Below are 108,640 nucleotides of genomic sequence, written 5' to 3'. Positions count from 1 at the left end.
GCTTCCTTCGAGACCGTTTCACCGGCCCCTCCGGGCTTTCCCTTCGTTGTCTCCAGCTTAGCAGATCCGATTTCCTTCTCTGCCACCCTCTGGAGCGGGTGTGCCGTCCGGCTTTCGCTTTTCGGCTTTTCCGACTCTATCAGACCGTTTCCGGCCTGATCCCCAGTCAGCGGGGCTTGTCCTCCCGGCCGTTGGGCCGTTCCGACGGGTTGAACGTTAGCGGATCAGAGGCGCCCGATGCCAATCGAGCAATTCCGCCGATCCTCATTCCGAAAGCGCGCACGAAAACGAAACGACTACTCGTCGTCCGTTCGGAAGCTTGCTTCGGGATGGCCGCCCGGGAACCGGGACAGACTTACTGTTCACCGGCGGGCAACCCGGAGAACACTACGGATCGCGGACGTGGGTGTCAAACCGGGTCAGTCGAGGTCCTGGAGTCTGCCGCCGGCGTCGGGCTGGTCTGCCTCGACGCGCCGCAGGAGGCGGGTCAGCAGGTCGCCGAGGACCGTGCGTTCGTCCGGCTCGAGGTCCTGGAGCAGGTCGCCCTCGAACGCCGCGGCCATGCGCATGGTCTCCAGCCACTTGCCGCGGCCCACGTCGGTGAGCTCCACGATGACGCGCACCCGGTTGGACTCGTCCCGTTCACGGGTGACCAGGCCCTCGGAGACCATCCGGTCGATGCGGTGGGTCATGGCGGCGGGTGTGAGGCCCAGCCGCTTGGCCAGGTCGCCGGGGCCGAGCCGGTAGGGCCGGCCCACCACGACGAGGGCCTTGAGGACCTCCCATTCGGCGGCAGTGATGCCGACCGCCGACAGGTGGCGGCTGTAGCCCACGTGGAGGCGCCGGTTCAGCCGGCCGAGTGCCGTGACGATCTTCTCGACCTGGGGGTCGACCTCGGGGAACTCGCGTTGGTAGATCGCGATCTGCTCGTCGAGGTCCAGCTCCTGCGGGGAGTTGGACTGGCCGTCGCCTGCGCTCGTCATGGCATGAGTGTGCCATGGAACTCATTGGCCCTAAAGACTTCCGTTGTGTACTGTTCAACTTCGAACTTTACTGTTGAAGTCTTAGCATTCGAGGACTTCTGACCTAAGGGGTGAGTGTGACCACCGCGATGGGCGCCGCGCTGCGCCGGATCCAGCTGGGGAACGCGCTGAGCGCGTTCGGCAACGGCTTCACCGTGCCGTTCCTGTTCGTCTACGTGTCGCAGGTGCGCGGCCTGGGAGCGGGGACCGCGGGGGTCGTGCTGTCGGCGTTCGCCGTGTCGGCCCTGGCCGTGCTGCCCTTCACCGGGCGGGCGATCGACCGGAACGGCCCCCTGCCCGTCCTGCTGGCCGGGGCGGTGGCGTCCGCGGTGGGCGCGCTGGGCTTCGGACTGGCGGCGACCGCGCCCCTGGTGATCGCCGCCTCCGCGGTGATGGGGGCCGGCATCGCGGTGATGCAGCCCGCGCTCGCCACGCTCATCGTCTGGTGCTCGACCCCCGCGACACGCTCCCGGGCGTTCGCGACGCAGTTCTTCCTGAACAACCTGGGGCTCGGCATCGGCGGCCTGCTCGGCGGCCTGCTGGCCGACACCGCGCGGCCGGGCTCGTTCACGCTGCTGTTCTCCGTCGAGGCCGCGATGTTCGTGGTGCTGGCCGCGGTGGCGGCCTCCGTACGCCTGCCGAGGACGGCCCGGATGGAGCCGGCGCCCTTGGAGCACGCGGCGGGCGGGTTGCGCGCGCTGCTCGGGCACCGGGCGATGGTCCAGCTCTGCGTGCTCGGCGGGGTGCTGTTCTTTGCCTGCTACGGGCAGTTCGAGTCGGGGCTCGCGGCGTACGCGGTCGAGGTGACCAAGGTGTCGACGTCGACGCTGGGCATCGCGCTGGCGGCGAACACCGCGGCCATCGTGGTCGCGCAGTTCCTCGTCCTGCGGCCGGTGGAGCGGCGGCGCCGCAGCCGGGTCATCGCGGCGGTCGGTGTGCTGTGGGCCGTGGCCTGGCTGGTCGCGGGGGTGTCCGGGCTCATGGGCGGCGCGCACGGGATCGCGACGGCGATGCTCGTCTCCACGTACGCGCTCTTCGGGCTCGGCGAGGCGATGCTCTCGCCGACGCTCGCGCCGCTGGTGGCGGACATGGCCCCGCAGGGCATGGTCGGCCGGTACAACTCCGCCTTCGCGCTGGTGAAGCAGCTCGCGATGGCCGTGGGGCCCGCGGTGGGCGGGCTGATGGCGGGCGCCGGGATGTACCCGCAGTACATCCTGATGCTGGTCGTCTGCTCGCTCGGCATCACCGCGCTGTCGTTGCGCCTGGGCCGCCGGCTGACGATCCACCAGGACGCTCCGCTGAGCGAGCCCGTGCTGGCGGCGTAGTCCGGCGGTCAGCCCTCAGCCCGGGAGCGCGAACTCGCACCACACGGCCTTGCCGCCGCCCGGGGTGCGCCGGGAGCCCCAGGCGGAGGTGATGGTCGCGATGATCGAGATGCCGCGGCCGGCCTCGTCGACGGGTTCGGCGCGGCGGCGCCGCGGCAGGTGGTCGTCGCCGTCGGTGACCTCGATGATCAGCCGGCGGTCGGTGCGGCGCAGCCTCAGCCGCATGGGCGGCACCCCGTGCTGCAGGGAGTTGGCGACCAGTTCGCTCGCGGCGAGGACGCCGAGGTCGACGAGTTCGACGGGGAAGCGCCACGAGGTCAGGACGCCCTGCGCGAACGCGCGGGCGCGCGGGGCCGCCTCGATGCCGCCGAGCAGTTCCAGCGAGGCGTTGCGGAAGAGCTCGGAGTCGGTGCCCTCGCGCTGCGGGTACTGCAGGACGAGCACGGCCACGTCGTCCGCGTGCTCGGAGGTGACGCCGAGCGCGCGCAGCAGGCGGTCGCAGATGACCTGCGGGCTGCCGGTGGCGCCGGCGAGGGTGTTCATCAGGGCGGAGACGCCCTCGTCGATGTCCTCGCCGCGGCGTTCGATGAGGCCGTCGGTGTACAGCACGGCGGTGGCACCGGGGCCGAGGGGCACGGTGCCCGAGGTGTGGACCCAGCCACCGGTGCCGAGCGGCGGACCGGTGGGCTCGTCGGCGCGGTGCACGGTGCCGTCGGCGTCGCGGACGACGATCGGCAGGTGGCCGGCCGACGCGTACGTCAGCCGGCTCTCGCTCGGGTCGTGGACGGCGTAGACGCAGGTGGCGATCTGGGTGGCGTCGATCTCGGCGGCGAGACCGTCGAGGAGCTGGATCACCTCGTGCGGCGGCAGGTCCAGGCGCGCGTAGGCGCGGACGGCGGTGCGCAGCTGGCCCATGACGGCGGCGGCGCGCACGCCGCGACCCATGACGTCGCCGATGACCAGCGCGGTGCGGCCGGCGCCGAGGGTGATGACGTCGTACCAGTCGCCGCCGACGGCGGCGTCGGTGCCGCCGGGCTGGTAGGTCGCGGCGACACGGAGGTCGTCGGGCTGTTCGAGCTCCTGCGGGAGCAGGCTGCGCTGGAGGGTGACCGCGGTGGCGTGCAGGCGGCGTTCGCTCTCGCGCAGCCGCTCGGCGGCCTGCACCTGGTCGGTGACGTCGGTGGCGAAGACCAGGACGCCCCCGGTGTCGCCGCCGTCCTTCACCGGAACGGGGCTGCACGTGATCGTGAAGTAGCCCTGCCGGGTGGCGGTGGCGACCTTGCGGGCCTTGACGGTGCGCGGCTTGCCGCTGCGGAAGACCTGGTCCATCAGGGGGAGCAGGCCGAGTTCCGCCAGTTCGGGCAGGGCGTCGCGGGCGGGTTCGCCGGGGGCGCGGGCACCAAAAACCTCCGCGTACGCCTCGTTGACGTAGCCGAGGCGGTGGGCGGAGCCGTGGGTGACCGCGATGAGTGCGGGAAGGCGGGCCAGCACCTCCCGTACCGGGAGCGCGTCGAGGGTGTGCGCCGGCGCGTCGGCGTGGTCGCCTGCCTGGCCGCGCGCCGCGGGGACCGCCCCGCCGGAGGACGGTTCGGTGCTCGCGGCCGCCGCCTGGGCATTGCGACGTTGTGTTCCGGGGAGCCGGGCGCTCCAACGCGTGAGGTTCAAACGTCCGATTCCTCGTATTTGTCACTCTTTGCAGGTGCTGACGCACGCTTGGTCACAGGGTCCAGTGTGGCCGACCCGCCGCTCCGGGGGAATCGGCGACCGCATCCGCACTGGTCGGTCAGGGCGCGTCGGGCTTGCGGCCGGCGCCCGCCGCGAGCTCGAACTCCGCACGCGGGTTCTCCAGGGAGCCGAGCGAGATGATCTCCCGTTTGAAGAGCCCGGACAGGATCCACTCGGCCAGGATGCGCGCCTTGCGGTTGACGGTGGGCATCCGGCTGAGGTGGTACGCGCGGTGCATGAACCAGGCAGGGTAGCCCGTGAGTTTGCGGCCGTAGACCTGTGCCACGCCCTTGTGGAGTCCGAGGGACGCGACCGAGCCCGCGTAGGCGTGACGGTAGTCGCTCAGGGGCTCGCCGCGCAGGCTCGCGACGATGTTGTCCGCCAGGACGCGGGCCTGGCGCACGGCGTGCTGGGCGTTGGGGGCGCACACCGCGCCGGGATCGCCGGAGGCGAGATCCGGCACGGCGGCGGCGTCGCCCGCGGCCCACACGTTGTCGGTGCCGTCGACGCGCAGCGTGGCGGCGCACCGGAGGCGGCCGCGGTCGCCCAGCGGCAGGCCGGTGCGGGACAGGACCGGGTGCGGCTTGACGCCGGCCGTCCACACGATGGTGCGCGCGGGCAGCCGCGAGCCGTCGTCCAGAACGACCACGCGCTTCTCGCAGGACTCCAGCCGGGTGTTCAGCCGGACGTCGATGTTGCGGCCGCGCAGCTCGCGGACGGCGTAGGTGCCCATCTCCTCGCCGACCTCGGGGAGGATCCGGCCGGTGGCCTCGACCAGGACCCATTTCAGGTCGTCTGCCTCGACGTTGTGGTAGTAGCGCACGGCGTGGCGGGCCATGTCCTCCAGCTCGGCCAGCGCCTCCACACCCGCGTAGCCGCCGCCGACGAAGACGAAGGTCAGCGCGGCGTCGCGGACCTCCACGTCCCGCGTGGAGGAGGCGATGTCCAGCTGCTCCAGGACGTGGTTGCGCAGGCCGATGGCCTCCTCGACGGTCTTGAAGCCGATGCCGTGCTCGGCGAGGCCCGGGATGGGCAGCGTCCGGGAGACCGAGCCGGGCGCCAGGACGAGGTGGTCGTACGGCAGCGGGAGCTCGCCGGAACCGTCCTCCTCGGTGGCGAGGGTGGACAGCGTGGCGATCCGCCGTACGGGGTCGATCCGCCGGGCCTCGCCGATGACCAGCGCGCAGCCGTCGAGGACGCGGCGCAGCGGGACCACGACGTGCCGCGGGGAGATGGAGCCGGCGGCCGCTTCCGGGAGGAAGGGCTGGTAGGTCATGTACGGCTGCGGTTCGACGACGACGATCTCCGCCTCGTCGCGCCTCAGCCTCCGTTGCAGGCGCAGGGCGGTGTACATGCCGACGTGTCCGCCGCCGACCACCAGGACGCGCGGGATCCGGGGCTCGCGGCCCGCGCCGGACGGCTCCTCGAGTGCTGCCATCGTTCCATGAGGCAATGAGCGCTCGGGGTTTGTCCACAGGGCGTACGGCAATGAATGGCTGAATCCTGTTGCCCGGCAGGTCACGGGCAGGTTCACGGGCGCTGTGACGTGCGTGTGCGTGGCTCGCGAGGCCCGGGTACTCCGATCGTGGGCAGGTTGCCCCTTCTTTCTTGACCTGCCCTCAACTATGTTCGTATCCCGTCGGGGTGTCCGAGTGGCGAGTCGCCGCAGCGGCCCGGCGATCTTGGGGTGGGGAGTCTCCGGGGGGAGACGCGATTTCCGGGGGATACACATATGCATATTCAGGACCCTCGTTGGGCTTCCGTGGCCTCGCCCGCGTCGGTGGTCACCGCGGTCGATCCCGCGGGTCACCACGCCGGAGGGGGCGGCAGCCGCACGTCCCCGCTGCGGGTCGACGCGCAGCGGAACCTGGAGCACGTGCTGCGGGCCGCGCGCGAGGTGTTCGGCGAACTCGGCTACGGCGCGCCCATGGAGGACGTGGCGCGCCGGGCCCGGGTGGGCGTCGGCACGGTCTACCGGCGGTTCCCGAGCAAGGACGTGCTGGTCCGGCGGATCGCCGAGGAGGAGACCGCGCGGCTGACCGAGCAGGCACGGGCCGCGCTCGGTCAGGAGGACGAGGCCTGGTCGGCGCTGTCCCGGTTCCTGCGCACGTCCGTCGCCTCGGGCGCGGGACGGCTGCTGCCGCCGCAGGTGCTGCAGGTGCAGCCGGCCGGGAGTCCCGAGGAGACGCGGGTGCCGCAGCAGCGCGGCGCGGCGGAGGACGCCGTGGCCGGCGCCGGGGTCGAGGCCCTGCTGGAGGTCGTCGGTCAGCTGGTGGAACGGGCGCGTACGGCCGGTGAGCTGCGGGCGGACGTGTCCGTGGCCGATGTGCTGCTGGTGATCGCCACGGCGGCGCCCTCGCTGCCCGACGCGGCCCACCAGGCGGCCGCCTCCGCCAGGCTGCTGGACATCCTGCTGGACGGACTGCGTTCCCGTCCGGGTGCGTGACGCTGCCCCGTCCGGGTGATGGTGTGCGGTCCGGGGAGTGAAAACTCCCCGGACGGGTGGTTCTGATGTTTGACCGGTCGCCGGATGCGACCTGTGTGCCACTCTTACGCCCGTGGATGAAGGAAACGGGGAGCCGGAGCCCGCCCCGGAGGCGGGATCGGAGTCCGGCGAGGAGCAGTCCCCCGGCCGTGTGCCGGGCCAGCGCGAGCCGCTGGCCGGCCGTCGTGAGACCCCCGTCCCGGGCAGCCGCACGCCGGACGACCGCGTGCCGGACGACCCGCCGACGGTGGAGATGCCCACCCCGCGGACGCGGGAACCGGCTCCGGCGGACGCCGCGTCGCAGTCGCCCGTGTCCGACGCCGATCTCGTCGCGCGGGTGCGCGGCGGGGACGACAGCGCGTACGAGGAGCTGTACCGCCGCCACGCCGCCGCCGTACGCCGCTACGCGCGCGGCTGCTGCCGCGACACGCACACCGCCGAGGACCTGACCGGCGAGGTCTTCGCCCGCACCCTCCAGGCGATCCGCGGCGGCAGCGGCCCGGACGCGGCCGTGCGCGCCTATCTGCTGACCACCGTGCGCCGTGTCGCCGCGTCCTGGACGGGCAGCGCCAAGCGCGAGCAACTGGTCGACGACTTCGCGGTGTTCGCGGTGTCGGCGGCCGGGTCCGGCACCACGGGCGACACCACGGACCTCGGCGCGGACGTACGCGCCATGCAGGTCGCCGAACGGTCGCTGGCCATGCAGGCGTTCCGCACACTGCCCGAACGCTGGCAGGCGGTGCTCTGGCACACGGCGGTCGAGGAGGAGTCGCCCAGCCAGGTCGCACCCCTGCTCGGACTCACCGCGAACGCGACGGCGGTGCTCGCCCACCGGGCCCGCGAAGGGCTGCGCCAGGCCTATCTCCAGGCCCACGTCTCCGCCTCGCTCACCGCCGAGGGCTCCTGCGCCCAGTACGCCGACCGGCTGGGCGCCCATGCCCGCGGCGGCCTGCGGATGCGGGCCGACCGGGAACTGCGCAAGCATCTGGAGGAGTGCGCCAAGTGCCGCCTCGCGGCAGCCGAGTTGGCGGACGTGAACGCGGCGCTCAAGGGCCTGCTGCCCGTGGCGGTCATCGGGTGGTTCGCCGCCTCGTACGCCGTCAAGGCGGCCGGTGCCGCCGCTGTGGGAGCCGCGGTGGGCGCGGGAGCGGGCGCGGCGGCCGCGGGTGCCGCCGGCGGGGCCTCGGCAGGCGGCGCGGGCGCGGGCGCCGGTGGTGCCGCGGCGGCCGAGGGAGCCAGTCTGCCGCTGAAGATCGCTGTCGCCACGGGTGTGGTCGTCGCCGCGGCCGGGGTGGCCGTCGCGATCGCCCTGTCCGGCACCGACACGCAGCCGAAACCGCAGGCGCACCGGAAACCGGCGGCAGCGCCGGTGGTACCGCTGCCCACGCCGAGCGCCACCCCCTCCAAGGCCTCGCCGCCGCCCCCGGCCTCTCGGCCGCCGCGCGCGCAGGCCCCGCTCCCCACCCCGAAGCCGGCCGTCCGGCCGAGCGTCACCCCCGAGGTGACGCCCACCCCCACGCCCACACCGACGCCGACCGTGAAGCCCACGCCGACGCCTGAACCGACACCCCCGCCGGCGCCTTCGCCCACACCGACCGCCGCGCCGAGCACCAGCAAGCCGCCCCCGCCGCCCGAGCCCCGGCTCTTCCCGCTCAACCGGCTGGGCTTCGCCGCCCCGGGCGCGTCCGACCGGCCCGTGATCCGCCTCGGCGACTGGATGTGGCAGCGCTGGCACCTCGGCATCGACGGCACCCCGTACGCGGGCGGCGTCACCGTCGCCGCCCCGTCCTCGGTCACGATCCTGCTCAACCGCCCCTGCACCGCCTACGACGCGGTCGCCGGCATCGACGACCTCGCCCTGGGCCTCGGCGCCGCGCGTTTCTCCGTCTACGGCGACGGCACGCGGCTGTGGCGCTCCCAGGTGATCCACGGCGGTGAGCCGGGCGTGCCCGTCCATGTGCCGATCGCGGGCTACAAGACGATCCGCCTGGTCGTCGAACCGTCCCGCCGGCTGCACCTGGCGAACGTCGCCGACTGGGCGGACGCGCGGCTCAGCTGCGGCTAGGAGGCCGGCACCTCGCAGGTGCCGTCGGCACACGCGGCGGCGTCGCCCGCGACGGGGGCGGTGCCCGTCTCCTGCGCCACCTGCTCCAGGACGCGCAGGAACGTGGAGGTCTCCTGACCGCCCTGGACGGCCCACTTGCCCTCGAAGACGAAGGTGGGCACGGCGTTCACACCGATCGTGCGGGCCTCGTCGATCTCGGCGAGCACCTCCTCGCGGCCCTCGTCGCCCGCGAGGAACGCGGCCGCACGATCGCGGTCGAGCCCGGAATCCGCGGCCAGCGACGCCAGCGTCTCGCGGTCGCCGACGTCGGCGCCCTCGGCGAAGTGCGCGACGAGCAGCCGGTCCTTGAGCGCGGCCTGCACCGCCGGGCCGTAGACGGTGAGGGCGTGCCACAGCAGCCGGTGGCCGAGAAGCGTGTTGTTCTCGATGGCGCGGTCGAAGTCGAACGCCAGGCCCTCGGCGCGGCCGAGCTCCTCCAGCCGGGCGTCCATCGCGGTCGCCTGCGGACCGAAGCGCGCGCTCAGGTACTCGCGGTGCGGCTCGGGGGTCTCGGACTTCTCCGGCGACAGCTGGAACGGCCGGTAGACCACCTCGACCTGAGCGGCCTGCGGGAACGCGGCCAGCGCACGCTCGAAACGGCGCTTGCCCACGTAGCACCAGGGGCAGGCGATGTCGCTGTAGATCTCGACCTTCATGCGCACTCCATCGTCGGTTGAAAGCTCAAAGATGCAACGCGCCGGCCACCCCCGGCAATCCCGTCCGCTAGGCGGCGATCGCCTCGTTCATCACGTCGTACGCCCCCATGCCGCCCAGCTCGTGCCCCCGGGCGCGGGTCGTCTCGTAGACGGTGCCGCCCAGCGCCGCGCGGGCCGCCGCCTCGGCGGCCCGGACACCCTCCGCCTCCGGGACCGGACGCGGCAGCCCGTTCCGCAGTCCGTCCGCCGCGCCGTGCAGCAGGGCGGCACGGGCCGGGTCGCCGAGGGCGACGAGCACCTCGGCGCCGTACTCGACCACCGCCGCCAGCCGGATCTCCGCGCAGTACCCGCCGACCCCCGCACGGACCGCCGTCGCCAGCCCGGCCAGAGCACCGGCGGGATCGCCCTCGGCGGCCAGGACCCGGGCGGCCAGGCTCTCGCAGAGCAGCTCGAAGTCCGGTGGCGGCGTGCCCATGCTGCCCTCGCCCCGGGCCATCTCGCTCAGCTCCCGGGCCCGCACGACCTCGTCGCGCCGCAGCGCGATCTGCGCCAGCAGCACCCTGATGTACGCGCGGGCGTCCCACACCCCGTACCGCTCGGCGTCCTCGGCGGCCTGGAGCAGTAGCTTCTCGGCCCGCTCGTCGTCCCCTGAGCGGTACGCCAGCTCGCCCATCCGGGACCGGACGAAGATGCCCTCCACATGGGCGCCCAGTTCCGAGCCGTACCGCAGCGCCTCCTCCAGGTCCGCCTGTGCGGCCGGGTAGTCGCCGTAGGCCAGGGCCATCTCGGCGCCGGCCTCGCACACCTGGGCACGCATCCAGCGGTCGCCGAGCCGCTCGCTGAGCTCCAGCAGTTCCGGCCAGTCCTCGTCGGCGTGGGCGAGGCCGCCCGGCAGGTCGATGGTGATGTGCGTACGGAACATCAGCGCGGCCGCCAGCTCCCAGTCGCCGCCGAACCGGCGGCAGCAGGCGACCATCGCGTCCGCGTGCTCCTTGATCCTGTCGTGCCGGCCCATGATGTAGTCGGCGAACGGCCACAGCATGCCGGGGAACCGCGCCGACTGCGGGCTCGGCTCCTCGTAGGCGGCAACGACGCGACGCGCCAGCTCCAGCATCGCCGGGCCCTGGATCACCTCGCGCGCCACCGTGTCACTGACGACGAACAGGTGCAGCAGCCGCAGATTCATCCGCGGCCAGAAGCCGGGGGCGTCGCGGTCCTCGGGGAGATCGGTGGCCTCCATCAGGCGCTCGATCCACGCCACCGCCTCGTCGCGGTAGTTGCGCAGCCACCAGAACCAGCCCATGTTCAGCGCGAGCGCGATCGCGTCGTCGTGGTCGCCCGCGGCGATCGTGCGGTCCAGTGCGGCACGGACGTTGTCGAGGTCCGCCTCCACCCGCGCCGCCCACACCAACTGCTCGGGACCGCGCATGCCGCGGTCCGCGGCACCGGTGAACTCCAGCCAGTACGCGGTGTGCCGCGCCGCGGCCGCAGCCCGGTCGCCGGGGTCCGCGGCGGCGCGCTCATCGGCGTACTCGTGGATCGTCTCCAGGAGCCGGTAGCGCACCTCGTCCACGCCGTGCTCCACCACGATCAGCGACTTGTCGGCCAGCTGCCCGATCAGCTCCAGCGCGTCCTCGCCGCACACCGCCTCGGCCGCCGGCAGGGTGCAGCCGCCCGCGAAGACACTGAGACGGCGCAGCGCGGTCCGTTCGGGGCCGCTCAGCAGGTCCCAGCTCCAGTCGACGACGGCCCGCAGCGTCTGCTGGCGCGGCAGCGCGGTACGGCTGCCACCGGTCAGCAGCCGGAAGCGGTCGTCGAGCCGGTCGGCGATCTGACGCGGCGACAGCACCCGCAGCCGCGCCGCCGCCAGCTCGATCGCCAGCGGCAGGCCGTCCAGGCGGCGGCAGATCTCGTCCACGGCCTCCATGTGGTCCCGGGAGGCGTCGAACCCCGGACGCACCGCGGCCGCGCGCTCCACGAACAACCGGCGCGCGACCGGCAGCGGCAGCGGCTCCAGCGGGCGCACCGCCTCGCCCGGCAGCCCCAGCGGTTCCCGGCTGGTCGCCAGCACCGTCACCCCCGGGCACGCGGCCAGCAGCCGGTCGGTGAGCGCGGCGGCGGCCTCCACGACGTGCTCGCAGTTGTCCAGGATCAGCAGGAGGCGGCGCTGCGCGCAGAACTCCAGCAGCCGCGCCGTCGGATCCGCGTCGGGCACACCGCGCACCTCGCGGGCCGCCGCCAGCACCGCCGTGTCACGGCGCCCGACCGCGCTCAGCACCGCGTCCGGCACGGCCTCCGGATGCTCCAGCGGCGCGAGCTCCGCCAGCCACACGCCGTCCGGATAGGCCCCGGACGCCTCCACCGCCTGCGCGGCCTCCTGCGACAGCCGGGTCTTGCCGGCACCGCCCGGGCCCGTCAGCGTCACCAGGCGCCGCCGGCCCTCCACCAGACTCCTGCGGAGCGCGACGAGTTCCGTCTCCCGGCCCACGAAACTGGTCAGCCGGGCCCGCAGGTTCCCCGCGCGGGGCGCGGGCGGCGCCGGTGCCGGTACGGGCTCGGCCCCCTCCGAGGACAGCAACTCGGCATGCAGCGCGCGCAGTTCGGGGCCCGGGTCGGTGCCGAGACGGTCGGCGAGCGTGCGCCGGGACTCCTCGTACGCCCCCAGCGCGTCCGCCGAACGGCCCGTCGCGCGCAGCGCACGGATCCACTGCGCCCGGAACGGCTCGTGCAGCGGATGCTCCGCCACCAGCCCCCGCACCTGCGGCAGCACCTCCGCCGCGCGGCCCAGCGCCAGCAACGCCTCGACGCGGTGGTACGTCGCGGTCAGCCGCAACGCCCCCAGCCGAGCCGCGGCCGCACCCCGGTCCGGCAGATCCGCCAGCGCCGGCCCCCGCCACAGCGCGAGCGCCCGGCCCAGGACATCCGCGGCCCCCTCGGCATCGCCCGCGTCCAGCGCGGCGGCACCCTCACGGGCCAGCCGCTCGAACACATTCAGGTCCACGTCGTCCGGCGACGCCACCACCAAGCGGTACCCGCCCGGGCCCGACGCGACGGCCTCCTTGCCGTCCGCACCGTCCGCGAGGGCGCGGCGCAGACGCGACACCAGCGCCTGCAGGGCGCCCGCGGCATCCTGCGGCGGGTCGTCGCCCTCCCCGCCCCACACCTCCGCGATCAGCGCCTCCGGCGACACCGGGTGCGGGGCACGCAGCGCCAGTGCGGCCAGGAGGGCGCGCAAGCGCTTCCCGCTGCCCAGGGGGACGGGCGCGCCGGTGGGGGTGCGCGCCTCAGTGGCGCCGAGTATCAGGTACCGCACGTGGCCATTCTCCCGATCCCCCGAGCCTTTGGCTCCGCCGTTTCCCGGGTGTCCTCCCCACCCGCCCGCCCGTGTGCCCTGTGAAGTCACGCGCCCCGACGCAAGTCATTGGGGGGCCGGGTGCGGGCCCTCCGGGGCTGCCATTCTGGACAGCACATTTAGGTGCCTCAGGGACCCGACTTGATCACTCCGGGTTGTGCACCCAAATATGCATTCCACAGTCCAGAACACCACCCTCCCCCAGCTACCGCTGGGAGGTGCCCCCAACTCCCCCGCCCCCTCCGTGAGCTCTCGCGCCTGATCCCCGGTGGGTGGGTATGGACGGAACCGTGCTCGGGCACCCGTAAGCGCAGCGCCGTCCAAGTGCGCAGCCGTCACCGCCCACAGACACCCCACCGGCCGTAAGTCGCCCCAACGACCCCGGGAGGGGGTGCGCCGGGGTCCGCCCGCAGGGGACGAGCGGAGACCGCATGGTCGATGCCGAACGATGTAGGGGCAAACCGCGAGCCCCGAGGACGGACTCCGGAGCGGCGCCGACCCCCACAACGCACGCAGCGCAGGCGGTCACTTACCGCGCCGGGCACACGGGCGGGAGGGCGGGGAAAAAACCCGGCCCGGACGCGAAGCGTCAGGGACGGCGGCGCGGATCGGGATCGTCGTCCTCCCGAGGCCCCAGCAACTCATCCGCCAACGTCGGCAAATCGTCCAGCGGCGTCTCCTCCGCCCACGAAGGCCTCGGCCGCCTCGGCTTCACCTCCGCCTTCGCCTCCGCCCCCGCCTCGGGCACCGCAGGCAGCTCGCGCGTCCGCTCGTTCCCGTCCTCCTCCGGACGGAAGAAGTCGGAGGGCACGCGCTCGTCCGGCCGGACGGGCGGGATGACCGCCGTCTCGTCGTCCGCGCGGACGGGCCGCAGCACGGCGGTCTCCGCGACGTCCGGGTCGGCAGGAACGGGCCGCAGCACCGCGGTGTCCGCGACGTCCGGCGCAGCCGGTACCGCCGGCAGAACGGCCGTCTCGTCATCGGCCGCCCGCGCGGCAGGCGCAACAGGCCCGGCAGGCGCAGCAGGCGCATCCGGTACCGCCGGCGCAGCCGGCCGCGGCGTCGGGGTCTCGACCGTCACCGTCGTGTCCTCGGCGGCGAGCCGCGCCTCCTCCGCCCGCAGCAGCGCCTCCTCGGCCTTGCGCTGGCGCTCGATGCGGCGTTCCTCCGCCTCGGCACGCAGGCGTGCCTCCTCGTCGGCCTGGCGGCGCAGGCGTTCCTGTTCCTCGCGGCGGATGCGCTCCTCGGCCTCGCGGCGGACCCGCTCCTCCTCGGCGAGGCGGCGTGCCTCCTCCGCACGGCGGCGCGCCTCTTCCGCGGCGGCCTCCTCGGCGGCGCGGCGGGCGGCCTCCTCGTCGAGGCGGCGGCGCTCCTCCTCTTCCTGGCGGAGCTTCTCCAGCTGGGCCTGGCGTTCGCGTTCGAGCCGCTCTTCCTCGGCCTTGCGGGCGGCCTCCTCCTCGGCGAGGCGGCGGGCTTCCTCCTCGGCGGCGCGGCGGGCCTGCTCGCGGGCCTCGATCTCCTTCTCCGACAGGGGGAGGATCTCGTCGAGCCGGTGGCGGATCACCGTGGTGACGGCCTCGGGCTCCTGTGCGGCGTCGATCACGAGGTAGCGGGCCGGGTCGGCGGCGGCGAGGGTGAGGAATCCGGCGCGGACCCGCGCGTGGAACTCGGCGGGTTCTGACTCCAGCCGGTCGGGGGCCTCGGTGAAGCGCTCGCGGGCGGTCTCCGGGGAGACGTCGAGCAGCACGGTGAGGTGCGGGACGAGGCCGTCGGTGGCCCAGCGGGAGATACGGGCGATCTCGGTCGGGGCCAGGTCGCGTCCGGCGCCCTGGTAGGCGACGGAGGAGTCGATGTAGCGGTCGGAGAGGACGACGGCGCCGCGCTCCAGGGCGGGGCGTACGACGGTGTCGACGTGCTCGGCCCGGTCGGCGGCGTAGAGCAGGGCCTCGGCGCGGTGCGAGAGGCCCGCGCTGGAGACGTCCAGCAGGATGGACCGCAGGCGCTTGCCGACGGCCGTGGCGCCCGGCTCGCGGGTGACGACGACCTCGTGGCCCTTGGCGCGGATCCAGTCGGCGAGCGCCTCGACCTGGGTGGACTTGCCGGCTCCGTCGCCGCCCTCGACGGCGATGAAGAAGCCGGTGGGCGCGGGCGCCTGGGCCGGGTCGCCGCCGCGCAGTGCCTCGCGGAGGTCGCGGCGCAGGGGCACGCCCTGGCGGTCGTCGGCCTTGCCGAGGACAAGGGCCGCGACGGGCAGCAGCAGCGCGCCGACGAGCATCAGCGTGTACGCGGCGCCGCCGTGGTCGAAGGTGAAGTGGCCGTTCTCGACGCGGTGCGGGCCGATGCCGGCGGCGAGCAGGGGCGCGGCGACGACACCGAGGGCCATGAGGAGCCGGGTGACGGCGTGGAGGTGGTCGGTGGCCCGGCCCCGCCGGGACTCCTCGCTCTCCTGGTCGATGAGGGTGTGGCCGGTGTTGGCGACGACGCCGGCCGCGACGCCGGCGAGCAGGGCCAGCAGCAGCACGGTCGTGGCGTCCGGGACGATGCCGGCGAGCAGCAGCGCGAGGCCGGTGACGGCGACGGAGATCGCCAGCAGGCGGCGCCGGGACAGGCCCGGCAGGATGCGCGGGGCGAGGCGGATGCCGATCACCGGGCCCGCGGTGAGCGCGAGCACCAGCAGGCCGTAGCCGACCGGGCCGCCGCCGAGGTCGGAGGCGTGCAGGACGGCGAGGCCGACGGAGGCCGCGACGGCACCGGCGACGGTGGCGGTGCCGAGGACGAGCACCGGGATGGATCCGGTGCGTCCGCGGTCCGCCAGTCGCAGCCCCTGCAGCGGGGAGTGGAGCGGGGCGGCCTGGCCGCCGGGCAGCTGGAGGAAGTACAGGACGGCGACGGATGCAGCGAACAGTCCGGCGGCGACGTACGAGCCGAGAGCGACCTGGTGGAGGGAGAACCAGTCGACGCCGACCGCGATCAGGTTGCCGATCAGGGTGATGACGACGACGGCCGCGGCGGCCAGCGGGAAGGCGACGAACCCGGTCCGCAGGTCGAGCCGGCGCAGCGCGTCGAGGTGGTCGGGCAGCGGCCGTACCGTTCCTGCGCCCGGCGCCGGGGCGGGCAGCAGCGCGGGCGCGGCGCCGTCCTTGGCGATCGTCCACAGGCGTTCGGCGACACCGGTGACGAACACAGTGACGAGCAGCCAGACGCCGGCGTCGTCGGGCACCCAGGTGATCCACAGCGGGGCCACGATGAGGAGGGCGACCCGCAGGACGTCCGATCCGATCATGGTCCAGCGCCGGTCGAGCGGCCCCTGCGGCCCGGTGAGGGCACCCAGCGGGCCCAGCAGGGCCGCGCCGAACAGCAGCGTGGCGAGCAGCCGGGCGCCGAAGACCGCGGCGACGGCGAAGGCCGCACCGCGGTAGCCGTCGCCGAAGGTCTGGGCGGTGACGGCGGCCTGCACCGTCAGCACCACCAGCACCAGCAGGGCGAGGCGGTCGGCGACGGCACCGGTCAGCTGGGCACCCCACAGCCTGCGCAGCGGCGGGATCTTCAGCAGCGCCCCGACCGCGCGTTCCCGCGAGTCGGCGGCGAGGTCGTCGGCGAACGTGTCCGTCGGCAGCTCGGATCGCGTCATCTGGCCAGCCTATCGGCAGCGGCCGCACGCGTGACGGGCGCCCGTCACGACCGTTGAAAGGCCGTGACAACCGGCGGCGGGCCGGATTCCGCCGCCGCCGGTTCTCCGGGGGCTATTCCGCGGTCTTCTTCGCCGCGGCCGTCGTCTTCTTGGCGGCGGTCTTCTTGGCCACCGTCTTCTTGGCCGCGGTCTTCTTGGCGGCCGTCGCGGCCGTCGTCTTCTTCGCCGCCGTCGTCTTGGCCGCGGTGGTCTTCTTCGCGGGCGCCTTCTTCGCCGTCTTCTTGGCGGGGCCCTTGGCCCGCTTCTCGGCGAGCAGCTCGTAGCCGCGCTCGGGCGTGATCGTCTCGACGTCGTCGTCACGGCGCAGCGTGGCGTTGGTCTCGCCGTCGGTGACGTACGGGCCGAAGCGGCCGTCCTTGACGACGACGGGGCGCTCGCTGACCGGGTCGGTGCCCAGTTCCTTCAGCGGCGGCTTGGCGGCGGCGCGGCCGCGCGCCTTGGGCTGGGCGTAGATCGCGAGGGCCTGGTCGAGGGTGATCGTGAAGAGCTGGTCCTCGGTCTCCAGGGAGCGCGAGTCGGTGCCCTTCTTCAGATACGGGCCGTAGCGGCCGTTCTGCGCGGTGATCTCCACGCCCTCGGGGTCGGCGCCCACGACGCGCGGCAGCGACATCAGCTTCAGCGCGTCCTGGAGCGTCACCGTGTCGAGGGACATCGACTTGAAGAGGGAGGCGGTGCGCGGCTTGACCGCGTTCTTGCCGGTCTTCGGGGTGCCCTCGGGAAGGATCTCGGTGACGTACGGGCCGTAGCGGCCGTCCTTGGCGACGATCTGGCGGCCGGTCTCCGGGTCGGCGCCCAGCTCGAAGTCGCCGCTGGGCTTGGCCAGCAGTTCCTCGGCGAGCTCGACGGTCAGCTCGTCCGGCGGCATGTCGTCGGGGACGTCGGCGCGCTGCCCGGTCTCGCCCTCGACCTCGCCGGCCTTCTCCACGTACGGGCCGTAGCGGCCGACGCGCAGCACGATGCCGTTGCCGACGGGGAAGGAGGAGACCTCGCGGGCGTCGATGGCGCCGAGGTCCTCGACGAGTTCCTTCAGGCCGCCGAGGTGGTCGCCGTCCCCGTTGCCGGCGTCGGCGGCGCCGCCGACGGCAGCGCCGAAATCGGGAGCAGCGCCCTCGCCGAAGTAGAAGCGGCGCAGCCACGGCACGGCCTGCGCCTCGCCACGGGCGATGCGGTCGAGGTCGTCCTCCATGCGGGCGGTGAAGTCGTAGTCGACCAGCCGGCCGAAGTGCTTCTCCAGCAGGCCGACGACGGCGAAGGAGAGGAAGGACGGCACCAGGGCGGTGCCCTTCTTGAACACATAGCCGCGGTCGAGGATGGTGCCGATGATCGAGGCGTAGGTCGACGGACGGCCGATCTCGCGCTCTTCCAGCTCCTTGACCAGCGAGGCCTCGGTGTAGCGGGCCGGAGGCTTGGTCGCGTGGCCGTCGGCGGTGATGTTCCGCGCGGTGAGGGCGTCGCCCTGGGTGACGGCGGGCAGCCGGCGCTCGCTGCTGTCGAGCTCGGCGTTCGGGTCGTCGGCACCCTCGACGTAGGCCTTCATGAAGCCGTGGAAGGTGATGATCTTGCCGGACGCGGAGAACTCGGCGTCGCGGCCGTCGGAGGAACGGCCTCCGACCTTGACGGTCACGGACTGGCCGACCGCGTCCTTCATCTGGGAGGCGACGGTGCGCATCCAGATGAGCTCGTACAGGCGGTACTGGTCACCGGTCAGGCCGGTCTCGGCCGGGGTGCGGAAACGATCACCCGAGGGGCGGATCGCCTCGTGCGCCTCCTGGGCGTTCTTGACCTTGCCCGCGTAGACGCGCGGCTTGTCCGGCAGGTAGTCCGCGCCGTACAGCTGGGTGACCTGGGCGCGGGCGGCGCTGATCGCGGTCTCCGACAGCGTGGTGGAGTCCGTACGCATGTAGGTGATGAAGCCGTTCTCGTACAGCTTCTGGGCGACCTGCATGGTGGCCTTGGCGCCGAAGCCGAGCTTGCGGCTGGCCTCTTGCTGCAGGGTCGTGGTGCGGAAGGGCGCGTACGGCGAGCGGCGGTACGGCTTGGACTCGACCGAGCGGACCGAGAAGGCGGCGCCCTCCAGGGCGGCGGCGAGCGCGCGGGCGGCGGCCTCGTCCATGTGGAGGACGCCGGCGCCCTCGCGGAGCTGCCCGGTCGACCCGAAGTCGCGGCCCTGGGCGACGCGCTTGCCGTCGACGGCGCTGAGCTTGGCACCGAAGGTGCCGGGATCGGTGGCGTCACCGGTCCGGCCGGTGGCGAAGGTGGCCGACAGGTCCCAGTACTCGGCGGAGCGGAAGGCGATGCGCTCGCGCTCGCGCTGGACGACGAGCCGGGTGGCCACGGACTGCACACGGCCGGCCGACAGACGCGGCATGACCTTCTTCCACAGGACCGGCGAGACCTCGTAGCCGTAGAGGCGGTCGAGGATGCGGCGGGTCTCCTGGGCGTCGACAAGGGTCTGGTTCAGCTCGCGCGGGTTGCGGACGGCTTCCTGGATGGCGTCCTTGGTGATCTCGTGGAAGACCATCCGGCGGACCGGGACCTTGGGCTTGAGGACTTCCTGCAAGTGCCACGCGATGGCCTCGCCCTCGCGGTCCTCATCGGTGGCGAGCAGGAGTTCGTCGGACTCCTTCAGCAGGTCCTTGAGCTTCCTGACCTGGGCCTTCTTGTCGGCGTTGACAACGTAGATCGGCTGGAACTCGCTGTCGACGTTCACGCCGAGCCGCGCCCACGGCTGGCCCTTGTACTCCGCCGGCACTTCGGCGGCCCCGTTCGGGAGGTCGCGGATGTGCCCGACGCTGGCCTCGACGACATAGCCAGGGCCGAGGTAGCCCTTGATCGTCTTCGCCTTGGCCGGCGACTCGACGATGACGAGTCGGCGGCCGCCGCCCTCTGCGGTGTCGCGGGTCGGGGACAACTTCGCTCTTCTCTCCGGGTCGAAGGTGGTCTCGCTGCGGAGTGTGACCGTACATCCCGGTCCCGTGTCAAACGGGAAAAGTCCGCAACGCCACTCGAACGGTAACCCGACAAGCGTCCTGTCTGCCGCACGGACTGCCAGCCATGCCCGTTTTGCCCAGCTCAGAGGGCCAGGAACAGCCAGACCCCGACGAAGAGCGAAATGATCGCGAAAAAACCGGCCACGGCAGTGCCCAGCGTCCCGGCTCCCGGGGTCACCGGCTCGCCGCGCACGGCGCGGGTGACCGTCCAGAGCAGCAGGGCCCCGCCGAAGAGCGCGAACACCGTTCCGGCGAAGGCTCCCGGCACGGTTTCCATGTCCATGACTTCCCGCATCCCCTGTGTCCGCCCCACGGGCGGACACCCGCCCCGGCACGGAGAATCGCACGCCCCGGGGTCCACCGGGCCAATCCACGGTGAACTCACGCCCGGGCGAACTGGCCGGATCCTTTCGCTCCCGTCCGCCGCTCCGCGCGCCCCGCACGCTCCCCCGCGCCCCGCACACCCCGCCCTGACGTTCTTGACGTGGCTGACAAGATGGCGGAAACACAGACCGTCTTCTCGTAGGGGGAGCCCGAAGATGTCCGACCCGAACAACCCGTACGGCCAGCCCAAGCAGGACGGTTACGGCTATCCGCAGCAGCCGCCGGCCGCCCCCGGCCCTTACGGCCAGCAGCCCGGGTACGGGTACCCGCAGCAGGGCGGCTACCAGCAGCCCGGCTACGGCTACCCCCAGCAGGGCGGTTACACCGGCGACCCCAACGCGCCCTACGGGTACGACCCGTACGGCCGCCCGCTGTCGGACAAGTCCAAGGTCGTCGCGGGTGTGCTGCAGTTGCTGCTCGGCGGCCTCGGAGTCGGCCGCTTCTACGTGGGCGACGTCGGCATCGGCATAGCCCAGCTCCTCACCTGCGGCGGGTTCGGCATCTGGGCGCTGATCGACGGCATCCTCTACCTGACCAGCAACGACCGCACCGACTCGCAGGGCCGCCTGCTGCGCAGCTGAGGACGACGATGACCTCCATGACGTTGCACCGCCTCAGGGCCGTGGCCGGACGACCGGCCGCGGCCCCGCTGGCGTCGCTGGCCGCCGGCATCGCCGGCGCCGCGTACCTGTGGGGCACCGACCCCCACCAACACGGCCACTGGCTGCCCCGATGCCCCCTCAACTGGGCGACGGGGCTGCTCTGTCCGGCCTGCGGGGCGACGCGCATGGTCTACGACCTGATGCACGGCGACCTCACGGCGGCCTTCCACGACAACCGCCTGCTCCTGATCGCGAGCCCGGTCGGCCTCTATCTCTGGGTCCGGTGGGTGGTCGAGGGCCTGCGAGGGCGCTCGTACCACCCCAGGCTCCATCCCCGCGGCCAGATCGCGGTGCTCGCCGTCGCGCTGGCCTGGGGCGTCGTGCGTAACGCGGTATGACAACGCGGTGATCACGTTTTCGTGACGTCTGTTGACCAGTGGGGCAGTTGTGCGAATTCGATGCTTGGATGTGGGTCATCAGCGGCGGGGGGCCGGATCCGATGATGCGTGCGCTCCTGCCAGTACGTCCCCATGCGCAAGGAGCACGTCCCATGGCTACGCCCACCCCTGACGCCCCGTTCGGCTTCGACCAGGCCGGCCGCCCGCTGTCCGACAAGTCCAAGGTGACCGCCGGTCTGCTGCAGCTTTTCCTGGGCGGTCTGGGCATCGGCCGCTTCTACACCGGCCACACCGGCATGGCCATCGGCCAGCTCGTCACCCTCGGCGGCTGCGGCATCTGGGCACTGATCGACGCGATCCTCTTCTTCACCAGCAACGACCGCACCGACGCCAAGGGCCGCGTCCTGCGCGGCTGATCACCCCGCCGCCGTACGGCCCGCGTCCGCATCTCCGCTGCGGACGCGGGCCGTTCGCACAGATCACACCGGCTCGATGAAGCCCTGCTCCACCAGCAGCCGGATCGCCTCCGGCGTACGGTCCCGCAGCACCACCGGGTCCTCGCCGAGCAACTGGGCGATGGCGTCCAGGATCCGGCCGGCCGACAGCGTGCCGTCGCAGACGCCCGCGAAGCCCGCGCCCACCGTGTCGACCCGGGTCGCGCGGCGCATGCCGCGCTGCGAACGCAGCACGACGTGCTCGGGGTCCTCGGCGCCCGGCATCCCGACCTGCTCCTGCACCACCTCGTCCGCCAGCCGGAAGCGGGCGTCCAGCAGGGCCGCGTCGTCGTGGTCCCGCAGGAAGTCCTGACGGCCGAACCATGCGTCGACGTGCGGGCCGAGCGGCTGCTCCACCGGATGCGGCCACTCCTCCGCGACCACCACGGGCCGGTCCGAGCCGGACTTGCGCACCGTGATCCAGCCGAAGCCGACACCCTTCGTCTTGCGCTGCTCGAAAGCGTCGAGCCAGGCGTCGTAGCGGGCCGCGTACTCCTCCGCGCCCGCCAGGTGGTCGCCGCCGTCGCGCAGCCACAACTCGGCGTACTGGGCGGGGTCCTGCACCTCACGCTGCACGATCCACGCGTCGCAGCCGCGCGGCACCCAGGAGGCGACGCGGTCCCGCCAGTCCTCGCCCTCGGTGTGCTCCCAGTTGGCGAGCAGTTGGAGGTGGCCGCCCTCGGTCAGATGGTCGCCGGCCTGCTGGACGAGCGTGCGGCACAGGTCGTCACCGGCCATGCCGCCGTCGCGGTAGGTGAAGCGGCCGCCGGGCGAGATGACGAACGGCGGGTTGGACACGATCAGGTCGAAGCGCTCGTCGCCGACCGGCTCGAAGAGGCTGCCCTGCCGCACATCGGGCTCCGGGGCACCGGACAGCGCGAGAGTGAGCCGGGTGAAGTGCAGGGCGCGCGGGTTGAGATCCGTCGCGGTGACCCGGGTGGCGTGGCGGGAGGCGTGCAGCGCCTGGATGCCGGAACCCGTGCCCAGGTCGAGCGCGTTCACCACGGGCCTGCGCACGGTGATCCCGGCCAGCGTGGTGGAGGCACCGCCCACCCCGAGCACCAGGTCCGCCCGGTCCACGCCGGGTGAGGTGCCGATGCCGCGCACGCCCCGCGAACCGCCCACGGCGCAGCCGAGGTCGGAGACGATCCACCAGTCCTCGCCGTCGTCACCCCCGTACGGGCGCACGTCGACCGTGGCCCGCACCTCGTCGCCGTCCCGCACCAGCCAGCCGCCGGCGACGGCGGCGTCGACCGGGAGCACGTCGCGCAGCCGGCCGTACGGGACGGGCTGCTGGAGCAGGAAGAGCCGCACCAGGCTCTCCAGCGGGCTGCCGCCGCGCGTGGCGCGCAGGGCGGGCACGGTCTCGGCCCGCGACAGGGCCGCGTAGGCCGTCGCGCCGAGCAGGTCCAGGCAGCCGTCGGCCGTGAAGGCGGCGGCGCGCAGGGCGTCCCTGAGGAGACGGGCGCTGTCGGGGGCGGGCAGGGGCGGCGGGGGCGGCTGCGTACTCACGCAGCCATTGTCACCCCGGCGGGTCGCCGGCCCGCCCTCGCGCGCTCAGGAACTCGCCGGGGCCGAACCGGACTCCTGGCAGCCGGGCTGCTTTGCCATGGCCTGGCCGACCTCGCCCTTGCGGAGCGTGTCGAGTGCCTGCTCACCGCTCTTGCTGACCTTGGCGAGGTTGTCGGAGACGCCCTTGAGGCCGTCGGCGAACTTCGCCTGGTCGTTGACCGGGATCTTGTCCATCTGCCGGCGCAGGTCCGCGTACGAGGTGGACAGCGAGTCGAGGTCGCTGACCGCGTCCTTCTTGAGCTGGGCGCCGTTGTCGACGGGCGGGTCCCCGGCCTTGTTCACGATCTGCGCGAGCTGCCGGTAGGCATCCGAGATCTGCTGGAACGCGCTGGAGTCGGCCTGCCTGACCTCGGCCGGCTTGCCGTTGCTCGGAGTGTTGCTGATCTTCGTGTTGGCGTCGTTGATCCGCTTCACCTGGGCGGCGGCCTGGGTGCAGACCGTCTTCGCCCAGGTGTCGAGCTTTTCGTTGCCGTTGTCACCGCATCCCGCCAGCGTCCCCGTCGCCAGGATCAGAGCCGTAGCGGGCAGTGCGGCCGCGAGTTTCTTCTTCACGGCCCGGGAACCTACACGGCCCGTGCCCACGGGCCATATCCGCTCCGCACGATATGTCGATCAATAACCCATATGAACCAGAAAGAGGGTGAGGGATCTGACGCGAATGCGGGCGGCGGGCGCCATCCTTGTGGATGACGCCCGCCGCGCCCGCACGGTTCGTACCGGATTCAGCTCACTGCGTGTCAGACGGCCGCCGTCGCGGACGGGTCGGCTGATCGCTTGGCGGACCCGGAGTCCCCGCCTTTGTCGTCGACGTCGTCGTCCCCCACCGCGATGCCGCGGCGCTTGGACATGTAGACGGCGCCGACGATGACCGCCAGCGAGACCACCGCGACGCCGATGCGCACGCCCACGCTGGCGTCGTCGCCGTAGGAGAACTTGACGACGGCCGGGGCGATCAGCAGCGCCACCAGGTTCATGACCTTCAGCAGCGGGTTGATCGCGGGACCCGCGGTGTCCTTGAACGGGTCGCCGACGGTGTCGCCGATGACGGTGGCGGCGTGGGCCTCACTGCCCTTGCCGCCGTAGTGGCCGTCCTCGACCATCTTCTTGGCGTTGTCCCAGGCGCCGCCGGAGTTGGCGAGGAACACCGCCATCAAGGTGCCCGCGGCGATGGCTCCCGCCAGGTACGAGCCGAGCGAGCCCACACCGAAGCAGAAGCCGACCGCGATCGGGGCGAGCACCGCGAGCAGACCCGGCGTGGCCAGCTCGCGCAGCGCGTCCTTGGTGCAGATGTCGACCACGCGCCCGTACTCGGGCTGCTCGGTGTAGTCCATGATCCCGGGCCGCTCGCGGAACTGCCGGCGCACCTCGAAGACGACCGAACCGGCCGACCGGGACACGGCGTTGATGGCCAGTCCGGAGAAGAGGAAGACGACGGCCGCGCCGAGCAGCAGCCCGACCAGGTTGTTCGGCTGGGAGATGTCCAGGTCCAGCCAGCGCAGATCACCCGCGGAGACATTGGCGTCCCGGACGGCGGTGTCCACGGCCTCCTTGAAGGAACCGAAGAGCGCGGTCGCCGCGAGGACGGCGGTCGCGATCGCGATGCCCTTGGTGATGGCCTTGGTGGTGTTGCCCACGGCGTCGAGGTCGGTGAGGACCTGCGCGCCCTCGCCGTGGACGTCCCCGGACATCTCGGCGATGCCCTGCGCGTTGTCCGAGACCGGGCCGAAGGTGTCCATCGCCACGATCACGCCGACGGTGGTCAGCAGGCCGGTACCGGCCAGCGCGACCGCGAAGAGCGCCAGCCAGACCGAGGCGCCGCCCAGCAGGAAGGCGCCGTAGACCGACAGGCCGATGAGCACGGCCGAGTAGACCGCCGACTCCAGGCCGATCGAGATGCCGGACAGGATGACGGTGGCCGGCCCGGTGAGCGAGGTCTTGACGATGTCGCGCACGGGCCGCCGGCTGGTCTCGGTGAAGTAGCCGGTCAGCTGCTGGATGAGGGCGGCCAGCACGATGCCGATGGCGACCGCGACCAGCGCGAGGACGCGCGGGTCACCGGAGTGCGAGGCGATGTCGCCGGGCACGTTCTTCAGGTCCGCGTACGTCGAGGGCAGGTAAGCGAACGCCGCCACGGCCACCATCACCAGCGAGATGACGGCGGACACGAAGAAACCGCGGTTGATCGCGGTCATGCCGCTGCGGTCATTGCGCCGGGGGGCCACCGCGAAGATGCCGATCATGGCGGTGAGCACACCGATCGCCGGGATCAGCAGCGGGAAGGCCAGGCCCGAGTCGCCGAAGGCGACCTTGCCGAGGATCAGCGCGGCCACCAGGGTGACGGCGTACGACTCGAACAGGTCGGCGGCCATGCCGGCGCAGTCGCCGACGTTGTCGCCCACGTTGTCCGCGATGGTCGCGGCGTTGCGCGGGTCGTCCTCGGGGATGCCCTGCTCCACCTTGCCGACCAGGTCGGCGCCGACGTCGGCGGCCTTGGTGAAGATGCCGCCGCCGACACGCATGAACATCGCGAGCAGCGCGGCGCCGAAGCCGAAGCCCTCCAGCACCTTGGGCGCGTCGGCCTTGTAGATCAGGACGACGGCGGAGGCACCCAGCAGGCCGAGGCCCACCGTGAACATGCCGACCACGCCACCGGTACGGAAGGCGATCTTCATGGCGCGGTGCGAGACGGACGTGAGATCCGCCGCGGGCTCACCCTCCGACGGGGTGGCGGCCCGGGCGGCAGCCGCCACACGGACGTTGCTGCGCACCGCGAGCCACATGCCGATGTAGCCGGTGATCGCCGAGAACACGGCGCCCACCAGGAAGAACACACTGCGGCCGATGCGCTGCGACAGGTTGTCCGCGGGCAGCAGCATCAGCAGGAAGAACGCGGCGACCGCGAAGACGCCCAGGGTGCGGAACTGCCGTGCGAGATAGGCGTTGGCCCCCTCCTGCACGGCAGCGGCGATCTTCTTCATGCTGTCGGTGCCCTCGTCGGCACTGAGCACTTGACGTACCAGCACCACGGCGAGGCCCAGTGCGGCCAGGGCGACCACCGCGATGACGATCACCAGATTGCGGTTTCCGTCGGTCAGTACGGGCGATGCGGCCAGTGGTTGAGCGATGTCCTGCAGGTGAGGGGTAAGTGGCCCCGCCATTCGTCCTCCTTGACGTTTGGCACATGGGCGCGCGGCTTCGGCGACTTCGCAGCCGCGACACTCAGGCTTGTGAGCTGAGCAAAGATGGACGGATTGTAGGGAGCGCAACTAGATCAAAACAGGGCGCAGGAACCGAATTTCGCCGCCACCAGGGAATAGCAAAGCCCCTCACCCGCAGATATCACCGGAAAAGGTGAACAGTCCGCGGGTAAGTGGATCAACAGGAAGAGTGAACCGGGACGGCGGCGAGACCGCCGCACTGACCTGCGGCGGAGGCGTTCGGGCAGCCGTCGCGGGGCGTTTCCGGATGCGACACGGAACGCCCGTTCGAAACATACGTGCGGCGGCGCCGGAATGCCGCGGGGCCCGTGACAGGGCGGCCCGCGGCGGGAACGCTAGAGCGTGACCGGATTGAGCGGCCAGCTCATCCGAATGACGTCGCCGTACTCGCCGGAGACGACCTCGACGTCGTCGACGAGACCGCTGATGACCGCGAGACCCATCTGGCTCTCGTCCTCGGCCTCGGAGGTCTCGGAGGAATCCACGCCGTCCGGATGCGGCACCGGGTGCTCGGCGGGCCCGTCGGTGCGCGCCGCGGGAACGGAGGCGCCGGAGGCGTCCGAACCGGTGACCGGGGGACTCGGCGATTCCGAGGGACCGGGGCCGCTGTCACCGACCTCGATGGTGAACTTCTTCTCCTCCTCGGTCAGCCGCACGTGCACGGGCCGGTCCTCACCGCTGCTGCGGTGCAGGCCGACGGCCCGGCTGCACGCCTCACCGACGGCGAGCCGGACCTCGTCGAGGACGGCCTCGTCCACCCCTGCCCTGCGGGCTACCGCAGCCGCCACCAGTCGTGCGGTGCGGACGTGCTCCGGCAGTGCGCTGAAGAGCAGTTCAACGGTGGGCATGGCCTCCCCCTCGTGCCTGTGGGCAAGCAACACTGGGGCCCGGGCGTCGGCGTCGCCCGGTGCCCCGCGGTCCGGCGTCGACCGTCAATCGGTCGCCGCGACGGCCTCGTCGACCGAGGTGTGAATGGGAAACACCTTGGTCAGGCCGGTGATACGGAAAATCTTGAGAATGCGCTCCTGGTTGCACACCAGGCGCAGCGAGCCTTCATGCGCGCGAACCCGCTTGAGCCCGCCGACGAGCACACCGAGCCCGGTCGAGTCCAGGAAGTCCACGCCTTCCATGTCCACGACCAGGTGGTAGCTGCCGTCGTTCACGAGTTCAACCAGCTGCTCACGCAGCTTGGGTGCGGTGTACACATCAATCTCGCCGCCGACCTCGACGACCGTACGGTCGCCGACGGTTCGAGTCGACAGGGACAGGTCCACGGATCCTCCAGCACCTTGCATCGAGCGGTCGCCCCCCATGGATCGGCAGCCGCGATGGCATTCAATCACTTACCAGCGGGCATGCACGACGCCTTACGGCGATTGTCCGTCATGCCAGTGACACACTGAGTGCCGATGGCTCAGGATCATCTTCCGCAGTCGGCGCACGGCCGCACCTCCCCCAGCGCTCTCCTGGAGCGGCTGGCGTCGGGGGCGGGCAGGGCCGCGCGCATCACCCATACGGAGCACTTGCCCCCGCGGGTGGGTCGCCATGCCGATTGGCCTGATCAGATCCGCGGGGAGGTGATCGACGCCGTCCGGCTGGCCGGCATCGACCGGCCCTGGGAGCACCAGGCCCAGGTCGCCGCGCACGCGCTCGCGGGCACGTCGGCCGTGGTCTCCACCGGGACGGCCTCCGGGAAATCCTTGGCGTACCTCGTGCCGGTCCTGAGCGCCCTCATGGACGGCTCCGAGGCCCCGAACGGCCGCGGGGCCACCGCGCTCTACCTGGCCCCCACGAAGGCGCTGGCGGCCGATCAGCGGCGCGCCGTGGCCGATCTCGCGGCCCCGCTGGGCAAGGCCGTCCGGGCGGCCGTCTACGACGGCGACACGCCGTTCGAGGAGCGCGAGTGGGTCCGCCAGTACGCGACCTATGTGCTGACCAACCCCGACATGCTCCATCTGGGGATCCTCCCGGGCCATTCGCGCTGGGCCTCCTTCCTCAAGCAGCTGCGCTACGTGGTGGTCGACGAGTGCCACACCTACCGCGGTGTCTTCGGTTCGCACGTCGCCCAGGTCATACGCCGGCTCCGGCGTGTCTGCGCCCGGTACGGGGCGGATCCGGTCTTCCTCCTGGCGTCGGCGACCGCCGCCGACCCCGGCGCGACGGCCACCCGCCTGACCGGCGTCCCGGTGGCCGAGGTCACCGAGGACGCGTCCCCGCGCGGCGAGCTGGCCTTCGCGCTGTGGGAGCCGCCGCTCACCGAGCTGAGCGGCGAGCACGGCGCGCCGGTGCGGCGCACGGCGACCGCCGAGGCCGCCGACCTGCTGACCGACCTCGTCCTGGACGGCACGCGCACGGTGGCCTTCGTCCGCTCCCGGCGCGCCGCCGAGCTGATCTCCGTGATCGCCAAGGAACGGCTCGCCGAGATCGACCGCACGCTGCCCCGGCGTGTCGCGGCCTACCGCGGCGGCTACCTGCCGCACGAGCGGCGCGCCCTGGAGCGCGAACTGCACTCCGGGCGGCTGCTCGGACTGGCGTCCACAACGGCCCTGGAGCTGGGTGTGGACGTCTCCGGGCTCGACGCCGTGCTCCTGGCCGGGTACCCGGGTACGCGGGCGTCCCTGTGGCAGCAGGCGGGCCGGGCGGGGCGCGCCGGGCAGGGGGCGCTGGCCGTGCTGATCGCCCGTGACGACCCCCTGGACACCTATCTGGTCCACCATCCGGACGCCCTGTTCCGCCGTCCGGTGGAGTCGACCGTGCTGGACCCGGACAACCCGTACGTCCTGGCCCCGCATCTGTGCGCGGCCGCGGCGGAGCTCCCGCTGACCGACGCCGACCTGGAGCTCTTCGGCCCCGAGGCGGGCGTCCTGCTGCCCCAGCTGGAGCGCCGCGGGCTGCTGCGCCGCCGGGCCGGCGGCTGGTACTGGACGCGCCGGGAGCGGGCCGCCGACCTCACGGACATCCGGGGCGAGGGCGGCAAGCCCGTCCAGGTCGTCGAGGACGGCACGGGCCGCCTGCTGGGCACGGTCGACGCGGGCGCCGCGCACACCACGGTCCACCAGGGCGCTGTGCACCTGCACCAGGGCCGCACCTACCTGGTCCGCGAACTGGACCTGGAGGAGTCGGTCGCGCTGGTCCAGGAGGCCGATCCGCCGTATTCGACGATGGCCCGCGACACCACCTCGATCGCCGTGCTCGACGAGGACCTGGTGGAGGAGTGGGGCGAGGCCCGCCTCCACTTCGGCTCCGTCGAGGTCACCCATCAGGTCGTCTCCTTCCTCCGCCGCCGGCTGATCACCGGCGAGGTCCTGGGCGAGAGCAAGCTCGACCTCCCGCCCCGTACGCTGCGCACCCGCGCCGTGTGGTGGACGCTCACCGACGATCAGCTGGACGCGGCCGCCGTCCACCCCGAGGAGCTGCCCGGCGCCCTCCACGCCGCCGAGCACGCCTCCATCGGTCTGCTGCCGCTCTTCGCCACCTGCGACCGCTGGGACATCGGCGGTGTCTCCGTGCCGCTGCACCCGGACACCGGACTGCCGACCGTCTTCGTGTACGACGGCCATCCAGGCGGCGCGGGCTTCGCCGAACGCGCCTTCCGGACCGCGAGGACCTGGCTGACCGCGACCCGTGAGGCGATCGCGTCCTGCGAGTGCGAGTTCGGCTGCCCCTCGTGCGTGCAGTCCCCCAAGTGCGGCAACGGCAACGATCCCCTGGACAAGGCGGCCGCCGTGCGCGTCCTGGACGTGCTCCTGGCCGCCACCGGTGACGAGCCCGGCGGGGGCGCCGACGACGGCGGTGGGACGCCCGCGGAGTCCTGAGGCCCGGCCCGGGACCGGACCTCGGCGGGCCCCACGGCCGCCGTGACGTCGGCGATCTCGCCGGTCACCGCGCAGCGCACCAAACGGGCGTGCTGCGCCGCGGCAACCCTCCCGGCGAGGGCACAGGCCGCTTCAGCACCGCGCAGGGCGTGGTCGGCCGCGGCGAGGGCGGCGAGGTCCGCGGCGGCCCCGGCACGGTGCCGGGCGGCGATCGCGGCTGCCAGGGCGAGCACCGCGCAGGCCGCGAGGACCAGCACCGCGCCCAGCAGCGTCGCCCACACCGTGGCCGAGCCCCGGTCCCTGCCGGGCCTCACGGCGTCTCCCCCGGCTGCCCGGCGGGTACCTGACCCTCGACGGCGGCGACCGCCTCACCGTGCAGCGTGAGGGACAGCGAACGGGCCTCGACGGTCACCCGGACCAGTCCGTCGCCCCGCCGGACCGCGACGCCGGCCCCGGCGGGTGCCGCGGACCGCGCGGCCGCCAGTACGGCGCCCTCCGGCTCGTCCCGGGCCGCCGCGCGGGCCCCGGCCCGCGCGGCGTCGACGCAGCGGATCTGCGCGGCGGCGGCCGCGAGCCCCCACAGCAGCATCGCGGTCAGGAGCACCAGCGACGGGATGACGACGGCGGCCTCCGCGGTGACGTACCCGCCGTCCCGGGCCCGCCTAGAACGCCACATCGAGGGCCCGCTTGATCAGCCCGCCGAGCGCCTCGCTCACCACGCCGGAGGTGACCACCTTGTAGAGCACGGCGGCGAACCCGCAGGCGGCCAGGGTGCCGACCGCGTACTCGGCTGTCGTCATCCCGCTCTCGCCGGTCCTGCAACGGCGCGCCAGCTTCCTCAGAAATCGCATGACTCCCCCTCAGATCGTTCCGCCGGCGAGGATCGTCCCCGCCAGTCCCATGACCACCGGCGCGACCCCCACGAGGAGGAAGGCCGGCAGGAAGCACAGCCCCAGCGGGGCTGTGATCAGCACTCCGGCACGCCGTGCCCGGGCGAGTCCCGAGCGGGCGTGCGCGGCCCGGCAGCCGGCGGCGAGCCGTGAGATCTCCTCGACCGGCGGCACGCCCGTCGTCGCCGCGCGCTCCATGCAGCGCGCCAGTTCCCGGCAGCCGAGCCGGTCCAGCCGTGCCCAGCACCCGGCGGGGTCGCCGCCCAGCCGGAGTTCCGCGGCGGCCCGGGTCAGGGCCTCCCCGAGTGGTCCGCCGAGGGACGGCCCGACCGCCTCCGCGGCCTCCCGCGGACCCGCCCCGGCCGCCACGCAGGCGGCCAGCAGATCGGCGGCGAGCGGAAGCTGACGCTCCGCCCGGATCAGGGCCGTGTCCCCGCCGGTCGGCCGCCGGCGCTGCCACCGCCGCATCCCGTACGCCGCGGCCAGCCCGGCGAGGCAGCCGGGCACGCCGCCGACCAGGGCGAACGCACCCAGGGCGACGCCGGCGACCGGGGCCCACACCCGCAGGGCGTCCAGCCGCGGCCGTGCCCGGGTGCGGGCGTGGTGGGCCGGGGCTCCCAGGAGCCGGCGGCCCCGGCGCCGGGCCGCCCTCTCACGGCGGGCCGCGGCCAGTGCCCCGGCCGTGCACAGGGCGGCGGCCACGACCGCCACGACGATCCCCAGCCTGTGGACGAACTCGCCGCTCATGACGCCTCCGCCGTCCGCACGATCCGCGCGGTCCAGGCCAGCCCGGCCCACTCCAGCACTCCGCCGGAGGCCAGGCAGCCCAGCCCGAACGGGGTGCGCAGCAGCGTCCCCACCGGGTCCGCGCCCAGCCCGGTGCCCAGCACCAGCCCGAACAGCGGCAGGAGCGCCAGCATCAGCACCGTGGAACGAGGTGCGGCCAACTGGGCGCGCAGATCTTCCCGTTGATCGCGCTCGGACCGCAGGGCCGCGGCGATCCGGTCCAGGCCGTCCGCGAGGCCCGCGCCCCCGTCGACAGCGACCTGCCAGCACGCGGCCACCCCGGCGAGCCCCTGGGCACCGTCGAGCCGGGCGGCCGTCCGCAGTGCCCCCGGCACATCGCCGCCGAAGCGTGCGGCGGCCAGCAGGGGCAGCGCCGCGTCGGCGAGGGCGGGCCTGCCCGGCCAGCCCTCCCGCAGCAGCGTCCCGGCCAGCGCACCCTGCGGGGCCAGCCCGGCCCGCAGATCGCCCGCGACGGCGGCGCACAACGCCCCTACGGCTGTCGCCCGCTCCTCGGCCACCGCCCGCGACTCCCGGCCGCGCAGCCACCGCCCCACGAGCGGCACCGCGCCGGCCGCCAGCACCGCGGGCACCACCGAGTGCGTGAGCCCCGCGATGGCCAACCCGGGCGGCAGGCAGAGCAGTTCACGCCCCAGGCGCCACCCGAAACGGGCCCGGAACGGCTCCAGAACGGCGTGGGCGCGCATCTCCAGCCTCCGCGGCCCCGGGACCCCGCCCGACGGTCCCGGCGGCTCCCAGGGGCCCGCCAGGAGCGTTCGCGCGCGGCGCACCGCCTCGTCCCGTCCGCACAGCACCCAGGCCGCCACACCCGCGCACAGCGCGGCGACGAGGACGGGGGCGCTCATGCCGCACCCCGCTCGCACAGGGCGGCCAACCGCGGCCATCCGGGGCCCCGTTCACCGTCGCGCAGAGCGGGTACGGTGCCGACGATGCCGTCCGCGCCGCGCTGCAGCACATGGACCTCGGCGACGCGGCGGCGTCCGGAACGCTCGCGGACCAGGTGCACGACCACCGACAGGGCGGCGGCCAGCTGGCTGTGCAGCGCCGCCCGGTCCAGCCCGGCCACGGCGCCCAGCGCCTCCAGCCGCGCCGGGACGTCGCAGGCGGCGTTCGCGTGCACAGTGCCGCAGCCGCCCTCGTGCCCGGTGTTCAACGCTCCCAGCAGGTCGAGCACTTCAGGCCCTCGGACCTCGCCCACGACGAGCCGGTCGGGCCGCATCCGCAGCGCCTGCCGCACGAGGTCCCGCAGCGTGACGAGCCCGGCGCCCTCCTGATTGGGGGGCCTGGTCTCCAGGCGGACGACGTGCGGATGCCGGGGCCGCAACTCGGCCGAGTCCTCGGCGAGGACGATGCGTTCACCCGGGTCGACCAGTCCGAGCAGGCAGCTCAGCAGGGTCGTCTTGCCCGATCCCGTGCCGCCGGAGACGAGGAAGGACAGGCGGGCGTCGAGCACCGCCCGCAGCAGTGCCGCCGTGTCGTGGTCCATGCTGCCCGCCGCCACCAGTTCCTCCAGCGCGAAGGCACGGGTGCGTACGACGCGCAGCGACAGGCAGGGCGCACCGACCACCACCGGCGGCAGTACGGCGTGCAGCCTCGTGCCGTCCGGGAGGCGGGCGTCCACCCAGGGCCGGGCGTCGTCCAGGCGGCGTCCCGCTGCCGTGGCGAGCCGTTGCGCCAGCCGGCGCACCGCGAGCGCGTCCGGGAACCGCACACCGGTGCGCTCCAGCCCCGCGCCGCGATCCACCCAGACCTCGTCGGGCCCGTTGACCAGCACATCGGTGACGTCGGGTTCGGCGAGCAGCGCCTCCAGCGGACCGGCCCCGACCATCTCCGAGCGCAACCCGGCCACCACGTCGAGGACTTCGGTGTCGCCGAGCAGCCGGCCCTGCGCCCGCAGGGCGGCGGCCACGCCTGCCGGTGTCGGCTCGTCACCAGCGGCGGCGAGCCGCAGCCGCACGGCGTCGAGCAGCCCGGGGGCCATCGTGCCGGCGCTCATGCGGTCACACTCCCGCCGTTCGGCAGGCTCGGCAGGGCGGCCGCCAGGAACGCCGCACAGAACCGCGCGAGCGGTCCGCGCACACCGCTTCCGGGCGGTTCGCCCCCGTCCAGCGACGCGGGCAGCCCCGGCTCGGCCGGCAGTTCACCCGCGAGCGGCAGGCCCACCAGATCGGCGACGGCCGCGTCGGTCAGCCCGGAGGCGAACGGCCCGCGGACGACGGCCCGCAGGTCGCGCAGCACCATGCCCATCCGGGAGGCGACCCGGCCCGCCGCCGCGACGGCCCGCAGTTCGGCGGGCACGACCAGCAGGCCCACGTCCGTCTGGGCCAGCGCCTCCGTCACGGCCTCGTCCATCCGCCGCGGCAGGTCCACGACGACCACGCCGCCGCGCCGCCGGGCAGCGCCCATGACGGACCGCATCGCCTGCGGTGGGACGACCACGGTGTCCCCGCGGTCCCAGCTCAGCACGCTCAGGGCGTGCGCACGCGGCAACGACTCCTCCAGGGCGCCGCTGTTGACCCGGCCCCGGGACTCGGCAAGGTCCGGCCAGCGCAGCCCGGCCACCCTTTCCGCGCCGAGCAGTACGTCCAGTCCGCCGCCGAGCGGGTCGGCGTCGACCAGCACCGTGCGGCGCCCGGTGCGGGCCGCCGTGACGGCCAGCGCGCACGCCAGCGTGCTGGCCCCGGCGCCACCGCTGCCGCCGACGACCCCGATCGTCAGGGCCGGGTCGCCGACACCCTCCGCCGCGTCGGCGATCCGGTCGGTCAGCCAGGACTCGGCGTCGGGCAGGAAGGCGACATGGTCGGCTCCGACGTCCACCGCGCGCCGCCATACATCGGAGTCGTCCAGATCACGTCCCACCAGGAGCACACCGCGGCGCCGCACCGTGCCCGACAGCCGCCGGGTGTCGGCCGCGCCGACCAGTACCAGCGGGGCGCGCTCCCAGCTCCGCGGCCCCGGCGGCGCCCCGAAGACCACCTCGGGCTCGGCGCCCGCCGCCGCGCACAGCCGCAGCAGGTCGTCGAGCAGGTCACCGTCCTCGGTGACGATCAGCGGTCCCGCGCCGCCTCCCGGGCCGCCCGTGCCACCGCGCTCGGGCACACCGGGAGGCGCGCCTTCCGCCCCCCGTCCGGGGCCCGGTCCCCGCGACGTTCCACGCGGCCTTCCGGACAGCATGCCGCCTGCCCGATTATCGCCCCGCGCTCCCTTTGCCCCGGCTTTGATTGAATCGACCACGACCTACCCCGCCCTCCTCGCTCGTTCCGGTCCGTCCCAGCGGCACCGGGCATAAGCGCCGAGCACATCTCCGGCGCAACATTTACGGCCAGAGTCACGCGAGTTGGCGAAAGTTGTTGATCTTGATGAGAATCGGTGGATAACTCAGGGCTTGTGGATATCTCCGCCACCCGTGCGGGTGAGTTCGGCCACTTCCACTGGACGGCACACCGGATTCGCACCGAATGCAAAGCATCACACACAGTGACGATCAAGGGACGCGACGAACCCCGCCCGCCGACGCGGAGGAGTGCTGGAAAACGGAGCGGGGCCACCCGGGCCTCAGCGCTGAAAACGTCCCCGGACATGCGACGACCCCCGCCGGGGGGGAGAGCGGGGGTCGTCCCCACGGTCCGACTCGGGGGGGGAGGAGCCAGACCGGGTTAGCACGGTCGCGAACGATCCGTGACTTCCATGGTGTACCCGAAGGCCTTCTCAGGCAAACCCACGCGCCCGAGCTTACGCCGAATGGTGGGTCCCTATGCTCGTCCTCGTGGAAAACCACCTGTCGCCGCGCACCGCCGCGTTCTTCGATCTCGACAAGACGGTGATCGCCAAGTCGAGCACCTTGGCGTTCAGCAGGCCCTTCTATCAAGGCGGCCTCATCAACCGGCGCGCCGTGCTGCGGACCGCGTACGCCCAGTTCGTCTATCTGCTCGGCGGCGCGGACCACGACCAGATGGAGGGGATGCGAAAGTACCTCTCCGACCTCTGCCGTGGCTGGAATGTGCAGCAAGTGCGGGAGATCGTGGCCGAAACACTCCACGACCTCATCGACCCGATCATCTACGACGAGGCCGCCTCCCTCATCGAGGAGCACCACCTCGCCGGCCGCGACGTCGTCATCGTCAGCGCCTCGGGCGCCGAGGTCGTGGAACCGATCGGCGAGATGCTGGGCGCCGACCATGTGGTCGCCACCCGGATGACCGTGGAGGACGGCCGCTACACCGGCAGCATCGACCACTACGTCTACGGCCCGGCCAAGGCGGAGGCGGTCGCCCGGCTCGCCGAGTCCGAGGGCTACGACCTCGAGCGATCCTTCGCCTACAGCGACTCCGTCACCGACATCCCCATGCTGGAGGCGGTGGGACACCCCTACGCCGTCAACCCCGACCGCGGGCTGCGCCGCGAGGCGGTGGCGCGCGAGTGGCCGGTCCTCACCTTCAGCCGTCCCGTGCGGCTGCACCAGCGCGTGCCGTCGCTGGCGATCCCCACCGGTCCCGCCCTGGCGCTCGCCGCCGTCGGCGCCGCCGCGGCGACGGCCGGCCTGGTCTGGTACGCGACCCGGCGCCGCCGTACCGCCTGACCGCGCCGTACCACCGCGCCCCAGCGGCGCCCGGATCGTCCCGGTATGCAAAGAAATGCGGCGAGGGGTTCCGGTTCCTCCCCACGTGCAGTAAAAAGGTCGTAAGGCCCGCGTGACCACGGACATCCGAGAGGAACCCCGTCGTATCAGGCCCCACGGACCGAGCATGACCACCGGGCACCCACGCGACGCAGACCCGCTGACCGGGCCGGCCGCACCAGGTACGGGCAAAGACCCCGACCTGATGGGCAAATATCGTGCACGCTTGGTAACTCGACGATCATGCCAGCGGCGGCACCCTCGCGGTGCCGCCGCAACTTCGTGCCCAGAGTTCCCAGAGTTCCCGGAATTCCTGGAGCGCTCCCGGGGCTCCCGGAGCCCGGGGCGGCTTGCAGCCCCTCAGGCGGCGCCGCGCTGCAGTGCCTCGCACACGGCCACGCTCTCCCGGACGCCCAGCCCCACCGCCCGGCCGCAGTGCGCTATCCAGGCGGCCATCCCTTCCGGTGTGCCGGAGACGTAGCCGCGCAGCGCCTTGAGATAGTCGGCGCGGCCCAGCTCCGCGTGGCCGACCTCGGCCGGGCAGATCGACTTGGGGTCGAGGCCGCTGCCGACCAGCACGAGGCGCTGCGCCGCACGCGCCAGCGGCCCGTTGTACGTGCCGAAGGGGCGCAGGCACAGCAGCTCGCCGTGCACGACGGCCGCGACGACGAGCGCGGGCGCGTCGCTGCCCGCGAGCAGCAGTTCCGCGAGGCCGTCGAGCCGGGCCACGACCTCCGAGGCGGCCGGCAGTACGAACTCCGCTTCCTGCAGCAGGGGTTCGTCCACCGGTTCGCCCGCGAGCCGCGGGCGGCCGACGGTCTCGTCCGGGGCGGCACCGCCGGCCGCGACCAGGTGGAGGCGGGCCAGTGCCTGAAGCGGCGACTGCCGCCAGACGCCGAGCAGTTGGCCGGACTCGGCGGTGAGCCGCAGCGCGGCGCCGACGGTGCGCGCCTCGCCGTCGACGGAGAAGTCGCTGCGCCGGCGTATTTCCTCCAGCGCCCAGTCGGCGCCGGCGAGGGCGGCCGAGGCGCGGGCACCGCGCAGTGCGGCTTCGGAGGCCACCTCGTCGGAGCGGCGGCGCATCACCCGGTGCCCGTAGGCCTGGTCCACGGCCTTGCGGACGAGTGCCACGGAATCGGCGACTCCGGGGAGCGAGCCGAGAACGGCGAGCGGATCAGCTGTCGTACCCATGAGTACGACCCTACGCACCCCGGCCGGTGCCCCGGCGGGCGAGTGGGGTTCGTCACCCGGGCCGGAAGCAGCCAAAAGCCACCGGAAGCCGCCGGGGAACGGGCCCGAGCGACGTCCCCCGGCAGGACACCGGAGGGTCCCCGGCGGCGAACCCGCCGGCCGGTCACAGGCCCGTCCGCGTGACGGGCGCGTCCACCGACGGGTGAACTCCCGGCGTGACACGCGGGAACGCGGCATGGCCACGACTACGCTTAACGAACATGAAGATCGCTTTCGTCGGAAAGGGCGGCAGTGGCAAGACCACGCTGTCCTCCCTCTTCGTCCGCCACCTCTCCGCCGCCGGTGTCCCCGTGGTCGCCGTCGACGCGGACATCAACCAGCACCTCGGCCCGGCGCTCGGGCTCGACGAGGAGGAGGCCGCCGCCTTCCCCGCGATGGGCGCGCACCTGCCGGAGATCAAGGAGTACCTGCGCGGCGCCAATCCGCGGATCGCCTCCGCCGAGACCATGATCAAGACCACGCCGCCGGGGCACGGCTCGCGCCTCCTGCGGGTCACCGAGGACAACCCGGTCTACGGCGCGTGCGCCCGCCCGCTGACGCTGGAGGGCGGCGAGGCCCGCCTGATGGTGACCGGCCCCTTCAACGAGTCCGATCTCGGCGTGGCCTGCTACCACTCCAAGGTCGGGGCGGTGGAGCTGTTCCTCAACCATCTGGTGGACGGCCGCGACGAGTACGTGGTCGTCGACATGACGGCCGGCAGCGACTCCTTCGCCTCCGGAATGTTCACCCGCTTCGACATGACCTTCCTGGTCGCCGAACCGACCCGCAAGGGCGTCGCCGTCTACCGCCAGTACAAGGAGTACGCCCGGGACTACGGTGTCGCGCTGCGCGTGGTGGGCAACAAGGTGCAGGAGCCGGACGACCTGGAGTTCCTGCGGGCGGAGACCGGGGACGACCTGCTGGTGACCGTGGGCCACTCCGACTGGGTGCGCTCGATGGAGAAGGGCCGCCCGCCGCACTTCGCCTCGCTGGAGGAGCCCAACCGCCGCGCGCTGCGCGTGATGCACGAAACCGCGGACGCCGCGTACGCGTCGCGGGACTGGGAGCGCTACACCCGGCAGATGGTCCACTTCCACCTGAAGAACGCCGAGAGCTGGGGGAACGAGCGCACCGGCGCCGATCTGGCCGCCCAGGTCGACCCGGCCTTCGTCCTGGACGAACGGCTCACCCTCACGAGGTAATCGCTCGCCCGGACGGGCGAATCTTTATCCAAAGACCATTTGTGTGGATTACTCTCCATTTACCGACTCTTGGCAGTAACGAGACCGTCACGTTCCGTTGACACCCCTGCCCAGGGTTCGGCAGCACCACCTCAGCACAGCACCCGCCGCACAGCCGTGACCACGACCGCGTACGCGCACACCGCACGCAGCCGCGCCGCCCCGGAGGAGACGGGAACATGCACCCCACGCACCAGCCGAAAGCCCAGCCGCCCGGCCGTCCCCGCCGTCCGCAGGGCTCCCCAAAAGAACCACCGCGGGCCCCCGGGCCCCATGCCCAGCCGTCGCCGGGGGCCCGCGGCGGAGGTTCCGCCGCCGCGTGGCGGCACGACCTGTCCGCCTCGGTCGCCGTCTTCCTGATCGCCGTACCGCTGTCGCTGGGCATCGCCCTGGCGACCGGCGCCCCGCTCCAGGCCGGACTGGTCGCGGCGGCGGTGGGTGGCATCGTCGCCGGGCTGCTCGGCGGCGCCCCGCTCCAGGTCAGCGGCGCCGCCACCAGCCTGGTCGTCGTCACCGCCGACCTTGTCCAGCGCTACGGCTGGCGCACCACCTGCGCCATCACCGTGCTCGCCGGCATCTGCCAACTCGCCCTCGGCGCCGTACGGGTGGCCCGCGCGGCACTCGCCGTCAGCCCCGCGATCGTGCACGGGATGCTGGCCGGCATCGGCGCCGCCATCGCCATCGCCCAGCTCCATGTCGCCCTCGGTGGCAGTCCGGACAGCTCGGCCCTGGCCAATCTGGCCGCGCTGCCAGGTCAGTTGGCCGCGCCGCATCCCGGGGCACTGCTGGTCGGGGCGGTGACCGTGGCCGTCCTCGTGCTGTGGCCGCGGCTGCCGGGCAGGGCGGGGCACGCGCTGCGATCCGCCCTGCCGGCGCCGCTGGCCGCGATCGCGGCGGCGACGGCGGTCGGCGTCCCCATCGCGCTGCCGCGCGTGGAGCTGCCCGCGCTGCACGCCGTGGCGATGCCGGGGCTGCCGGACGGACCGGTGGCGGGTATCGCGGCGGCCGTCCTGACGGTGACGCTGGTGGCCAGCATGGAGTCGCTGCTGTCCGCGGTGGCGATCGACAAGCTCCGTACGGGCCGCGCCGAACCCGGTGACGGGACCGGCGGCCGCGCCGACCTGAACCGCGAACTGCTCGGCCAGGGCGCCTCGAACGTCTTCTCCGGACTGCTCGGCGGGCTGCCGGTCGCCGGTGGCGCGATCCGCGGTTCGGCGAACGTCGCCGCGGGCGCCCGCACCCGCCGGGCCACGGTGCTGCACGGCGTGTGGGTGCTGGTCTGCGCCGGGCTGCTGGCCGGGGTGCTGGAGCTGATCCCGCTGGCCGCGCTCGCCGCGCTGGTGATGGTGGTCGGCGTGAAGATGGTGAGCTTCGCGCACATCCGGCATGTGCAGCGGCACCGGGAGTTCCCGGTGTACGCGGCCACGCTGGTCGCGGTCGTCGCCTTCGGCGTCCTCGCGGGAGTGACGACCGGCATCGTGGTGGCGGTCTTCCTGTCGCTGCGGCGGCTGACGCACACCCGGATCACGGTGCTGGAGGAGGCCGGTGTCCACCGGGTCCACGTACGGGGGCAGTTGACGTTCCTCGCGGTGCCCCGGCTGACCCGGGCACTGGCGGAGGTCCCGGACGGGGCCAACGCGGTGATCACGCTGGACGGCTCCTTCATGGACCACGCGGCGTACGAGAGCCTGCACCACTGGTGCGAGGCGCACCGGGCGCGCGGCGGCTGGGCGACGCTCACCGGCCGCACCGGTACGCCGATCATGGTCCCGGCCAGCACGCACGCGTGCCGCCCGTGGACGCCGTGGCGCAACCACCACTGCACCAGGCCGGGTGCCGGATCGGGCGGGGCCGGGCAACTGGTCGGCGGGCTCAGCGCCTTCCAGCGCAACACGGCCCCGCTGGTCAGGGAGGAACTGGCGCGGCTCGCCCGGGAGGGCCAGCGGCCCACCCAGCTCTTCCTCACCTGCGCCGACTCGCGCCTGGTCACCAGCATGATCACCTCCAGTGGTCCCGGCGACCTGTTCACGGTGCGCAATGTGGGCAATCTGATGCCGCCTCCCGGTGCCGACGCCTCGTGCGACTCGGTCGGCGCGGCCATCGAGTACGCGGTGGAGGTGCTGAAGGTCGGCAGCATCACCGTGTGCGGCCATTCCGGCTGCGGCGCGATGCAGGCGCTGCTCGGCGGCGCAGGCCGCGATCCGGGCGCGCAGACGCCGCTGGCGCGCTGGCTGCGGCACGGACGGCCGAGCCTGGCCCGGATGGAGCGGATCGGCCGGCTGGGACGCGGCGAGGTCGCGGTCGCCGACCGCCCGGTCACCGACGACCTCGAACGGCTCTGCCTGGTCAATGTGGTGCAGCAGCTCGACCATCTGATGGCGCACGCCTGTGTCGCCCGCAGGGTGGCCGAGGGGTCCCTGCAGTTGCACGGCATGTACTTCCACGTCGCGGAGGCGCAGGCGTACGTCCTCGACGCCGGGACCGGCACGTTCGCCGCCGTACGCCCGGAGGAGCCGGCCCCGGTCCGCTGACCGGCGGCGCTGCGCCGCACCCACTGTCCCCCGGCCCGCCGGCCGTCCGCCGGCGGGCCGGGGTGCGCGCGGGCGGTGCGGGTCACGTGCGCCGCCACCATGACAGGTCTAAACCAATATTCGCCGCGAACCCTTGTCATCCCGCCCCCGTGCTGGTGAGCTATGGCCTGGGACACACGAGGACCCCTGCGAAGGAGCACGGCGTGAGCAACGAGAGCCTGGCCAACCTTTTGAAGGAGGAGCGCCGGTTCGCTCCGCCCGCCGACCTGGCGGCCGGTGCCAATGTCACCGCGGAGGCCTACCGGCAGGCGGGCGAGGACCGGCTGGGCTTCTGGGCGGCGCAGGCCCGCCGGCTGGCCTGGGCGAAGGAGCCGACCGAGACGCTGGACTGGTCGAACCCGCCGTTCGCCAAGTGGTTCGCCGACGGCACGCTGAACGTGGCGTACAACTGCGTCGACCGGCACGTGGAGGCCGGCAACGGCGACCGCGTCGCCCTCCACTTCGAGGGCGAGCCCGGCGACACCCGGGCCGTCACCTACGCCGAGCTGAAGGACGAGGTCAGCCGGGCCGCCAACGCCCTCACGGCGCTCGGCGTGCAGGCCGGGGACCGGGTCGCGGTCTACATGCCGATGATCCCCGAGACCGTCGTGGCGATGCTGGCCTGCGCCCGCATCGGCGCCGCGCACTCGGTGGTCTTCGGCGGCTTCTCCGCCGACGCCCTGGCCGCCCGTATCCAGGACGCGGACGCGAAGCTGGTCATCACGGCCGACGGCGGCTACCGCCGCGGCAAGCCCTCGGCGCTCAAGCCCGCCGTGGACGACGCCGTGGACCGCACCGAGAGCGTGAGCAAGGTGCTGGTCGTCCGCCGCACCGGCCAGGAGGTCGCCTGGACCGAGGGCCGCGACGTGTGGTGGCACGAGGCGCTGGAGGCGCAGAGCACCGAGCACACTCCGGAGCCCTTCGAGGCCGAGCACCCGCTGTTCATCCTCTACACCTCGGGCACGACGGGTAAGCCCAAGGGCATCCTGCACACCTCCGGCGGCTACCTCACCCAGGCCGCGTACACCCACCACGCGGTGTTCGACCTCAAGCCGGAGACCGACGTCTACTGGTGCACGGCCGACGTCGGCTGGGTCACCGGCCACTCGTACATCGTGTACGGGCCGCTGGCCAACGGCGCCACCCAGGTGCTGTACGAGGGCACCCCCGACACCCCGCACCAGGGCCGCTTCTGGGAGATCGTCCAGAAGTACGGGGTCTCGATCCTCTACACGGCGCCCACCGCGATCCGCACCTTCATGAAGTGGGGCGACGACATCCCCGCCAAGTTCGACCTGTCCTCGCTGCGTGTGCTGGGCAGCGTCGGCGAGCCGATCAACCCCGAGGCGTGGATCTGGTACCGCGAGCACATCGGCGGCGGCCGCTGCCCGATCGTGGACACCTGGTGGCAGACCGAGACCGGCGCCATGATGATCTCCCCGCTGCCCGGCGTGACGGAGACCAAGCCCGGCTCGGCGCAGCGCGCCCTGCCCGGCATCTCCGCGACCGTCGTGGACGACGAGGCGAACGAGGTGCCCAACGGCGCCGGCGGCTACCTCGTGCTGACCGAGCCGTGGCCGTCGATGCTCCGCACCATCTGGGGTGACGACCAGCGCTACCTCGACACCTACTGGTCCCGGTTCGAGGGCCGCTACTTCGCCGGCGACGGCGCCAAGAAGGACGACGACGGCGACATCTGGCTGCTCGGCCGGGTCGACGACGTGATGCTGGTGTCCGGCCACAACATCTCCACCACCGAGGTCGAGTCGGCGCTCGTCTCGCACCCGAAGGTCGCCGAGGCCGCCGTCGTCGGCGCCGCCGACGACACCACCGGCCAGGCGATCGTCGCGTTCGTGATCCTGCGCGGCGCCGCCCTGGGCGACGACGGCGACGAGCTGATCGCCCAGCTCCGCGACCACGTGGCCAAGACGCTCGGCCCGATCGCCAAGCCCAAGCGGATCCTCACGGTGGCGGAACTGCCGAAGACCCGCTCCGGCAAGATCATGCGCCGTCTGCTGCGGGACGTCGCCGAGAACCGGCAGCTCGGGGACGTGACGACGCTGACCGACTCCACGGTCATGGACCTCATCCAGGCGAAGCTGCCCTCCGCCCCCGGCGAGGACTGAGCACCCTCCGCGGTGCGGACGACGGGCCCCTTCGGGGGCCTTTCGTCTGTCCGCGCGCGTCCTGCGGCGCCTGGGGGATGTCCGTAAGGTGAACAGGGCCGGAGCAGTCCGGCGGCCCCGCCCGTTAGGCTGGAAGCGCGTTAGAAACGCGACAGAAAACAGGGCGTGCCGGGAAGTCTGGTCGGCGAGGTGTACAGCCATGGCCGCACCCGACCGGAGGTCCACCCGTGAACGCGTCCAACCGCCGCCGTTCCGTCTTCCTGGGACGCATCCCGCTCCTGGAGCGGAACTACGTCGCCGAGGCGCTGCGCGCGGAGACCGTCGGCGGCATGCTTTTGCTCCTGGCGGCGGTGGCGGCGCTGGTGTGGGCGAACAGCCCGGTGAGCGCCTCGTACGCGGCGACCGTCGGCCATCATTTCGGGCCCGCCGTCCTGCATCTGGACCTGTCGGTGTCGCACTGGGCCGCGGACGGCCTGCTGACGGTGTTCTTCTTCGTCGCCGGCATCGAGCTCAAGCGCGAACTGGTGGTCGGCGAACTGCGCACCCCGTCGGCCGCGGCGCTGCCCGTCATCGCCGCCGTGTGCGGCATGGCGGTGCCCGCGGCCGTGTATGCGGTGGTGAACGCGGCGGGCGGGGGCTCGCTGCAGGGCTGGGCGGTGCCGACGGCGACCGACATCGCCTTCGCGCTCGCGGTGCTGGCGGTGCTCGGCACCTCGCTGCCCTCCGCGCTGCGTGCCTTCCTGCTCACACTCGCCGTCGTCGACGACCTCCTCGCGATCCTGATCATCGCGATCTTCTTCACCAGCGGCATCAACTTCGCGGCGCTGGGCCTGGCCTTCGCCGGCCTCTTCCTGTTCTGGCTGCTGCTGCGCAAGGAGGTCCGCGGCTGGTACGTCTACGTGCCGCTGGCCGTGGCCAACTGGGGCCTGATGCACGCCAGCGGGGTGCACGCGACCATCGCGGGTGTGGCGATGGGCCTGATGCTGCGCTGCCACCACCGCGAGGGCGAGAAGGAGTCGCCGGGCGAGCGGATCGAGCACCTTGTGCGGCCGGTGTCGGCGGGGCTGGCGGTGCCGCTGTTCGCGCTCTTCTCGGCCGGGGTGCCGGTCACCGGGGGAGCACTCGGGCAGGTGTTCACCCGTCCGGAGACGCTGGGGGTGGTGCTCGGCCTGGTCGTCGGCAAGACGGTGGGCGTCTTCGGCGGCACCTGGCTCGCGGCCCGCTTCACCAGGGCGGAGCTCAATCCCGACCTGGCGTGGGCGGACGTGCTGGCCGTGGCCTCGCTCGCGGGGATCGGCTTCACGGTGTCGCTGCTCATCGGCGAGCTGGCCTTCGCGGGGGACGAGGTGCTGACGCCGGAGATCAAGGCGGCGGTGCTGGTGGGCTCGTGCACGGCGGCCCTGTGCGCCGCCGTCCTGCTGAAGCTGCGCGACAACAAGTACCGCGGCATGTGCGAGGACGAGGAGCGGGACACCGACCTGGACGGCATCCCCGACGTCTACGAATGGGGCAACCCGGAGTTCCATCTGCGCATGGCCGCGATCCACGACGCGAAGGCCGCCGAGCACCGCAGGCTCGCGGAAGTGGCGCGCTCCGGCGGCGCGGACGAGGATGAGTCGGGCATGATCAGGGGGTAGCCGTAACCCACTTGCCCGTTATGACTTCACGATGAACCGACGAACGACGGAGGACGCGATGAGCCCAGCGGACGTGGACAAGCCCGTGGCGGTGACCGTGAACGCGAACGGCGGCCGCAGTCTCGGCCAGCTCTTCGCCGCGGCCACGGCGGATCTCTCGGAGCTGATCCACGAGGAGATCGCCCTCGCCAAGGCCGAACTCCGGCAGGACGCCAAGCGTGCCGGCATCGGTGGCGGGGCGATCGGCGCGGCCGGCATCCTCGCGCTCTTCGCGCTGCCCGTGCTGAGCTTCGCGGCCGCCTACGGCATCCACAACCTGGGCCTGGGGCTCGCCTGGTCGTTCCTGATCGTCGGCGGCGCGTTCCTGGTGCTGGCCGGTCTGCTGGGCCTGCTGGCGATGGCGAAGTTCAAGAAGATCAAGAAGCCGGAGCGCAGCATCGCCTCCGCCAAGGAGACCGCGGCCGTGCTCCAGGGCGTCAAGCCGCACCCCCGCCCTTCGGAAACGGAGGGCACGCTCGAGGCGAAGGTATGACACGCTCAAGGCATGACGGTCGCTGACAGTTCCTCGGTGGTACGGATCGACGGGCCCTGGACCCACCGGGATGTCGCGGCGAACGGAGCGCGCTTCCACATCGCCGAAGCGGGCGACGGACCGCTGGTGCTGCTGCTGCACGGCTTCCCGCAGTTCTGGTGGACCTGGCGGGACCAGCTGACCGCCCTGGCCGACGCGGGCTTCCGCGCGGTCGCGATGGACCTGCGCGGGGTGGGCGGCAGCGACCGCACGCCGCGCGGCTACGACCCGGCGAACCTGGCGCTCGACGTCACCGGTGTGATCCGCTCGCTCGGCGAGCCGGACGCCGCGCTGGTCGGCCACGACCTCGGCGGCTACCTGGCGTGGACGGCGGCCGCGATGCGGCCCAAGCTGGTGCGCCGACTGGCGGTCAGTTCGATGCCCCATCCGCGGCGCTGGCGCACGGCGATGCTCTCGGACCTGCGGCACAGCGCGGCGGGGGCGTACGTGTGGGGCTTCCAGCGGCCGTGGATCCCCGAGCGCCGGCTGGTCGCGGACGACGCCGCGCTCGTGGGGCAGCTGCTGCGGGACTGGTCGGGACCGCGGATGCCGGACGACGAGGTGGTCGCGGTCTACCGCCGGGCGATGAGCATCCCATCCACGGCGCACTGCTCGATCGAGCCGTACCGCTGGATGGTGCGCTCGCTGGCCCGGGTGGACGGCTTCCAGTTCAACCGCCGGATGAAGCGCCCGGTACGGGTGCCGACGCTGCATCTGCACGGCTCGCTCGACCCCGCGATGCGCGCGCGGCACGCCGCCGGCAGCGGCAGTTACGTCGAGGCGCCCTACCGCTGGCGGCTGTTCGACGGTCTCGGGCACTTCCCGCACGAGGAGGACCCGGCGGCGTTCTCGGCGGAGCTGATCAACTGGCTGAAGGACCCCGAGCCCGACCGTTGATCGTCGACCGTTAATCCCATATGACCATCAGCCAAATGCCGGACGCATAGGCCAATTGATGGACCCACAGGCGATTACGGACCTTGGACCCCGGGCAGACAGCTCGGTATGGGCTGGACGCACGACTACCGTGACGTGTCACGCGATCGCCGCGCCAACGGAGCGCGCAACATCACCGGGACCACGGCCCCGGACCACCGGCCGGGCGACTCGGGGCTCGGCATCCCGCACATCCTCAGGCGGCGCGCCCGATGGGTCGGCGCCCGCCTGCGGCACACCCGCAGCGGCTGACGAACTCCCCCGCCACCGGCGGAAGCACCCCGCCCGCACGGGCTCTCACAGGGCGCACGCCTGCGTGTCGACCTGCCGGTCCGCCGTACGCCCGGCCTGGACGTCGGCGCGGACCTCGTCCGCCGTCAGGGCGTAGCCGGTGTCCGCGTCGTCCAGCGACTTGGCGAACACGACGCCGTACACCCGCCCGTCGGGAGTCAGCAGCGGACCACCGGAGTTGCCCTGCCGTACGAGGGTGAACAGGGAGTAGACGTCGCGGTGGACCGTGCCGCGGTGGTAGATGTCCGGACCCGTCGCCGAGATGCGGCCGCGCACCCGGGCGGCACGGACGTCGAAGCCGCCGTTCTCCGGGAAGCCGGCCACGATCGCGCCGTCGCGGGACTTGGCGTCGCCGCCGGTGAAGGTCAACGGGGGCGCCGACAGCGCGGGGACGTCGATGACGGCGATGTCGCGCTGCCAGTCGTAGAGCACGACCTTGCCGTCGTACACCCGGCCCACGCCGCCGATCTGCACGGTGGGGTTGTCGACGCCGCCGACGACATGGGCGTTGGTCATCACCCGGTGCGGCGCGAAGACGAAGCCGGTGCCCTCCAGCACCTTGCCGCAGCTGGGCGCCGTGCCCACGACCTTCACGATGCTGCGCCGGGCCTCGCCGACGACCCGGCTGCCGGCGAGCGCGGGGTCCGGCGCGGGCACGTCGGTGATCGGCTCGGTGCCGAACGGCGAGAAGACCTGCGGGAGTCCGTTCTGCGCGAGGGCGGAACTGAAGTCGGCGAACCAGGTGTCGGCGGCCGGCGGCACGATCCGCGCCACCCCCAGCAGCACCTTGGACGAGCGGACCTCACGGCCGAGGGTCGGCAGCGTGGTGGTCGTGGCGAGGGCGGAACCGATGAGCCAGGCGACCAGCAGCATGGCCAGGACGTTGACCAGCGCCCCGCCGATCGCGTCCACGGCGCGGGCGGGGGACCAGCTGACGTGTGTGCGGACCTTGTTGCCCAGATGCGTGGTGAACGCCTGCCCCACCGAGGCGCACACGATCACCAGGACCACGGCGGCGACCACCGCGACCGTGCCCGGGGCCGAGTTCCCGGTGACCTCGTGCCAGATCACGGGCAGCACGTAGATCGCGACCAGACCACCGCCGAGGAAGCCGATCACCGACATCACGCCGACGATGAATCCCTGGCGGTAGCCCACGATCGCGAACCACACGGCGGCCAGCAACAGCACGATGTCCAGCACATTCACCTGCACACCGTCTCATGGCAGCTCAGCCCAGTGGGACCGTCTTTGCCCGATCCCAAGGCCGCTCCCAGCCCGCGAAGTGGAGAATCCGGTCGATCAGGCCCGCCGTGAAGCCCCAGACCAGGGCGCCCCCGACCTGGAACGCGGGCCCGCGGTAGCCGCTGGGGTGCCGGACCGTGACGCGGTTCGCGGGGTCGGTCAGCTCGTCGACCGGCGCCGTGAACACCCGCGCGGTCTCGGCGAGGTCGACCGCGCCCACCGGGCTCGGGGTGTGCCACCAGCCCAGCACCGGCGTCACCACGAACCCGCTCACCGGGATGTACAGCCGCGGCAGCACACCGAACAGCTGCACTCCGGTGGGGTCGAGGCCGGTCTCCTCCCATGCCTCGCGCAGCGCGGCGCGCAGCGGTCCGGCGCCCTCCGGGTCGCCGTCCTCCGGGTCGAGCGCACCGCCGGGGAAGGACGGCTGCCCGGCGTGCGAGCGCAGCGAGGCCGCGCGCTCCATCAGGAGCAGCTCGGGGCGTCCCGTCCCGCCCTCGTCGCCGAAGAGGACCAGGACGGCGGAGGGCCGCCCTCCGGTGGGCGGCGGCAGGAAGCGGCTCAGCTGCTCCGGCTCCACCGCGTCGGCGGCTCGGGCCACCGGCTCCAGCCACTCCGGCAGACCCTCGCGCCGCACCGCGACGCCGTTGATCCCCGGGCCATTGACGTTGTTGACGCTGTTGCTGCCGTCGACGCCGTGACGTGCTCCGGTCACTCCACCTCCAGCGGGGGCGCCGCCGTGCCCGGGTAACCGGGCGGCGGCTTCAGCCGCTGGCCCGGGGCGCCGCCCATCTCGTACTTCAGCAGTTTCTTCGCCTTCTCCGGATCGGTCTCGCCCTCCCCGTACGACGGGCAGAGCGGGGCGATCGGGCAGGCCCCGCAGGCGGGGCGGCGGGCGTGGCAGATCCGGCGGCCGTGGAAGATCAGCCGGTGGGACACCATCGTCCACTCGCTCTTGGGGAAGATCGCCATGACGTCCTGCTCGACCTTCTCCGGGTCCTCGGAGGCGGTCCAGCCGAAGCGGCGGGCGAGCCGCCCGAAGTGGGTGTCGACGGTCAGGCCGGGCACGCCGAACGCGTTGCCCAGGACGACGTTGGCCGTCTTGCGGCCGACGCCGGGCAGGGTCACCAGGTCCTCCAGCCGGCCGGGAACCTCGCCGCCGAAGCGGTCGCGCAGCGCGGCGGACAGGCCGAGCAGCGAGCGCGCCTTGGCGCGGAAGAAGCCGGTGGGGCGGATCAGCTGCTCCAGCTCCTCCGGGTCGGCGGCCGCCAGGTCCTCCGGCGCCGGGTACCGGGCGAAGAGCCGGGGCGTGGTCTGGTTGACCCTCAGGTCGGTGGTCTGCGCGGAGAGCACCGTGGCCACCAGGAGCTGGAAGGGGTTCTCGAAGTCGAGCTCGGGGTGGGCGTACGGGTACAGCTCGGCGAGTTCGCGGTTGATGCGGCGGGCGCGGCGCACCGTCGCCAGACGCGACTCGGGCCCCCGGGCACCCCGCGCGCGGCCGCCGGCGGGCTTCGCGGGAACCTGTTCGCTCAGGGCTGAATCGGCCTTCGGCGTCACCCGCCCGGCCCCTCCACCCTGCTGTTTCCTGCGCACGCTCGGCGTATCAGACACCCGGCCAGCCTAAGCCTCGGCACCGACAATCGCCCTGGACTGCCGCGATCCGGCCCCCGAAAGGACCCCCGGGGCGCTCGCCCGCGAACACATAAGACAGACTTGTGATTGATCGCACTGTTTTACTGTCGGGCATGATGGGGACCGACCCAGCGATGTCGACAAGGAGAGAGCACGTGGACGACGTTCTGCGGCGCGCACCGCTTTTCGCGGCGCTCGACGATGAGCAGGCCGCTGAACTGCGCGCCTCGATGGCGGAGGTCACGCTCGCGCGCGGCGACTCGCTGTTCCACGAGGGTGAACCCGGGGACCGGCTGTACGTCGTCACCGAGGGCAAGGTGAAGCTGCACCGCACGTCCCCCGACGGCCGCGAGAACATGCTGGCCGTGGTGGGCCCCGGCGAGCTGATCGGTGAGCTGTCGCTCTTCGACCCCGGCCCGCGCACCGCGACCGCCACCGCACTGACCGAGGTCAAGCTGCTCGGCCTCGGCCACGGCGACCTCCAGCCCTGGCTCAACGCCCGGCCCGAGGTCTCCACCGCCCTGCTGCGGGCCGTCGCGCGGCGCCTGCGGCGCACCAACGACGTGATGTCGGACCTGGTCTTCTCCGATGTGCCGGGCCGGGTGGCCAAGGCGCTGCTGGACCTGTCGCGCCGCTTCGGCGTGCAGTCCGAGGAGGGCATCCACGTCGTCCACGACCTGACGCAGGAGGAGCTGGCCCAGCTGGTCGGCGCCTCGCGCGAGACCGTGAACAAGGCGCTCGCCGACTTCGCGGGCCGCGGCTGGCTGCGCCTGGAGGCCCGCGCGGTCATCCTGCTGGACGTCGAGCGACTGGCCAAGCGCTCGCGCTGACCCGTACATCCGTAAGGGGCGCCCACTCTTGTGGGCGCCCCTTACGCGTTCCGTCCCGCAGGGCCTCAGATCAGCCCGTGCTCCAGCAGGTAGTCCAGCTGCGCCCGCACCGACAGCTCGGCCGCCGGCCACAGGGCCCGGTCCACGTCCGCGTAGACGTGCGCGACGACCTCGGACGGGGTGGTGCGCCCCTCCTCCACCGCCGTCTCCACCTGGGCGAGCCGGTGGGCGCGGTGGGCGAGGTAGAACTCGACCGCGCCGCGCGCGTCCGCCAGCACCGGCCCGTGCCCGGGCAGGACCGTCGTGACCCCGCCGTCCACCGCCAGCGCTTGGAGCCGGCGCAGGGAGTCGAGGTAGTCGCCGAGACGGCCGTCGGGGTGCGCGACGACGGTGGTGCCGCGGCCGAGGACGGTGTCGCCGGTCAGCACCGCCCCGTCGGCCGGGAGATGGAACGACAGGGAGTCCGCGGTGTGCCCGGGGGTGGGGACGACACGCAGTTCCAGGCCGCCGGTGGTGATCACGTCCCCCGCGCCCAGCCCCTCGTCGCCCAGGCGCAGCGCCGGGTCCAGGGCCCGTACGGCGGTGCCGGTCAGCTCGGCGAAACGGGCCGCGCCCTCGGCGTGGTCGGGGTGGCCGTGGGTGAGCAGGGTCAGGCCGATCCGCTTGCCGAGCGAATGCGCCGTGGAGACGACGGTGCTCAGGTGCCCCTCGTCCAGCGGGCCCGGGTCGATGACGACGGCGAGGTCGGAGTCGGGCTCGCCGACGATCCAGGTGTTGGTGCCGTCCAGGGTCATCGGCGAGGGGTTGGGGGCCAGCACGCACAGCGCGCGCTCGGTGGCGCGGCCGCCGACCGCGCCGCGCGGGTTGCCCGGAGGCAGGGACGAGGTCATTCGCCGGCTCCCATGCGCTTGGTGAACTCCTCGTGGCCGGGCCAGCTCAGCACGATCTCCTCGCCCACGAGTTCGGCCTTCGCCAGGACCGGTGTCAGGTCCCTGCCCTCCCCGGCGGCCGCCAGGGCCGCCTCGGCGGAGTCGTACGGCAGCAGCCCGCGCAGCGTCGCGATCGTCGGCGGCAGCATGACCATCTCGCCGCGGTCGTAACCGGCGACGGCCTCCTGCGGGCGCAGCCACTCCGTGCGGTCGGCCTCCCCCGACACGTCGCGGGTCCGCTGACCGGGCGGGAGCGCGGTCAGGAAGAACCAGGTGTCGTAGCGGCGCTCCTCGAACTCCGGGGTGATCCACCGCGCCCAGGGGCCGAGCAGATCGGAGCGGAGCACCAGCGAGCGGCGGTCCAGGAAGTCCGCGAAGGACAGGTCGCGGGAGACCAGCGCGCGGCGGTCCGCCTCCCAGCCCTCGCCGGTGGTGTCGTCCACGACCGAGTCCCCGTCCGGGCCGGCCAGCAGCACACCGGACTCCTCGAACGTCTCGCGCACCGCGGCGCACACGATCGCCTGTGCCTCGGCCGGTCCCAGGCCCTCGCCCAGGCGCCGCGCCCACTGCTCCGGCGCCGGGCCGGCCCACGCGACCGGGCGCTCGTCGCGCCGGTCCACACCGCCGCCGGGGTAGGCGTACGCGCCCGCGGCGAACGCCATGGAGGCGCGCCGGCGCAGCATGTGGACCGCGGGGCCGCGGCCGGTGTCGCGCAGCAGCAGCACGGTGGCCGCCCGGCGAGGCTCGACGGGCACCAGCGTGCCCTGGGTGAGCGCCCTGATCCGCTCGGGCCAGCTGGGCGGGAACCACTGGCCGTTCGTGGTGGTCATGGGGCGGATGCTATGCGCTGGCGCGGGGATGTTCGACAGTGCGCCCCCGCCGGGGCCGGGCGTCCAGGGGGCCGGGCCCCCTGGACACGGACCGCGGGAGGTCAGCCCGCGGGCTCCAGCTCGACCTGGATCTCCACCTCGACGGGGGCGTCCAGCGGGAGCACCGCCACGCCGACCGCGCTGCGCGCGTGGACGCCGGCGTCGCCGAGGACCTGGCCCAGCAGCTCGCTCGCGCCGTTGACGACCCCGGGCTGCCCGGTGAAGTCGGGGGCGGAGGCGACAAAACCGACGACCTTGACGACCCGCTTCACCCGGTCGAGGTCGCCCGCCACGGACTTGACGGCCGCCAGGGCGTTGAGCGCGCAGATGCGCGCGAGGTCCCGGGCCTGCTCGGGGGTGACCTCGGCGCCGACCTTGCCGCAGGTCGTCAGCTTGCCGTCGACCAGCGGGAGCTGGCCCGCCGTGAAGACGTACGACCCGGAGAGCACCGCGGGCACGTACGCCGCCAGGGGCGCCGCCACCTCGGGCAGTGTCAGCCCGAGGTCGACGAGCCGCTGCTCGACGGCGCTCACGCGCCCTTCTCCCGCTTGAGGTACGCCACCAACTGCTCGGGGTTGTTGGGGCCGGGCACGACCTGGACGAGCTCCCAGCCGTCCTCGCCCCAGGTGTCCAGAATCTGCTTCGTCGCGTGCACCAGCAGCGGCACGGTCGCGTATTCCCACTTGGTCATGAGGGGACTGTAATGCCTCGCACAGCCGAGCCCCCGAGTAGCCCCGCCCTCCACTGGTTAGGCTCGAAGACGTGAGGCTCCACATCGTGACGGGCAAGGGCGGGACGGGAAAGACGACCGTCGCCGCCGCGCTGGCGCTGGCGCTGGCCGCCGAGGGACGGCGCACCCTGCTGGCCGAGGTCGAGGGGCGCCAGGGCATCGCGCAGCTCTTCGAGACCGAGGCGCTTCCGTACGAGGAGCGGAAGATCGCCGTCGCCCCGGGCGGCGGCGAGGTGCACGCGCTGGCCATCGACGCCGAACAGGCGCTCCTGGACTACCTCGACATGTTCTACAAGCTCGGCCGCGCCGGCCGGGCGCTGAAGAAGCTCGGCGCCATCGACTTCGCGACCACCGTCGCCCCGGGCGTACGGGACGTGCTGCTCACCGGCAAGGTGTGCGAGGCCGTGCGCCGCAAGGACCGCGCGGGCTGGCGGACGTACGACGCGGTCGTCCTCGACGCGCCGCCGACCGGCCGGATCACCCGCTTCCTGAACGTCAACGACGAGGTCGCGGGACTGGCCCGGTTCGGTCCGATACACAATCAGGCGCAGTCCGTGATGCGGGTGCTGAAATCGCCCGACACCGCGGTGCACCTGGTCACCCTCCTGGAGGAGATGCCGGTGCAGGAGACCGTGGACGGTGCGGCGGAGCTGCACGCGGCCGGTCTGCCCACCGGTGCCGTCATCATCAACATGGTCCGCCCGGTGCTGATGGACGGCGACGCCGTGGCCGCCGCGAGCAGCGGACGGCGCACCGCCCTGGCCAAGGCGCTCTCCCAGGCCGGCCTCGGCGGCGCCCGGCGCGGCGGGCTGGCGGAGCGGCTGATCGACCCCCTGCTGACGCAGGCGCACGAGCACGCCGAGCGGGTCGCGCTGGAGCGCACCCAGCGCGCGGAGCTCGCCGGGCTCGGCCTGCCGTCGTACGAACTGGGTCGGCTGGCCGACGGCGTCGATCTTGGTGGGTTGTACAGATTGGCCGAAAATCTGCGGAAACAGGGGCTGGGGGTCGCATGAGTCTGGACAGTCCGGTATTGGACATCGACGCGCTGCTGGACGATCCGGCGACCCGGATCGTCGTGTGCTGCGGCTCCGGAGGGGTCGGCAAGACCACCACGGCCGCCGCCCTGGGCGTGCGCGCCGCCGAGCGGGGCCGCAGGGCGGTCGTGCTGACCATCGACCCGGCACGCCGGCTGGCCCAGTCGATGGGGCTCACGGAGCTGGACAACACCCCCCGCAGGGTCGCCGGCATCGACGAGTCCGCGGGCGGTGAACTGCACGCGATGATGCTGGACATGAAGCGGACCTTCGACGAGGTCGTCGTGCAGCACAGCGACCCCGACCGGGCCCGCGCGATCATCGACAACCCCTTCTACCAGTCGCTCTCCGCGGGCTTCGCCGGCACGCAGGAGTACATGGCGATGGAGAAGCTGGGCCAGCTGCGGGCGCTGGACGCCTGGGACCTGATCGTGGTCGACACGCCCCCGAGCCGGTCCGCGCTGGACTTCCTGGACGCCCCCAAGCGGCTGGGGTCCTTCCTGGACGGCCGCTTCATCCGGCTGCTGATGGCCCCGGCGAAGGTCGGCGGGCGGGCCGGGGTGAAGTTCCTGAACGTCGGGATGTCGATGATGACCGGGGTGCTCAGCAAGGTCATGGGCGCCCACCTGCTCAAGGACGTGCAGACCTTCGTGGCGGCGATGGACTCGATGTTCGGCGGCTTCCGCTCCCGGGCGGACGCCACGTACAAGCTGCTCCAGGCGAACGGCACCGCGTTCCTGGTGGTCGCGGCGCCGGAGCGGGACGCGCTGCGCGAGGCGGCGTACTTCGTGGAGCGGCTGGCCGCGGAGGACATGCCGCTGGCCGGGCTCGTGCTGAACCGGGTGCACGGCAGCGGTGCGGCGCAGCTCACGGCCGAGCGGGCGCTGGCCGCGGCGGAGGCACTGGCCGAGGACACAGCTGACACTGCCGACCCCGCCGACAGCGACTCCATGACCGCCGAGTGGGATGCCCCCGACGGGAAGAATCCATCAACTCCCCGGCTGACCAGGGAGTTTGACGAATCCACAGAAAATCTTCAAAACCGCGGCATTGTGGATCAGCCCGGCGGGAAGGCTGGACTCCGTACGGCCGACGGCACCGAAGGGACCCTCAGCACGGACCACAGCACTTCCGACCCCACCGATCCGGACGCGGATCCGTGGAGCGCCGACCGCCTCGCCGCCGGACTGCTGCGCCTGCACGCCGAGCGGATGCAGCTGGTCGCGCGTGAACGACGCACCCGCGACCGCTTCGTCTCCGTGCACCCCGAAGTGCCCATGGTCGACGTCGCCGCCCTGCCGGGCGACGTGCACGACCTGGAGGGCCTGCGCGAGATCGGCGAACGCCTCGCGCAGGGTCAGCCGACGGCCGCGTAGTCGTCGTACTCACCGTCGTAGTCGTCGTCGCCCAGGTGCACGCCGGTGCTCTGCTCGTACTCCGTACGCGCGGTCTCCAGCAGCCTGCGCCACGAGGTGACCGTGGGGCGCCGGCGCAGCAGTGCCCTGCGCTCGCGCTCGGTCATCCCGCCCCAGACACCGAACTCCACCCGGTTGTCCAAGGCGTCGGCCAGGCACTCCGTGCGTACCGGGCACCCCGTGCACACCGCCTTGGCCCTGTTCTGGGCCGCTCCCTGGACGAAAAGCTCGTCCGGATCCGTCGTGCGGCACGCGGCCTGCGTACTCCAGTCCGTAACCCAGCTGCTCATGCTGGCGCCGTCCTCTCCCGAATCGAGGCTCCCCCACGGCGGCAAGCGGCATATTCACCGTTGCCAGTTGAGGACGTTACGGAAGGTGGGCACGACGCAACAGCCCTTTCAGGCCCAATCTTGAATGGCCCGAACGGACTATGGGTCAGCGGTAGATCACCCTGGGGAGTGAGCAGGTGCCAAAACGGACTAACCGCACATAAACGGTCAAGCCACTCGCTTGATGCCCCGAGATCCAGGCCATATGGCTGGCATATGACAGGAATTCGGGCAGTTCTCATCACCCACAAGAGTGAGGTCGGAAGACAGACGCGTGCGCGTCTTTGGCGCCTGTCTGTTACAGACTAGGCGAACAAGCATGCCCACGTCCTAGGAATCGCAACGTAAGCTGCACCTCATGGGTCACAAGCGATCAGGCGGCACGCGTGGCGGTGGCATCAGTACCGCGCAGCAGGCCGCCAAGTTCCTGGGTGTCAGTGTCCTGTCCGGCGTCGTGCTGGCCGGCATCGCGCTGCCCGCGGCCGGAGCGCTCGGACTGAGCGCCAAGGGGACCGCGGCCGGCTTCGACTCGCTCCCCGGCGAGCTCAGGCGTCCGCCGCTCTCCCAGAGCACCCAGATCCTGGACGCCAAGGGCGGTCTGATCGCGACCGTCTACTCGCGCGACCGCAAGGTCGTCCCCCTCAGCGCGATGAGCAAGTCGATGCAGCAGGCCATCGTCGCCATCGAGGACGCCCGCTTCTACGAGCACGGCGCCATCGACGTCAAGGGCATCCTGCGCGCCCTCAACAAGAACGCCCAGGACGGCGGCGTCTCCGAGGGCGCCTCCACGCTGACCCAGCAGTTCGTGAAGAACGTCTTCATCGAGGAGGCCGGCGACGACCCCACCAAGGTCGCCCAGGCCACCCAGCAGACCGTGGGCCGCAAGATCAAGGAGATGAAGTACGCCATCCAGCTCGAGGACGAGCTGGGGAAGAAGCAGATCCTCGAGAACTATCTCAACATCACCTTCTTCGGCGAGCAGGCGTACGGAGTCGAATCCGCCGCCCGGCGCTACTTCAGCAAGTCCGCCAAGGACCTCACCCTGACCGACTCCGCCCTGCTGGCGGGCATCGTCCAGTCGCCCAGCCGCTTCGACCCCGTCAACGACCCGCAGGAAGCCACCCAGCGCCGCAACGTCGTGCTGCAGCGCATGGCCGACCTGAAGAACATCACGCAGGCGCAGGCCGACGCGGCCAAGAAGAAGCCGCTCGGCCTCAAGGTCAGCCAGCCCAAGAACGGCTGCATCACGGCCGTCAACGGCGCCGGCTTCTTCTGCGACTACGTGCGCGAGGTCTTCCTCACCGACCCGACCTTCGGCAAGACCAAGGCCGACCGCGCCAAGCGCTGGAACCAGGGCGGCCTCGTCGTCCGCACCACCTTGGACCCGAAGGCCCAGCAGGCCGTCCAGGCGTCGATAAACGATCACGTCTACCAGAGCGACGACGTCGCCTCCGCGGTGACGCTGGTCAAGCCCGGTACGGGCAAGATCGTCGCGATGGGGCAGTCGCGCCCGTACGGCTTCAAGAAGAACCAGACCCAGATCAACCTCTCCGTCGGCCAGTCCATGGGCGGCGGCGCCGGCTACCAGCCGGGCTCCACCTTCAAGGCCATCACCGCGGCCGCCGCGATCGAGCAGGGCACCGACCCGGCGCAGGTCTACCCGGCGCCGTACAAGATGGACTACCCGAGCCCGGTCACGACCTGCCGCGGCAACTGGCTCAACTCCCGGACGGACCCCGCCACGGTCGAGAACGAGAACGAGTCCGAGAAGGGCCCGTACTCGATGAAGGAAGCCACCGCCAAGTCCGTCAACACCTACTTCGTGCAGCTGATCAGCGACATCGGCGTGTGCCCGGTCACCGACATGGCCAAGGCCATGGGGATACAGCGCGCCAACGGCAAGCCGCTCGACCAGGTGCCCTCCATCACCCTGGGCACCCAGGAGGTCTCACCGCTGACCATGGCGAACGCCTACGCGACCTTCGCCAACAAGGGCGTCTACTGCTCGCCGGTCGCCATCGAGTCGATCACCGACGCGACCGGCAAGAAGCTGCCCGTGCCGAAGAGCGAGTGCAAGCGGGCCATGACCGAGCAGACGGCCGCGACCCTCAACACGCTCCTCAAGGGCGTGGTCGAGGACGGCACCGGCCAGCAGGCCGGCCTGACCGACCGCGACAGCGCGGGCAAGACCGGTACGACGGACTTCCGCTACGCGGCCTGGTTCGTCGGCTACACCTCGGACCTGGCCGGCGCGGTGTGGGTCGGTGACCCCGCCCACAAGCGGCAGATGACCGACATCACCATCGGCGGCGTCTACCACCCCAAGGTCTTCGGTGCCGACACCCCGGGCCCGATCTGGAAGGACGCCATGGCCGGCGCCCTGTCCGGGACGACCTCCGACAGCCTGCCGACGGTCGCGATCCGCGAGCCGGTGAAGCCCGATGACCACGGCGACGAGGGCGACGGCCACGGCCACGGCGACATCCGCGGTGGCGACAACGGCGGCGACCAGGGCGGCAACGGGAACGGCGGCAACGAAGGGGGCGGAGACTTCTTCGGCGGTCTCCTCGGCGGCAACGGCGGCGGCAACGGGAACGGCGGCGGGGCCGGCGGGGCCGGCCCGAACGACGGCGGTCCGGGCGGCGGCAGCGACGTCGGCACCACGGACGGCGGGGCCGTCACCCCCGGCAATGGCGGCACCGGCTGACACCGCCGGCCGCACCCGGCCACACCTGGCCGGACAGACGAAGGGGCGCCCCGGACCGCATCGGTCCGGGGCGCCCCTTCGTTCGCGTTCTCCGGGAGCGGCGACCCGCTCCCCGGCCCTCAGCCCCCTGCGAGCTGCCGCTTCACCTCGGCGGCGACCCGGCCGCCCTCGGCGAGGCCGGACACCTTCGGGTTCACGATCTTCATGACCGCGCCCATGGCCCGGGGTCCCTCGGCGCCCGACTCCTTGATCGCCGCGGAGACGATCCCGGCCAGCTCGGCGTCGTCCAGCTGCTTGGGCAGGTAGCGGGCGAGCACCTCGCCCTCCGCGAGCTCCCGCTCCGCGGACTCCTTGCGGCCGCCCTGCTCGAAGGCCTCGGCGGCCTCCCGGCGCTTCTTGGCCTCGCGGCCGATCACCTGGAGCACCTCGTCGTCGGAGAGCTCGCGCGCCTCCTTGCCCGCGACCTCCTCCTTGGTGATCGCGGTCAGGGTGAGGCGCAGGGTGGACGTGACGAGCTCGTCCCGTCCCTTCATGGCAGCCGTGAGGTCGTCGTGCAGACGCTGCTTGAGCGTGGTGGTCATGGCGTCGAGTCTGCCAGGTCCCTGCCGGGAGGGCCGGAGATTTATCGCTGACGAGCCGTCTGCCACCATGGGTGCATGCGCGCGCTATACGCAGTACCCCTGGGCATCACAGCCGCCGGCGCGGCCTGCGTGGCCTACGCGGCCGGCATCGAGGCACGCTCCTTCCGCCTGCGCAGGGTGCAGGTGCCCGTGCTGCCGCCCGGGATGCGGCCCGTCCGCGTCCTGCAGCTCTCGGACATCCACATGGTCAGCGGGCAGAACAAGAAGCGCCGCTGGCTGCAGTCCCTCGCCGGACTGCGGCCCGACTTCGTCGTCAACACCGGTGACAACCTCTCCGACCCCGACGGCGTCCCCGAGCTCCTCGACGCCCTGGGCCCGCTGCTGGACCTGCCCGGTGCGTACGTCTTCGGCTCCAACGACTACTACGCCCCCAAGCTGCGCAACCCCGCCCGCTACCTGCTGGAGCGGTCCCGCGGGGTCCACGGCCTCAACGGCAAGAACGACCCGGCGATCGGCGTCACCCGCAACCCGTGGGAGGACGTCCGCGACGCCTTCGACATGGCCGGCTGGGTCGGGGTCAACAACGCCCGCGGCCGCCTCAAGCTCGACGACGGCATCGAGATCGCCTTCACCGGCCTGGACGACCCCCACATCCGGCGCGACCGCTACACCGAGGTCGCCGGCGGCCCCGACAGCGGAGCCGACCTCTCCCTCGCCGTCGTCCACGCCCCCTACCTGCGGGTTCTCGACGCCTTCACCGCCGACCGCTACCCGCTGATCCTCGCCGGCCACACCCACGGCGGCCAGCTCTGCATCCCCTTCTACGGGGCCCTGGTCACCAACTGCGACATCGACCCGGACCGCGTGAAGGGCCTGTCCGCCCACGAGGCCGGCGGACACCGCTCCCACCTGCACGTCTCCGCGGGCTGCGGCACCAACCGCTACACCCCGGTCCGTTTCGCCTGCCCCCCGGAAGCCACCCTCCTCACCCTCGTCCCGGCCGGCTGAACCACCCCGGAAAACCGGATTTCGTCTCCAGCGGCCGGTCCGCTAGAGTAATCCTCGTCGCGCCGGGCCGAAGGGCCACGACGCGACACCGGGGTGTGGCGCAGCTTGGTAGCGCGCTTCGTTCGGGACGAAGAGGCCGTGGGTTCAAATCCCGCCACCCCGACTTCGTGAATTCAGGGCTTCTGGGAAATTCTCCCAGGAGCCCTGAGTCGTTGTGCGGCAAGCCTGGGAGGGCCGCATGGGACTCGACGCCGCGCGCCTGGTGCGTGTCGCTGCGACGACCGAGCGCGTCCGTCCGTTCTGGGAGACCAGCCGCGATCCGCATCTCCTGCAAGAACGCCTGATGGAGTTGGACTGCCACGGAGTCGACGCTGTGCTCGTGACCAAGGAGCTCATGCGGTGTGACCTCGGCGACGCGCAACAGGCCTTCTTCAGTGCCCCGTGCAGGGACGGCGAACGGCGATTCCACAACGCAGCCATGGACACCCTTGAGGACGAGGGCCCCGGCCTCACATCATGAGCGACGCAGCCGAGGCAGCGGATGCCGCCAAGAACCGCTTCCTGAGAGCGGCCCGCTTGCTTGCCCCATGTGTGAGTTACTTCGTCGAACGGGTCTCGTTCGGGGACGTGGAAGACGGCGACTGTGTGGATGTCTTCCTCAGGGAGGGCCCGCACAAGCCGGACGTCGTGGTCTCGCTCACTTGTCTGCACCACCTCGAGACAGGCGATCCGACCGCGATCCAGGGCTCTTTCATCGACGAGATCCTGTTGGAACACCTCCCACAGCTGCCTCATCCATGGCCTGACGATGCCGTCGGTCTCGTCGACCGCACCGCCGATCTCCCCGAGTTGGTGCGACTCCGGATCGCGGGGCCTTCGGAGGTCGATGTGATCGCATCCTGCCTGACCGTCTACACCGCGATGAGCGAGGACGAAGCGGGCTTGCCGCTCCAGGGATGAGCAAGGCCCCGACGGCCGGCCTCCACTGGCGGCGGGGCCGGCGATCTGCCGTTTCCTGCGCTCCGCGTCGCCGCTGATCCCGGTGCCGCCGCGATGTACGGATTGACCCTGCGAAGGCGGGCTGATCCGTGTCAGCATGATCGGATCGGTGCCGGGGGGCGGCACCGGCATGACGGGGGAGTCACTGTGACACGTGGCATACGGCGATGCGTGCTGCTCGGGTGCGCCGGGGCGGCCTTGGCGCTGAGCGGCTGTACGGAGGAGCACCGGCCCGCGGAACCCGTGCCCGTGGCGCGCGCTTCGGCGTCCGCGGAGCCCACGCACAAAGCCTGGGAGGATCCCGAGAAGGCGCTGTCCGATGCCAAGGTGTGGGCGTCGAGCGGCCGGCGCACGGGCAGTTGGGAGGCGCGCCTGCCCAAGGCCCGTGGGGGAACGGTCTGGGTCGCCACGCAGTGCCAGGGCACCGGCACGCTCACAGTGGACGCGAGCCGGTACGGCACCCTCACGGAGCACTGCTCCGAGCACCCGGACGGGAGTCTCAACGCCTTCGAGATGACCAACACGGCCGCGGGCCGGGTCCGGGTGACCCCCGGCCCCGGGGTGACCTGGGCGGTCGCGGTCGGCTGGAGCGCCTCACGGGTTCAGCCCGAAAATTGATCCGGGAACGGTGTCGATTCGGCGCGCTGTCGTTCGACGTACGGACGACGGGCTGGTCAGCGTGTCCGGTAGCGACCGGATCCCGGCCCGACACACCTAGGGAGCTGTTATGCGTTTTCTGATGATGCACCGGCTGGACGAGAGTGCCCCGGAGGCCTGGAACCCCAGCCAGGAGTTCATGGAGAAGATGGGCGCGTTCATCCAGGACTGGTCCGAGCGGGGCATTTTGATCACGGCGGAGGGCGTCCATCCGTCCGAGCGGGGTGCGTTGGTGCGCAAGCCCCGGGGCGCGGCGACGCATGTGACCGACGGTCCCTTCACCGAGGCCAAGGAGGTCATCGGCGGCTTCGGGCTGATCAACGCCAAGGACCGGGCGGAGGCCGTCGCGCTCGCCCGGCAGTACGCCGAGCTGTTCGACGAGGTGGAGGTCGAGGTTCGGCAGGTCGTGGAGTTCGACGACCTGGAGCCCCCGGCCTGATCCGGCCGCCCGGCCGGTCGGGCTTCACGGGCGGGCCGGCATCGGCCCGCCCGGCCGCCGTCATACCGGTTCGGCCTCCGGGGTGCGGGTGGTGGCGGCTGCCGCCCGGGGCCGCAGGACGCCTGCGGCGCACGCCGCGGTGACGCAGAACGCGACCGGCAGGAAGAGCGTCACGTTGAGCGGTACGAGGTGGGTCAGCGGGCCGATGACGGCGGGACCGGCGAGCATGCCGAGGTAGCCGAGGCCGGCGACGCGGGAGACGTTGGTGGCGGCGGCCCCCTGGTCGGCGTGGCCCGCGGCGCTGAAGAGCTGGGGTACGCAGCCGGACAGCCCGGCGCCGAACACCGTCCAGCCGAGCAGTGCGAGGGGGATCGACGGGGAGAGTGCCGCCGTGGTGAGGCCGAGGCCGGCCGCGGCGGCCCCGTACCGGAGGACGGCGGCCGGGCCGAAGCGGGCGGCGACGCGGTCGGTGAGGAAGCGGCCGACGGTCATGGCGGTGGCGAAGGCACCGTAGGCGAGGGCGGCGGTGGAGGCGGGCGCGTCGAGTACGTCGCGCAGGTGGAGCACGCTCCAGTCGTTGGCGACGCCCTCGCTGAGCATGACCATGAACGCGAGTGCGGCCAGCACCCAGATGCGCTGCGGCGTCCGGGCCCGGGTGGGCGCGGCGGGCACGCCGTCCTGGGCTGCGGGGGACGGGGCCGTGTCGGGTCGCAGCAGGGCGGGGGCGGTCGCGGCGGCGACGACCAGGCCGGCGACGGCGACCGTCCCGAGGGTGGCGGCCGGGCTCCAGCCCCGGTCGAGCGCGCGGGCGCCGGCGAGGGAGGCCAGCACGCCGCCGACGGAGAAGGCGGCGTGGAAGGCGGACATCACGGGCCGCCCGTAGCCGCGTTCGACCTGGACGGCGTGGGCGTTCATGGAGACGTCCAGGCAGCCGTTCCCGATGCCGAGCACGAGCAGGGCCCCGCCCAGGGTCCAGGCGTCCGTGGCGAGTCCGGGCAGCAGGAGGGCCGCGCTGCACAGGGCGGCGCCGAGCGGGACGACGGTGCGGGCCCCGAAGCGGTCGGTGAGCGGGCCGGCGACCTGCATGCCGGCGAAGGCGCCCGCGCCGAGCAGGAGCAGCAGCCAGCCGAGCACGGCGTGCCCGATGCCCGCGCGCTGCTCGATGCCGGGGATGTGGACGATCCACATCCCCAGAAGGAAGCCGTTCAGGGTGAAGTAGACGAAGGTGGCCAGCCGTCCGGCCCGCAGGGATCTCTCCATGCTTCGAACATAACGAACAATCCTGATGTGCGAAAGATTGATTCCTGAGCGTGGGCAGTGTTCACTTCTGCCATGGTGAGTACAGACCGGCTCCGGCGGATCACCGAGGCCGTGCGGGAGGCGGGCAGTGTCGGCGTCGCGGAACTGGCCGCGCTGACGGGTGCCTCCGAGATGACCATCCGCCGCGACCTGGAGGTCCTGGCCGACCAGGGCGTGCTGGAGCGCTACCGCGGAGGGGCGCGCAGCCTGCTGCTGCGCGGCGAGGAGCCGCCCTTCGCGCTGCGCACCCAGGAGGGACTGGAGATCAAGCGACGGATCGCCGCGGAGGTCGCCGGGCTGCTGACGGACGGCGAGTCCGTGGTCCTGGACAGCGGGACCACCTGCCTGGAGGTCGCCCGCGCGCTCCAGCACCGGCGGCTGACGGTGGTGCCGCTCTCCCTGCACGCGGTGAACGCGCTGGCCGGGGCGCCCGATCTGACCCTGCTGGTGCCCGGTGGCCGGCCCCGGGCCGGGGAACTGGCGCTGACCGGGCCGCTGACCGAGGCGTCGCTGTCGGCCCTGCGTTTCGACACGGCCGTGATCGGCTGCTGCGGACTCGGCGCGAAGGAGGGGCTGACCGCGTACGACCTGGACGACGCGGCGGTGAAGCGCGCGGCCATCGCCTCGGCCCGCCGGGTCGTCGCGGTGGCCGAGGGTACGAAGTTCCATCGCACGGCCCTGGCGTTCGTCGCGCCCGCCACCGCGTTGCACACCGTGGTGACGGACTCGGAGGCCCCGGAGGACGAAACGGCGGCGCTGACCGCGGCCGGGGTGACCGTTCACCGGGTGTGAACGGGCGCCTCGCGGCGGGTGCCTCACCGCCCGGTGCGACCGCGGCGGCCGGCCCGTTTCCGCGCGGTCCGGAGTAATGATGGAGCGGTAGGACAACGTCCCGCTCTGCCGGTTCTCCGGACGGCCGCCCGGTACCGCCCGGACCCCGGTGCGGAAGAGAGCTCCCCATGAAGAACATCGCCGAACAACTGCGTGCCGCTCCCGAGCCCGGCGCCCACGCTCCGGTGCCGCATCGGGTGACCGCCGCCGACTGCGGGCTGCTGCTCCTGCGGGTCACCGTCGGCCTGCTGCTGGCGGGGCACGGCTGCCAGAAACTCTTCGGGATCTTCGGCGGCGGCGGCCTCACCGCGACAAGCAAGGGGTTCGAGGCGCTGGGCTACCACCCCGGGAAGCTCTTCGCCGTCCTCGGCGGGGCCTCGGAGTTCCTCGGCGGCCTGGGCCTCGCGCTCGGGCTGTTCACGCCTCTCGCGGCGGCCGCCCTGATCGGCGTGATGATCAACGCCATGGTGACGGTCAATGCGGCGCACGGCCTGTGGGAAATGAACGGCGGCCTGGAGTACACGATGACCATCGCGGCCGTCGCCCTCGCCGTCGCCGCCGTCGGCCCCGGCAGGCTCTCGCTCGACCGACCGTTCCGCTGGGGGAAGGGCGGCTGGAAGGAGGCCGGTGTCGCGCTGGGGCTGGCCGGCATCGGATCCGCGATCGTGCTCAGCCTTTAGAGCCTTCCGCGCTCCCCGGGACGGCCCGGCGCACGGCCCGTGGCCCGGGGAAAGCCCTTCCGTGACCGGGAGGTGACGACGACCACGGTCCGCCGCGGGCCCGCATCCGGTTGGATGGGGTCATGAGCGACGTCATGGCTGGTATGCCGGATTGGGAGAAGCGCTTCCGGGCGCCGCGCGTCGGACTGCCGGAGTGGGCCGAGGACGCACCGCACCGCAGCCTCTTCGTGTCGAATGCGACCGGCACGTACGAGTTGTACGCGTGGGACCGCACGACCGGCGCGCAGCGGCAGGTCACCGACCGGCCGAACGGGACGTCGGACGGGACCCTGACGCCGGACGGCGCCTGGGTGTGGTGGTTCGCCGACAAGGACGGCGACGAGTTCGGGGTGTGGATGCGCCAGCCCTTCGGTGGCGGCGCGGACGAGACCGCCGTGCCGGGGCTGGAGCCCTCGTACCCGGCGGGGCTGGCCCTGGGCCGGGACGGCCTGGCGGTGGTGGGCCGCTCCACCGACGAGGAGGGCACGACGATCCACGTGGCGCGCCCCGGCGCGGAGCCGGTGGAGATCTACCGCCACGAGGAGTCGGGCGGGGTCGGCGCGCTGTCGGAGGACGGCACCCTCGTGGTGATCGAGCACACCGAGCACGGGGACGCGATGCACTCCGCGCTGCGCGTCGTGCGCACCGACGGGACCGCCGTCGCGGAGCTGGACGACAGCGAGGGCGGCACCCGCGAACTCGGCCTGGAGTGCCTGGGTTTCGCGCCCGTCCTGGGCGACACCCGGCTGCTGGTGGCGCATCAGCGGCGCGGCCGCTGGGAGCCGATGCTCTGGGACGTGGCGGCCGGCACGCAGACCCCGCTGGCGATCGACCTGCCGGGCGACGTGGCCGCCGAGTGGTACCCGGACGGTTCCGCGCTGCTGGTGGTGCACTCGTACCAGGCCCGCAGCGAGATCTTCCGCTACGGCCTGGAGAGCGGGGAGCTGACCCGGCTGGAGACCCCGGCGGGCTCGGTGAGCGGGGCGACGGCGCGCCCGGACGGCACGGTGGAGTTCCTGTGGTCGTCCGCGCAGTCGCCCTCCGAGGTGCGGTCGACGACCGGCGCGGTGGTGCTGGAGGCACCCGGCTTCCGGGCCCCGGGGTCGGTGCCGGTGGAGGACGTGTGGGTCGAGGGCCCCGGCGGGCGGGTGCACGCGCTCGTGCAGCGTCCGGCGGCCGGGCAGGGCCCGTTCCCGACCCTCTTCGAGATCCACGGCGGCCCCGCCTGGCACGACTCCGACGCCTTCGCGGCCGGTCCCGCGGCCTGGCTGGACCACGGCTACGCGGTCGTGCGGATCAACTACCGCGGCTCGACCGGCTACGGCCGGGAGTGGACGGACGCGCTCAAGCACCGCGTCGGGCTGATCGAGCTGGAGGACATCGCCGCGGTGCGGCAGTGGGCCGTTGAGTCCGGCTTCGCGGACCCGGCGCGCCTCGTGCTCTCCGGCGGCTCCTGGGGCGGCTTCCTCACCCTGCTGGGGATGGGCACGCAGCCCGGGCTGTGGACGGCGGGCCTGGCGGCCGTGCCGGTCGCCGACTACGTGGCCGCGTACGAGGACGAGATGGAGGCCCTCAAGGCCCTGGACCGCACGCTGTTCGGCGGCTCCCCCGAGGAGGTGCCGGAGCGCTACGAGGCGTCCTCGCCGATCACTTACGTCGGCCAGGTCAAGGCGCCGGTCTACATCTCGGCCGGCCTGAACGACCCGCGCTGCCCGATCCGGCAGATCGACACCTACGTCGAGCGGCTGGAGGGCCTGGGCAAGGTGCACGAGGTCTACCGCTACGACGCCGGGCACGGCTCGCTCGTGGTGGACGAGCGGATCAAGCAGCTACGGCTGGAGCTGGACTTCGTCCGCCGGCACCTGGGCGGCTGACTCCTCGGCGGGCGCCCCGGCCGACTGGGGCGGCTGCTCCACGAGGCCGAGCGCGGCGTCCCGCCGTGTCTCGGCCTCGCGGCGCAGCAGGCGTACGTACATGAAGAGCACGAAGCCCGCGAAGACGAACCACTCGCCGGTGTAGCCCAGGTTCTGGAAGGCCTTGAGGTCCAGGCCGGTACCGGCGGGCGCGGCGGGCGGCACGGCGGTCAGGGGCGCCGTGACAGCCTCGGTCTGCGTGATCCACGCGCCGTACACGGGGTACGGGACCAGGTTGACCAGCGACGCGGCGCTGATCATCCCGAGCTGGCCGACCGGCAGGCCGCCGCGGGTGACGACACCGTCGGTGCTGTCGGTCTCCGGGGCCTGGAGGGCGCCCGCGACGGTGACCTCGCCGGACGGGGCGGCCGGGACGGCGGCGGGCGACGCCTTCGAGGCGTCCCCGGGCAGCCAGCCGCGGACGACGGGCAGCGCCTGGCCGCCGGTCACCCGCAGCGGGGTCAGCACGTAGTAGCCGGTGCGGCCGTCGAGTTCACGGCCGGGCACGAGGAACTGGTGGGCGCCGTCGTAGCGGCCGGTGGCGGTGACGGTCCGGCCGGAGGTCTCGGCGGTGACCATCGAGCGGGCCGTGGGCAGCAGTTCCGCGAGCGGCACGGCCGCTGTCCTGGCGTCCCGCGACGGCGCGTCCTGCGCGGCGCGGTGCGTCTGCACGCGGTCCTCGAAGCGGCTCAGCTGCCAGCTGCCCATGAAGGTGCAGAACACCACGGCGCACACCACGAAGAGGAGCCCGCCCAGCCAGCGCGGGGTCAGCAGGAACCGGTACACCCCACCAAGGTACGGGGCGCGGGCGGGCGGCTCGGACCCGCCCCCGCTCCCGCGCCGTGCCGCGCCGTCCCGGGCCGGTTCAGGACAGGGACATCGGCGCGGTGTGGTACACGGTGCCCGCGCAGGCGCCCGCGAGGGTCGCGGTCACCGTGGGCGAACCGGCGCCGGGTGTGTGGCTGAGCTGCACGCTCGCGGCGGGGGCGCCGTCGGCGGGCACGGAGTCCAGGGTGGTGCTCGTCTCGTCGGACGCGTCGGTGCCCGACGTGGGAGCCCCGGTGCCCGTGGGCGTGGGTGGCGGTGAGGACGGCGGGGCGGCGCAGCCGCTGCTGTCCCCGCCGGCGGCCGGGACCCAGGCGAACTGGATCTCGTAGCTCGCGCCGGCCTGCAGAACGAGCGGATCCGCCCCGGCGTCGGGCAGGCCGCTGCCGTCGCCCGACACATGGTCGAGCACGCTGATCCGCGACGGGTCGGCGGAGCCCGTGGCGGTGGCGGTGACCACGCCGCCGCTGTCGACGGTGCAGGAGGTCGAGGAGACATTGGCCACCCGGAAGTAGCCGCTGATCCGGCCGGCGGTGTCGGCCGCCCCGGCCCAGCCCGAGGGGTTGCCGAGGTCCGAGGCGGTGCACGACGGCGACGAGACGGCCATGTCCTCCGCGGACGACGAGGTCGTCGACGTCGGGTGCCCGCCGGGGGTTTCCGGGGCGTGGTGCTTGCCGCCGCCCCCCGCCGTGGGGTCGGCCACCACGCCGGTGGCGGGACCGGACGGCTTGCCGCCCTTCGTGCCGCCGGTGGCGGGGTCGTCCGCGCTGGCCCCGGGCGAGGGGGTGCCGGCGGCGGCCACGGGGTTCGGGTCGTCCCAGCCGGCCGTGTTCGTGGCGTGCAGCACGGCGGGCACGGCCGCCACCGCGAGCAGGCCCGCGGCCGCTGTGCCGACGAGGAGTTGGCGCCGGTGCGCGCGCCGCGCCGGGACCGCCCTGCGCAGGTGCGCGAGCGTCTCGGGGCCGGGCTGGATGTCCTGCACGGCGTCGCGCAGCAGCCTGCGGAGCGCGAGTTCGTCCGGACTCAGGTCCGGTGCGGCCTCCGCGCGCGGGAACTCGCCCGCCTCGGGGGTCACGTCGGGCACCGCGGGAAGATCGCGCGGGGTGCCGGTCGCCGGCTTCCCCGGGCCCGCGGTTTTCTCCGGGCGCACAGCGTTCTCGCGGTTGTCGCGGTTCTCGCGGTTCTCGCGGTTCTCGGGGTTGTCGCGGTTCTCGCCGTTCTTCACGTTCTCGGGATGCTTCGGGTCCATGCCCTCTGGGGTGGTCGGTTCGGTCATGCCGTGGCCTCCATCGCGACGCGGAGCGCCGCGATGCCGCGCGAGCCGTACGCCTTCACAGACCCTATGGAAATACCGAGGGTCTCGGCCACCTGGGCTTCGGTCATGTCGGCGAAATAGCGCAGGACGAGAACCTCGCGCTGACGGCGCTGGAGCGTGCGCAGGGCCGCCTTCAGCTCGTCGCGCTCCAGGATCGCGTACGCGCCCTCCTCGGCGCTCGCCATGTCGGGCATGGGCTTGGAGAGCAGCCGCAGGCCCAGGATGCGGCGGCGCAGCGCGGAGCGCGAGAGGTTGACGACGGTCTGGCGGAGGTAGGCGAGGGTCTTCTCCGGCTCACGGACCCGCTTGCGGGCGGAGTGGACGCGGATGAAGGCCTCCTGGACGACGTCCTCGCACGAGGCGGTGTCGTCCAGCAGGAGCGCGGCGAGACCCAGCAGTGAGCGGTAGTGCGCCCGGTAGGTCTCGGTGAGGTGGTCGACGGTGGTGCCGGCCGACGTCGCGTCGTCGGCGTCGCTGCGGTCACGGCCCGGGGGAGACTGCACGACAGGCCAGGGCGCGATCACCGGCATGCCGCCGACCACGCCGGACGGCCGCCGCGCGTATGGTCGCGCCGGAGCCGCGACGCGCCCGAGGAGCGCTGTTTCGATGCCGATTGCCTCTGCCACGACTGTTGGACACACGTGCCCCCGTCAGGGTTGTGCAGTCGGGGCACCCTTTTTGATGGCGCCGCGCATATCCCCATGCGTACCAACTATTCCTCAATGCCCCTTTTAACCCGGCGCCGTTGCGCCGTGTCCGGCGTGCAGCACATTAGGCCCGTGCGCTGACACAAGGACGCGCCCCGCGCACCGCCCGGTTGCGGAACACAGAGAGCTCAAATTGTCTGGTGCTTACAGGCTTCCTTCAAGGGATCCCGACCACTTTTTGATCACATGATCGATACTCGTCGGTATGCCGGAACCGCGGGCCGGGGCGATTACATCCGGTAACACACAACCGCCGGCCGGCCCGTGAACGGGCCGGCCGGCGGTCGTGGAACACAGCAGGTGGTACGGGTGAACGGACGGTGCGGGGCCGGGAAGCGGCCCCGGGCGCCTCAGCGGCCGGTGCCGCCGTAGACGACAGCCTCGTCGCTCTCGGTGTCCAGGCCGAACGCGGTGTGCACCGCGCGCACGGCCTCGTTGACGTCGTCGGCGCGCGTGACCACCGAGATGCGGATCTCGGACGTCGAGATCAGCTCGATGTTCACACCCGCGTTGGACAGCGCCTCGAAGAACTGCGCCGTGACACCGGGGTTGGTCTTCATGCCCGCGCCGACGAGCGAGATCTTGGCGATCTGGTCGTCGTAGCGCAGCGCCTCGAAGCCGATGCCGGCCTGTGTGCGCTTCAGCGCCTCGATCGCCCGCGGGCCGTCGCTCTTGGGCAGGGTGAAGGAGATGTCGGTCAGGCCGGTGGAGGCCGCCGACACGTTCTGCACCACCATGTCGATGTTGATCTCGGCGTCCGCGATCGAACGGAAGATCACCGCAGCCTCGCCCGGCTTGTCGGGCACACCGACGACCGTCACCTTGGCCTCGGAAGTGTCGTGCGCGACACCGGAGATGATCGCGTGCTCCATGCCCTTGGCGTCCTCTCGCGGCTCGTTGCTGACCCAGGTGCCCTGGAGGCCGGAGAACGACGACCGGACATGGATCGGGATGTTGTATCGGCGGGCGTACTCCACACAGCGGTGGAGCAGCACCTTGGAGCCGGAACTGGCGAGTTCCAGCATGTCCTCGGAGGAGATCCAGTCGATCTTCCGGGCCTTCTTCACCACGCGCGGGTCGGCGGTGAACACCCCGTCCACATCGGTGTAGATCTCGCAGACCTCGGCGTGGAGGGCGGCCGCCAGCGCGACGGCCGTGGTGTCGGAGCCGCCGCGGCCCAGCGTCGTGATGTCCTTGCTGTCCTGGGACACGCCCTGGAAGCCGGCGACGATGGCGATGTTGCCCTGGTCCAGGGCGGTACGGATGCGGCCCGGCGTGACGTCGATGATGCGGGCCTTGTTGTGGACGGAGTCGGTGATGACACCCGCCTGGCTGCCGGTGAAGGACTGCGCCTCGTGCCCGAGGTTTTTGATCGCCATCGCCAGCAGCGCCATGGAGATCCGCTCTCCGGCGGTCAGCAGCATGTCGAACTCGCGGCCGGCGGGCATCGGAGATACCCGTTCGGCGAGCTCGATCAACTCGTCCGTCGTGTCACCCATCGCCGAGACCACGACGACCACTTGGTGGCCGGTCTTCTTGGCATCGACGATCCGCTTGGCGACGCGCTTGATGCCGTCGGCATCCGCAACGGAGGAGCCGCCGTACTTCTGCACGACAAGGCCCACGTGCGCTCCTCAAATCTGGTACTGCGTTCGGCTCAGTTTATCGAGCAGGCCCGGATCGACCCCATACCACCACATGCTGAGACGCCCGGCTCACTCAGCGGACCACCTGCCCACGCTCCCGCCGCGGTAATCGCGCCGTACGCCGTGCTCCATGTCACTGCGCCCGGCGTACGCCCTCGTGAACGGAGGCCGACGCCGGGCGGTCCCGCCGGCGGAACGTCACTTCGCCGGGCGCAGTCCCAGCGGTTTGGCGATCTCGGCGGCCATCACACGGCCCGCCTCGTCCGCGAGCCGGTCGTCGTCCGCGCCGGCGTCCGTGTCCAGGCCGTCCAGCGCGTCCAGCGGGCTGTCCAGCCGGACGTGCGCCACCAGCGACTGCAGGGCGCGCAGCGACGCCGAGGCCGTCGGACCCCAGTTGGACAGGTACGAGAACTGCCACCACCACAGCGCCTCGGTGATCCGGCCGGACCGGAAGTGCGCCAGGCCGTGGGTGAGGTCGGTCACCACGTCCGCGAGGTCGTCGGAGATCCGGCAGGCGACCGGCGTGCTGCGCGGCACGTACGGGTCGAAGACCTCGGAGTAGACGTCGATCGGCTCCAGCAGCACCGCGAGCCGCTCGCGCAGCTCGTCGGTGTCCGGCTCCGGCCCGAGGTCCGGCTCGTACCGCTCCTCCGGGACGATGTCCTCGTGCGCGCCCAGCCGGCCGCCGGCCAGCAGCAACTGCGAGACCTCCAGCAGGAGATAGGGCACCGCGCTGTCCGGGTCGTCGCCCTTGGCGACCTCCCGCACCGAGAGGATGAAGCTCTCGATCTGGTCCACGATCGAGGACGCGAAGTCGTCGGGGTCGAGGGCGTTGTCAGACATCAAGGAGCCGCCTTCCTTCAAAGGCTCGGCCGAGCGTGACCTCGTCGGCGTATTCCAAGTCGCCCCCGACCGGCAGGCCGCTGGCGAGACGGGTGACCTTCAGTCCCATCGGTTTGACCATGCGCGCGAGATACGTGGCCGTGGCCTCGCCCTCGAGGTTGGGGTCGGTGGCGAGGATCAGCTCCGTGACGGTGCCGTCCGCGAGGCGCGCCAGCAGCTCCCTGATCCGCAGGTCGTCGGGGCCGACGCCCTCGATCGGGCTGATCGCGCCGCCGAGCACGTGGTACCGGCCCCGGAACTCGCGGGTGCGCTCGATGGCGACCACGTCCTTGGGCTCCTCGACCACGCAGATGACCGTGGTGTCGCGGCGCGGGTCACGGCAGACCCGGCACTGGTCGGCCTCGGCGACATTGCCGCAGACCACGCAGAACCGCACCTTCGCCTTGACCTCGCTCAGGGCGTGCGCGAGCCGGCGGACGTCGGCGGGATCGGCCTGGAGGATGTGGAAGGCGATCCGCTGCGCGCTCTTCGGACCCACGCCGGGCAGTCTGCCCAGCTCGTCGATCAGGTCCTGAACCACGCCCTCGTACACGCTGTGCCCTCTTCGTCGCTCGGACGGTCCGGAAGACCCGGGGCCGTCAGAAAGGAAGGCCGGGGATGCCCCCGAGCCCCTGGGCGAGCGGGCCGAGCTTGCGCTGCTGCAGCTCCTGCGCGCTCGCGTTCGCGTTCTGCACGGCGGCGACGACCAGGTCGGCCAGCGTCTCCGTGTCCTCAGGATCGACCGCCTTCGGGTCGATGACCAGACCCCGGAGCTCGCCGGCACCGGTCACCGTCGCCTTCACCAGGCCACCGCCCGCGGTGCCCTCGACCTCGGTCTCGGCGAGCTCCTGCTGGGCTGCCGCGAGGTTCTCCTGCATCTGCTGGGCCTGCTTGAGCAGCTGCTGCATGTTCGGCTGACCACCACCGGGGATCACGGTCTCGCTCCTGCCTCACGACGACGGTTGTGCGGGTAGGGCGAGCCTACGTGCTCGGACGCCCGCTCGCGCTACCCGTAGCCAGGAACGACCGACACGCGTCGGCCGTTCCGGCCAAAAGGACCGGACAGGGCCGGACAGGGCCGGACAGGGCCGGTCGTTGAGCGGTAGCCCGGCGACCGGCAGAGCTCGCCGGTCAGTCGTTGGCGATCTCCTCGATCACGGTGGCGCCCAGTTCCCGCACGATCAGGTCGTGGCCGCTCAGCGCGGACTCGACCAGGTCCGGGTCGTCGTCCTCGGGCATGTCGTACTCGACCGGCGGCGGCTCCTCGGCAACCGGCGCGTGCGCGGCGGCGACCGCGCCACCGGACACCGCGGACGGCGCCCCCACCGCGGCGCGTGCGGCGGCGGCCCTGCCCGTGGCGGGCGGCGCGGCCTGCGGGGCCGGGGCGGCGGGAGCGGCCGACTGGGGCTGCTGATGGGGCTGTTGGGACTGAGCCTGCTGTGGTTGCTGCGGCGGCTGAGACGGCTGGGGTTGCGGTGGGGCGGCAGGACCGGGGCCCTGGGGGTGTCCCGGGCCGGGCCGGGAACCGCCGCCGAAGCCGCCCCCGGAACCGCCGCCCGGCCCGCCGGGGCTGACGATCGCCTCGATGCGCCACTGGACGCCCAGTGCGTCGGTGATCGCCTGCTGGAGGACGTCCTCGTGGCCGCGGTTGACGAAGCTGTCGCGGGCGCCCGGGTTGTCGAAGCCGATCTGCAGCGTGGAGCCGTCGAACCCGACGAGGCGGCCGTTCTGCTCCAGCAGCATCCAGGTGACCCGGCGCCGGTTCTTGACGGCCTCCAGGATGTCCGGCCACATCTGGCGGACCCGGGAGGGGTCGCCGACGGGCGCCCCGGACGCGGGGGCGACAGGGGCCGCGGCGGCCGCTTCGGCGGGAGCGGGGGACGGCGGGGCCGCCGCCGGGGAGGCCCCGCCCGGCCAGGCGCCGGGGCGCTGCCCGCTCCCGGGGGCGGCGGCGCTCGGCCAGGCACCGGGACGGGGAGCTGCGACCGGACCGGGGGCCGTTTCCGCGGGTGCGGGAGCGGGCGGCTGGGACGGCTGAGGCTGCGGCGGCGGGGCGGGCTCGTCGGCGGGACGCGCCGGGGCGTTCATCGCCGCGCGGGCCGCCGCACGGCCACCGCCCGGGGGCATCGGCTCGCCGAACTCCACGACCGGGGCCGCGGGGCCGCCTGCGGGACCGCCCGCGGGCGCCGCGAAACCGCCCGCGGAGGCGCGCCGCTCCAGCCGGTCCAGCCGGGCCTGCAGGGACCGTTCGTCGTCGTACGCCGCGGGCAGCAGCACCCGCGCACAGATCAGTTCCAGCTGGAGTCGCGGAGAGGTGGCCCCGCGCATCTCGGTGAGCCCGGTGTTGACCAGGTCGGCGGCGCGGCTCAGTTCGGCCGCGCCGAAGACGCCGGCCTGCGCGCGCATCCGCTCCAGGACGTCGGCGGGGGCGTCGATCAGGCCCTTCTCCACCGCGTCCGGCACCGCCGCCAGGATCACCAGGTCCCGCAGCCGCTCCAGCAGGTCGGCCACGAAGCGGCGCGGGTCGTGCCCGCCCTCGATCACCCGGTCCACGATCTCGAACGCCGACGCGCCGTCCCCGGCGGCGAAGGCGTCCACGACGTCGTCCAGGAGCGCGGCGTCGGTGTACCCCAGCAGCGAGGTCGCCATGGCGTACGTCACGCCGGCCTCGCCCGCACCGGCGAGCAACTGGTCCATCACCGACATCGAGTCACGCACCGAGCCGGCCCCGGCCCGGACCACCAGCGGATACACCCCGGCCTCGACCGGGATCGCCTCGCGCTCGCAGACCTCCGCCAGATAGTCGCGGAGCGTCCCCGGCGGCACCAGCCGGAACGGGTAGTGGTGGGTGCGCGAGCGGATCGTGCCGATGACCTTCTCGGGCTCCGTCGTCGCGAAGATGAACTTCAGATGCTCCGGCGGCTCCTCGACCACCTTCAGCAGGGCGTTGAAGCCCGCCGAGGTGACCATGTGCGCCTCGTCGATGATGTAGATCTTGTAGCGGCTGCTCGCCGGCCCGAAGAAGGCCTTCTCCCGCAGGTCTCGGGCGTCGTCCACACCACCGTGCGACGCCGCGTCGATCTCGATCACGTCGATCGACCCCGGGCCGTTGCGGGCCAGGTCGCGACACGACTGGCACTCCCCGCACGGCGTCGGCGTCGGGCCCTTCTCGCAGTTCAGGCAGCGCGCCAGGATGCGCGCGCTGGTTGTCTTGCCGCAGCCGCGCGGCCCGCTGAAGAGGTACGCGTGATTGACCCGGTTGTTCCGCAGCGCCTGCTGCAGCGGGTCGGTGACGTGCTCCTGCCCGATGACCTCGGCGAAGGTCTCGGGGCGATAGCGGCGGTACAGAGCAAGGGACACGCCTACGACGATATCGGCCCCCACCGACACCCGGGCCCCGCCCGTGTGACGGACCCCACACGGGCCGCCCTCCCGGGCCAAAGGAAAGACCCCTCACGCACCCGCCAGAGCCCACCTACCCTTGCTGCCTTCCGGCCCTGGGGGGGTTCAGCGAGATAGCGCCACGTGAGGGGCTGCGCCCAGCCTACCCGATCCGATCACCCCGGATGCACGCCGACGCTCCGCGGCAACGAGTTCGCGAGCACTCCCTCCGGTCTAGTAATGTTTGCCGCGGAGGATTCGCCTAGAGGCCTAGGGCGCACGCTTGGAAAGCGTGTTGGGGGCAACCCCTCACGAGTTCGAATCTCGTATCCTCCGCCAGTGCCTCACCGGGCACGATGTCGAAGGGCCCCACCGGTCGCGGTGGGGCCCTTCGACGTTCCCGGGACCCGGGCGTCGGTGACGTGCCGCACGGCGCGTCGCGCGGCCGCACCGGATTGCGCTGTGGCGCGACGCCGTCGCCTGTGATGTCTCTCACCTGAAAATCTCCGTGGATGGAAGCAACTGTCCCCGCTTGCGTGCTATGCGCGGGCGGTACGTTCCGTTCCGCCCGCGGGCGCTCCGGCAAGGGCTGTCGGCCCGTCGCGGGGGCCCATAGCATCAACGAGCCGCTCCGCCCCACGCGTAGCAGCGGCGCTTCATTCCCGTCGAAATGCGCCGTGCGCACGCCGAATTGAGGCCCCATGAACCTTCGTCATGCCCTGACATCGGTGGCAGTGACCGCCGCGATGGCCCCGGCCGTGGTGTTCACCGGGTCGGCCGCGGTGGCCGCACCGGGCACTCCGAGTCCCGGTGAAACCACGGCCACGGCCACACCCGGCGCAACGGTCACCCCGACCACCGAGGCCGCGACCACGACCGCGTCCGGCACGTCCACGATCGAGGCATCGAGCTGCACCGGCAGGCATTCGGACATCATCGACAAAGAACTGGTGGCCGCTCTGCACGGGATCCCGGACGGGATCGCCGCCGGCAGCGGCTGGCACGAGTTCACGCTGGACGTCGACAACCATTCCGGCAACAGCTACCCGAGGGTGCAGTTCCTGGTGATCGCCGCTCAGCTGCTCGACATGACCTGGGGCGTCAGGGAAACCACCGGTGCCGCCCTGCAGTTCCAGGACCCGAGCAGCGGCAGATGGACCACGATCCCGCTGCCGACGAATCGCTCCGCCGACGACCCGGAAGTGGGCTTCGTGGGCTACAGGGCGATCAAGCCCCACCAGTCCTTCTCGATCAAGCTGCGGGTGAGCATCGCGTCCTTCGTGGACCCCTCGATTTACACCTATTACGTGGTGGCCTACGGCGCCTACCTCAACAGCGCGGGCGCGTGCACGACCCTGGGGGGTTCTCCTCAAGAAAAGGACATCTCCATTCTGGAGTACCGGCCCGTGCCCTCCAAGAGCGCGTCTGCCCCCGTGCCCTCCAAGAGCGCCTCTGCCGGATCGGGTGACCTCGCCGAGACCGGCTCGTCCTCGGCCCTGCCGCTGATCGCCGCCATCGGTGCCGCCGCCGTGGCCGTCGGGGCCGGTGGGATCGTCGTCGTCCGCCGCCGCAAGGCCGGCGGCCACACCGCCTGACATGTGTATGGACGGTGTCGCCCGCCCGTGTCGGCCGGGTGATCACACCATCGGTTAAGGTTCCTCTCCGGTCCGCGCACCCTGCGGCCGAACAAGACTTGGGGGGTCTCATGCGGATACGATTCCGCGCTGCCCTGGCGACGGCTGTCGCCGCGCTCGGGCTCGTGGCCGGTTCTGTGGCGCCGGCTCAAGCCGCCACCGGTTACGACCGCTGCCCGAAGGGCAGGTTCTGCATCTTCGACGGTCGCGACGGCACCGGCGCGATGGCGTCCTACTCCACGGTGCAGACCCGGCTGGGTTCCTGGGACAACCGGGCGTCGTCGGTCTACAACCGGACCAGCTACAAGAACGTCTGCCTGTTCACCCAGCCGTACTACAAGTACGAGGACTCGGTGCACGACATCCGGCTCGAGATGGACGGCACCGACTTCCGGATGGACCTCGCGCACATCCGCGACGCGAACAGCCACATGGACAACAACCTCAGCTCGTTCCGCTGGGCCGCCACCTCGCGGGAGTGCGAGACGGGTACCGAGTACCTGCCGTGGGAGAACCCGACCTGGTCGTCCCGGGTCAACCATCTCCCGTTCGGTGACCTGGACGGGGACGGCAACGCCGATCTGCTGCAGCGTACGCACACCGGCAGGCTGTGGTTCCTGCCCGGCAACGGGTCCGGCAGGGCGATCAGTTCCGGCTGGAACTCGATGACGGCCCTCACGCGCCACGGCGACCTCACCGGGGACGGCCGCGAGGACCTGCTCGCGCGGAACAAGCAGGGCGTCCTGACGCTCTACGCGGGCAACGGCAAGGGTGCCTTCCCCTGGCACAAGGCCATCGGCTCCGGCTGGAACTCGATGACCGCCATCCAGGCGGCCGGCGACCTCAGCGGGGACGGCCGGATGGACCTGGTCGCCCGCAACAAGCAGGGCGTCCTGACGCTCTACTCCGGCGACGGCAAGGGTGCCTTCCCCTGGCACAAGGCCATCAGCTCCGGCTGGAACGGCATGCTGACCTTCGCCGCGCCCGGCGACCTCAGCGGGGACCGCCACGACGACCTGGTGGCCGGCGACTCCGCGGGCAAGCTCTGGCTCTACCCGGGCAACGGCCACGGCGGCTTCACCGCCCGCAAGCTGATCGGCAGTTCGGGCTGGCGTTCCTTCACCACCATCCTCGGTGTGGGGGACATGGCCACCCCCACGGGCCGCCCCGACATCATCGCCGCCCAGAGCGGCGAGGTCTACGGAAGTGTCCGGCTCTTCTCCGGACAGCCGGGCGGCAAGCTCCAGAACCTCGGCGACCTCGCCCGCCTGGACCACGGCGACCTGCTGCGCTGACGCCGCGGCCGGGACGATCGCCTGAGTCCGCCGCACAGTGAAGGGCCCCACCGCGATCGGTGGGGCCCTTCACTGTGTGCCGCTTCTTTCAGGACAGGCTTCGGTAGGTGTTCCAGCCGGAGGCGATCTGCGCACGGCTGTCGAAGGTGCCCTTGGCGTTGCCCGACCAGCGGTAGAGGTGACCGGACGCGTCACGCCCCACCAGGTCCGGGCGACCGTCACCGGTCAGGTCACCCTCCACCAGCAGCGTGTTGTACGCGCTCACACCCTTGGCGATGTGGACACGGGCATTGAAATTACCCTTCCCATTGCCCAGCCACCGCCACAGATCACCCTTGGTGTCCCGCCCGATCAGGTCACCCAGACCGTCACCGTTCAGATCACCGGCACCAATGATCCGGTTGTACGCCGTCACACCGTGCGCCACCGCGACCCGGCCACTGAACCCACCCTTGCCGTCCGCCGCGTACAGCCACAACGTGCCCGCCGTGTCCCGCGTCAGAAGATCAGGACGCCCGTCACCGTCCAGATCACCCGGCGACGTGATCACGTTGTAACCACCGAAACCGGTACCGACAGTCGCATGCGTACCGGTCGTGCTGAACGGCTTGCCGGACACACCGTTGTAACGCACCAAGGATCCACTCGACGTGCGAACGACCAGGTCGTTGACCCTGTCACCGGTCATGTCCCCCATGGCCGTCAGGTAATACGTCGACGGCCAACCGCCCGCCGACACCTTGCGCGCCGAGTCGATGCCGCCCTTGCCATTGCCCGGGTGGATCGCGTAATTGCCCTTGGTGTCCAGCGTGAGGATGTCCCCGATGCCGTCACCGGTGTAGTCGTGGCGGTCCACGGAGTGGACCACGAACGAACCGGTGATGGTCAGTTGCTGGTCCGCCGCGTTGGCGGGGGTGGTGCGGAAGATGTAGCCGTACTTGCCGGAGGAGACCGGTGTCCTCCCGTCGATCCCCTTGCCGTCCCAGGTGATGGTGGCCCTGCCGTTGGCGTACGTCAGCGGGACGAGGGCGACCGCACCCCGGCCGTTGACGATGTACGCCCCGCCGCGGACGGGTTTGGACATGTTCCAGGAGGCGGTCCAGGTGCCTCCGTGGCGCAGCTCGGCCACGGAGGGGACGTGGGGGAAGAACGCCGTCGGCGGCGAGAGGGTCACCTGCGGCCACTTCACCGTCATGTCGCCGTTCGCGGTGCGGTAGGCGACGGGGCCGCCGAAGCGGTCCACTCCCCACATCCGTCCGCGCTGGTCCTCCTCGGCGTACCACGGCACCGCCAGCGGGCCGAGTTCGCCGGTGCCGACGCGGTCGGCGGGGACCGCGCCGGGGAAGTACGTGATCATCAGCTTCCCGGCCGCGTTGTCCTGGCTGACCAGGTAGCCGTCGGCGAGCTGCGCGTACCCCGACGGGACATGGATCAGCTTCTTCGTGGTCCGGTCCCACACACCCGCGTCGCCGTCCGGACCGCAGGACCAGTAGATCCACCGGCCCACCACCTGCAGATCGGTGGGCACGCACGTCGCGCCGTCGTTCTCGGTGCGGATCTGCGTCACCTTCGGCAGGCTGGAAACCGTGACGGTGCCCAGGGTGCTGCCCGGCCGCCACAAGGTGTCGCCCCACAAGGCCGCGGACTTCCAGTCGCCCTGGGTCTGCCCGCTGACGCCGTTCCCCGTCACGGCCAGGGACGTCGCACTGCGCCGCTCCACACGGTAGGGGCCCGACGCCGCGACGACGGGTGAGTCCTCGAAGCCCATGCGGGCGAAGTCGGCTTCGCCGTTGCCGACGAAGTGGAGGCACTCGCCGTAGCAGGGCACGTCCCTGGGGCCGGATCCCGGATCCCCGGTGCCGTCGCCGGGGTCCTCGTACGAGAGGTCGCCCAGGTTCTTCAGGGGGCCGGCGGTCGGACGGCCGTTCGCGCCGAGGCTGAGGTCGGAGCCGTACAGGTCGGTGCCCGAGCCGGCGGACGCCGTGGCCTCGTGCTCCGTGCCGAGCAGCAGCCGCCCCTGGTCGACGGCGACACCGCCGGTCTCCCACACCGAGACATCGGGCACTTCCGCGACCGCTGCCGCGGTGGGCGTGCCGTCGGCACCGACGGTGATGTGCTGGACCGCCCAGTGCGCCGCGTCGCTGCCGCCCGCCACGTACAGGCTGCCGTCCGCCGCGTCCACCAGGCCCTGAAAGTCGGTCCCGGCGAGCAGCGTCACTGCGGGACCGCCGGCCAGCGGGACCGCGCGGAGTCGGTGGGAGCCCCCGGACTCCGGGTACACCACCCAGTCCCCGATCACCCGGGCCTTGCGCATGTCCGTCAGCCCGTCCAGGGAGGCGACCTTGGTTCCGGGCTGGTCCGGCCGGTCCCGGTCCACGACGTAGAGCTGCGTGACCGGGATCTTGATCGCCACGAACGAGACCTTGTCACCGGCGAGGTGGGGGAGGTCCAGCGTGCGGAAGTCGCCCGGCGGCACGTACGACAGGTGCGCGGTCGCGAAGTCCAGCAGCACGGTGTGCCAGGCGGTGCCGTCGGCCGACGTGTACTCGAACGCGGCCCCCTGGGCGTCGGAGGTGGGGAAGTTGATGTACCCGGTGATGTCGGGCAGGACGCCCGAGACCTCGCGGTCCACCGGTGCCCCACCGCCGGCGGGTATCTCCCACAGGTGCAGGGTCCCCTTGCCGTCCACGATGCGGCGGGTCAGCAGGCGGTTCTGCGCGAAGATCTTCGTGACCGTGTCGGTCGCGGGCACCTGGAACGTCGTGAGCGCGCCGGTGGCGTAGTGCCGGATCCGGTACGTGCTCGTGGACCCGACGCGCTCCAGCCCGAACCCGCCGTTGACGGCAAGGGGTTCGACGGGAGCCGGGAGGGTCCTGCCGTCCGGGCCGACCCACGCCACCGGCGCCCGCGGCGCCTCGGAGAACAGACCCGCCGGCGGGGCCCCGGTCAGGTAACCGGAGGCGTCCGCGGTGACCAGGTTCATCCACCGCGGGCCCTGCTCGCGCTGCCCCCGCAGCGTCAGTGACGGCAGGTCGTCCCCCGCCGCGGGTGCGGCCGCCGCCGGAGCGGGCGTCCAGGGCGACGCCCCCACCCCGACCGCCAGCGCCACCACGACGGCCGCCAGGCCGGACCGCGGCATTCGCCGTTCTCGTTTCGCACGCATCGTGAGTCCCCCTCAGGTCTGGTCGGTCCTTCGGATGCCCCCGCCGGACGGGTCGTCGGCATGGAAGGCTCCGGACACTCCTACGGCTCTTCAGACTCTCCGGGAGCGGCGGACGTTGTACCGCCGCGGGCGGCGATTCCTGTCATGGCCGGCCTCCGGGCCGGGGACCGGAGCCCCCCGGCACCTTGTGACGGACCGGCGGGGCGTCCTGAGGTGCTCGTGTGCGCCGGGAGGCAGGGGCACGGTCGCGGAGCCGCGCCGCGCACGGTCGGCCCGCGTCCGGAAAATCGATTCGCCTCCGCGTTCCCTTCTGGGGCTACGATGCTCCGGCCGTCGGGCGAAACACGGGTGGGACCCGATGGGTCGGAGACCCGGCGGCAGTCTGGTTCACGAATCCATGGGGGGTTCCCACGTGAAGTCCCGCGCGCGCCGCAACCTTGCGGCGCTCACCTCGGCCGCCTCGCTCGCGGCCGGCGCCGTCGCCGTCACCGCGCCGTCGGCACAAGCCTTGCCGATCGCCGCCAAGGGCGGCGTGATCGCGCTGTACGACGGCAGGTCCGGGGTCGTGACGGTCAACCCGGACGGCACCGGGCGGCGTTCGGTGCCCGGTGTCACGAACACCGGCGTCGCGCCCGACTGGGCACCCGACGGCAGCCGGCTGGTCAGCGAGGCCACCGACGGCAACGTGGTCAGCAGCCGGATCACCGGCTCCGTCTCGCCGGTCTTCGCCGGTGTCTCGGACGGCCTCGGCTCCGTCTTCGCAGGGCTCGGCGAGTCCGTCGTCACCACCAGGGCCGACGGGCTCTTCATCGGCCCGTCGGACGGCTCCTACGATCCCGAGCACCTGCTGACCGGCTCCCAGAAGGGGGCGACGGACTGCGACGGCCACCCGTCGACCAGCGTGTACGGTCTGATCGCCTTCGCCCGGACGTCGCCGTGCGACAACCCGGCCGGCCCGGACGTCTGGACGTACGACCAGGGGACGCGCAAGGTCAGGAAGACCATCGCGTCGGCCTCGTACCCGGCGTTCTCCGCCGACGGCAGCCGGCTGGCCTTCTCCCGCGTCGTGGACGGGTACCTGCAGCTGTTCGTCGCCGCGGCCGACGGCACCGGGGCCGAGCAGGTCACCACCGACCCCGCCGACCACCAGGGCGCGTCGTGGGACCCGGCGGGCGGGCGGATCGCGTTCGACTCGGTGGACCGGTCCACCGGCGTCACCACGGCGAGGATCCTCACCCTCTCCGACGGCAGCCTCGCCACCATCCCCGGCGGCGGCACGCACCCCGCGTGGCAGCCGCTCCGGAACAACAGCATCGACCGGGTCTACGCGGACGGAGCGGTCGGCGACGACGGCGCCGCCTCCCGCTGGACGTTCGACGCGATCGGCAAGCCGCACGTGCCCGGCCTGCTGGCGCAGCGGTCCGCGGTGCTGGTCAACAAGGACGTCTCCACGTACGCCGTCCCCGCGGTCTCGCTCGGCGCCAACAAGCAGGGCGCGGTCCTGATGACGTCGGGCGGCTCGCTCGACGCCAGTGCGGCCACCGAACTGAAGCGCTCCCTCTACAAGGGCGGCACCGTCTACCTGGAGGGCGGCACCAACCTGCTGTCCGACAAGGTGTCCAAGCAGGTGACCGCCCTCGGGTACAAGGTCGTCCGCCTCGCCGGGAACGACCTCGCCTCGGTCACCGCCCGGGTCGCCGGGCAGATCACCACAAAGCCGACCTGGGTGTTCGTCGCCGACGGCAACGAGTACCGGGACCCGATCGCCGCCTCCACGGCCGCCGGTTCGCTGGGCTACCACGGGCTCGGCGTGGTGCTGGTGACGAAGGGGACCACGGTCCCCGCCGCCACCTTGAACTACCTCAACGCCCTGGACCCGAACAAGACCAACATGGTGTCGGTCGGGACCAACGCCAGGAAGGCGCTGGAGAAGGCGACGCTGAAGAAGGTCTGGCACTTCTGGGACGTCAGCGGCTCCACCAACGAGGCCACGGCGGTCAACCTGGCGAACTTCTGGTGGGGTGCGCCGTACTCGGCCTCGGTCGAGAACCGGTGGAACTGGAAGACCGCCGTCGTCGGCGGCGCCGCGTCCGCGACGTACGGGCCCATGCTGTGGAGCGCCGTCAGCTCGCTCTCCCCGGAGACCGCGGCCTACCTGACCAAGGAGTCCGCGAGCATCCAGAACGTGCAGACCTACGGCGGCTACAAGGACTACTCCGTGGCCACCCGCACGAGCATCGGCAACGCCATCGCGGCGAGCAACTCGTGGATCACCACCGTGTGGGCGGCAGCCGGCCGCCCGCCGGTGTCCGCGGCGCAGAAGACCCTGCGGAGCGCGGCGGAGCCGGGCACCCCGGTCTCCAAGCCGGAGCTGCCCAAGGTCGTTCCCGGGCAGCACCTTCCGGCCGCGAACGCCCGCACCGGGTCCTGACCCCTCACGGGGCCGCCTTCCCGGTCCCCGTCCGGTGCCTCACCGGGCATGTCGTCGAAGGGCCCGCCGTCCGCGGCGGGCCCTTCCGCGTGCCCGGCCGCCGGGGCCGGCGAGGGCTTCGTCACGTTCTCTCGGACCCGCTGCAGAAGACCTCCACAGGATCTATACGATGAGCTCTCACTCCGACCCGTCAGGGTCAGCGGGCGTACTTCACTGTGGGGGACACATGCGCAAGCGAGCCACCGTCGCCATACTCTCCGGCGTCCTGGCCATCTCGACCCTGGCTGCTCCGGCGGCCCTCGCCGACCAGCACATCGGCGACACCAAGATCACCAAGGTGGTTGTCAACGGGGGCCAGCCGATCGTGCTGGGCACCGCCAACCCCAAGAAGGTCGTCATCAGTGTGACCGGGTCCGACCCGAAGGGGATCAACGACGGCATCGCCTTCCTCTGGCACGGGAACAGCGTGGACTCGGCCGACGGTTTCGCCGGTCCGACCGCGGAGCACGGCACCTGCAAGAAGCTCAGCTCCACCAGCTCGTCCTGCTCCGTCTCGATCACGATCGACCCGAAGTCCGACCTCTACGCGAACACGCTGGCCGGGTACTGGAAGGTCTTCGCGGGCGCCCAGGGCAAGGACAGCGACTTCATCACCAAGGACGCCTACACCAGCGTCAAGGTGCAGCGTGCCGCCGGCCTGACGGTCAACGCCTCGCCGGAGCCCGTGGCGAAGAACGGCACGATCACCGTGACCGGGCGCTTCACCCGTGCCGACTGGCAGACCCACGGCTACTCGCCCTTCGGCGGCCAGAGCGTGCGGCTCCAGTTCAAGAAGACCGGCACGAGCACCTGGACCACGGTCAAGTGGGTCAAGTCCACCAGCACCGGCTACCTGACCACCACCGCCAAGGCCACCGCCGACGGCAACTGGCGGTACAGCTTCGACGGTGTCAGCTCCACCCCGGCGGTCGCTTCGACGCCGGACTGGGTCGACGTCAAGTAACCCCCGGCCGCTCCCGCCGGGCCGCGGCCCGGCGTCGTGAGTGAGCACCCCGGAACGCCGAAGGGGCCCCACCGTGAGCGGTGGGGCCCCTTCGGCGTTCTCCGCCCCGGCGGGACAGGATGCGGGGGTCAGCCCGCGGCGGGCGGGGCCGGGCGGGTGCCGGGGACGGCGCCCTCACCGATCACGTAGTGGGAGCCCTCGCTGTCCTCGGCCTGGATCAGCACCTGGTAGGAGGAGGTCGCACCGGCCGGCGCGGTGGTGTCCAGGTAGGACACGGCGGTGCCGGGAAGGGGCGGCGTCACCTCGTCCCAGACCTGGGTGGCCGGGTTCCAGCGCCGGACCGTGACTGCGTACGGCTCCGGGCACCCGCTGTCGTACGGGCAGACCCACGCCCACGTGAGCCGGACGCCGTCGGCGGAGCCGTTCGCGGCCAGCGTCATGTGGCTGACGTATCCGTCGCCGGTCCACGGCAGCACCGCCGCCTCGGAGCGCACGCCGTCGGCGTCCACGGCCACCACCGCGTAGTAGGCACCGAAACGGACGGCGGGCGCGGCCGTGTCCGTCACGGTGGTGCCCGTCACCGGCTGGTCCTGGACCCGGGTGCCGGGGTGGGCGGCGTCCTGCCAGTCCCGGAGGACCAGGTACCCGGTGGCGCCGGGCACCGGCTGCCAGGACAGCACCGCCCGGTCGCCGTCCTGCCGCGCGGCCGGTTCACCGGGCCGGCCGGGGCGCGGGGTGCCCTCGGGGTACGGGCGTACCGCGCAGCCCGGGTCGGAGAAGTACGAGCGGCACCCCGACGGGCCCACGGCGACCGTCCGGTAGCAGGCGGCCCGCGGGAGTACCGCCCGTCAGGACGGGACCACCGGGACCGGGAGGTCCTGGGTCTCCAGGCTGATGAGCTGCTCCGGGGTGGGTGCGGGGAGTTCGGCGACGCGCTGGGCCTGGCGCTCGGTCATCTCCTGGAACGTCTGCCGGGCGGAGCGGCCGTTACCGAAGCCCTCGCCGCGCGGCATCCGCTCGAAGAGCAGGGCAAGTTCGGCGCGGGCGGCGGGCGTCAGCTCGTACTGGTGCTCCTCCGCCTGGTGCTCGACGATCGAGACCAGCTCGCCGGCGTCGTAGTCCTCAAAGAGCAGGGTGCGGCCGAAGCGGGAGGACAGGCCCGGGTTGGAGCTGATGAAGCGGTCCATGTCGCCGGGGTAGCCGGCGGCGATGACGACCACGTCGTCCCGGTGGTCCTCCATGAGCTTCACCAGGGTGGCCACGGCCTCGGTGCCGAAGTCGTTGCCCGCGCCGAGCGGGGCGAGGGAGTACGCCTCGTCGATGAACAGGACGCCGCCGAGCGCCCGGTTGAAGGCGGCAGTGGTCTTCGGGCCCGTGTGGCCGACGTACTCGCCGACCAGGGCCGTGCGGTCGACCTCGACGAGGTGGCCGCGGCGCAGCAGGCCGAGCGCCTTGAGCAGCCGGCCGTAGAGCCGGGCGACCGTGGTCTTGCCGGTGCCGGGGTTGCCTGCGAAGACCAGGTGGCGGCTGAGCGGCGGTGCAGGCAGGCCGGCCTCCTCGCGGCGGCGGACCGTCTGCATGAGCTTGACCAGCGAGCCGACGTCGTGCTTGACGCGGTCGAGGCCGACGAGGGCGTGGAGTTCGCCGAGCAGGTCCTCCAGGTGCTCCTCCGGCACCTCCGGGTCGTCGGCGGACGCCGAAGAGCGCGGCTCGCCGGGTGCCGCGGGCGGCGCGGCGGGGGAGCCCGGCCGGGCCGCGGAGACGGGGGAGCCGAAGGTCAGCGGGACGCCGTCGGCGGTGCAGTCCTCCAGGCGCGGGGCGGCGCCCTCGTCGGTGCCGAGGGCCTCCGCGCAGTCCCGGGTCCGGCACTGCCGGAACAGCGGGTCGGCGGACGCGCCGACGTGCAGGGCGGGGAATCCGGAGCCGGTCACGTCGATGCTGGTGAAGGTGCCGCCCGCGCCCTCGGCGAGGAAGACGCCGTTCTTGGCGGGGCCGCTGATCCGCAGGTCGGTGACGGAGGGCCGGGCGCCGGTCCACACGACGACACCGGAGCCGCCGCAGTCCTCCACCGAACCGCCGTCGACCGTGGCGTCGGCACCCTTGTCGACGACGACGCCCGCCGCGCCCGCCCCGGTGATCCGTATCCCGGTGAGGACGGCGGTGCCGCCGGACGCGATCTGGACGCCGATCTCCTTGGTGCCGGTCACGGTGGTGCGCTCCACCCGGGTGCCGGTGGCCGAGCCCACGCCGATGCCGGTCGCCGCGCCGTCGATGCGGCAGCCGGTGACCGTGGCGGTGGCCTGCTCGGCCACGGCGACGCCGGTCATGGCGACATCGCGGATGCCGCAGTCGGCGAGTTCCACGCGGGCCTCCCCCGCGGCGTGGACGCCGTGCTCGGAGCCGCCGCGGACGAGGCAGTCGGCGAGCCGGCCGGTGGCGGTGCCGGACGCGTGCACGGCGCTGAAGGCGCTGCCGTCGATCCGGCAGTCGGCGAGGTGGCCGGTGGCGGTGCCGCTGAGCAGCACCCCGTTGGCGCCCGCGTCGGCGACGGCGCAGCCGGTGGCCTTGAGCTGGGCCTTGTCCTGCACGGCGAGGCCGACGGAGGCGGCCCCGCGGATGCGGCAGTCGGTGAGTTCGGCGCGTGCCGACCCGGTGAGGTGCACACCGGCCGCGCCGGGCGACTCGATGCGCAGTTCGCCCGCCGTCGCCTCGGAACCGTCCTCCAGCAGCAGCCCCGCCCGGCCGGTCCCGGTCAGCGTGGAGTCGGCGAGCCGCAGCCGCGCGTTGCCGCGCAGCCGGATGCCGGAGCCCGTGGTGCGGCCCAGGCGCAGCCGTACGGCGTCGAGCCGGGCCGATCCCGACAGCACGACGCCGGTGCCGTCCACGCCCGTCACGGCGGTGTCCTCCACCTGCGCGCGGACCCCTCCGGCGAGGTAGAGGCCGGCGAGCCGGGCGCCCTCCAGGCGGCAGCGCCGCAGCATCACCGCGGTGGTGCCGGCCTCCTCGTCGTCCGGGCCGCGGACCTGGATCCGGCCGCCCTCGACGGCGCAGTCCTCCATGACCAGCCCGGCACCTGGCTGCACCGCGACCGCGGGGGCGCCCTCGTCGGAGCCCCACACGGTCACGCCGTGCAGGGCGCAGTCGGGGCCGTCGACGGTGAGCGCGGGCTGGTCGCCGGACGGCGCGGCCAGCACGACGCTGCCCCGGCCGTGCTCCGCGGCGAGCACGACCGCGCGGTCGAGCACCACGGCCTCGGTCCAGGTGCCGGGGGCGATCACCACCAGATCGCCGGCGGCGGCGGCGCGCACCGCGTCGGCGATCCGGTGGAAGGCACCCTTGCCGCCCTGTCCTTTGGGGGCCACGGTGTGACGCGTCATGTCCGGATCCTTCACTGGCTCTGCTGCTGGTCCTGCTGGCTGTACTCGCCGTACCGGCGTGCCGGTCCCTTTCTACTGCCCTTCCCGCCGGTCCTCCTACTTGTTCTGGCCGGTGGACGTCTTCGGGGGCGGCGTGAGGTGGCGCCAGGACGGGTCGATGCTCGCACGGTAGAGATTGGTCAGGTACAGCGACTGGATGGTCTTCTCGAAGATCTTGAACGGCAGCTGGATCCAGAACTCCGCGAAGCCCTGCCGGTGGAACAGCCGGCTGCCGCCGCCCATCACGAAGATGTTCTTCACCAGGGCGGTGGAGGACGCCGTCGTGAGTGCCGCCAGGGCATTGATGCCACCGTCCAGGAAGGCGTCGGCGCCGTCGAGGTACACCGTCTCGCCGTTGGCGTTGGTGATGCCCCAGACCGCGGCGTTCATGCTGCCGTTGATCCAGCCGGAGACGACGCTGCTGCCGGCGCTGAAGGTGAAGTCGTACATGCCTCCGCGCCAGCGGGTCGGGGTCTCGTTGCCGCCCCACTCGTTGGCCCAGTTCTTGTCGTGGTTGCCGGGCCGGCGGTTCCAGTGCTTGCCGCTGTCGATGTTGGCCCAGCCCGCCTTGTACGAGCCGGCGTCGCGGAAGAACGGGCCGCGGTTCTCGTGGGCCGCGGTGCTCAGGCCGGTCTTGACCGTCGCGCCGACGGCGGCGTTCGCGAAGGCCTTGAGGGCGTCCTTGCCGGTGAACGGCTTGTTCTGGACGGCGGCGACGATCCCGTTGACGATCAGGTTGGCGCCGAACTCCAGGATGAACTCCTGGCCGAACTCCAGGGCCGCCTTGTACGCCACCGTCTGCCAGTACGGCTGGTAGCGGGCCTCGCGCAGCACCGCCGCGCCCGCGCCCGGCCCCTCGGGCAGGGCGGTGCCGGACCACGGCATGCGCTGCGCCTCGCGGACCCGGCGGCCCCAGCCGCGGATCTCGGTCAGCGGGCCGCGGAAGTCGTACTCGTTGCCGACCAGCCGCATCCGGCCGAGTGCGTCGGTCTCGAAGACCAGGCCGTTGTCGGTGCGCTGGGCGACGAGCCGACCGCCCCCGTCGTAGCGGTTCCACTGCCCGCGCCAGGCGTCGGTCTCCAGGAATCCCTGGCCCTCGACCGCGCGCTGGCGGACCACCGCGCCGTGGTCGAACTCCTTCCACACCGAGTGCGCGGTCGCCGCGTTCGTGTCGAACTCGCGCACCCGCAGCGGGCCGCCGGAGTGCACCGGCGTCTCGCGGAGCCTGACGGCGGCGGGCTGCACGCCGTTCTGGCCGGGCGGCGGGACGAGCTCGTCGCGGAAGTGGCGTGCCCCGGTGGTCCACTGGTCCTGCCAGCCGCGCCCGTTCCACCAGGTGCGGATCTGCTGTCCCGCCCCGGGGTTCACCGGCGTGCCGTTCCGCTCGAACTTGGCGGTCAGCCAGCCGTTGCCGCCGGGGGCCGGGTCGCGCCAGGCGTCCACGTAGCGGCCGGAGTCGAGCATGCGGCGCTCGCGGACCAGGTTCCCCTGCCGGTCGAAGTCCCGGTAGGAGTCGTCGAAGGGCATCCGGGCGTCGTGCGAGCCGCGGAAGAACTCCCGCCGTCCCGCGGCGAGTTCGGTGCCCGCGCCGTCCAGTTGCTGCCACGTCCAGCGGACCGAGGCCGCTCCCCCGGTGCCGCGGACGAAGCTGTTCTGGGCGCCGGTCGGGTCCGGGTGCTGCAGTCCGGTCAGGTTGCCGTGCGCGTCACGGCTGACCCATGTGCCGCGGCCCGCGGGGTCGCCGACCGCCGGCGGGTCCGCGTACTCGCGTACGACACCGCCGGGCAGGCCCTCGCGGGCGACCCTGAGCCGGCCGGTCCCGTCGAGGAACTCGTCCCGCCAGACGATGCCGTCCGGCGAGTCCGCCACCCGCACGCGGTAGCCGCTGGTGCCGCCCGCCTCCCACGGGACGTCCCCGTCGCCGGGCACGTGGGCGTCGGCGGGCGGGCGGGCGTTGTCGCCGGCCTTGAGGGTCGTGCCGTCGTGCAGCTTGGTGACCGACCGGGCGAAGGAGCCGTCGGCCGCGAGGTCGACGATGCCGCCGTCGAAGCCGACGTACCGCACGCCCGAACCGGGCGCGGTCGGGGACTCCTTGGCCCAGGTGAACATCTGGTAGGTGCCGTCCCTGAGCACGTGCGCGAACGGCGCCTCCGCACGGCCCGCGCCCGGCATCCACTCGTTGCGGACCCAGGACGGCGGGCGCTGCTCGCGCCAGCGCTCGGTGGTGAGGTGGCCGTCGCCGAACACCTCGCGCTTGCCGGTCTCCTTGCCGTGCGGCGACTGGCGCTCCCAGGTTCCCGGCAGCGTGCCGTCCCGGGTGAGCGTCCATTCCTGGTACTGCCCGGCGTCGTCGGGCAGCCGGCCCATGCCCCACTGCCGCTGGACGACCGCCCCGGCCCGGTTGCGGTCGGTCCAGCCGGAGTCCTGGAAGTCCCGGGTGCGCGGGCCCTGGTCCAGTTCCCTGGCGGCGCCGTCGTAGCGGTGCCAGGTCCAGGTGCCGTCGGCGCCGCGCTCGGCGAGCGTGTGACCGGCCCGGCCGTCGTACTTCTGCAGGCCGTCGCGGTACTCGCGCACCGTCTGCAGGCCGACCTTGTCCCGCCAGCCGGTGCCCGCGGTGTCGTAGTGCCGGGTGCCGGAGCCGGTCGGCCGGCCTCCGTGGTCCCACCGCGCCCAGCTGGTACGGGGGTTGGTGCGGCCGAACTGGATGGTGTCGGTGCGGCGGAACGCGTCGAGCACGTCGCCGCCGGGCAGCAGCCGCCGCTCGAAGACCGGGACCGCCCCCTTCGTCGTGCTCAGCAGGCGCACCCGGCCACCTGCCTCCCCCGCGCGGTCGACGGCGCCGCGGTGGAAGGACCCGCTGCCGACGGGGTTGCCCGCGGCGTCGGTGCGCCGCCAGGTGTGGGCGACGTGGTCCACCTCGTACCGGAAGCCGGTCGCCCGGCCCTTGTCCAGGACGTTGAAGCCCTGCCGGGCGAGCGTGCCGTCACCGGCGACCTCGACGAACTCCCCCTGCCGGGGCGTGCCGCGCAAGGTGAACTCGGCGCGCACGGCGCCGTTCTGCTGCAAGGTGACGTCCCAGTGCGCGAGGCGGTTGCCCGCGCCGTCCTCCAGCCAGCGGGCGGCCTGCGGGGCGGCCGCGGTGGGCGGCTGGGTGACGAGGACACGGCCGCCGGGCTCGCCGGGCAGCGGGGTGCCGTCGGCGGTGCGGACGCCGGTCCCGTTGTAGCGGCCGAAGGAGCCGTCGGCCGCGGTGACCTGGTGGCCGCCGCCGGCCAGCGGGGTCCTGTCCCCCAGGAACCGCCCGGTCGTCCGGTCGAAGACCTCGCGGCCGCCACCGGGCAGCGTGATCTCGAAGTCGCCGTTCGCGCGGTGCGTGAGCGCGCGGCCCGCGTCGGCGGCGAACGCGTCGTCCAGCCATCGGGCCGCGCCGCCCACCGGGCGGTCGACATGGCCGGCAGGGCGGCCGTCACGTCCGGTGAGCCGCAGGCCGTCGCCGGTGACGGCGCCGTCGGGCCCGAAGGTGTCGTATCCCGTGCGGTTCGCGATCCGCAGGCCCTGGTTGCGGGGCAGCGTGGTGACCGCGTCGTCCAGCGCAGTACCGGCCTCGTCGGTGAGCCGGTGGCCGCCCTGTGCGTTCGGCACCGCGACCCGGCCGCTGCGCGTGCCCGTCGCCGGGTCGACGAGGGCCACACCGGTCTCCCCCGGGCGGCCGTCGGCGCCGTAGCGCGTCGTCGCGCCCGTCACGTCGTCCGTCACACGGAAACCCGCGTTGTCCGGCAGGACCGTCAGCCGCTCCCCGCGCAGCGCACCGCCCGCGTCCGTCAGCACCTGCCCGCCCGGGCGATCCGCCACGAACACGTCGCCCCGCGCACCCCGCGCGTCGGCGAGCGCCACACCGGTCTCCACCGGGCGGCCGTCGACGCCGTAGCGCGTCGTCGCGCCCGTCACGTCGTCCGTCACACGGAAACCGGCGTCGTTCGGCAGAACGCTCAGCCGCTCCCCGCGCAGCGCACCGCCCGCGTCCGTCAGCACCTGCCCGCCCGGGCGATCCGCCACGAGCAGGTTGCCCCGCGCACCCCGCGCGTCGGCGAGCGCCACACCGGTCTCCCCCAGCCGGCCGTCGACGCCGTGCGCCGCATAGGCGCCGGTGGCGTCGTCGGTGACCCGGAAGCCGTTGCCGGCGCCGAGATCGGTGACGGTGCCGGGCAGCCGGTTGCCGTGCAGGTCGGTGACGTGGTGGCCGGCGCCCTCGGTCATCAGCACCCGGTCGGCGTCCGCCGGGACGCCGGTGCGGCCGGTCAACTGGAGCCCCTGGTCGACGTGCCCGCCCTGGGCGGTGAAGCGCGTGGTGACCCCGGTTCCGGTGTCGGTGACGCGCACATGGCCGTCGTTCAGGAGGACGGCGTGCGGCGGCTGCCCCCCGGCGGTGGTGACCCGGGGGTTGCCCGGGTGCCCGTCGCCGCCGATGCGCAGTTGGAGCCGCATTCCGTTCGGCTGCAGGTCGGCGCCGCGCAACGGAAGGTCCTCCGCGATCCGGACGCCGGCCTGGTCGTACGTGACGACCGTGTCGGTGGGGGTGTGGCGGACATCGAAGCCGCCGCCCTCCCGGACGGTGACCGTGCGGTCCGGGTCGGGGACGGAGTGCTGGTCCACCACCCGGTGGGTGACGCTGTCGTCCGCCCAGGTGTTCCGCTCGATGGTGAGCCCCTGGGACCCGGCCGGGCCGGGGTCGGACAGCGTGGTCGTGACCGTCGCCACCGGCACGGCCTCCGACGAACCGCCGCCACCGCCCGCGTTGACCACGCCGCGCTCGACGGCGGCCCGCTCGTTGATCGCGTGCATCCGCTGGTCGGCAGTGTGCGGATCCAGGCCCGTGTCCCGCAGGTTGTGGTACGCGGACTGCATCCGCTCCCGGGCCGCCAGCACCTCGCCCCGGGTGTGCGCGTCGACCGCGCTCACGCCCTGGGACGTGCCCGCCTCGCCGCCGCGGAGGTGGTCCTCCGCCTTGCCGAGGTCGGTCCTGGCGGACGTGAGGTCGGAGTAGTGCTCCCGGAACGGCCGCCCCTCCCCGCCGAGCAGGTCATCGACGGCACGGTAGTCGGAGGCCCAGGGCGCGGGGTGCGCGGACTCCTCGGCCCGGGCGACCCAGGTGAGAGCCCCGTCGAGGCGGCCGCGGGTGCTCGCGCGCAGGGTGTCGCCGGACAGCAGCGACCGGGCGCCGCGCGCCAGGTCGCCCGTTCCGCCCTGGTGGACGTCGTCCAGCGCGTGGTAGACGGCCGCCTCGTCCCGGGCCTGGGTCCGCAGGTCCCGGACGCCGGGGGCGCGGTCCGAGCCGGGCCGGACGCGCAGGAACTCGTCGGCCGCCGTGACCACGCGGTCCAGGGCGTCGGCCCGCCGGGCGAAGTCGGTCTCGGGGACGCGCCGGAGGTCGTTCAGCGCCTGGTCCACGGCGTGGATCTGCGACTGGCCGCGGATGCCCGTCCTGGTCGCGGTCCGGTTCCGGAAGACGTCCGGGTCCAGCAGATCCGCGTGCGCGGGCCGCGCGGATCCGGCCCCGGCCCCGGTGTGCACGGTGGGGTCGGACACGCCGGGGCGGCCGGAGTTGCCCTCCGGCCGGACCACGAGTTCGTCGACCAGCGCCGGGCGGGACGGGAATTCGGCCGGCGGCCTCAGGGGAGGCGTCACGTCCGTGCCGCCGCCGAGCGGGCCGGTCTCCTCCAGGTGCCGGGCGGGACCGCCGTCCCGCGGGCCGGCCAGGAGGTCGTCCAGCACGCTGGGGCGGGACAGCACGTCGTCCACCGCCTTCGGCGGCGCGAGTACGTCCGCGGTGTGCGACAGGCCGGAGCCGCTCGCGGGGGCGGGGGCGGGAACCTCGCGGGTGGCCGCGCCGAGCGACGAGGACGCCACCGGGACGTCGGGCGTCGCGGGCGTGGACAGGAACAGCGCGCGGGCGTCCTCACTCAGGCCGATCACCTTGTGGCCGCTGTGCTGGAAGGCATGCTCCAACATCGCCTTGATGGCGTTGTTCACCCTGTTGCGGCCGATGCCGAAGGCCTTCTGGATGCTGGGGCCGTCGAACTTGTCGAAGGTGATGCTTCCGTCGTGTTCGAGCAGGACCCGGATCACCTTGCGCATGTCGTCCGTGGCGGCCGGCAGTACGGCGTTGATCGCGGCATCCGAAACCTGGGGGGACGGCGGCTGGACCGCCGGCTTCCGCAGGCCCATTTTCTCCTCGATCGTGCCCAGCAGCCCGCCTCGTTCATCGAGCAGCCGCTGCGCCAGCTCCTTGCGCGCCCCCTCCGCGGACGTGTGGAAGCGCTGCGTCAGTTCGAGCGACGTCGTGACGTGCTGACGCGCACTCTTCAGGTTGAAGCGCACATTGCGTTCGATGCGCGTGATGCGCGTGGCACGTTCGGTCTCGTCGAGGTCCGGGTGCCGGCGGGTCTTCTCGATGTTGTCCAGACCGCTCTCCGCCTGGCGCAGCCGGTCGGAGGCCAGGTCGAACTGCTTGCCGGAGGCGCGGGCGACCGGATCGACGGTGCCGTCCGGGAAGTAGCGGCCGTCGCCGTCCGCGTTCCAGACCTTCACGGGGGTGGGCCACTCCCCGCGTGCCACGGCGCCCTCGGCGGTGATGGGCAGGCTGCCGCCGAACTTGGCCTCGGGGCGGTACATCCTGGTGACGATCCGGCCCAGTTCGTCCGGCGTGCCCAGCAGCCCGAGGACGTGCTTCTGGAAGTCGCCCCCGATGGAGGCCACTTCACGCATCACGGACAGCGTGATGCCCTCACGGACGTGCTCGCCGTGGAAGACCTCCTGCTCGAAGGAGACCCGGCGTGTGCTGCCGTCCGGATAGGTGTACGTCCACCGGCTACGTGCCCCGGTGCCCGTGGCTCCCGGGTCGAACGCCGCGGTGCGGACCTTGTTCCCGCCGTGTTCCAGGCTCTGCATCGCCGGCCGGTCCAGCGGGTTGAGCTGGTCGTGCAGGGAGACCCAGCCGCCGCGCTCCTCCAGCACCTTGGCGTCGAAGACCAGGGTGGTCGGCCCGTACCGGGTCTGCATCGGGGCGTCCCCGGACTCCATCCGGAAGAACACGAAGTCGTCGTTGCCCAGGTTCGAGGTGTTGTTGAGCGAGCTCTTGCCGGAGGCGTAGAACTTCTGGCCGCGTCGGCCCAGCTCGCCCTGCGACGCCATCTGCCCGCTGTTCTCGATGGCGCGGTAGGCGGGCGTGGCGTGCTTGACGTGGTACGGGACCGCGTCGAGCTGTTTGCCCAGCTCGACGAACTGCGCGCGCAACGGGTCCGGCATCGCGGCCAGGAGGCTGTCGACCTCGCCGCGCAGGTTGCGGACGTTGGTCTCGGAGAGCGTGCGGACGAAGGCCGTCTGCTGCTGCGGGGTCAGCTTCCCGAAGTCCCCGAACACCGAGGTCCACTGACCCTCGGTGCCCGGGAAGACGGCCTTCCACTGGGTGCCGGTCGGCACCGCCTTGAAGGCCTCGTCGGTGCGGTACTGCCGGACCATGTCCGTCAGCGCGCGGGTCCGGTCCACCGCCTCACGCGGAGCGAAGGTGAGCTGGGGGTGCGTGGGATTGCGCACCGTGACGCGCGCACCGGGCGGCGCGGCCTCTGCGGCCTCGTCGACGAGCTTCGCGAAGTGCCGGCCGACGGCCGCCCACGGCGTGTGCGCGTTGCGCAGTCCGTAGACGCCGCCGAAGCCGGCGGCCTCCTTGACGAAGCCCCGCAGTCCGGTGTCGAGGTCGTCCGCGGCCGCGCGCAGCTCCCCGGCCATGATCCGCAACTGACCGGGCGGCACCTGGTGATCGGCCCGCAGGGCGTCGTACAGCCGGACGGCGCGGTTCTCGACCTCGGCGGACTGGTCGGTGATCTCCCGGCCGGTCCAGATCCGCTGCCAGAGCCGCCCGGGTTCCTCGCCCGTCGTGGCGCGCGAGAGTGCGTCGAGCTGCCGGCCGTGGGCCTGGAGCATCTCGGCGTGCTCGATGTCCCCGAGGCCGGCGAATCGCTCGACGAGGTGGTTCACCTCGTCCTGGGCCAGGTAGCGCGCGTCCATCAGGTCCTGCAGGGCGTCGGTCACCGCCTGCCGCGCCAGTGTCTCCTTGCCGCGGAAGTCGGTGACCTTCTTCTCCAGCGCGGTGTCCGTGACGGCGTTGCCGTCCTTCCCCGCCGCCTCCGTCTTCTGCGCGAGCTGCTGCTCGACGCCCTGGAGCTCCTCGACGGCCTTGGTGTGCTTCGCCAGGGTGCCGTCGAGCTGCCCGAGCACGTCCCACGGACGGCCGTCGGTCGTCCAGCGGGTCGCCGTGCCCAGTTCGTCCGTGACGCGCACGACGTCGCCGCGGAACAGCTCGACGCCGTAGTGCTGCCCGCCCGGGCCGGTGACGGTGGCGTCCGTGGCGTGCCCGCGCCCGTTCAGCTCGACGTGCAGACGCGAACCGGTCGGGTTGTACGCGGCGTCCACCAGGGGGAGGTCGTGGGCGATCCGCAGGCCGCTGTCGTTGTACGTGGCGATCGAGTCGCTGGGCGCGTGGCGGACGTCGAAGCCGCCGTCCCGGCGCACGGTGACCGTGTAGTCGGGGTGCGCCGCGAGGTCGTTCCCCAGCACCTGGTGGGTCCGGTCGCCGTTCCCCCAGACGCTCCGCTGGATCAGCAGACCGTTCTCCCCGCTGACGGCGCTGTTGAACAGGGGTGTCTCGTGCGTCGACACCGGCACGTGCCCCCGCGGGACGTTCCCGCCGCTGCCCGCGTTGAGCACGCCGCGCTCGACGGCCGCCTGGTGGTTGAGCTCCTGCATCCGCCCGTCGACGGCGAGCGGGTCGACGCCCGTGTCCTGGAGCTGGTGGAAGGCGTCCGCCTCCCGGCCGCGCGCCGCCAGCACCTCGCCCTGGTGGTGCTGGTCGACCGCGCTGACGTGCTGCGAGGTGCCGGCCTCGGTGCCGTGCAGCCCCTCCTCGGCCTTGCCGAGGTCGGTCCGGGCGGAGGTGAGGTCCGCGTAGTGCTGCCGGGCCGGCCGTCCCTCCCCGCCGAGGAGTTCGTCCACCGCACGGGTGTCGCGGGCCCAGGGGTCGGCGCCGCCGTGCGTACCGGCGGGGGGAGGGGTCGTGGTCGCGTCGTGGGCGACGGCGGGGGGCGTGGGCGCGTCGTGGGCGACGCCCGGGCCCGAGGGTGCCGGCGGGAGGACGTCGGTCGCCGTGCCCGGGGGGAGCAGCCATCCGCGTCCCGTGTCCGTCAGATGCAGCCCGTCGTCCGCGCCCCTGACGAGATCGAGATCCTTCAAGCCCGAGAAGGCCTTGGAGAACTGGTTCTTGCTGAGCCCGAACGCTGCCTGGGTCTCCAGGTCGACCTTGGAGTTCAGCAGCGGCCGGAACCCGTCGGAGTGGGCCAGCACCTTGCCCACCGACACCATGTGGGGGGTGACCTTCACCGGCTTGGGGCTCTTCCCCCCGATCGCCGCCGCCTCCGTCTGCGCCTTCTTGAAGGCCTCCTTCGCCGCGTCGTTCAGCGCGCCCTCCACCCAGGCCGCCGGACGCTGCAGCAGCTCCTCCGCACTCGCGACGGCGGCGCCGGGAGGCTGCACGGGGGGCGCGGCCTGCGGCGGGGAGGCCGGCCGGGACTTGATGTCGTCGAGCAGCTCGATGCGCTCGGCGAGGAGCTTGTCGGCCATCAGCAGGCGGTCACCGGTGGCCGTGCTCTGGAACTTCCTCGTCAGGTCGACCGACTGCTCGGCGTGCATCTCCGCCTTGCGCAGGTTGAACCTGTACGAGTTGTTGTGCCCGGTGTTGACGCCGGTTTCCAGCTGGCGGAGTTTGTCGAGCGCCTCGTCGTGCTGCTTGCCCGCGGCCCGGGCGTACGGGTCGACAGTGCCGTCCGGGAGGTACCGGCCGTCGCCCGCCGGGTTGTGGACGTCCACGAGCCCGGCCCAGCGCCCGGAGACCTCGGACCCCAGGGGCGTGAAGGGGAGGTTGCCGCCGAACTTCGCCTCAGGGCGGAACAGATCGGAGACGACCTTGCCCAGTTCGTCCGGGTTGTCCATGACGCGGAGCGCATGGGCCTTGAAGTCACCGCCGATGGACTGCACTTCGCGCACCACCGACAGCGCGAGCCCTTCCCGCACCTCCGCGCCGTGGAAGACCTCCTGCTCGAAGGAGACCGTACGGGTGGACTTGTCCGGGTACGTGTAGGTCCACTGGGCCCGCTCGCCCGTTCCCCTGAAGCCATCGTCGAAGTCGGCCGCGCGGACCTTCTTCCCCTCGAACTCCAGGTTCTTCATGGTCGGCCGGTCCAGCGGGTTGAGCTGGTCGTGCAGGGAGACCCAGCCGCCTCTCTCCTCCAGCACCTTGGCGTCGAAGATCATGGTGGTGGGCCCGTACCGGGTCTGCATCGGGGCCTTGCCGGACTCCATCCGGAAGAACACGAAGTCGTCGTTGCCCAGGTTGGACGTGTTCTTCACCGAGCTCTTGCCGGACGCGAGGAACTTCAGGCCACGGCGCTCCAGTTCGCCCTGCGACATCATGAAACCGCTGTTGGCCATGGTGTGGTAGGCCGGTGTCGCGTGCTTGACGTGGTGCGGGAGGTTCTCCACCCGGGCGCGGAGATCGCGCAGGGCCTGGGCGTCACCGGCGTCCAGCTTGCCGAGCAGGGCGTCGAACTCCTCCCGCAGCACCCGGATGTTCCGGCCGGAGAGGTTCTTGACGAACTCCCCCTTCTGCGTGGGCGTCAGGTTGTGGGGGAAGTCCCCGATCGCCTGCGCCCACTTCCCCTCGACGTCGGGGAGGACCTTCGTCCACTGATGGCCCGTCGGTACGTCCTTGTACGCGCCCCACACCCGGTACCTGCGGACGAAGTCGACAGCCGGACCCGACAGTCCGCGGGCCGCCTTGCCGACGTCGAACGGCCTGGGCAGGGGCACTGCCTCCCCCGGCCGGGCCGCGGCGAGGGCGTCGTCGACGAGCTTCACGTAGTGGTTCGCTGCGACGACGAGCGCCTTGTTCTCGGCGCGCAGGGCGTACGCGCCGCCGAAGCGGGCGGCGTCCTTGACAAATCCGTCCGTCATCACGCCCAGCCGGCCGGCCGAACCCCTGAGCTCGTCGACGAGGCCCTGGAGCTCCGTGCGGCCCGCCGAGGAGCCGGGCAGCAGTGCGTTCTCGAGGTCGGCGACCCGTACGCGCACCTCGCCTGCCTGCGTCCTGATCTCCGGCCCGGTCCAGACCCCCTGGTCGGGACGGCCGGCGCCCTGCGGGGTGCGGGCGAAGTGGTCGAGCTCGTCGCCGTGCGTGCGGAGCCGGACGGCGTGGTCCACGTAGCCCGAACCGGCGAGCCGGTCGACCAGGCTGTTGAGCTCGACCTGGCTGAGGTTCCGGGAGGCGATGAGGTCGTCCACGGCGCCGTCGAGCACCGCCGTGGCCTGCCGGTCGTTCCGGACGGCGTCGGCCACCTTGATCTGGTTGTCGGACAGCTTCGGGTGGTTGTCCGACAGCTGTGCCAGGTCGTTCTCGGCCTGGCGCAGCTTGCTCGCCGCGCCGGCGTGCCCCTCCAGGGCGTTGTTCAGCGGCGTCAGGTCGACCGGAGTGTGCGCGGCGGGCGCCGCCGGGGGCTGGTGCGAGCCGGAACCGGACGGGCCGCCCGTCGCCAGGTCGTCGCCCGCGGTCGTCGGGTGCATGCCACCCCGCAGCCGCGGGAACTCGTGCCCCAGCACCTGCGCCGTCACATCCTGCGACAACGCCCGCACCGTCAGCCGGTCCGCCACCGTGCCCAGCCGGTCCTGCACCGCATGGAACGCCGTGTCGAACTCCGCCCGGGTCACCGCACCCTGACCGAGCTTCTTCAGCTCCAGGTTCACCGTGTGGAACAGGTCCGTCTCCCGCGACAGCTCGGTGCGCACCGCGGTCGCGGTGTGCGCCTTCTGCCAGGACGCGGGCATGGGCAGCGGGTTGAACAGATCGTTGTTGTGCAGCACCGTGCCGCGCAGGTCGGCGGCGAGGTTGCTGAAGTCCGTACCGCTCCATTGCTTGGTGAACGCCCGGTCGCCGCCGGTGATCTTCACCTCGACCGCGTTCTGCTTCGAGTGGTGGGTGACGGTCACGGTCAGCTCGTCCGCATAGCCGGGTCGGCTGACCACGAACTCCTTGACATCCGGATTCGTGCCCTCGGTCCGGACGATCGCGTCGCCCAGGCCCTCCCAGCGTCGCACCGCGCCCTGCTCGAAGGCCCGGCCGAAGTCCTCGAAGGCCGTCCCCGACGCCAGCCCCTGCCACTCCTCACGGAGCAACTTGGGAAGCTCGCCGGTCGGGATCTGTTCCGCACGGACCGGGATGACGGTGATGCCGTCCGGCTCGACGCGGGGTTCGCCGGTCCGTACCAGCCTGGTCGGGGAGAGCGTCACCTCCGACTGGTCGCTCAGCGCGACCGCGACATCGTCGGACGCCCGCTCGTAGCCCGGCGGGTAGTCCATCGCCAGCTTGCCGTGGTTCGCCGGTACTTCGATCTCGAAGACCACGCGGTTGCTGTTGACGCCGTTCTTCGCCCACTCCGCCTGGAAGCCGCGGTTGTTGGACGTGGAGGCGGGCAGCCGCTCGATGAACACATCGGCACGCGCCGCGTGCGGGTCCATCGCCACACCTCGCCACACCGTCATCGGCTCGTTCGCACCCTCGTGCAGCAAGCCCCTGGTGAGCTGGTTGAACTCCTCGACCTTGCCGATCAGGCCCGGATTCGCGTCCAGGACACCCGCGTTGAGGTAGCCCCCGTAGCCCTTCTTCGACGTGAAGGCACCACCGATCACGTTCTGCATGAACAACTTCAGGTCGTTGTCCACAACGGCCCTGCCCAGATGTACGCGGGCCAGGTCCGCTGCGGCGGTCCAGTTCCCGGCCTCACCCGGCGGCACACTCCCGGGCACCGCCACCGGCGGCCGGCCGGACGTCTCGGTCCTGATGAAAGTACCGGTCACCCGGTCGTAGACCTGATTGCCCAGCGGCGACGCCACATGGACCTCACCGCCGCCGACCAGCTTCGCCGGCCACGCCGAACCGTCGACCGACATGTCCCGCACAGCAGTACCGCTGATGATGACCGGGGAACCGCCGAACGGCCCGCCGGACAGCGGCACCGTCTCATGGGACAGGCCCACGCGCGGCCCGACCCGCTTGTACGTCCAGCTGCGGACGACCGCGCCGCCGCCGTCCAGCTCCCGCGCGGTGAACTGCGCGCCGTCCTGCACCACGTCGAAGCGGTGCCCGCCCGCCACCGGATTCCCCACCAGCTCCGGAGCCTTGCCGCGCTCGGCACGCACGACGAACCCGTCCTGCCCCGGGACACCGACGACCGAACGGTTGTCGACCGGAGGCAGGGGCTCCGGCTGGTGCGAGCCCGAGGGGCCCGCATTCGCCAAGTCGTCGCCCGCCGTCACCGGATGGGCCCCAGCGGGCGGCGGCACCAGGTCGCCGGTCTGCTGCGGCGCGCCGCCGCCGAGCCCGCGTCCGCGGTACGACTGCACCTCGGGGAGCGGAGCGCCTCCCGTCACCTCGGACCAGTGGGCCTCGGCCTGGGTCAGCGCGGCGTCGGCCTGCCGGACCTGCTCCCACGATTCGAGGTACCGGACGCCGTCGACCTCCGCCGAGGTGCCGAGGCCCTCCACGTAGCGCGTCTGCAGGTCGTCGCGGACCATCCGGGCGTTGATCAGGTCGCGGCGCGCGTCCGTGATGGCCGTCGCGGAGTCGATGTGCGACAGCTCGTCCACGGAGCCTCCGCCCGGGCCGCCGTGGGGCGATCCCGTGTGGGGCAGGTCCACGGTGCCGGTCCCGGTGGGCGACGCGGCCTTCCCCTTGCCCGCCACCGCGGGAGGCGCGTCCGGGGCGTCGTGGACCGGCGCGCCCGTCGAGGGCTCGTGCGCACCGGGCCGCGCGTCGAACACGGCGTCCATGAACCCGTCGGTGAACCGGCCCGCGTCGGTGTGCGCGAGCGGCAGGTTCCGCGCCGCGTACAGGTAGGCGTTCTCCAGCTGCGCCGCCGTGATCCGGTGCTCCTCCAGGGCGTGCGGCCCGCCCGACGGGGTCCCGTCGAGGGTGCCGCGGACGGCACCGAGGTCGCCCGGCGCGCCCGGGCCCAGGGGCACCGGCGCGTCCCGGCCCGGCAGCCGGACGGTCAGCGAACGGGCGCCTGTCGTGCCGTCGGTCCCCACGACCAGCCGGATGTCGGCGGAGGGGTCGGCTATCGCGTGCTCCAGGTGCTGACGCACCGGCAGCGTGTCGTCCATGAACCGTCCGACGTCGTTCCCGCCGGCCCCGCGGACGTCATGGCCCGTGCCGCCGGGCAGGCCCGTGTCGGTGCCGTGCGCGAACGGCGGCGAGCCGCCCGCCAGATCGTCCACCGAGTGCCGGAACAGGCCCATGTCCTGCAGCATGTCGTCGATCTCGCCGAACAGGTGCTGCACGTCGGACGGGTACCGCACCAGGGACTCCGGCGTGTGTCCGGCCGAGTCGCCCGCGGCCGACGGGCCGGGGCTCGGCACCGTGTCCGGGGTGCTGCCCACGGAGCCACGCCCGATCCCGGTGAGCGAGTCGCCGGCGGCGGGGGCGGCGACCGAGGGGCCCGGCAGGTCGGCCAGCCCCGGGCGGAGCGTGCCGTACGACTCGCCCAGCTGACGCGACAACTGTCGTCCCGCGTCGTCACCCGAGGTGAGGATGGTGTGGGTGATCATCTTCTCGAACTGGTCGAGGATGAACAGACGTTCCTTCTGCGAGGCCGTCGCGAGGTTGCCGTCGATCAGGGGACGCTGGTGGTCGAAGAGCACGAAGGTCTTCGCCTGGTCGGTGGCGGCCTGGAACCGGCCCTCGTTGTGGAGCCGCCAGTCCTCCACCTCGCCGAAGGCGTTCTGGTACCTGATGGTGTCGTCGGCCGTCAGCTTGGCCACGGGACCCGTGCCGTCCGCCCAGTGCCAGGCGCCGTCGCGGTGCAGCATCGTGTCGACGAGCCGGTACGGCGCCGCCACCCACAGGTCCGCCACGGACTTCCCGAGCGCGGCGGAGACGAACCCCTCCGCGAACCGTACGCAGTTGAAGCGGAACAGGTCGTACACGGAACCGGAGTTGGCCATCGCGTAGCGGTACGCGTCGAACAGCTGCTCCGCGGTGATCCGGTAGGTGCCCAGGACCCGGACGTGCCCGGAGAGAAGGTATTCGGCGTCGTTGACGATGGCACCCGGGCTGCCGAAGAGGTGCCCGTTCTCGGGGTAGAAGCCGATCGTGAGCGGTCGGTGCTCGCCGGGCAGCAGCACGGACACCATCGCGTGGCCGACGTCGTCGGAGAACTCGCGCCAGGTCCGGCCTCCGGGGCTCGCGACGAGCGCCACCTCGATGTTCGCCGCGGGGTGGTCGATGGCCGCTTCCACGTGCTGCCGCAGCGGACGGACCAGGTCCACGAACTCCGAGAAGCCGTCCAGGTCCTCGGTCCCGTGCTCGCTGACCGGGGACCCGGGCAACGAGTCGTCGTCGAAGTCGAAGCGCGAACGCACCGGTGCCCCGGTGTCGTCCAGGACCACGTCGTCGAGCCCGTCGAGCAGGCCGCTCTCCGGCCGCGGAGGCCTCGGCGGGGCGGGCGGCGCGGGGTGCCCGCCGGTACCCGGGGCCGGGGACGCGTCGTGCCCGAGGTCCGTCTCCCGCACGCCGCCCGGGAGCCGCCCGCGTTCCGGGCCGGCGATGTGCACGGCGAGCTGGTCGGCCTGGGCCCGGATGTCGACCTTGGTGAAGCCGGCACCGCGGATGTTCTCCAGCACTTCGCGGGAGGCGCTGACGGTGCCCGGCGTCGTGTCCTCGTGGCCCATCTTGCGCAGCTTGATGTTGACCTCGTGGAACAACTCCGCGTCGTGCGAGTGCACATGGCCGCCGCCGGACACCGACGCGGGTGTCTTCCCGGCGCCCGCGGTGCCGGGTGCCGGTTCGGTGACGCGGGGCGGGGTGCCGTCGGGGGTGTGCGGTCCCCGGCCGGCCGGTCCCGGGCGGACGGGGGTGCCGTGCAGATCGGCGGCCGCGGGGAGCACGGGCTGCTCCCCCTTGCCCGCGGGGGCGCCGGCGAAGGCGTGCCCGGCGTCATCGGTCTTGGCGGGGGCCCCGGCGAAGGCGTGGGTGTCGGCGGGGCGCACGCCCGGCCCGGTCTCGACGAGGTCCAGGGCGGCGGCGCGGGTGCCGTCCACCGGGGGGAGGATGTCGCCGGGCAGGCGCACCGGCGAGGGCGTCGGGCCGTTCGCGGCCGAGGTTCCGGGGACGAGCCGGTCGGGGACGGCACCGGCGCGCGGGGAGCCCGGGGTGTGCACGAGTTCGTCGAGGTGGAGCCGGGTCTGGTTGGCGGTCAGCGCGCTCGCGGCGCGGTCGCCGAACTGGGCCCCGGTGCCTGCCGGTACGGGGCTCTGCGGGGTGTTGCGCCCGCCGGCCGCGAGCAGGTCCAGCGCGGAGCCGCCGGTGCCGTTCGCGCCGTGGTGGGCCTGCCCGATCCCGGTGACCGGTACGTGGCCGCCCGCGGCCGCGCCGCCCGGGGTGATCCCGGCGGTGAGGTCGTGGCCGGCCGCGGTGACCGGCGGCGGTGCCTGGGCGCCGGTGACCGCCGAGTGCAGCATGCCGTTGCCGGCGCCGGGGGTGCCGGGGGTGAGCAGGTTGCCCGCGGCGGCGGTGCCGGGGGGCGGTGCCTGCACGCCGCCGAGCAGGACGTTCCCGGGGCTGTGCGTGCCGCCCGCGGTGCCCGGCAGCAGCGTGTCGAGGTGGCCCACGGCGCCGGGGGGCGGTGCCTGCACCGCGGTGAGCGCGGAGTGCGCGGTGCCCGGGAGGGGCGTGCCGGTCGCGAGGTTGACGCCCTGCACGGCGGGGGCCCCGGCGGAGCCCGGCAGGTAGAGGCCGGAGGAGTGCAGGGAGGGCGCCGAGGAGGCGGCGCTGACGCCGAGCCCGGCGTCGGTGCGGCCGCCGAGCGGGGTGAAGCCGCCGTTGAGCTCGAGGTTGTTCAGGTGGGCCTTGGGGATGTCGACCAGGGCGTCGAGCTGCCGCGAGGCGTGGAAGCCGAGGCCGGACCGCTCGCCGATGGCGCCGACGTTCCCCATGTGGAGCGAGGGGCTGCGCAGCGCGGACGCGAGGTCGACGGGGCCGAGGTTGAGGTCGAAGGGCCGCATGCCGGCGTTGGCGCCGGCCCAGTCGCCGAGCCGGACGTTGCCCAGCTCCACGCGGGGCATGTCGACGAGCGCGTCCAGGCCGTGCGGGCCGCCGTGCGGGATCGGCACCGCGCTGACGCCGTGGCCGACGGCGTTGGCGAGGGGGGCGCCGAAGATGTGCTGGCCCATGAGGCCGCGGTCGACGAAGCCGATGCGCAGGGCGCCGCCCAGGCCGAACTGGCCGATCTCGCCCGCGTCCACGGGGAGCAGCAGCCGCAGCCACTTGCCGCCGCCGAGTTCGCGCACGCCGAAGTCGTAGGTCGCCTTGGCCCCGGTGGTCAGGCCCTCCCAGCCGATGGTCAGGCCGCGGCCGAGGCCCTTCCAGCCGGCGGCGAGGCCGCCGCTGATGATCTCCGGCAGTCCGCGGACGACGCCGGGGATGCCGCGCAGGCCCTGGATGACGGTGATGCCGCCCCGCTGGATGACCATGCCGGCGAGGCCGGGCAGGTTGTGGATGCCCTGCATGACCCACAGGCCGCCGACCCGGATCCAGGTCGTGCTCAGGTGCACGAAGTCGCGCAGGCCCGGCATGATCGTGGTGAAGCGGAAGCCGTTGGTGAAGAGGTTGCGCAGCGCCTGGAAGGCGGTGCTCGCGATCGCCTTGAACCCCTTGGCGAAGGCGGTGCCACCGGCCTTGATGATCTGGAAGATCGGCAGGGCCTTGGTGGTGGGGGCGATGATGCCGAGGCCGGCCAGGAAGAGGTCGAGGAAGTTGGCGTCGCCCTTGGCGAAGTCGACGATGGTCTTGATGAAGAGGGTGAGGTTGACGCCGAGGGCGAGCAGCGCGATGGGGCCACCGAAGATCAGCGCGGGGATGATCAGGATGATCGCGAGCCACTGGAAGGCCTCCCAGAACACCTGGCACTGGGAGATGGGGAGCTGGATGTTGGCGACGCCGTTGATGTTGGAGGCGGCGGTGCCGGCCCCCTCGCCGTGCTCGGTGCCCGCGCCCCTGGCGGTGGTGGCGTACGTCTCGCGCTGCGGGTCGTCGGCGGACAGGCCGCGGCCGGCGTTCAGCGCGCCGTCGGCCCTGGCCTGGAGTTCGACGAGCTTGTCCGCCCAGGTGGTGAGGGCGTCCGCGGCCTTCTCGAAGGACTGGGCGACGTCCTCGATGTGTCCGCGCAGCCGGTTGTCGACCTTGCCGCGCAGGGCGTCGGCGGCCTGGCCGACGAAGACGCTGTCGCCCGCGATGTTCATCACCGCGTCGATGGCCGCGCTGATGTCCCGGGCGTTGTCGCCCATGGTCTTCAGCTCGGTGGACAGCTGCCTGATCTGGTCGGGGTCGCCCGGAGTGGGGTCCCCGGAGAGCCCGATCGCGTCCCAGTCGGTCGGGCGTGCCATGGGTGTTCCTCCCGGAAACGACAGGACGGGGCGGGGGCGGTTCCCTCACCCGGACCACGCACGAGTACGGGGTGCGGTTCACGTGACCTGCGTTACAACAGCGCCGGGTGGTGAACCGTGCGGGCCGGTCGCGCGTGGTCCTGCTGACCGGAGTCTCGACGGGGTACCGGGAGGCCCTCTTGCCCGACAAACTCAAGATCGACTACGACGTCCTCAACGACGCCAAGACCGACCTGGAAAACCTGGCGAGCGGCATCGGTCCGCTCTTCGACACCGGGCTGTTCGCCCAGCTCGGTGGGGGCGACGGCACCTCGGTGCTGGGTGACGCCGGCCTGGCCTCGGCGCTGAGCAGCTTCTACTACAACGCCCAGTCCACGATGACCCGGGCCGACAAGGGCATCAAGGAGCTGGCGGGCGCCTTCGGCTCGGTCGGCGAGGCGTTCTTGTCGTTCGACTCGGAACTGGCCCAGGGCATGGGCATCACGGGCAGCAACCTCGCCCTGCAGAACTATTACCGCGACAAGGACCTGTGGGACTACAAGCAGAAGCACATGGACCAGTGCGTGCCCGGTCCTGACGGCTCGATGCCGGACTTCTGCTCGGCCACGGACCCGGGCCAGCCCCCGCTGGACCAGAACATCAAGACCGAGCGCGGCGAGGTCCACACGCATCTGACGGTGGACGACAAGGGCAACGTGATCAAGGAGGAGTCCACCGTCACCTACGACGGCAAGACGTACACCTCCGTCACCAACTACAGCAACGACGGCCGTAGTTACACGACGGACACCTCCTACCCCGACGGGTCCAAGGTCCATTCGGAGACCAACCTCAACACGGACGGCAGCGGGAGCATGGTCGTCACCAACAGCGACGGTGACAAGACCGAGTACACCCGCGGCCCGAAGGGCACCGACGGAAAGCAGCCGGACTGGGTGCAGGTCGGCGGCAACGACCCGGACGACGGCGATGGTGGCGGCGGCCACCAACCGCCCCCGCGCCCGACCGGCGGCGGCAGCGGCGGCGGAACCCGGCCGAGCATCGCCTGACCGCATCCCCTGCGGCTTCCCCCCACCCCATCCCAGAAAGACAGGACGACATGGCTTACAACGGCATCAACCTCGACTACGCCAAGATCGAGGAGGTCGTGAACCTCCTCCACAACGCGCACGAGAACCTGCTCCCGACCCTGAGCAACCTGCGCAACCAGGTCAACGCGCTCGTCGACGACGGCATGGTGTTCCAGCAGTCCAGTGAGGTCATCCGGACCACCTACAACAACTTCGACACCAGCCTGCTCGCCGCGGTGAAGGGCATCAACGACTTCTCCGAGATGTTCAAGGGCATCAAGGAGAACGCGATCCAGTTCGACCAGGGCATCAGCAGCAGCCTCCAGGGCAACAGCTGACCGTCGCACAGCCGTGACCCGGCGTGCCCACTCTCGTGTCGGCACGGCATCGGCCGCACCGAACGGCACGCCGGGTCACAG

General features: G+C 72.6%; 75 protein-coding genes, 2 tRNA genes, 1 other RNA gene and 1 pseudogene. 35 read left to right on the top strand and 44 right to left on the bottom strand.

Annotation, left to right across the window (positions count from 1 at the left end):
* Nucleotides 1-419: 419 nt before the first annotated feature.
* On the bottom strand, nt 420-983 hold the full coding sequence (locus ABZ883_RS34325; protein ID WP_360913263.1) for a MarR family transcriptional regulator: 564 nt from the start codon (nt 981-983) through the stop codon (nt 420-422).
* A 116-nt stretch (nt 984-1,099) separates the two neighbouring features.
* Between ABZ883_RS34325 and ABZ883_RS34320 the strand changes: the two genes are divergently transcribed.
* The gene (locus ABZ883_RS34320) at nt 1,100-2,347 is read left to right on the top strand and encodes an MFS transporter (RefSeq protein WP_360913261.1); all 1,248 of its coding nucleotides are present in this window, start codon (nt 1,100-1,102) and stop codon (nt 2,345-2,347) included.
* A gap of 15 nt (nt 2,348-2,362) precedes the next feature.
* Here ABZ883_RS34320 and ABZ883_RS34315 read toward each other — a convergent pair whose 3' ends face one another.
* Together ABZ883_RS34315 and ABZ883_RS34310 are read right to left on the bottom strand one after the other, a co-directional pair.
* Nucleotides 2,363-4,012 carry a SpoIIE family protein phosphatase gene (locus tag ABZ883_RS34315; protein ID WP_360913259.1) on the bottom strand — a complete coding sequence of 550 codons (1,650 nt, stop codon included), beginning with the start codon at nt 4,010-4,012 and terminating at the stop codon, nt 2,363-2,365.
* A 118-nt stretch (nt 4,013-4,130) separates the two neighbouring features.
* The gene (locus tag ABZ883_RS34310) at nt 4,131-5,510 is read right to left on the bottom strand and encodes an NAD(P)/FAD-dependent oxidoreductase (protein WP_360913257.1); all 1,380 of its coding nucleotides are present in this window, start codon (nt 5,508-5,510) and stop codon (nt 4,131-4,133) included.
* Between the two features lie 294 nt (nt 5,511-5,804).
* Here ABZ883_RS34310 and ABZ883_RS34305 point away from each other — a divergent pair, with 294 nt between their 5' ends.
* On the top strand, nt 5,805-6,518 hold the full coding sequence (locus tag ABZ883_RS34305; protein WP_360913255.1) for a helix-turn-helix domain-containing protein: 714 nt from the start codon (nt 5,805-5,807) through the stop codon (nt 6,516-6,518).
* 292 nt (nt 6,519-6,810) lie between these two features.
* The gene (locus ABZ883_RS34300; protein WP_360913271.1) at nt 6,811-8,622 is read left to right on the top strand and encodes a sigma-70 family RNA polymerase sigma factor; all 1,812 of its coding nucleotides are present in this window, start codon (nt 6,811-6,813) and stop codon (nt 8,620-8,622) included.
* Here the strand turns inward: ABZ883_RS34300 and ABZ883_RS34295 are convergent.
* From ABZ883_RS34295 to ABZ883_RS34275, 5 genes are all read right to left on the bottom strand, one after another.
* Nucleotides 8,619-9,317 (bottom strand): DsbA family oxidoreductase, encoded by a 699-nt coding sequence (locus tag ABZ883_RS34295; protein ID WP_360913253.1) that lies wholly within the window; start codon nt 9,315-9,317, stop codon nt 8,619-8,621. The genes ABZ883_RS34300 and ABZ883_RS34295 overlap by 4 nt on opposite strands.
* Before the next feature lie 67 nt (nt 9,318-9,384).
* Nucleotides 9,385-12,630: a BTAD domain-containing putative transcriptional regulator gene (locus tag ABZ883_RS34290; protein ID WP_360913251.1), complete on the bottom strand. Its 3,246-nt coding sequence runs from the start codon at nt 12,628-12,630 to the stop codon at nt 9,385-9,387.
* A gap of 628 nt (nt 12,631-13,258) precedes the next feature.
* On the bottom strand, nt 13,259-16,300 hold the full coding sequence (tmk, locus tag ABZ883_RS34285) for a dTMP kinase (protein WP_360913249.1): 3,042 nt from the start codon (nt 16,298-16,300) through the stop codon (nt 13,259-13,261).
* 112 nt (nt 16,301-16,412) lie between these two features.
* A complete protein-coding gene (gene topA, locus ABZ883_RS34280) occupies nt 16,413-19,271 on the bottom strand; it encodes a type I DNA topoisomerase (RefSeq protein ID WP_360913247.1) in 2,859 nt (952 codons plus the stop codon).
* Nucleotides 19,272-19,432: 161 nt separating this feature from the next.
* Nucleotides 19,433-19,633: a hypothetical protein gene (locus ABZ883_RS34275; protein WP_360913245.1), complete on the bottom strand. Its 201-nt coding sequence runs from the start codon at nt 19,631-19,633 to the stop codon at nt 19,433-19,435.
* 256 nt (nt 19,634-19,889) lie between these two features.
* On the opposite strand from ABZ883_RS34275, the gene ABZ883_RS34270 reads away from it, so the two are divergent.
* From ABZ883_RS34270 to ABZ883_RS34260, 3 genes are all read left to right on the top strand, one after another.
* Entirely contained in the window at nt 19,890-20,315 is a 426-nt protein-coding gene (locus ABZ883_RS34270) for a TM2 domain-containing protein (RefSeq protein WP_360913243.1), read from the top strand.
* An 8-nt stretch (nt 20,316-20,323) separates the two neighbouring features.
* Nucleotides 20,324-20,734: a DUF2752 domain-containing protein gene (locus ABZ883_RS34265; protein ID WP_360913241.1), complete on the top strand. Its 411-nt coding sequence runs from the start codon at nt 20,324-20,326 to the stop codon at nt 20,732-20,734.
* A 152-nt stretch (nt 20,735-20,886) separates the two neighbouring features.
* Entirely contained in the window at nt 20,887-21,150 is a 264-nt protein-coding gene (locus tag ABZ883_RS34260) for a TM2 domain-containing protein (RefSeq protein ID WP_360913239.1), read from the top strand.
* A 63-nt stretch (nt 21,151-21,213) separates the two neighbouring features.
* Here the strand turns inward: ABZ883_RS34260 and ABZ883_RS34255 are convergent, their stop codons facing one another.
* From ABZ883_RS34255 to bldG, 5 genes are all read right to left on the bottom strand, one after another.
* On the bottom strand, nt 21,214-22,740 hold the full coding sequence (locus ABZ883_RS34255) for a class I SAM-dependent methyltransferase (RefSeq protein WP_360913237.1): 1,527 nt from the start codon (nt 22,738-22,740) through the stop codon (nt 21,214-21,216).
* Between the two features lie 45 nt (nt 22,741-22,785).
* A complete protein-coding gene (locus tag ABZ883_RS34250; protein WP_360913235.1) occupies nt 22,786-23,352 on the bottom strand; it encodes a small secreted protein in 567 nt (188 codons plus the stop codon).
* Nucleotides 23,353-23,537: 185 nt separating this feature from the next.
* On the bottom strand, nt 23,538-25,958 hold the full coding sequence (locus ABZ883_RS34245; RefSeq protein ID WP_360913233.1) for a sodium-translocating pyrophosphatase: 2,421 nt from the start codon (nt 25,956-25,958) through the stop codon (nt 23,538-23,540).
* A gap of 395 nt (nt 25,959-26,353) precedes the next feature.
* Entirely contained in the window at nt 26,354-26,866 is a 513-nt protein-coding gene (locus tag ABZ883_RS34240) for an ATP-binding protein (RefSeq protein ID WP_360913231.1), read from the bottom strand.
* Between the two features lie 84 nt (nt 26,867-26,950).
* The gene (gene bldG / locus ABZ883_RS34235; RefSeq protein WP_018562186.1) at nt 26,951-27,292 is read right to left on the bottom strand and encodes an anti-sigma factor antagonist BldG; all 342 of its coding nucleotides are present in this window, start codon (nt 27,290-27,292) and stop codon (nt 26,951-26,953) included.
* Nucleotides 27,293-27,427: 135 nt separating this feature from the next.
* On the opposite strand from bldG, the gene ABZ883_RS34230 reads away from it, so the two are divergent.
* Nucleotides 27,428-29,833 carry a DEAD/DEAH box helicase gene (locus ABZ883_RS34230; RefSeq protein WP_360913228.1) on the top strand — a complete coding sequence of 802 codons (2,406 nt, stop codon included), beginning with the start codon at nt 27,428-27,430 and terminating at the stop codon, nt 29,831-29,833.
* Nucleotides 29,834-29,844: 11 nt separating this feature from the next.
* Here ABZ883_RS34230 and ABZ883_RS34225 read toward each other — a convergent pair.
* The 7 genes and pseudogenes from ABZ883_RS34225 to ssd form a co-directional block, all read right to left on the bottom strand.
* Nucleotides 29,845-30,147 (bottom strand): annotated as a pseudogene (locus ABZ883_RS34225) (Rv3654c family TadE-like protein); the annotation flags it as partial.
* The gene (locus ABZ883_RS34220; RefSeq protein WP_360913226.1) at nt 30,144-30,509 is read right to left on the bottom strand and encodes a TadE family type IV pilus minor pilin; all 366 of its coding nucleotides are present in this window, start codon (nt 30,507-30,509) and stop codon (nt 30,144-30,146) included. The gene ABZ883_RS34220 and the pseudogene ABZ883_RS34225, both read right to left, overlap by 4 nt.
* Nucleotides 30,496-30,684 (bottom strand): DUF4244 domain-containing protein, encoded by a 189-nt coding sequence (locus tag ABZ883_RS34215; protein WP_360913224.1) that lies wholly within the window; start codon nt 30,682-30,684, stop codon nt 30,496-30,498. Before ABZ883_RS34215 ends, ABZ883_RS34220 begins: the two co-directional genes overlap by 14 nt.
* Before the next feature lie 9 nt (nt 30,685-30,693).
* Nucleotides 30,694-31,470 (bottom strand): type II secretion system F family protein, encoded by a 777-nt coding sequence (locus ABZ883_RS34210; RefSeq protein ID WP_360913222.1) that lies wholly within the window; start codon nt 31,468-31,470, stop codon nt 30,694-30,696.
* Nucleotides 31,467-32,372 (bottom strand): type II secretion system F family protein, encoded by a 906-nt coding sequence (locus ABZ883_RS34205; RefSeq protein WP_360913221.1) that lies wholly within the window; start codon nt 32,370-32,372, stop codon nt 31,467-31,469. The genes ABZ883_RS34210 and ABZ883_RS34205 overlap by 4 nt, the downstream gene beginning before the upstream one ends.
* The gene (locus ABZ883_RS34200; protein ID WP_360913219.1) at nt 32,369-33,523 is read right to left on the bottom strand and encodes a TadA family conjugal transfer-associated ATPase; all 1,155 of its coding nucleotides are present in this window, start codon (nt 33,521-33,523) and stop codon (nt 32,369-32,371) included. The genes ABZ883_RS34205 and ABZ883_RS34200 overlap by 4 nt, the downstream gene beginning before the upstream one ends.
* Nucleotides 33,520-34,626, bottom strand: coding sequence for a septum site-determining protein Ssd (gene ssd, locus ABZ883_RS34195; protein WP_360913217.1), 1,107 nt, complete (start codon nt 34,624-34,626; stop codon nt 33,520-33,522). Before ssd ends, ABZ883_RS34200 begins: the two co-directional genes overlap by 4 nt.
* 655 nt (nt 34,627-35,281) lie before the next feature.
* On the opposite strand from ssd, the gene ABZ883_RS34190 reads away from it, so the two are divergent.
* Entirely contained in the window at nt 35,282-36,106 is an 825-nt protein-coding gene (locus ABZ883_RS34190) for an HAD-IB family hydrolase (RefSeq protein ID WP_360913215.1), read from the top strand.
* Nucleotides 36,107-36,505: 399 nt separating this feature from the next.
* On the opposite strand, the gene ABZ883_RS34185 is transcribed toward ABZ883_RS34190, so the two are convergent.
* Nucleotides 36,506-37,336, bottom strand: coding sequence for an oxidoreductase (locus ABZ883_RS34185; RefSeq protein ID WP_360913213.1), 831 nt, complete (start codon nt 37,334-37,336; stop codon nt 36,506-36,508).
* Nucleotides 37,337-37,596: 260 nt separating this feature from the next.
* Between ABZ883_RS34185 and ABZ883_RS34180 the strand changes: the two genes are divergently transcribed.
* From ABZ883_RS34180 to ABZ883_RS34150, 7 genes are all read left to right on the top strand, one after another.
* Entirely contained in the window at nt 37,597-38,577 is a 981-nt protein-coding gene (locus ABZ883_RS34180; RefSeq protein ID WP_360913211.1) for an ATP-binding protein, read from the top strand.
* A 218-nt stretch (nt 38,578-38,795) separates the two neighbouring features.
* Nucleotides 38,796-41,147 carry a SulP family inorganic anion transporter gene (locus ABZ883_RS34175; RefSeq protein WP_360913209.1) on the top strand — a complete coding sequence of 784 codons (2,352 nt, stop codon included), beginning with the start codon at nt 38,796-38,798 and terminating at the stop codon, nt 41,145-41,147.
* Nucleotides 41,148-41,350: 203 nt separating this feature from the next.
* The gene (gene acs, locus ABZ883_RS34170; protein WP_360913207.1) at nt 41,351-43,312 is read left to right on the top strand and encodes an acetate--CoA ligase; all 1,962 of its coding nucleotides are present in this window, start codon (nt 41,351-41,353) and stop codon (nt 43,310-43,312) included.
* 227 nt (nt 43,313-43,539) lie between these two features.
* Nucleotides 43,540-44,949: a Na+/H+ antiporter NhaA gene (nhaA, locus tag ABZ883_RS34165; RefSeq protein WP_360913206.1), complete on the top strand. Its 1,410-nt coding sequence runs from the start codon at nt 43,540-43,542 to the stop codon at nt 44,947-44,949.
* Nucleotides 44,950-45,007: 58 nt separating this feature from the next.
* Complete coding sequence (locus ABZ883_RS34160; protein WP_360913204.1) at nt 45,008-45,481, top strand: phage holin family protein; 474 nt, start codon at nt 45,008-45,010, stop codon at nt 45,479-45,481.
* A 12-nt stretch (nt 45,482-45,493) separates the two neighbouring features.
* Nucleotides 45,494-46,417, top strand: coding sequence for an alpha/beta hydrolase (locus ABZ883_RS34155; RefSeq protein ID WP_360913202.1), 924 nt, complete (start codon nt 45,494-45,496; stop codon nt 46,415-46,417).
* Between the two features lie 108 nt (nt 46,418-46,525).
* Nucleotides 46,526-46,708, top strand: coding sequence for a hypothetical protein (locus ABZ883_RS34150; protein ID WP_360913200.1), 183 nt, complete (start codon nt 46,526-46,528; stop codon nt 46,706-46,708).
* 45 nt (nt 46,709-46,753) lie between these two features.
* Here ABZ883_RS34150 and ABZ883_RS34145 read toward each other — a convergent pair whose 3' ends face one another.
* Genes ABZ883_RS34145 through nth form a run of 3 tightly spaced genes read right to left on the bottom strand, consistent with a single transcriptional unit; the run spans nt 46,754 to nt 49,525 of the window.
* The gene (locus ABZ883_RS34145) at nt 46,754-47,956 is read right to left on the bottom strand and encodes a MarP family serine protease (RefSeq protein ID WP_360913198.1); all 1,203 of its coding nucleotides are present in this window, start codon (nt 47,954-47,956) and stop codon (nt 46,754-46,756) included.
* A gap of 22 nt (nt 47,957-47,978) precedes the next feature.
* Nucleotides 47,979-48,644: a CoA pyrophosphatase gene (locus ABZ883_RS34140; RefSeq protein WP_360913269.1), complete on the bottom strand. Its 666-nt coding sequence runs from the start codon at nt 48,642-48,644 to the stop codon at nt 47,979-47,981.
* 59 nt (nt 48,645-48,703) lie between these two features.
* Nucleotides 48,704-49,525 (bottom strand): endonuclease III, encoded by an 822-nt coding sequence (nth, locus tag ABZ883_RS34135; RefSeq protein ID WP_360913267.1) that lies wholly within the window; start codon nt 49,523-49,525, stop codon nt 48,704-48,706.
* A 254-nt stretch (nt 49,526-49,779) separates the two neighbouring features.
* Between nth and ABZ883_RS34130 the strand changes: the two genes are divergently transcribed.
* Nucleotides 49,780-50,454: a Crp/Fnr family transcriptional regulator gene (locus ABZ883_RS34130; protein ID WP_319665417.1), complete on the top strand. Its 675-nt coding sequence runs from the start codon at nt 49,780-49,782 to the stop codon at nt 50,452-50,454.
* 65 nt (nt 50,455-50,519) lie between these two features.
* Here the strand turns inward: ABZ883_RS34130 and ABZ883_RS34125 are convergent, their stop codons facing one another.
* The 4 genes from ABZ883_RS34125 to ABZ883_RS34110 form a co-directional block, all read right to left on the bottom strand.
* Nucleotides 50,520-51,344: an MBL fold metallo-hydrolase gene (locus ABZ883_RS34125; RefSeq protein ID WP_360913195.1), complete on the bottom strand. Its 825-nt coding sequence runs from the start codon at nt 51,342-51,344 to the stop codon at nt 50,520-50,522.
* Nucleotides 51,341-52,213, bottom strand: coding sequence for an NUDIX hydrolase (locus ABZ883_RS34120; protein WP_360913193.1), 873 nt, complete (start codon nt 52,211-52,213; stop codon nt 51,341-51,343). Before ABZ883_RS34120 ends, ABZ883_RS34125 begins: the two co-directional genes overlap by 4 nt.
* A 101-nt stretch (nt 52,214-52,314) precedes the next feature.
* Nucleotides 52,315-52,785, bottom strand: coding sequence for a RidA family protein (locus ABZ883_RS34115; RefSeq protein WP_360913191.1), 471 nt, complete (start codon nt 52,783-52,785; stop codon nt 52,315-52,317).
* Complete coding sequence (locus tag ABZ883_RS34110; protein ID WP_106965770.1) at nt 52,782-52,943, bottom strand: DUF4177 domain-containing protein; 162 nt, start codon at nt 52,941-52,943, stop codon at nt 52,782-52,784. Before ABZ883_RS34110 ends, ABZ883_RS34115 begins: the two co-directional genes overlap by 4 nt.
* A 71-nt stretch (nt 52,944-53,014) precedes the next feature.
* On the opposite strand from ABZ883_RS34110, the gene ABZ883_RS34105 reads away from it, so the two are divergent.
* Nucleotides 53,015-53,995, top strand: a complete 981-nt coding sequence (locus ABZ883_RS34105) for an ArsA-related P-loop ATPase (RefSeq protein WP_360913188.1) — start codon at nt 53,015-53,017, stop codon at nt 53,993-53,995.
* On the top strand, nt 53,992-55,392 hold the full coding sequence (locus ABZ883_RS34100; protein ID WP_360913186.1) for an ArsA family ATPase: 1,401 nt from the start codon (nt 53,992-53,994) through the stop codon (nt 55,390-55,392). The genes ABZ883_RS34105 and ABZ883_RS34100 overlap by 4 nt, the downstream gene beginning before the upstream one ends.
* Here the strand turns inward: ABZ883_RS34100 and ABZ883_RS34095 are convergent.
* Nucleotides 55,374-55,721, bottom strand: a complete 348-nt coding sequence (locus tag ABZ883_RS34095; protein ID WP_319665424.1) for a WhiB family transcriptional regulator — start codon at nt 55,719-55,721, stop codon at nt 55,374-55,376. The genes ABZ883_RS34100 and ABZ883_RS34095 overlap by 19 nt on opposite strands.
* Before the next feature lie 397 nt (nt 55,722-56,118).
* Here ABZ883_RS34095 and ABZ883_RS34090 point away from each other — a divergent pair, with 397 nt between their 5' ends.
* Nucleotides 56,119-58,467, top strand: a complete 2,349-nt coding sequence (locus ABZ883_RS34090; protein ID WP_360913184.1) for a transglycosylase domain-containing protein — start codon at nt 56,119-56,121, stop codon at nt 58,465-58,467.
* Between the two features lie 119 nt (nt 58,468-58,586).
* Here the strand turns inward: ABZ883_RS34090 and ABZ883_RS34085 are convergent, their stop codons facing one another.
* Complete coding sequence (locus tag ABZ883_RS34085; protein WP_360913182.1) at nt 58,587-59,048, bottom strand: GatB/YqeY domain-containing protein; 462 nt, start codon at nt 59,046-59,048, stop codon at nt 58,587-58,589.
* Between the two features lie 75 nt (nt 59,049-59,123).
* Here ABZ883_RS34085 and ABZ883_RS34080 point away from each other — a divergent pair, with 75 nt between their 5' ends.
* From ABZ883_RS34080 to ABZ883_RS34055, 6 genes are all read left to right on the top strand, one after another.
* Complete coding sequence (locus ABZ883_RS34080; protein WP_360913180.1) at nt 59,124-60,056, top strand: metallophosphoesterase; 933 nt, start codon at nt 59,124-59,126, stop codon at nt 60,054-60,056.
* Between the two features lie 89 nt (nt 60,057-60,145).
* A tRNA-Pro gene (locus ABZ883_RS34075) sits at nt 60,146-60,219 on the top strand.
* Between the two features lie 75 nt (nt 60,220-60,294).
* Complete coding sequence (locus tag ABZ883_RS34070; RefSeq protein WP_360913178.1) at nt 60,295-60,576, top strand: hypothetical protein; 282 nt, start codon at nt 60,295-60,297, stop codon at nt 60,574-60,576.
* Nucleotides 60,573-61,016: a hypothetical protein gene (locus tag ABZ883_RS34065; protein ID WP_360913176.1), complete on the top strand. Its 444-nt coding sequence runs from the start codon at nt 60,573-60,575 to the stop codon at nt 61,014-61,016. Before ABZ883_RS34070 ends, ABZ883_RS34065 begins: the two co-directional genes overlap by 4 nt.
* 186 nt (nt 61,017-61,202) lie before the next feature.
* On the top strand, nt 61,203-61,673 hold the full coding sequence (locus tag ABZ883_RS34060; protein WP_360913174.1) for a hypothetical protein: 471 nt from the start codon (nt 61,203-61,205) through the stop codon (nt 61,671-61,673).
* Nucleotides 61,674-61,782: 109 nt separating this feature from the next.
* Complete coding sequence (locus tag ABZ883_RS34055) at nt 61,783-62,151, top strand: YciI family protein (protein ID WP_360913172.1); 369 nt, start codon at nt 61,783-61,785, stop codon at nt 62,149-62,151.
* A gap of 60 nt (nt 62,152-62,211) precedes the next feature.
* On the opposite strand, the gene ABZ883_RS34050 is transcribed toward ABZ883_RS34055, so the two are convergent.
* Nucleotides 62,212-63,411 carry an MFS transporter gene (locus ABZ883_RS34050; protein WP_360913170.1) on the bottom strand — a complete coding sequence of 400 codons (1,200 nt, stop codon included), beginning with the start codon at nt 63,409-63,411 and terminating at the stop codon, nt 62,212-62,214.
* 72 nt (nt 63,412-63,483) lie between these two features.
* Here ABZ883_RS34050 and ABZ883_RS34045 point away from each other — a divergent pair, with 72 nt between their 5' ends.
* From ABZ883_RS34045 to ABZ883_RS34035, 3 genes are all read left to right on the top strand, one after another.
* Nucleotides 63,484-64,242: a DeoR/GlpR family DNA-binding transcription regulator gene (locus ABZ883_RS34045; protein WP_360913168.1), complete on the top strand. Its 759-nt coding sequence runs from the start codon at nt 63,484-63,486 to the stop codon at nt 64,240-64,242.
* 167 nt (nt 64,243-64,409) lie between these two features.
* On the top strand, nt 64,410-64,961 hold the full coding sequence (locus ABZ883_RS34040; protein WP_360913166.1) for a DoxX family protein: 552 nt from the start codon (nt 64,410-64,412) through the stop codon (nt 64,959-64,961).
* Nucleotides 64,962-65,083: 122 nt separating this feature from the next.
* Entirely contained in the window at nt 65,084-66,874 is a 1,791-nt protein-coding gene (locus tag ABZ883_RS34035) for a prolyl oligopeptidase family serine peptidase (RefSeq protein WP_360913164.1), read from the top strand.
* Here the strand turns inward: ABZ883_RS34035 and ABZ883_RS34030 are convergent.
* From ABZ883_RS34030 to ffs, 9 genes are all read right to left on the bottom strand, one after another.
* Nucleotides 66,830-67,699 carry an SURF1 family protein gene (locus ABZ883_RS34030; RefSeq protein ID WP_360913162.1) on the bottom strand — a complete coding sequence of 290 codons (870 nt, stop codon included), beginning with the start codon at nt 67,697-67,699 and terminating at the stop codon, nt 66,830-66,832. The two genes, ABZ883_RS34035 and ABZ883_RS34030, sit on opposite strands and share 45 nt — an antisense overlap.
* A 79-nt stretch (nt 67,700-67,778) precedes the next feature.
* Entirely contained in the window at nt 67,779-69,014 is a 1,236-nt protein-coding gene (locus ABZ883_RS34025; RefSeq protein ID WP_360913160.1) for a hypothetical protein, read from the bottom strand.
* The gene (locus tag ABZ883_RS34020; RefSeq protein WP_360913265.1) at nt 69,011-69,583 is read right to left on the bottom strand and encodes a SigE family RNA polymerase sigma factor; all 573 of its coding nucleotides are present in this window, start codon (nt 69,581-69,583) and stop codon (nt 69,011-69,013) included. The genes ABZ883_RS34025 and ABZ883_RS34020 overlap by 4 nt, the downstream gene beginning before the upstream one ends.
* A gap of 527 nt (nt 69,584-70,110) precedes the next feature.
* Nucleotides 70,111-71,385, bottom strand: coding sequence for an aspartate kinase (locus tag ABZ883_RS34015; protein WP_319663866.1), 1,275 nt, complete (start codon nt 71,383-71,385; stop codon nt 70,111-70,113).
* A gap of 219 nt (nt 71,386-71,604) precedes the next feature.
* Nucleotides 71,605-72,249 (bottom strand): DUF5063 domain-containing protein, encoded by a 645-nt coding sequence (locus ABZ883_RS34010; RefSeq protein WP_360913159.1) that lies wholly within the window; start codon nt 72,247-72,249, stop codon nt 71,605-71,607.
* Nucleotides 72,242-72,841 carry a recombination mediator RecR gene (recR, locus tag ABZ883_RS34005; protein WP_360913157.1) on the bottom strand — a complete coding sequence of 200 codons (600 nt, stop codon included), beginning with the start codon at nt 72,839-72,841 and terminating at the stop codon, nt 72,242-72,244. The genes ABZ883_RS34010 and recR overlap by 8 nt, the downstream gene beginning before the upstream one ends.
* A 46-nt stretch (nt 72,842-72,887) precedes the next feature.
* Nucleotides 72,888-73,223 carry a YbaB/EbfC family nucleoid-associated protein gene (locus ABZ883_RS34000; protein ID WP_360913155.1) on the bottom strand — a complete coding sequence of 112 codons (336 nt, stop codon included), beginning with the start codon at nt 73,221-73,223 and terminating at the stop codon, nt 72,888-72,890.
* Between the two features lie 196 nt (nt 73,224-73,419).
* A complete protein-coding gene (locus tag ABZ883_RS33995) occupies nt 73,420-75,648 on the bottom strand; it encodes a DNA polymerase III subunit gamma and tau (protein WP_360913153.1) in 2,229 nt (742 codons plus the stop codon).
* Nucleotides 75,649-75,729: 81 nt separating this feature from the next.
* An RNA gene (ffs, locus tag ABZ883_RS33990) (signal recognition particle sRNA small type) lies at nt 75,730-75,826 on the bottom strand.
* A 94-nt stretch (nt 75,827-75,920) separates the two neighbouring features.
* Between ffs and ABZ883_RS33985 the strand changes: the two genes are divergently transcribed.
* The 3 genes from ABZ883_RS33985 to ABZ883_RS33975 all read left to right on the top strand — a co-directional run bounded on the left by ABZ883_RS33985 (nt 75,921) and on the right by ABZ883_RS33975 (nt 78,598).
* Nucleotides 75,921-76,008 (top strand) — tRNA-Ser (locus ABZ883_RS33985).
* Between the two features lie 362 nt (nt 76,009-76,370).
* On the top strand, nt 76,371-77,264 hold the full coding sequence (locus ABZ883_RS33980) for an LAETG motif-containing sortase-dependent surface protein (RefSeq protein ID WP_360913151.1): 894 nt from the start codon (nt 76,371-76,373) through the stop codon (nt 77,262-77,264).
* A gap of 110 nt (nt 77,265-77,374) precedes the next feature.
* Nucleotides 77,375-78,598, top strand: coding sequence for an FG-GAP-like repeat-containing protein (locus ABZ883_RS33975; RefSeq protein WP_360913149.1), 1,224 nt, complete (start codon nt 77,375-77,377; stop codon nt 78,596-78,598).
* 88 nt (nt 78,599-78,686) lie between these two features.
* Here ABZ883_RS33975 and ABZ883_RS33970 read toward each other — a convergent pair whose 3' ends face one another.
* Nucleotides 78,687-81,737: a VCBS repeat-containing protein gene (locus tag ABZ883_RS33970; RefSeq protein ID WP_360913147.1), complete on the bottom strand. Its 3,051-nt coding sequence runs from the start codon at nt 81,735-81,737 to the stop codon at nt 78,687-78,689.
* 436 nt (nt 81,738-82,173) lie between these two features.
* Here ABZ883_RS33970 and ABZ883_RS33965 point away from each other — a divergent pair, with 436 nt between their 5' ends.
* Together ABZ883_RS33965 and ABZ883_RS33960 are read left to right on the top strand one after the other, a co-directional pair.
* Nucleotides 82,174-84,192, top strand: a complete 2,019-nt coding sequence (locus tag ABZ883_RS33965) for a hypothetical protein (RefSeq protein ID WP_360913145.1) — start codon at nt 82,174-82,176, stop codon at nt 84,190-84,192.
* Nucleotides 84,193-84,418: 226 nt separating this feature from the next.
* Nucleotides 84,419-85,195, top strand: a complete 777-nt coding sequence (locus ABZ883_RS33960; RefSeq protein WP_360913143.1) for a calcium-binding protein — start codon at nt 84,419-84,421, stop codon at nt 85,193-85,195.
* Between the two features lie 128 nt (nt 85,196-85,323).
* Here the strand turns inward: ABZ883_RS33960 and ABZ883_RS33955 are convergent, their stop codons facing one another.
* The 3 genes from ABZ883_RS33955 to ABZ883_RS33945 form a co-directional block, all read right to left on the bottom strand.
* Nucleotides 85,324-86,001, bottom strand: coding sequence for a hypothetical protein (locus ABZ883_RS33955; RefSeq protein WP_360913141.1), 678 nt, complete (start codon nt 85,999-86,001; stop codon nt 85,324-85,326).
* Nucleotides 86,002-86,043: 42 nt separating this feature from the next.
* Nucleotides 86,044-88,572, bottom strand: coding sequence for a right-handed parallel beta-helix repeat-containing protein (locus ABZ883_RS33950; RefSeq protein ID WP_360913139.1), 2,529 nt, complete (start codon nt 88,570-88,572; stop codon nt 86,044-86,046).
* Nucleotides 88,573-88,668: 96 nt separating this feature from the next.
* Entirely contained in the window at nt 88,669-107,151 is an 18,483-nt protein-coding gene (locus ABZ883_RS33945) for a hypothetical protein (protein ID WP_360913137.1), read from the bottom strand.
* A 179-nt stretch (nt 107,152-107,330) separates the two neighbouring features.
* Between ABZ883_RS33945 and ABZ883_RS33940 the strand changes: the two genes are divergently transcribed.
* Nucleotides 107,331-108,200 (top strand): hypothetical protein, encoded by an 870-nt coding sequence (locus ABZ883_RS33940; protein WP_360913135.1) that lies wholly within the window; start codon nt 107,331-107,333, stop codon nt 108,198-108,200.
* A gap of 50 nt (nt 108,201-108,250) precedes the next feature.
* Entirely contained in the window at nt 108,251-108,559 is a 309-nt protein-coding gene (locus ABZ883_RS33935) for a hypothetical protein (RefSeq protein WP_360913134.1), read from the top strand.
* Nucleotides 108,560-108,640: the final 81 nt, after the last annotated feature.

Origin of the sequence: Streptomyces sp. NPDC046977 (assembly GCF_040644455.1) — a bacterium.
Lineage (GTDB): Bacteria > Actinomycetota > Actinomycetes > Streptomycetales > Streptomycetaceae > Actinacidiphila.
The sequence above is the reverse complement of the archived record's forward strand: the minus strand, read 5'-3'. Positions and strand labels throughout refer to the sequence as shown.

Bases quoted from the DNA above. Each gene is read 5' to 3' on its own strand.
- ABZ883_RS33935 (WP_360913134.1), top strand. From the start codon at position 108,251: ATGGCTTACAACGGCATCAACCTCGACTACGCCAAGATCGAGGAGGTC.
- ABZ883_RS34025 (WP_360913160.1), bottom strand. From the start codon at position 69,014: ATGACCGAACCGACCACCCCAGAGGGCATGGACCCGAAGCATCCCGAG.
- ABZ883_RS34220 (WP_360913226.1), bottom strand. From the start codon at position 30,509: ATGTGGCGTTCTAGGCGGGCCCGGGACGGCGGGTACGTCACCGCGGAG.
- ABZ883_RS33970 (WP_360913147.1), bottom strand. From the start codon at position 81,737: ATGCCGCGGTCCGGCCTGGCGGCCGTCGTGGTGGCGCTGGCGGTCGGG.
- tmk (WP_360913249.1), bottom strand. From the start codon at position 16,300: ATGACGCGATCCGAGCTGCCGACGGACACGTTCGCCGACGACCTCGCC.
- ABZ883_RS34050 (WP_360913170.1), bottom strand. From the start codon at position 63,411: ATGGAGAGATCCCTGCGGGCCGGACGGCTGGCCACCTTCGTCTACTTC.
- ABZ883_RS34240 (WP_360913231.1), bottom strand. From the start codon at position 26,866: ATGCCCACCGTTGAACTGCTCTTCAGCGCACTGCCGGAGCACGTCCGC.
- ABZ883_RS34040 (WP_360913166.1), top strand. From the start codon at position 64,410: ATGAAGAACATCGCCGAACAACTGCGTGCCGCTCCCGAGCCCGGCGCC.
- ABZ883_RS34275 (WP_360913245.1), bottom strand. From the start codon at position 19,633: ATGGACATGGAAACCGTGCCGGGAGCCTTCGCCGGAACGGTGTTCGCG.
- ABZ883_RS34185 (WP_360913213.1), bottom strand. From the start codon at position 37,336: ATGGGTACGACAGCTGATCCGCTCGCCGTTCTCGGCTCGCTCCCCGGA.
- ABZ883_RS34175 (WP_360913209.1), top strand. From the start codon at position 38,796: ATGCACCCCACGCACCAGCCGAAAGCCCAGCCGCCCGGCCGTCCCCGC.
- ABZ883_RS33960 (WP_360913143.1), top strand. From the start codon at position 84,419: ATGCGCAAGCGAGCCACCGTCGCCATACTCTCCGGCGTCCTGGCCATC.
- ABZ883_RS34215 (WP_360913224.1), bottom strand. From the start codon at position 30,684: ATGCGATTTCTGAGGAAGCTGGCGCGCCGTTGCAGGACCGGCGAGAGC.
- ABZ883_RS34270 (WP_360913243.1), top strand. From the start codon at position 19,890: ATGTCCGACCCGAACAACCCGTACGGCCAGCCCAAGCAGGACGGTTAC.
- ABZ883_RS34245 (WP_360913233.1), bottom strand. From the start codon at position 25,958: ATGGCGGGGCCACTTACCCCTCACCTGCAGGACATCGCTCAACCACTG.
- ABZ883_RS34265 (WP_360913241.1), top strand. From the start codon at position 20,324: ATGACCTCCATGACGTTGCACCGCCTCAGGGCCGTGGCCGGACGACCG.
- ABZ883_RS34305 (WP_360913255.1), top strand. From the start codon at position 5,805: ATGCATATTCAGGACCCTCGTTGGGCTTCCGTGGCCTCGCCCGCGTCG.
- ABZ883_RS34230 (WP_360913228.1), top strand. From the start codon at position 27,428: ATGGCTCAGGATCATCTTCCGCAGTCGGCGCACGGCCGCACCTCCCCC.
- ABZ883_RS34090 (WP_360913184.1), top strand. From the start codon at position 56,119: ATGGGTCACAAGCGATCAGGCGGCACGCGTGGCGGTGGCATCAGTACC.
- ABZ883_RS34260 (WP_360913239.1), top strand. From the start codon at position 20,887: ATGGCTACGCCCACCCCTGACGCCCCGTTCGGCTTCGACCAGGCCGGC.
- ABZ883_RS34295 (WP_360913253.1), bottom strand. From the start codon at position 9,317: ATGAAGGTCGAGATCTACAGCGACATCGCCTGCCCCTGGTGCTACGTG.
- ABZ883_RS33975 (WP_360913149.1), top strand. From the start codon at position 77,375: ATGCGGATACGATTCCGCGCTGCCCTGGCGACGGCTGTCGCCGCGCTC.
- ABZ883_RS34095 (WP_319665424.1), bottom strand. From the start codon at position 55,721: ATGAGCAGCTGGGTTACGGACTGGAGTACGCAGGCCGCGTGCCGCACG.
- ABZ883_RS33945 (WP_360913137.1), bottom strand. From the start codon at position 107,151: ATGGCACGCCCGACCGACTGGGACGCGATCGGGCTCTCCGGGGACCCC.
- ABZ883_RS33950 (WP_360913139.1), bottom strand. From the start codon at position 88,572: ATGACGCGTCACACCGTGGCCCCCAAAGGACAGGGCGGCAAGGGTGCC.
- ABZ883_RS33980 (WP_360913151.1), top strand. From the start codon at position 76,371: ATGAACCTTCGTCATGCCCTGACATCGGTGGCAGTGACCGCCGCGATG.
- ABZ883_RS34080 (WP_360913180.1), top strand. From the start codon at position 59,124: ATGCGCGCGCTATACGCAGTACCCCTGGGCATCACAGCCGCCGGCGCG.
- ABZ883_RS34150 (WP_360913200.1), top strand. From the start codon at position 46,526: ATGGGCTGGACGCACGACTACCGTGACGTGTCACGCGATCGCCGCGCC.
- ABZ883_RS34200 (WP_360913219.1), bottom strand. From the start codon at position 33,523: ATGAGCGCCGGCACGATGGCCCCCGGGCTGCTCGACGCCGTGCGGCTG.
- ABZ883_RS34205 (WP_360913221.1), bottom strand. From the start codon at position 32,372: ATGAGCGCCCCCGTCCTCGTCGCCGCGCTGTGCGCGGGTGTGGCGGCC.
- ABZ883_RS34300 (WP_360913271.1), top strand. From the start codon at position 6,811: ATGCCCACCCCGCGGACGCGGGAACCGGCTCCGGCGGACGCCGCGTCG.
- ABZ883_RS34085 (WP_360913182.1), bottom strand. From the start codon at position 59,048: ATGACCACCACGCTCAAGCAGCGTCTGCACGACGACCTCACGGCTGCC.
- ABZ883_RS34210 (WP_360913222.1), bottom strand. From the start codon at position 31,470: ATGAGCGGCGAGTTCGTCCACAGGCTGGGGATCGTCGTGGCGGTCGTG.
- ABZ883_RS34160 (WP_360913204.1), top strand. From the start codon at position 45,008: ATGAGCCCAGCGGACGTGGACAAGCCCGTGGCGGTGACCGTGAACGCG.
- ABZ883_RS34110 (WP_106965770.1), bottom strand. From the start codon at position 52,943: ATGACCAAGTGGGAATACGCGACCGTGCCGCTGCTGGTGCACGCGACG.
- ABZ883_RS34155 (WP_360913202.1), top strand. From the start codon at position 45,494: ATGACGGTCGCTGACAGTTCCTCGGTGGTACGGATCGACGGGCCCTGG.
- ABZ883_RS34125 (WP_360913195.1), bottom strand. From the start codon at position 51,344: ATGACCTCGTCCCTGCCTCCGGGCAACCCGCGCGGCGCGGTCGGCGGC.
- ABZ883_RS34070 (WP_360913178.1), top strand. From the start codon at position 60,295: ATGGGACTCGACGCCGCGCGCCTGGTGCGTGTCGCTGCGACGACCGAG.
- ABZ883_RS34020 (WP_360913265.1), bottom strand. From the start codon at position 69,583: ATGCCGGTGATCGCGCCCTGGCCTGTCGTGCAGTCTCCCCCGGGCCGT.
- ABZ883_RS34065 (WP_360913176.1), top strand. From the start codon at position 60,573: ATGAGCGACGCAGCCGAGGCAGCGGATGCCGCCAAGAACCGCTTCCTG.
- ABZ883_RS34055 (WP_360913172.1), top strand. From the start codon at position 61,783: ATGCGTTTTCTGATGATGCACCGGCTGGACGAGAGTGCCCCGGAGGCC.
- ABZ883_RS34035 (WP_360913164.1), top strand. From the start codon at position 65,084: ATGAGCGACGTCATGGCTGGTATGCCGGATTGGGAGAAGCGCTTCCGG.
- ABZ883_RS34045 (WP_360913168.1), top strand. From the start codon at position 63,484: ATGGTGAGTACAGACCGGCTCCGGCGGATCACCGAGGCCGTGCGGGAG.
- ABZ883_RS34010 (WP_360913159.1), bottom strand. From the start codon at position 72,249: ATGTCTGACAACGCCCTCGACCCCGACGACTTCGCGTCCTCGATCGTG.
- ABZ883_RS34190 (WP_360913215.1), top strand. From the start codon at position 35,282: ATGCTCGTCCTCGTGGAAAACCACCTGTCGCCGCGCACCGCCGCGTTC.
- ABZ883_RS34325 (WP_360913263.1), bottom strand. From the start codon at position 983: ATGACGAGCGCAGGCGACGGCCAGTCCAACTCCCCGCAGGAGCTGGAC.
- ABZ883_RS34120 (WP_360913193.1), bottom strand. From the start codon at position 52,213: ATGACCACCACGAACGGCCAGTGGTTCCCGCCCAGCTGGCCCGAGCGG.
- ABZ883_RS34100 (WP_360913186.1), top strand. From the start codon at position 53,992: ATGAGTCTGGACAGTCCGGTATTGGACATCGACGCGCTGCTGGACGAT.
- ABZ883_RS34180 (WP_360913211.1), top strand. From the start codon at position 37,597: ATGAAGATCGCTTTCGTCGGAAAGGGCGGCAGTGGCAAGACCACGCTG.
- ABZ883_RS34310 (WP_360913257.1), bottom strand. From the start codon at position 5,510: ATGGCAGCACTCGAGGAGCCGTCCGGCGCGGGCCGCGAGCCCCGGATC.